Raw genomic sequence first — 114,650 nt, 5'->3', positions numbered from 1 at the left:
CGACGAGCTGACCGGCCGCCCCGTCATCGGGTCGCTTCCCATCACGCGTGCGCTCGACACGGCGACCGTCGCCCAGACCTACGACGAGTCGGCGGAGTTCGCCGAGGCGGCGCGCCGGCTCTCGATCAACGTCGACCACCTGCTGCGCCAGCTCGGGGGCGTCTCAGGGGCACCGGCGATGGCGGTGACCAGCGTGCAGGGTGCCGACGGCAAGTCGGTGGTCGCGGCCGCGCTGACGAAGGCGCTCGCGGATCGGGGCCACGACGTCGGCTTCATCGACGCCGACCGGTTGGGTAAGCCTGGGCTGGACAGCAGCGCCATGGCCGGCGGAGAGCTGGACGTCGCCGGGGTGACCTACGTTCCGCTGCGGGACGACAATCAGGCGTTCACCGAGCGCGGCCTGCGGCGGGCGATCAACGACCTCAAGCAGCGGGTCGATTTCATCATCATCGACGGTCCGGCCTTCGGTGAGGCCGCCGAGGCGCAGATGATCGCCGAGGTCGCCGACGCGGTCCTCATCGTCGTACGCCCCGGCCGCACCACGGGGGCCGCGCTGGGCAACATGCACACCGCCATGGCGACGCTCGACACGCCGGTGATCGGGGTCGTCGTCAACCAGGCGAAGGAGACCGCGACCCGGGAGACGATGTACGTCTGAGCCGCCGTCGACCGGTGCCACCGGCTGCCCTGGCAGCGGCCGGTGGCACCGTGCGTTTTGCGGCGACCGCCGTCACCTGAGATTTCCGGTTGCCCGGCGGCACTCCGCGTGACCGGCCGGCCGTGGCTGCGGGCCGTGAGACGTCGCATTGCGCTGTGCGGCGCGCGTTCGCTGTCGGGGAGGGAGGGGCAGGTCAGACCGGCGTGGCCGGTCCCTGGCGAAGCCCGCGCGGACAGGTCTTGCGACGACCTGTCCGTATTTCTTTCTGAAGCAACCGTCCCCGCAATATATTTGCTGGATTTGCGGCGGACTGCACAAGGATCAGGCCAGCCTCTGTTTTCGTGACACACGCCGAGCGGCGCGTCTCGGACCGTAGCGGTTCAGCAACGAACACGTGCCGAGTGCTTGCCGGTCGGCGGTCGGCAAACATCCAGCTCACCGCTGGTTGCCGAAAGATTCGTCGGTTCCGTCATCAAATGCGAGTGAAGGACGCCTCGGGTTCGGTCGGCGGCGGCGTCTCGCGTCGACGCCTGCGCGAGGTACTCCTTGACAGGACGCGGCCGGCGTTGGATTCTTTGCCGGGGCGGCACTCCCGCGGTGAATGGCTGCGGCGCGGCGAAGCAGTGACCGCCAGAAGGGTAGCCATGACCAGGCGTCGTTTTCCCGGGCTGACGCACGCCACCGTGCTCGCCCTGAGTCTCGTGCTCGTCGCTCTCGGAGTCACCGGCTGGCACCGGGTGACCGCCGATCGTCCCGACGCACCGCCCGTGGCTGCGCCGCACACGCCGAGCTTCCCGGCGGACCTGGCGCATGCGGCCGACACGGCGCCGCGGCGCACCGATGTCCTGATCGTGGGGGACTCGTTCGTCGGCGGGACCGGCACCCCCGGCGTCGTCGACTACCCGCAGCTGCTGGCGGAGAAGTACGGCTGGAGCGTGCGCCTGGATGCGCTGGGCGGATCCGGGTACGTCTCGCGGGACCGCAACGGCGTCCATCTGCCCGGTCTCATCGAACGCCTGCCGGCCGAACAGGCCAACTATCCGGTCGACCTGCTGATCGTCGACGCCGGACGCAACGACCTCGACGTCGACCCGGCCGAGACCATCCCGCGCATGCAGGAGTACCTGCGAGGCGCCCGGCAGGCATGGCCCGCGGCCGCCATCGTCGTGATCAAGCCGCTCTACGTGCAGCCGACGACACCGCCGAACTACCCGGTGCTGTCCACCGCCATCGACACCACGGCCGCAGAGATCAAGGCGAGCGTCATCGATCCGGTGGCCGAGGGCTGGTACACGGATGTGGACCTGCAGTCACTGGTCATCTCGGACAACATCCATCTCAGCGCTGCGGGTAACGAGTACTACGCCTCGCGGGTGTCCGCGGGCATCGAGCGCGCCGGCATCGTTCCGCCGGCCACCGACTGAATCAGGTCAGCCGGAACTGCGTGTCGTCGAAGGCCGTCGCCGGGGTGACGTGGTTCTCGCGGTGGTACCACGCGAAATCGTCGGGGACCGGGCGCAACGGCTTGGCCGGCACGCCGCCGTACAGCGTGGACGTCGGCAGCTCTGCGCCCTCCCGTCGCTTGAGCACCACCGAGCCCGCCGCGAGCACGCTTCGCTCCGGCAGATACGCGTCCTTCAGCAGGATCACCGCGGTACCCGACATGGCGTAGGCGCCGAGCACGACCCGCCCGAGCGTCGTCTTGTTGTCGACGAGGTCGATCTCGTGGCTCTGCACGATGCTCTTGATGCCGCCGATGGTCGCGTACGGGTGGAGGATCACCTGACCGGAGCAGTCGACGTAGTGGCGGTTGGTCAGTGCGGCGTGCTCCTCGAGGATCAACCAGCCGACCCAGGGACTGAATCGCTGATAGTCCGGCGCGGCGGTGAGCTGGTTGAAGGAGCCGATGATGGCGTGGCGGCCGAGCCGGACGCGGGCGAGGTTGCGGAAGGTGTTGAAGAGATAGAAGACCGCGTCGTCGCCGATCTCGAACGGTCCGCAGTTGAGCACCAGGGTGGGTCCGAGCGTGACGCGTTCGCCGATGGTGTTGCCCAGCCGGCGCAGCGCCCAGATCTTGAAGCGGCTTGGCGGAAGCAACCACACGATGAGCGACAACAGCGCGTTGGGCCTCTTCTGGGGTGGTGCGTCGGTCACGCCGCAGCCTCCTCGTGTCGTCTCCCACCAGCGGTGCGAGCGACTCTAGCACCGTGGTGTAAAGACATATCGGGAAAGCGGCGCAGTTCGCGCCGGGGCGCTGCTGTCCTATCCTGACGCGCGTGACACAGTGCGCGCCTTTCGATTTGACCGCGATCCGGGCGGGCGTCGAAGGCGGCCCGTGGCGTTCCGTCGACGTCGTGCAGCAAACGGGTTCCACGAACGCCGATCTGGTGGCGCGGGCCGCGGCCGGAGTCCCGATCGGCGGCACGGTGCTGATCGCCGAGCAGCAGACGGCGGGCCGCGGCCGCAACGGCCGCGCGTGGACGACGCCGGCGCGGACGCAGCTCGCGATGTCGGTCGGCGTCGACACGGCGGGCGTTCCGGCGGCGGCCTGGGGATGGTTGCCGCTGGCTGCCGGTGTCGCGGTGGTCGACGCGCTGCAGCGCGCCGCCGGCGTCACGGCGGGCATCAAATGGCCGAACGACGTCGTCGCCGACGGACGCAAGGTGGCCGGGCTGCTGGCCGAGGTGGCGTCGGCGTCGACGGTGGTGCTCGGTATGGGGATCAACATCACCGTTTCCGGGACCGACGTGGACATCACCGATCCCGACGCGCTGCCGGTGACTTCGCTGCTGCTGCTGGGGGTCGAGGAGCCGGACCGGACCGCGGTGCTGCTCGCTGTGCTCGACGAGCTCGCCCGGCGGATCGACCAGTGGCGGACCGCGGGTGGCGCCGGGCTGATCGCCGACTACCGGGTCCGCAGCGCCACCATCGGGTCGCGGGTGCGCGCGGTGATGCCGGGCGGGCGCGAGGTGGTGGGGCCGGCGCGTGATGTCGACGACGCGGGGCGGTTGCTGGTCGAGGACGCCGGCGGCACCGTGGCGGTGGCGGCCGGCGACGTGGTGCATCTGCGTCGGGCTTGAGCGACGGGGGCGAGCGGAGCGACGGGGAGGGTCGTACGGGGGCGAGCGGAGCGACGGGGAGGTCGTACAGTGCCCGGGTGGGTTACCCGGACAATGTGCTCGCCGCCGACGAACAGGTGGTGCTGCACCGCCATCCGCACTGGAAGCGGCTGGTCGGACCGGTCGCGGTGCTGCTGCTCGCGACCGCGCTCGCGACCTTCGGGGCCGGCTGGGTCAACACCCTCGACTGGGATGCGACCGCCGTCCGCGTGGTGTCCCTGGTGATCGGGGCGGTGTGGCTGGTGGTGGTCGGCTGGCTGACGCTCTGGCCGGTGCTGCGCTGGTCGACCACGCACTTCGTGATCACCGACCGGCGGGTGATGTACCGCCACGGGGTGCTCACCCGCGCCGGCATCGACATCCCGCTCGCCCGGATCAACAGCGTCGAGTTCCGGCACGGCCTCACCGACCGCATCCTGCGCACCGGCACGCTGATCGTCGAGTCAGCCTCGCAGGACCCGCTGGAGTTCTCCGACATCCCGCGCGTGGAGCGGGTCCACGCGCTGCTCTATCACGAGGTTTTCGACACCCTGGGCGGCGACGAGTCCGACAGCCGGTCCGGGGTCCGCCGCCGCGATTGAGGCCGCTTGTCGCGGCGCAGCGGCGTGACGGTGCCGTCGCCGCGGCCGGACTCGAGGTGGTCCTCGAGCGCCTCGGCGATGCCGCCCGCGGTGAGCGCCTCGAACGCCTTCTCCGGGTTGCGGCCGAACTCGTCGGGGAACACCCAGCGGCGGAAGGCCCAGAACCGGAACGCCATCTGCATCAGGTTGCCGATCACGTACGCCGCGATGAAGTCCGCGATGTTCTCGACGGTGAGGCTGACCTCGGGCACCCGCAGCATCAGCACGTAGCTGGAGAACCACAGTGGCGCCATGCTGAGCAGGACGCCCACGCCGCTGACGCCGAAGAACAGCAGCGCCTCGTGGTGCCGCTCGCGGCCGCCTCGGTCCCGGAAGCTCCACTCCCGGTTCAGGATGTAGGACGCGATGACGGCGACGATGCCCGCGATGATCTTGGCGGTCACCGGCTTGGGCTCCAGCACCGTCAGCTTCAGCGTGTAGAAGATGGCGCTGTCGATGACGAAGGTGGTCGCGCCGACGATCGCGAACTTGATGAGCTCGTGGTGCCGCTCAGCGAAGGGGCGGATCGGGCGAGGCAGGCGCGCGATCGTCGCATCGGTGAAGGACACAGCACGCGAGTGTACGGTCAGATCTCCCCGGACGCCCAGCTGCGAGCGCTTGCGACGCGGTAGCGGCCGGTCAACGGCCCGCGCACCGGCCGCGGGTCGACCGCATGAAAGCATGTCCCGGTGTCGAATCCCCGTGGCGGTCGAACCCCCAAGGTGGCGATGGTCGGTGGCGGGCAGCTGGCGCGGATGACCCATCAGGCGGCGATCGCGCTCGGGCAGTCGCTGCGGATCCTCGCGGTCTCTCCCGACGACCCGGCGGCGCAGGTGTCTCCCGACGTGGTGATCGGCGCGCACACCGACCTCGCCGCGTTGCGGGAAGCCGCCGCCGGCGCCGATGCGCTGACCTTCGACCACGAGCACGTCCCGCCGGAGCTCCTGGAGCAGCTGGTCGCCGAGCGCGTGCCGGTGTATCCGCCGCCGGCTGCGCTGCTGCACGCCCAGGACAAGCTGGTGATGCGCCGCAGGCTCTCGGCTTTGGGTGCGCCGGTGCCGCGGTTCGCGGCGGTGACCGGTCCCGACGATCTCGAGGCGTTCGCGCGCGAGGTCGGGGGCCCGCTGGTGGTCAAGGCCGCCCGCGGCGGCTACGACGGCCGCGGCGTCAGCCTCACCGACGACCTGGCGGCGGCCCACGAGGCGGTGGCGCGGTATCTGGCCGGCGGGGTCGCGGTGCTGGTGGAGGAGCGGGTTGCGATGCGCCGCGAGCTGGCGGCGCTGGTGGCGAGGTCGCCGTTCGGGCAGGGCGCGGCCTGGCCGGTCGTGGAGACCGTGCAGCGCGACGGCATCTGCGTGGAGGTGCTGGCCCCGGCGCCCGGCATCGACCCGGCTCTCGGCGCCGAGGCCGAGCAGCTGGCGCTGCGGCTGGCCGCCGAGCTGGGCGTGGTGGGCCTGCTGGCGGTGGAGCTGTTCGAGACGCCCGACGGCCGCCTGCTGGTCAACGAGCTGGCGATGCGGCCGCACAATTCGGGGCACTGGAGCATGGACGGTGCCCGCACCGGCCAGTTCGAGCAGCATCTGCGGGCGGTGCTCGACTATCCGCTGGGCGATACCACGCCGCTGGCACCGCTGACGGTGATGGCCAACATCCTCGGTGCGCCGCAGCAGCCGGCGATGAGCACCGACGAGCGGCTGCACCACCTGTTCGCGCGGATGCCGGACGTGCGGGTGCACCTCTACGGCAAGGCCGAGCGGCCGGGCCGCAAGATCGGCCACGTCAACCTGCTGGGCGAGCCGGGCCGCACGGTCGACGACGCCTACATCGCGGACCTGCGAGAACGCGCCCAGCGGGCGGCGTACTTCGTGTCGCACGCCGAGTGGACGGACGGATGGGACCCGCATGGTACCCGATGAGCGCGTGCGCGAAGAGCATGTGCCCGCCCGCGGCGGTCCGCGCGTCGGGCTGATCATGGGCAGCGACAGCGACTGGCCGGTCATGGAGGCCGCGGCGCAGGCGCTCGCGGAGTTCGACGTGCCGTTCGAGGTGGGCGTGGTGTCGGCGCACCGCACGCCGCAGCGCATGCTCGACTACGCCGCCGGCGCCGCGGGCCGCGGCATCGAGGTCATCGTCGCCGGCGCGGGCGGCGCCGCTCACCTGCCGGGCATGGTCGCGTCGGCGACGCCGCTGCCGGTGATCGGGGTGCCGGTGCCACTGGCTCGCCTCGACGGGCTGGATTCGCTGCTGTCGATCGTGCAGATGCCGGCCGGTGTCCCGGTGGCCACGGTGTCCATCGGCGGCGCCCGCAACGCCGGCCTGTTGGCGGTGCGCATCCTGGGCGCTTCGGACCCCGCGCTGCGCGGCCGCATCGAGCGGTTCCAGCGCGAGCTCTCCGACCTGGTGCTGGAAAAGGACCGGGCGCTGCGCGACCGGTTATTGGGCGCCGATGGGGACGCGTAAAGTTACCGACGAGTAGCTCGCTCGCGACACGCACGCGCAAGGAGGCCGAGATGGCTGGTTGGGCCGGAAATCCGTCGTTCGACGCATTCAAGCTCCCCGAGGAGCACGACGAACTGCGCGCCGCGATCCGCGCGCTCGCCGAGAAGGAGATCGCCCCGTACGCGGCCGAGGTCGACGAGCAGTCCAGGTTTCCGCAGGAGGCGCTCGACGCGCTGAACGCGTCCGGGTTCAGCGCGATCCACGTCCCCGAGGAGTACGACGGGCAGGGCGCCGACTCGGTGGCCGCCTGCATCGTGATCGAGGAGGTGGCGCGGGTCGACACCTCGGCGTCGCTGATCCCGGCCGTCAACAAGCTCGGCACCATGGGCCTGATCCTGCGCGGCTCCGAGGAGCTGAAGAAGCAGGTGCTCCCGTCGATCGCCGCCGGCGAGGCGATGGCGTCCTACGCGCTGTCCGAGCGGGAGGCCGGCAGCGACGCGGCCGCGATGCGCACCCGCGCGAAGGCCGACGGCGACGATTGGATCCTCAACGGCGCCAAGTGCTGGATCACCAACGGCGGCAAGTCCACCTGGTACACCGTCATGGCCGTCACCGACCCGGACAAGGGAGCCAACGGTATCTCGGCGTTCATGGTGCACGCCGACGACGAGGGTTTCACGGTCGGGCCGAAAGAGCGCAAGCTCGGCATCAAGGGCTCGCCGACCACCGAGCTGTACTTCGAGAACTGCCGCATCCCGGGCGACCGGATCATCGGCGAGCCGGGCACCGGCTTCAAGACCGCGCTGGCGACGCTCGACCACACCCGCCCCACCATCGGGGCCCAGGCCGTCGGCATCGCCCAGGGTGCGGTCGACGCCTGTCTGCAGTACGTCAAGGAGCGCAAGCAGTTCGGCCGCCCGATCGGCGACTTCCAGGCCGTGCAGTTCATGCTCGCCGACATGGCGATGAAGGTCGAGGCGGCGCGGCTGATGGTGTATTCGGCCGCGGCGCGCGCCGAGCGCGGCGAAGGCAACCTCGGCTTCATCTCCGCGGCGTCGAAGTGCTTCGCCTCCGACGTTGCGATGGAGGTCACCACCGACGCGGTGCAGCTGTTCGGCGGCTACGGCTACACGCAGGACTTCCCGGTCGAACGGATGATGCGCGACGCGAAGATCACCCAGATCTACGAGGGCACCAACCAGATCCAGCGCGTCGTGATGTCGCGGGCACTGCTGAGGTGAGCCGCGCTACGCCAGCAGCGCCGTGACCTTCTCCATGGTGCGGCGGCGCGGCATCGCGGCGGCGTCGGGATGGGCGACCTGCACCAGCGAGGCACCCGCCGCGAACACCGCCAGCAGGTTGGCCACCACCTCGTCGGCGTCGCGCCACGGGGCGGTCGACATGATCCGGTCGCCGGCGGTGTAGCCCCTCGCCTCGGCGACCGTGGTCGCCTGGGCTGCGACCTGCGCCGGTGATGCCCCGGCCAGCGCGGGGCCGGGATTCCGCTCGGCGGCGACGGTGTCGCCGTGCACCCGCACCGCGGTGGCGTAGTCGGTGACGCCGATCGGAAGGTCGGGCACCGGCTTGCCGAACGGATCGAGCGACAGCACCGCGACCTCGCCGCCGCCCGCCGCCGCGTCGGCCTCGTCGAGCCGGTCGGCGGTGCACAGCGCCAGGTCGGCCGGACCGCCGCCGATCACCGCCTCCGCCCCGATCCACCAGATGCCGAACAGCACCGCTGCGGTCTGCCAGTGCGCGGGGAGCAGCACCGCGGCCCGGGTGCCGGGCGCGGCGCCCAGCTCGTCGCGCAGCAGGTTGCCGGTCTTGGCCGCCCAGTTCGCCAGCGTCACCGCCGACAGCTCGATCCGCTCGCCGGTGGCGTCGTCGTAGTAGGTGATGCGCGGGCCGACGGGGTCCGACCGCACCAGCGGCTCCAGCAGCAGCCCGGTGAGCGTCTCGGTCAATTGACGCAGGCCGGGTCGTCGGAGCCCGCGGTGAGGATGGCCGGGGGAGGCGGCGGCGCGTCGGTGGCGGTGGCGTCTTCCGTCGTGGCCGACACCAGCGGCACCGTGGGGTCGCTGCCGTCGAGACCGGAGCCCGGTCCGGCGTAGTCGTCCGAGAGCACCACGCGCACCGTGCCTTCCGGCACCGAGGGCACCGCGACGACGGGCAGCCCGCCGAGGTCCTTGGCGACGGCCTGCGCGCCGAGGTCGTCGACCCTGGCGGCCTGGACCTGGGTGCGGGGGACCGCCCCGGTCTCGTTGTTGCCGACGTTGCCCGCGGTGAACCCCTTGTCGGTCAACACCGTCGACACGTTCGCGGCCAGCCCATTGATGTCGGTGTCGTTGAGGACGTCGACCGTGGTCTTGTCGGGCGAATAGGCGAGTTCCTCGGTCTTGCCCTCGGCCTGCCCGTCGAGCAGCCCGGTCACCCACTCCTTGACCGCGACCGGGTCGACGCGCACCACCGACTGCATGCCGTCGTCGCTCCACCCGGATTCGGTGATCACCGGGATGGTGGAGAAAGCCACGTTGCCCGCCGCCAGCGACTGCAACTGGTCGATGAAGTCCATGATGTCCCAGCCTTCGCTCAACACCACCGAGCGCTGGATGGCGTCCTGCAGCCGGTTCAGCGTGGCGGGCGAGGACAGCGTCTTGCTCGAGATCACCTGGTGGGCCAGCGACGCCATCACCACCTGCTGGCGCACCACCCGGTCGAGGTCGCCGCGCGGCAGGCCGTGGCGTTGACGGACGAAGCTCAGCGCCTGCGGCCCGTCGAGCTTCTGCCAGCCCGCCGGGAAGTCGGCACCCGAAAGGGGTTCGTACACCGCGTCTTTCAGGCAGACGTCGACGCCGCCGAGCGCATCGGTGATCAGCGAGAAGCCGAGCAGCCCGATCTCGGCGTAGTGGTCGACGGTGACGCCGGTGAGGTCGGCCACCGTCTCGATGAGCGCCTCGCGGCCCGCCTCGGTGGCCCGCGGCTCGGCCTGCGCCGGGTCGACGCCCTGCCGTTCGACGAGCTCGGTCATGCGCTCGGCCTTCACCTGCCCGAAGACGCCGTTGATCTTCGTCTTCCCCAGACCCGGTGCGGCGGTGTAGGTGTCGCGGGGAATCGAGATGGCGGTCGCGGAGCGCCCGTTGTTCGGGATGCGGACCAAGATGATGGTGTCGGTGTTGGTGGAGACGTCGTCGCCGGCGCGCAACGTCGCCAGCTCTTCCGCCGACAGCGGATTGCCGTGCGCGTCGGTGCGACTGTCCAGCCCGACGAGCAGGATGTCGACGGCGCCGTCCTCGCCGCCCTCGCCCAACAGCGGGCTGCTGATCTGGTTGATGCCGTCCTCGAACGACCGGATGCGACTCCACGCGACCCCGGTGCTCACCACGATGGCGAGCGCGAGCAGCGTGGCGGCGGCGCGGACCACGCCGCGGGCACCGACGGCGGTGCGGTGCGCAACGTCGGCAGGCATCAGTTCAGGCTACTGGGGGCCGCGCCGCGCGCGGTGTAAGCCGGGACCGGCGTGCCAGACTTGCCGCCATGTCGCCGCGGATCGTCATCACCGGTGCGGCCGGCCTGGTCGGTCGGACGCTCGCGGCTCACGCCCGGGCCGCCGGGCGCGAGGTGGCGGCGCTGAGCCACGCCGAGTGGGACGTCGCCGATCCGGCCGCCGGGTTCGACCGGGTGCGGGCGGGCGACGTGGTGGTGAACTGCGCGGCGTGGGCGCAGGTGGACGCCGCCGAGGCCGACCCCGCCGGCGCCCAGCGGGTCAACGGGGACGGGCCGGGCCATGTGGCGCGGGTCTGCGCGGCCGCCGGCGCCGGCCTCGTGCAGCTGTCCACCGACTATGTGTTCGACGGGTCGGCGGGCCGGCCGTACGACGTCGACGACGAGCCGGCGCCAATCTCGGCGTACGGCCGGACGAAGCTGGCGGGCGAGCGGGCGGCGCTGGCGGCGCTGCCGGACACGCGCGTCGTCCGCACCGCCTGGCTCTACGAGGGCCGCGACGGCGGGGACTTCGTCGCGGTGATGCGCCGTAAGGCCGCCGGCGGCGATGCCGTCGACGTGGTGGCCGACCAGGTCGGCTCGCCGACCTACGTCGTCGACCTGGTGGGGGCGCTGCTGCAGATCGTCGACGAGACGCTGCCCGGCCCGGTGCTGCACGCCGCGGGGGCGGGCGCCACCAGCCGCTACGAGCTCGCGCGGGCGGTGTTCGAGCTGGTGGGCGCCGATCCGGCGCGGGTGCGGCCCGTCGACAGCAGCGCCCATCCGCGACCCGCGCCCCGGCCGCCGTACTCGGCGCTGTCCTCGGCGGGCTCGGCCCGGGCCGGCCTGCGGCCGCTGCGGTCCTGGCGGGCGGCGCTCGCCGAGGCGCTGGCCGCCGCCGGCCACGGGATGTGAGGGCCCGCGGGGCCACCGTTACCCTCTACGCCGTGACCGACGACGCGCTGCCCGGCCGGCTGGCCGTCGTGACGGTGACGTACTCACCGGGGCCGCACCTCGACCGGTTCCTGGCGTCGCTCGGGCACGCCACCACCCGCGAGGTGTCGGTGGTGCTGGCCGACAACGGCTCGGTCGACGGCAGCGTGGAGGCGGCGGTGCAGCGCTATCCGAACGTCGAGCTGCTGCGCACCGGCGGCAACCTGGGCTACGGCAGCGCCGCCAACCGCGGTGTCGCCCACACGCCCGCCGACGAGTTCGTCGTCGTCGCCAACCCGGACGTGCAGTGGGGCCCGGGCAGCATCGACGCGCTGCTGGACGCCGCCCTGCGCTGGCCGCGCGCCGGCGCGCTGGGGCCGCTGATCCGCGACCCCGACGGATCGGTGTATCCGTCGGCCCGCCACCTGCCCAGCCTGGTGCGCGGCGGGATGCACGCCGTCGTCGGGCCGCTGTGGAAGTCGAACCCGTGGACCGTGGCCTACCGCCAGGAGCGCCAGGAACCCAGCGAACGTCCCGTCGGCTGGCTCTCGGGCAGCTGCCTGTTGCTGCGGCGCAAGGCCTTCGACGAGGTCGGCGGGTTCGACGAGCGCTACTTCATGTACATGGAGGACGTCGACCTCGGCGACCGGCTCGGCCGCGCCGGCTGGCAGAACGTCTACGTGCCGAGCGCGGAAGTGCTGCACGACAAGGGCCACGCCACCGGGCGCGACCCGGCCACCAACCTGGCGGCACACCATCGCAGCACCTACACCTATCTGGCGGACCGGCACCCCGGAGTGTGGCAGGCTCCGCTGCGGGGAACGATTCGGGCTGCGTTGCGGGCGCGCGCCGCGCTGGTGGTCCGGCAAGCGCGACGGCAGCGCGCGCAAGGAGGATGACATGGCTGATCCGGCGAAGGTGGACGCCGTGGTGCTGGTCGGCGGCAAGGGCACCCGGCTGCGGCCGCTCACGCTGTCGGCGCCCAAGCCGATGCTGCCCACCGCCGGCCTGCCGTTCCTGACCCACCTGCTGTCGCGCATCGCGGCGGCGGGCATCGAGCACGTCGTCATGGGCACCTCCTACAAGGCCGAGGTCTTCGAGGCCGAGTTCGGCGACGGCTCCAAGCTGGGCCTGCAGATCGACTACGTCACCGAGACCGAACCGCTGGGCACCGGCGGCGGCATCGCGAACGTGCGCCACAAGCTGCGCCACGACACCGCGCTGGTGTTCAACGGCGACGTGCTGTCGGGCGCCGACCTCGGCGCGCTGCTGGACACCCACACCGCCAACGCCGCCGACGTCACCCTGCACCTCGTGCGGGTCGGCGATCCGCGGGCGTTCGGCTGCGTGCCCACCGACGCCGACGGCCGGGTCACCGCCTTTCTGGAGAAAACGCAGGATCCGCCGACCGACCAGATCAACGCCGGCTGCTACGTGTTCAGCCGCTCGGTGATCGACGCGATCCCGCGCGACCGGCCCGTCTCCGTCGAGCGCGAGGTGTTCCCGCAGCTGCTCAGCGACGGGCTGCGGGTGTACGGCTACGTCGACGCGACCTACTGGCGCGACATGGGCACGCCGGAGGACTTCGTGCGCGGTTCCGCCGACCTGGTCCGGGGCATCGCGCCCTCACCCGCGCTCGGCGGGCACCGCGGCGAGTTCCTCATGCACGACGGCGCCGCGGTGGCGCCCGGCGCGCTGCTCATCGGCGGCACGGTCGTCGGGCGCGGCGCGGAGATCGGGCCGGGCGCCCGGCTCGACGGGGCGGTCATCTTCGACGGGGTCAAAATCGAGGCCGGCTCGGTGATCGAACGCTCGATCGTCGGATTCGGCGCCCGCATCGGCCCGCGGGCCCTCATCCGTGACGGCGTGATCGGCGACGGGGCCAACATCGGCGCCCGCTGCGAGCTGCTGCGCGGCGCCCGGGTGTGGCCGGGCGTCACACTGCCCGACGGCGGCCTGCGCTTCTCGACCGACGTCTGACACCCCCGCGAACGTTGATTACCCGTCGGCTTTCGCGGCCTGTCGGCGACGGGTAATCCACGTTCGGCGGAAGTGGGGTCAGCGGCGGGCGGCGGCGCGGGCGACCAGCGCCCGCAGCGCGGCGTCGGACTCCGGCGGCAGCGCGTCGACGGGCCACCACCGCAGGTCCAGCGACTCGTCGCTGAGCACGGGTTCGGCGCCCGGCGGCGCGACCGCCAGGAACTGGATGTCGAGGTGACGGGTCGGCACGCCCAGCGAGCAGGTGATCGGGTGCACGTGGAGCCCGACAGGCGCCGGGTGGAGCGTCAGGCGCGCGATGCCGGACTCCTCGGTGGCCTCGCGCAGCGCCGCCGCGGCGATGTCGGGATCGGTGTCCTCGCAGTGGCCGCCGAGCTGCACCCAGCGCCCGATCCGCGGGTGCAGCGTCAGCACCACGCGCTCGCCGGCCGCGTCGAGCACCGCGGCCGACGCCGTCACGTGGCCGGGCTCGCAGTCGCGCCGGCAGGCGTCGGGGCGGGCCAGCACGAACGCCAGCACCGCGTGGCGCAGCGCGTCGGCCGCGGCGTCGGGCGGCGCCCAGTCGCGCAGCACCGCGACGGTGGAGTCGTGCAGGCTCACCGCTGCACCAGCAGGGGTTCGACGCCGGCCGGCTCGCGGGGCTCGGGCGGCGTCTCGGGGTAGCCGACCGCGACGGCGCCCAGCGGCTCCCAGTCGGCCGGCAGCTCGAGCACGTCGCGGGTGTCGGCGGGCGCGAAGATCGTCGACCCTACCCAGCAGCTGCCCACGCCGCGCACCGCCAGCGCCACCAGCAGCCCCTGCACGGCGGCGCCGGCCGCGACGGTGAACATCGTGTGCTCGGCCGCGGTGCGGCGCGCATCGGGGTAGTGGTGCGCGCCGTCGGGCACCAGGCACGGGATCACCAGTTCCGGTGCGTCGTAGAGGAGCCGGCCTCTGGCGACGCGGCGGTCGACGGCCTCGGGCGGCAGTCCGTCGGCGGTGAGGTCGGCGCGCCAGCGGGCGGCCAGCGTGTCGAGCAGCCGGCGCCGCCGGTCGGCGGAGCGCACCCACACGAACCGCACCGGCCGGGTGTGGTGCGGCGCCGGCGCGGTGAGCGCCTCGGCGACCGCGGCTTCGACGAGCTCCGGCGGCACCGGGTCGGCGGTGAACCGCCGCACCGAGCGCCGCAGCAGCTGCGCCTGGCGGCGGCCCAGCGCAATGGCCTCCGCGGTGCCGAGCCAGAACAGGTCCTCTTCGCCGGGCCGCAGCAGCTGCCGGGCGGTGGAACCGTCGTCGGGCAGGTCGAGCCCGCGCACCACCGCGACCGGCACGCCGGTGAGCTTGCCCTTGACCAGATCGGCCGCCGCGGCGATCTCGTCGGCCACGGCCACCTCGGTGACGACGAGCTCGTTGCCGAACCGGTCGTGCTGCCCGGCGTACCCGAACAGCACGGGCACCCCCGCCGCGCCGATCGCGGCGTCGATCTGCCCGGTGCGCCACGCGCGTCCCATGGTGTCGGTGACGACCACGCCGACGGTGACCCCCAGCAGCTCGCGCAGCCGGTCGCGCAGGGCGGCCGCGCTGGCGTCGGGGTCCAGCGGCAGCAGCGCCAACTCGGTCGAAGAGACGTTGGAGCCGTCGACGCCGGCCGCGGCCTGGATCAGGCCGAGCGCGTTCTCGGTGATCAGCGTGCGGCCCTTGCGCGCCAGCACCCGCACGGCCTCGGTGTCGATCAGCTTGCGCCGCAACGTATCTCGCTCCTCGGGATCGGCGGGTGCGGCGACGATGCGGCCCTCGGTCTTGGAGAGCACCTTGCTGGTGACGACCACCACGTCGCCGTCGGCGAGCCAGGGTGCGGCCGTCGCGAGCGCTGCGGCGAGGTCGTCACCCGGCCCGAACTCGGGGAGCCCGGTCACCGGCAACAGCTCCACGGCGCCGGCCGTGCCGTGGTCGCGGGTCACCGCAGCTCCGCTGCGAGGTCGAGTCCGTGCCGCACCATCGCAGCGGTGGTCGGCGGATCGGTCATCAGCAGCGGCACGGATCGCACGGCCACGCCGTCGATCTCGGCGGCGTCGCCGGTGTGCACCAGCCAGCCGTCGAGGACGCCGGTGCGCGACCGGGCGCCGTAGTGCGCGCCGACCGCCTCCGAGGTCGGTGCCACCCCGATGACGCGCAGACACTCGTCGGCCATGCCGCGCAACGGTTTTCCCGCGACGATCGGGGAGTAGCCGATGACGGGCGCGGCGGTGGTGCGCAGCGCGGCGCGGATCCCCGGGATGGCCAGCACGGCGCCGATGGACACCACCGGGTTGGACGGCGCCAGGAACACGACGTCGGCGCCGGTGATCGCCTCGACGACGCCCGGTGCGGCAGTGGCCTTTTCGGCACCGACGAACGCGAAGCTGTGTGTCGGGAGCTGCGCCCGGTAGCGCACCCACCATTCCTGGAAGTGGATGGCGCGCCGGGCGTCCGGGTCGTCGGCCTCCGGGTCGGTGACGACGACGTGGGTTTCGCAGCGGTCGTCGCTGACGGGCAGCAGCCGGGCGCCGGGGGACCAGCGGTGGCACAGCGCCTCGGTGACCGCCGACAGCGGATAGCCGGCGCGCAACATCTGGGAGCGCACCAGGTGGGTCGCCAGGTCGCGGTCACCGAGGCCGAACCAGTCGGGCTGCACGCCGTAGGCGGCGAGTTCCTCCTTCGCGTTCCAGGTCTCGTCGCGGTGCCCCCAGCCGCGGTCCGGGTCGACGACGCCGCCGAGGGTGTACATGCAGGTGTCGAGGTCCGGGCAGATCCGCACGCCGTGCATCCAGGCGTCGTCGCCGACGTTGACGACGGCCGTCAGCTCATGGGAGTCGGCGGAGCCGCCGAACCGGCCCAGGCCGAGCGCGTGCTGCACGCCGAGCAGGAACCGGGCGCCACCGACGCCGCCGACCAGAACGGTGACCTTCACAGCGCTCGACCCTAACCGTCGCGACGGTGCCGGCACGCGCCCCGGGCGGCGGAGCGAAAGACACGCCGAGAATCACGACGCGCCGAATTGTCGGTGGTCAATGGTAATAATTCTGGTTTTGGCGCTTGACCGGACAAGATCAGCCGTGTCTAATCACATCAGTGTCATTTCCCGGTTCGCCAGCCGGTTCCGGTGTCGCAGACCGAGATTCGATCACTTGTTCGAAGTGGCCGACGATCACATCTTCATAGTGTTCCGCGTCGACGACATCAGGGAAATCAACGAATCGAGGAGGGCGAAAACGTGACTTTCGAGAGTTTCTCGCACTCGATGGACCTCACACCGCAGATTCCGGCGAGCCCGGCTGCTGTGGACGCCATGCGGCGTCCGCATCTCAGCCTGGTCTCCGACCGGACGGATCCGGTGATCGAGCCCGTCGGGGAAGAGTGGGACGACCTGTGGCAGGAGCGCGCGCTGTGCGCGCAGACCGATCCCGAGGCGTTCTTCCCGGAGAAGGGCGGCTCCACCCGCGAGGCCAAGCGCATCTGCTCGGGCTGCGAGGTGAAGGACGCCTGCCTGGAGTACGCACTGGCCAACGACGAGCGCTTCGGCATCTGGGGCGGGCTCTCGGAGCGGGAGCGCCGGCGCCTCAAGCGCGGCATCATCTGACGCCCGCGCCGCCACCGGCCACCGGCGTCAGTCGTCGCCCATCGTCGGGTCGATGACGGACGGCTCGACGCCCAGATACTGCGCCACCTCCGCCACCAACAGCTCGTGCAGCAGGTCCGCGAGCTCGTCGGCGTCCTTCGCCCGACGCTCGATCGGCCTGCGGAACAACACAATTCGCGCCCGGGTCGCATTCCCCCGCACGTCCACGCCCGCCGGGATCAAGCGGGCCAGCGCGATCGGCCCGTCGGCCACCACCTCCGGCGGCCACTGCACCGACTCCGGGTCTTTGGGGGAGATCCGCGGGATCTCGTCGACCGCGATGTCGAGCGAGGCCACCCGGTCCTGCCACCGCCGCTCGATCGGTTCGTAGGCCTCCAGCACCGCCATGTCGAACCGCTCCGCGCGGCTGCGCCAGCCCGGCAGGGTCGACGGCAGCAGCGGCCCCCGCATCCCGCGGCCGCGGCGCCGGCCCGCCGGCCGCCCACCCCGGCGCCGATCACTCACCGGCCGATCGTAACGGTTTGCGCACCGGCCCCAGCGGCGCTGCGTGTCCCGCCCCGAAGCCGCGCTGCGCCGCGATAGCCTCACCGACGTGAATGTTCCCCGTCGCTGCTGTCGGCCCGGGTGCCCGCACTATGCCGTGGCGACGCTGACGTTCGTGTACTCCGATTCCACGGCGGTGATCGGGCCGCTGGCCACCGTGCGCGAGCCGCACTCGTGGGACCTGTGCGTCGGCCACGCCGGGCGGATCACCGCGCCGCGCGGCTGGGAACTGGTGCGCCACGCCGGCCCGCTGCCGGAGAACCCCGACGAGGACGACCTGATCGCGCTCGCCAACGCGGTCCGCGAGGGCAACGGTACCGCCGGCGGCGGGCGAATCGTCGCCGGCTTCTCGGACCCGGCGCCGGGCACCTACGGCACCGCGCCCGTCATGCCGGCCGGGGCCGCGCCGCAGCCGGCGCCGCTGGGTCGGCAGAGTCCGGGGCGTCGTCGCGGTCACTTGCGCGTGCTGCCGGATCCGCCGCAGGACTGACGGCCGTCAGTCGGTCAGCACCATCATCGACGCGCCGCCCAGCAGGCGGATGGCGAAGTCTTCGTTGACGGCGCGCAGCGCTCGCCGGCCGACGCTGGTGACCTTCGTCCGCAGCGCGCGGTTCGGCAGCAGCTCGGCGCCGTGGGTGTAGTTCCAGTCGACGACGTGGTAGCCGCAGTCGGCGAGCGTCGCCAGCGCGGTGTCCTTGTAGAAGTAGTGCAGGTGGCCGATGCTCTTGCGCGCGCCCATGATCGAGCGGCCGCGCAGCAGGCCCTGCACCGAGAGGTCGAGCGGGATGTGGAACAGGTGGCGCGGCGCCCGCGGCCGCAGCGCCCGCAGGAAGGACATGTAGTCGTCGATGTGCTCGAACACGTCGATGGCCAGCAGCACGTCCGGCGGCTCGGCGTCGACGGCAAGGTAGTCGGCGTGGTGGAACCGCAGCCGGTCGGTGGCCTTGGGCGCCGCGATGGCATAGGCCTGCGGTGAGATGTCGTATCCGGTGAGCCGCGCGTTCGGGAAGCGGTCCGCGAGGTGCACCAGGATCTCGCCGGATCCGGTGCCCACCTCGACGATGTGGTCGGTGGGCACGGAGTTGCGCTGCAGGATGTCGGCGATCCACTGCGCCTTGAAGGGTGCGTCGGCGGCGTGCCAGTCCGGGTTGTGCGCCAGGTACTCGCCGGTCTCGTAGGGGGAATCCGTCATCGTCACCCTCGTCCGTCGCGTCGTCTGAGCCGGCCGATGCGCGACCGGAGCGGTGGGATCTCCGCCGCCGCACAGCATCGCAGATCCGCTCGCCGGCACCGGCGGTGGGTTTGCCGGCGCCGGTGCCAATTTCGGGCGGAGGCCGGCGGATCGGCTCACCGGGCCAGAGGTCGGGTGCGGCCGTGGACCGCCCGCTACGCTGGGCGCAAGCTCGCCGTCCGCCCGTCAGGAGTGTTGCTCGCCCATGTCCTTCTCCGCCGCGCAGGTCGACCGCGTCATCAAGGCCTACGACGTCCGTGGGCTGGTGGGGGAGGAGATCGACGAGGCCTTCGTCGCCGCCGTCGGCGGTGCCTTCGCGCGGCTGGTCCGAGACGAGCAGGCGGCGCCGCGCCGCGTCGCCGTCGGCTACGACATGCGGCCCAGCTCGCCCGCGCTGGCGGCGGCATTCGCCGACGGGGTGAGGAGCCAGGGCCTCGACGTGGTCCGCATCGGGCTCGCCTCGACCGACCAGCTGTACTTCGCATCCGGGCACCTCGACTGCCCCGGCGCGATGTTCACCGCGAGCCACAACCCCGCGGCGTACAACGGCATCAAGCTGTGCCGCGCCGGCGCGAAGCCCGTCGGCGCCGACACCGGCCTGCGCACCGTCGCCGCCGACGTCGTCGCCGGTGTCCCCGCGTTCGCCGGCGCGCCCGGCACGATCACCGACGTCGACGTGCTCGAGGACTACGGCGCCTTTCTGCGGTCGCTGGTCGACCTCACCGTGAGCCGGCCGCTGACGGTGGCGGTCGACGCCGGTAACGGCATGGCCGGCCACACCGCCCCGGCCGTGTTCGGCCCGCTGCCGGGCATCACGCTCGAACCGCTGTACTTCGAGCTCGACGGTTCGTTTCCCCACCACGAGGCCAATCCGCTGGAGCCGGCCAACCTGGTGGACCTGCAACGATTCGTCGGTGCCGTCAACGCCGACATCGGCCTGGCCTTCGACGGGGACGCCGACCGCTGCTTCGTCATCGACGAGCAGGGCAACGCCGTGTCACCGTCGGCGGTCACCGCGCTCGTCGCCGCCCGCGAGCTGGCCCGCGAACCCGGCGCCACCGTCATCCACAACCTGATCACCTCGCGGGTGGTGCCCGAGCTGGTCGCCGAGCGGGGCGGCGCGCCGGTGCGCTCGCGCGTCGGGCACTCCTACATCAAGGCGCTCATGGCGCAGACCGGCGCCATCTTCGGCGGTGAGCACTCCGCGCACTACTACTTCCGGGACTTCTGGGGCGCCGACTCCGGCATGCTCGCCGCGTTGCACGTGCTCGCGGCGCTCGGCGAGCAGCAGCGGCCGCTGTCGGAGCTCATGGCCGACTACCAGCGCTACCACGCCTCCGGGGAGATCAACTTCCGGGTCGCCGACGCGCCGGCCTGTGTCGACGCCGTGCTCGCCCACTTCGGCAGCCGGGTCGCCGACGTCGACCACCTCGACGGGGTGACGGTCGACCTCGGTGGCGGCACCTGGTTCAACCTGCGGACCTCCAACACCGAACCGCTGCTGCGGCTCAACGTCGAAGCCCGCACCGCGGCCGACGTCGCGGCGCTCGTCGACGCCATCGGCGCGCAGGTCGAGGCGGCGGCCGCCCTGGACCGGGCGGCGCCGTGAGCGCACCGAGCTCCGCACCCGACCTCGACGACGCCGAGGGGCTGGCCGCCGCCGATCGCGACGGGCTGCTGCGGGCGGTCGCCACGGCCGGGGCCAGCGTGCGCGCCGTCGCCGCGACCGCCGCCGAGGGTGGGCTCGACGCGCTGCGCGACTCCCGCCCGCGCAGCGTCGTGTGGATCTCCGGGCGGGGCACCGCCGGAACCGCCGGGGCGTTGCTCGCGGCCGGCTGGGGTGCGACGAGCGTGGCCCCGATCGCGCCCGCGAGTGGCGTGCCGCCGTGGGTCGGTCCGCTCGACGTCGTCGTCGTCGCCGGTGACGATCCCGGCGACCCGGCGTTGGTGGCCGCCGCCTCCGGTGCGGTGCGCCGCGGCGCCCGGGTGGTGGTCGCCGCGCCGTTCGAGGGACCGCTGCGCGACGCGACCGCGGGCCGGGCGGCGGTGCTCGCGCCCCGGCTGTGGCTGCCCGATGCGTTCAACCTGAGCCGCTACCTGGCCGTCGGGCTGGTGACGCTCGCCGCGGTCGACCCGGTCGGCGGTGTCGACGTCGCGGCGCTGGCCGACGCCCTGGACGCCGAGGCGCTGCGCAACGCCCCGGCGGCGGAGATGTTCACCAACCCCGCCAAGGCGCTGGCGCAGCGGCTGTCCGGCGACCCGGCGGTGCTCACCGCCGACAGTGCGGCGCTACTCGCGGTCGCCCGGCACGGCAGCGCGACGCTGCTGCGCATCGCCGGGGCCGCGGTGCCGGCGGCGGAGCTGCCCGACGTGGTGACGGCCTCGCGCGACGGCATGCTCGCCACGGCCCGCGCGGTGACCGACATCTTCCACGACGACGAGCTCGACGGGCCGCGGCCGGGCCGCACCCGCGTGCTGGCGTTGGCGGCCCGCGACGAGCGGGCGGTGGTCGCCGCCCGGTTGGCCGCCGTGCCGGACGTCGACTTCCTCGACGTCGACGAGGCCGACACCGTCGTCCGCGGAGACCACGAGCCGGCCGTGCTGGCGGTGCGGCTGGAGATGGCGGCGGTGTACCTGCGGCTGCTGCGGAGCCCGGTGTGAACCGGCTGCGCGGCGCGGTGCGCACCTACGCCTGGGGATCGCGCACGGCGATCGCCGACTTCACCGGGCGTCAGACACCGACGCCCCATCCCGAGGCGGAGCTGTGGTTCGGGGCGCACCCGCAAGACCCGGCGTACCTGGAGACCGAGTCCGGCGAGCTGAGCCTGATCGACGCGGTGAACGCCGATCCCGACGGCCAGCTCGGTCCGGCCACCCGGCGCCGCTTCGGGGACCGGCTGCCGTTCCTGCTCAAGGTGCTCGCCGCCGACGAGCCGCTGTCGCTGCAGGCCCACCCCAGCGCCGCCCAGGCCGCCGAGGGCTTCCGTCGCGAAGAGGCCCAAGGCATCCCGATCAACTCGCCGACGCGCAACTACAAGGACGCCAGCCACAAGCCCGAGCTCATCGTGGCGCTGGGGCGGTTCGAAGCGCTCGCCGGGTTCCGCGACCCGGCCGACACCGTCGCGCTGCTGACTGCGCTGGCGGTGCCGCGGCTGGACCCGTACGTGGCGCTGTTGGCGGGTTCGTCGCCGGCCGACGGCCTGCGCGCGCTGTTCACCACCTGGATCACGATGCCGCAGCCCGGCCTCGACGAGCTGATCCCGGCGGTGATCGACGGGGCGATCGCCTACCTGCGTTCGGGCGCAACACGATTCGGCGCCGAGGTCCGCACGGTGCTCGAGCTGGGCGAGCGGTATCCGGGCGACGCGGGGGTGCTGGCCGCGATGCTGCTCAACCGGCTCACCCTGGCGCCGGGGGAGGGCATCTACCTGCCCGCCGGCAATCTGCACGCCTACCTCGAAGGCATCGGTGTGGAGGTGATGGCCAACTCCGACAACGTGTTACGGGGCGGGCTGACCCCCAAGCACGTCGACGTGCCGGAGCTGCTGCGGGTCCTCGACTTCCAGCCGGCCACGCCGGCGTCGCTGCGGCCGCAGACCGTGCGCGACGGCGCGGAGTCGTTCTACACCACGCCGGCGGCGGAGTTCGCCGCGTCGTGCGTCCACCTCGACGGCGAGCTCCTGGGTCACGAGGTGGACGCGGCCGTGCGCCACGACGGGCCGCAGATCCTGCTGTGCCTGGCCGGCTCGGTGCACGTCCACGCCAAGACGGATTCGCTGACGCTGCGGCGGGGCGAAGCGGCCTGGGTGGCGGCCGACGACGGCCCGATCCGGATGGTCGCCGACCGGCCCGCCCGGCTGTTCCGGGCGACCGTCGGTATCTGATCCGCTGACGACAGGGGAGGGCATGTGAGCGCCGGTCTGTTCGGTTTGCTCGACGACGTCGCGGCGCTGGCGCGGCTCGCGGCGGCATCGGTCGACGACATCGGCGCCGCGACCGGCCGCGCCACCGCCAAGGCCGCGGGCGTGGTGGTCGACGACACGGCGGTGACCCCGCAGTACGTCAGCGGCATCGCCGCCGAGCGCGAGCTGCCGATCATCAAGCGCATCGCGGTCGGCTCGCTGCGCAACAAGCTGCTGTTCATCCTCCCGGCCGCGCTGCTGCTGAGCCAATTCGCGCCGCGGCTGCTCACCCCGATCCTCATGCTCGGCGCCACCTATCTGTGCTTCGAGGGCGCGGAGAAGGTCCTGGCCCGCATCCTCGGAACGGGCGGCCACGACGCCCATGCGGCAACGGTCACCGGCACCGGCCGCGACGCCGAGGACCAGATGGCCAGCAGCGCGATCCGCACCGACTTCATCCTGTCCGCCGAGATCATGGTGATCGCGCTGAACGAGGTGGCGGCCGAGCGTTTCGTGCCGCGGCTGCTGATCCTGGTGGTCGTCGCGGTGGTGATCACCGCCGCGGTCTACGGCGTCGTCGGGGCGATCGTCAAGATGGACGACGTCGGACTGGCGCTGGCGCAACGGGATTCGCGGTTCTCGCAGCGGTTCGGCCGCGGCCTCGTGGTGGGGATGCCGAAGCTCTTGGCCGCGCTGTCGGTGATCGGCACCGTCGCGATGCTGTGGGTGGGCGGCCACATCCTGCTGGTCGGCAGCAACGAGCTCGGCCTGCATCCGCCCTACGAACTGGTGCACCATGCCCAGGAGGCGGTCCACTCCGCGGTCGCCGGTGTCGGCGCGGTGCTTTCGTGGCTGGTGAACACCGCGGCGTCGGCGGTGATCGGTCTGGTCGTCGGGGCGCTGGTGCTCGCGGTGGTGCACGCGCTGCCGTTGCGGCGCGCCGAGCACTGACGGCCGGTCAGCGCCCGGCGGCCACCGGTTGCCTGCGTCGGCGGGCGGCGCGCTTCTCGGCGATCAGCGCGCCCATGTTGTGCCGGATGGTGCGGCCCAGCACCTTGGGTGAGGGCACCATGTAGAGGCTGTCGAGCAGGCTGAAGCGGCGCAGGAACCATTCCGCCAGCACCGGATCGGTCTCGGCGGCGCCGAGGAACTGGTCGAACAGTCCACCGACCGGGCCGTACCAGCGCGGCGCCGGACCCGACGCGTTGTGCAGCGCGTGGTCGCCGATCGCGTTCATCATCCAGACCGGGAACGTCGTCTTCGCGGTGGCCTTCGCCAGCCGGCGCGGCAGCCCCGCGGGCCCGGCGGCGAGCGCGGTGCGCAGGTTGCCGGCCTGCAGCGACGTCATCGTCATGCCCTGGCCGTAGGTCGGGTTGAAGCTCACCACCGCGTCGCCGAACGGGATGATGCCCTCGGGGAACTCGGCCATCTTGTCGTACCGACGCCAGCGGCTCATCGGGTACTTGTGGAACGCCATCTCGCCCAGCGGCGTCCCCTGGCGCATCGCGTGCGCGAAGTGGGCGGGCAGGATCTCGTCGGCCAGCGCGCAGATCTCGTCGAAGGTGCGCGGCGGCTCGGCCTTGCCGGTGCCGAACGTGGTGACGTTCCAGTTGCCGTCCTCGTAATACAGCGCCCCGAGGCCGATCGGCTGTTCGCGCGACGCGCCGGCGACCACCACCTTCTCCCGCAGCAGCCCCTCGGGGATGTGCACGCGGTGCGTCGCGTAGGTGATGCCGACGTCGACGGTGTCTTCGCGCGGGCGGCCGTACCCCCAGGTCTCCAGCCAGACCGGCAGCCGGGTGCCGCGGCCCGTCGCGTCGACGACGAGGTCGGCGGCCACGGTGCTCGCGACACATTCCCCGTCGCTGCGCTCGCCCGCGTCGCATTCCCCGTCGCTGCGCTCGCCCCCGACACATTCCCCGTCGCTGCGCTCGCCCCCGACGCATTCCCCGTCGCTGCGCTCGCCCCCGGCATCGAGGACCACGCCGGTCACCCGCCGGGCGGTGGGGTCGTAGGCCGGTTCGCTGACCCCGCGGCGCACCAGCTCGACGTTCGGGATGGCCAGCGCGCGACGGCGGATCTGCCACTCCAGATGCGGCCGGCTCGGCACGTAGGCGGTGAACTCCTCTCGCAGCGTGTGCTGGGTGCCGAGCACATGTCCGGCCGCGCCGAAGTGGATGCAGTCCGGCCGGTTCTCCAGCATGGGCACGCCGGCGGCGACCATCTCGTCGAGCAGGCCGGGGAACAGCGCGTCGAACTCCGCCGCCCCGCGTGCCATCAACAGGTGCACGTGGCGGCCCTGCGGCACCGCGGTGCGGTTCGCCGGCTGCTCGGGCAGTTCGTCGCGTTCGAAGACCGTCACCCGGTCGTAGACATCGGACAGCACGCGTGCCGCGCACATGCCGGCGATGCTGCCCCCGATGACCACGGCATGATCGGTACTCCACCCCATCGGACGCACTGTAGTCGGTACATTTTCGGCCATGCGAATCACCGGTGGGCGGACGAAATCGGTCGAACAGTCCATCGCGGACACCGACGAACCGGGCACCCGCCTCCGGAAGGATCTCAGCTGGTGGGACCTCACGGTGTTCGGCGTCTCGGTGGTGATCGGTGCCGGCATCTTCACCATCACCGCGTCCACCGCCGGCAACATCACCGGCCCGGCCATCTCGCTGTCATTCGTGCTGGCCGCCGTGACCTGCGGGCTCGCCGCGCTGTGCTACGCCGAGTTCGCCTCGACCGTGCCGGTGGCGGGCAGCGCCTACACCTTCAGCTATGCGACGTTCGGCGAATTCGTGGCCTGGGTCATCGGGTGGGACCTGATCTTGGAGTTCGCGGTGGCCGCCGCCGTGGTGGCCAAGGGCTGGTCGAGTTACCTCGGCACCGTCTTCGAGTTCGGCGGCGGCGTGCTGCAGGTCGGCCGACTGTCGCTCGACTGGGGCGCCCTGCTCATCATCGCTGCGGTCACGGTGCTGCTGGCGATGGGCACCAAATTGTCGGCGAATTTCAGCCTGGCCATCACCGTCGTCAAGGTGGCCGTGGTGCTGCTGGTGGTGGTCGTCGGCGCCTTTTACATCGACGTCGACAACTACCGCCCGTTCATCCCGCCGGCCGAGCCGGCCGACGCGGGCGGGAGCGGCGCCGAGCAATCGCTGTTCTCGTTGCTCACCGGCGCCGTGGGGAGCAACTACGGCTGGTACGGCCTGCTGGCCGGCGCGTCGATCGTGTTCTTCGCGTTCATCGGCTTCGACATCGTCGCCACCACCGCCGAGGAGGTGAAGAACCCGCAACGCGACGTGCCCCGCGGCATCCTGGCGTCCCTGGCCATCGTCACCGTGCTCTACGTCGCGGTCGCGCTGGTGCTCTCCGGCATGGTGAGCTACACGCAGCTGCGGGAGGCCGGCGGCGATGCCAACCTGGCGACGGCATTCTCCGCGGTCGGCGTCGACTGGGCCGCGAAGATCATCTCGATCGGCGCGCTGGCCGGCCTGACCACGGTGGTGATCGTGCTGGTGCTGGGCCAGACCCGGGTGCTCTTCGCGATGTCGCGCGACGGGCTGCTGCCCCGGTCGCTGGCGCAGACCGGCAGCCGCGGCACCCCGGTGCGGATCACGGTCATCGTGGGCGTGGTGGTGGCGGTCGCGGCCTCGGTGTTCCCGATCAAGCGGCTCGAGGAAATGGTGAACATCGGCACGCTGTTCGCGTTCGTGCTGGTCTCGGCGGGCGTGATCGTGCTGCGGCGCAGCCGGCCGGATCTCGAGCGCGGCTTCCGCGCGCCGCTGGTGCCCGTGCTGCCCATCCTGTCGATCGTCGCGTGCTGCTGGCTGATGCTGAACCTCACCGGGCTCACCTGGATCCGGTTCGGCGGCTGGATGGCGCTCGGGTTGATCGTGTACCTGGTCTACGGCCGCCGGCATTCGGCGCTCGCGCACCGGGAGGCCGCCGAGGTGCACTGACTCGCCGTTTACAAAATGCCGTCGGATGTCTAGACATCCGACACTGTGACGCTTAAAGTCAAGCGCATGACGACGACGAGCGACCCCACGGCCGTCTGCCGGTGGCAGGACCGGAAACGCCGGCTCTGGTTGCTGGGGCTCATCGCCCCGACGGCGCTGTTCGTGATGCTCCCGGTGGTGTGGGCGCTCAACCGGGCCGGCTGGCACGCCGCCGCGCAGGTGCCCTTCTGGGTGGGCCCACTGCTGGTGTACGTGTTGCTCCCCGTCCTCGACCTGCGATTCGGGCCGGACGGGCAGAACCCGCCCGAGGAGGCGATGGAGCGGCTGGAGCGCGACCGCTACTACCGCTACTGCACCTACGCCTACATCCCGTGCCAGTACGCGGCGGTCCTCCTGGCGGCCTATCTGTTCACCGCCGACGACCTCGGCTGGCTGGGATTCGACGGCGGGCTGGGCTGGCCGGCGAAGATCGGGCTGGCGCTCTCGGTGGGCGTGCTGGGCGGGGTGGGCATCAACACCGCTCACGAACTCGGACACAAGGTAGTAAGACTCGAGCGCTGGCTGTCGAAGATCACGCTGGCGCAGACCTGCTATGGCCACTTCTACGTCGAGCACAACCGCGGCCACCACGCCCGGGTCGCCACGCCGGAGGACCCGGCCAGCGCCCGGTTCGGCGAAACGTTCTGGGAGTTCCTGCCGCGCAGCGTCTGGGGCAGCCTGCGCTCGGCATGGCAGCTGGAGGCACGAAAGTTCAGGCGCCGCAACAAGAGTCCGTTCCGGTGGGACAACGACGTCCTCAACGCCTGGGCGATGTCGGCGGTGCTGTGGGGAACGCTGATCGCGGTGTTCGGCGTCGAGCTCGTTCCGTTCGTCGTCATCCAGGCGGTCTACGGCTTCACCCTGCTGGAGACGGTGAACTACCTGGAGCACTACGGCCTGCTCCGCAAGCGGCTGCCCAGCGGCCGCTACGAGCGGTGCCGGCCCGAGCACAGCTGGAATTCCGACCACATCGTGACGAATCTGTTCCTGTACCACCTGCAGCGGCACAGCGACCATCACGCCAACCCCGCCCGGCGCTACCAAACCCTCCGCAGCTTCGCCGAGGCGCCGAGCCTGCCCAGCGGCTACGCGTCGATGATCACGTTGGCCTACATCCCGCCACTGTGGCGGAAGGTGATGGATCGTCGCGTGCTGGAGCACTACGACGGCGACATCACGCGCGTGAACATCGACCCTCGCCGCCGGGAGCGCATTCTCGCCCGCTACACCGGCTGACCCGCGGTCATCGCCCCGACGCCCATGCGCTGCACAGCGCATGGGCGTTCTGCTGTGTGCATCACCGGACGAGGTAGGGGCTTGCCATAGCAGCGCCAGGAAACCACTTTTCTGACGCCGCCGTCAGTCGCTGACGACGGGTTGCGGTTTGCTGAAATTGCGCGTTGCCGACACTTGTCTGTGTTGAAGCGCACTGCATAGCGCTTGACCAAAGGTAGCGAATCGGTCACAGTGATGTCGCGAAAGCGACGCGCCGGCTGGGCCGGCGTGGCAGTCGAGTTAACACCGCAGAGATTGCTGTCGGATCAACGAAGGGCAGGTTCATGCAGATGCTCCAGGTGCCGTCCGCGACCCGTTCGGTCGGGACGCCGTGGTACGACCGCAAACGGCACCTGTGGCTGATGGGGCTGATCGCGCCCACCATGCCGATCCTGCTGGCGCCGGTGTACTTCGTCGGCGCCGCGCTCGGCCACCCCGGCGTCCTCGGCTGGCTGTGCTGGACGGGCCCCTTCCTCATGCACGTCGTCATCCCGCTGCTCGACTGGCGCGTCGGCGTCGACGGCCGCAATCCCCCCGAAGACGTCATCGCCGAACTCGAGGACGACCCGCACTACCGCTGGTGCATCTACGCCTACATCCCGTTCCAGTACGTCACGGTCGTCGTCTCGGCGTACCTGTTCACCGCAGCCGACCTGGCCTGGATCGGTCATCCGGGGCCGCTGGGGTGGCCGGCGAAACTCGGCCTGGCGATCTCCGTCGGCATCCTCGGCGGCCTGGCGATCAACACCGCCCACGAGCTGGGACACAAGCGCGAGGACCTGGAGCGCCGGCTGGCCCGGATCACGCTCGCGCAGACGTTCTACGGCCACTTCTACGTCGAGCACAACCGCGGCCACCACGTCCGTGTCGCGACCCCGGAGGATCCGGCGAGCGCCCGCTTCGGCGAGAGTCTCTGGGCGTTCTGGCTGCGCAGCATCGTCGGCGGGGTGCGGTCCTCGTGGCGGCTGGAGGCCGCGCGGCTGCGTCGCGACGGCGTGCCGGTGCTCAGCCGCCACAACGACGTGCTGACCTGCTGGCTGATGTCGGTGATCTTCTGGGCCGTGCTCGTCGCGGCGTTCGGGCCGGGGCTGCTGCCGCTGGTGCTCATCCAGGCCTGGTGCGGGGTGACGCTGCTCGAAGCCGTGAACTACACCGAGCACTACGGGCTGCTGCGTCGCCGGCTGCCGAGCGGCCGCTACGAACGCTGCGCGCCCGAACACAGCTGGAACTCCGACCATCTGGTGACCAACCTGCTGCTCTACCACCTGCAGCGGCACAGCGACCATCACGCGAACCCGATGCGGCGCTATCAGACGCTGCGCACCTTCGACGAGGCGCCCAACCTCCCCAGCGGGTACGCCGCCATGGTCACGCTGGCCTACCTGCCGCCGCTGTGGCGCAAGGTGATGGACCACCGGGTGCTCGCGCACTACGACGGCGACATCACCCGGGTGAACATCGACCCCCGCAAGCGGGCGGCGGTGCTGGCCCGCCACGGGCGCCGAGCGGAACCGGCCCGATGACCGCCGGGTACCGCATGTTCCGGTGCATGTTGTGCGGCTTCGAATACGACGAGGAACTCGGCTGGCCCGACGAGGGCATCGCGGCCGGAACGCGCTGGGACGACGTCCCCGACGACTGGAGCTGCCCGGACTGCGGCGCCGCCAAGCGCGACTTCGCGATGGTCGAGGTGGTCCGCTGACCGCCGCGGGAGCGGGTTGACGCACCGGAGCCGCCGATGCGAAGGTCGCCGCTGTGGCAGCGCGCAGAGTCGGCATCCGGGTGCCGTACGCCGAGGCGTCGCGGGCGCTGCTGCGCGACTCGATCCTCGACGGCATGCACGACCTGCTGCTCCGCCGGGACTGGTCGGCGGTCACGCTCGCCGACGTCGCCAAGGCCGCCGGCGTCAGCCGGCAGACGATCTACAACGAGTTCGGTTCCCGGCAGGGGCTCGCCGAGGCCTACGCGATGCGGCTGGCGGACCGGCTGGTGGACGCCGTCGACGCCGCGATCGAGGACAACGAAGGCGACATCGCCGCCGCGCTGTCGCAGGGGTTCGGCGCCTTCTTCACCCGAACCGCGTCGGATCCGCTGGTGGTGTCGCTGCTGTCCGGTGCGGCGAAACCCGACCTGCTGCAGCTGATCACCACCGGCAGCGGGCCGATCATCGCCCGGTGCTCGCAGCGGCTGCAGGAGTCGTTCGAGAACAGCTGGGTGAAAGCCGCCGCCGAGGACGCCGGCGTGCTGGCGCGGGCGATCGTGCGGCTGGCGATGAGCTACGTCTCGATGCCACCGGAGGCCGACCACGTCACCAGCGAGGCCGTCGCCGCGGACCTGGCGCGATTACTGACTCCGTTCGCCGAGCGATACGGTGTGTACCAGCACTGACCGCCGAGGTGGACGACACGCGCCCGCGGCCGGTCCCACACCAAGCCCATTTCGAGGAAGGCCCGCATGACCACAACCGAGCAGCGGCTCACCGTCGACCACCGAGGCGGCATCGACTTCAAGGTGGCCGACCTGTCCCTCGCCGAGTTCGGGCGCAAGGAGATCCGGCTGGCCGAGCACGAGATGCCGGGCCTGATGGCGCTGCGCCGCGAGTACCACGACGTGCAGCCGCTCAAGGGCGCGCGGATCTCGGGCTCCCTGCACATGACCGTGCAGACCGCGGTGCTCATCGAGACCTTGACGGCGCTCGGCGCCGAGGTCCGGTGGGCCAGTTGCAACATCTTCTCCACGCAGGACCACGCGGCCGCGGCCGTGGTCGTCGGCCCGTACGGCACGCCCGAGGAGCCCCAGGGCGTGCCGGTGTTCGCCTGGAAGGGCGAGACGCTGGAGGAGTACTGGTGGGCCGCCGAGCAGATGCTGACCTGGCCCGGTAAGCCGGCGAACATGATCCTCGACGACGGCGGCGACGCCACCATGCTGGTGCTGCGCGGCGCCGAGTTCGAGGCCGCCGGCGTGGTGCCGCCCACCGAGGACGACGACCCGGCCGAGTGGAAGGTCTTCCTGGCGCTGGTCCGCTCGCGCTTCGAGACCGAAAAGGACAAGTGGACCAAGATCGCGCAGTCGGTCAAGGGCGTCACGGAGGAGACCACCACCGGTGTGCTGCGCCTGACGCAGTTCGCGGCCGCGGGCACGCTGGCGTTCCCGGCGATCAACGTCAACGACTCGGTGACCAAGAGCAAGTTCGACAACAAGTACGGCACCCGGCACTCGCTGATCGACGGCATCAACCGCGGCACCGACGTGCTCATCGGCGGCAAGAAGGTGCTGATCTGCGGCTACGGCGACGTGGGTAAGGGCTGCGCGGAGTCGCTGGCCGGGCAGGGCGCGCGCGTGCAGGTCACCGAGATCGACCCGATCAACGCGCTGCAGGCGCTGATGGACGGCTTCGACGTCGTGACCGTCGAGCAGGCCATCTCCCACGCCGACATCGTCATCACCTCGACCGGCAACAAGGACATCATCACCCTCGACCACATGAAGGCGATGAAGGACAAGGCCATCCTCGGCAACATCGGCCACTTCGACAACGAGATCGACATGGCGGCGCTGGAGCGCTCCGGTGCCACCCGCATCAACATCAAGCCGCAGGTCGACGAGTGGGCCTTCGACGACGGCCACTCGATCATCGTGCTCAGTGAGGGCCGGCTGCTGAACCTGGGCAACGCCACGGGCCACCCGTCGTTCGTGATGAGCAACAGCTTCTCCAACCAGGTGATCGCGCAGATCGAGCTGTGGACCAAGAACGACGAGTACGACAACGAGGTCTACCGGCTGGCCAAGCACCTTGACGAGAAGGTCGCGCGGATCCACGTGGAGGCGCTGGGCGGCACGCTCACCAAGCTCACCAAGGAGCAGGCGGAGTACATCAACGTCGACGTCGAGGGCCCCTACAAGCCGGACCACTACCGCTACTGATGGCGTGCTCCTCGCGATAGAGGGAGTCGACGGCGCGGGGAAACGCACCATCGCGACCGGGCTGCGCGACGTGCTGGTGGCGCGGGGCCGCACGGTGGCGACGCTGGCGTTCCCGCGCTACGGGCGGTCGGTGACGGCGGATCTGGCCGCCGAGGCGCTGCGCGGCCACCACGGCGATCTCGCCGACTCGGTGTACGCGATGGCGACGCTGTTCGCGCTGGACCGCGCCGACGCCCGCGACGAACTCGACGGGCTGCGCGCCGCGCACGACGTCGTGATCCTCGACCGCTACGTCGCGTCCAACGCCGCCTACAGCGCCGCCCGGCTGCATCAGGACGGCGCCGGTGAGGCGGTGGAGTGGGTGCGGCGGCTGGAACACGACCGGCTCGGGCTGCCGGTGTGCGACGTGCAGCTGCTGCTCGACGTCCCGGTCGACGTCGCCGACGCCCGCGCCCGCCACCGCGAGACCGCCGAGGTGGGCCGCGACCGCGACGCCTACGAACGCGACGCCGACCTGCAGCGGCGCACCGGCGAGGTGTACCGGCAGCTCGCCGCGGCCGGCTGGGGTGGGCGCTGGCTGCGGGTGGGACCGGACGCGCTGGCCGCTGACGTCGTGGCAGAACTCGCCGGCTGATACCACACGCCGGTGTTTCGTAGCCGGGTTTTGTCGCGGTGTGGTGACACCATGGACGCCATGAGGCAACGGATCCTGGTCGTCGACGACGACGCATCGCTGGCCGAGATGCTGACCATCGTGCTGCGGGGCGAGGGCTTCGACACCGCAGTGGTCGGTGACGGCACCCAGGCGCTGACGGCGGTGCGCGAGTTGCGGCCCGACCTGGTGCTGCTCGACCTGATGCTGCCCGGCATGAACGGCATCGACGTGTGCCGCGTGCTGCGGGCGGACTCGGGGGTGCCGATCGTCATGCTGACGGCCAAGACCGACACCGTCGACGTCGTGCTGGGCCTGGAGTCCGGCGCCGACGACTACGTGATGAAGCCGTTCAAGCCCAAGGAGCTCGTCGCCCGCGTGCGCGCCCGGCTGCGGCGCAACGACGACGAGCCGGCGGAGATGCTGTCCATCGCCGACGTCGACATCGACGTGCCCGCCCACAAGGTCACCCGCAACGGCGAACAGATCTCGCTGACGCCGCTGGAGTTCGACCTGCTGGTGGCGCTGGCACGCAAACCACGGCAGGTGTTTACTCGGGATGTGCTGCTCGAACAGGTGTGGGGCTACCGCCACCCTGCCGACACCCGGCTGGTGAACGTCCACGTGCAGCGGCTGCGGGCCAAGGTCGAGAAGGATCCGGAGAACCCGCAGGTGGTGCTCACCGTTCGAGGAGTGGGATACAAGGCCGGACCTCCGTGATGTGCTCGTGAGGCCTGACGCGGGGCGGCGGCCGTGATCCGCGGCTCCCGTCGGCGGGGCCGGTGGGGGCGTTCGGGGCCGGTGCTGCGCGGCATGACCGCGCTCGGCCGCGCGGTGGCGCACCTGTGGCGGCGCTCGCTGCAGCTCCGGGTGGTCGTGCTCACCCTCGGGCTGTCGCTGGCCGTCATCATGGTGCTCGGCTTCGTGTTGACCAGCCAGATCACCGACCGGATCCTGCAGGTCAAGGTCCGCGCCGCCACCGAGGACATCGAGCGCGCCCGCAACACCGTGACCGGCATCGTCGGCGGTGAGGAGAGCCGGTCGCTCGACTCCAGCCTGCAGCTCGCCCGCAACACCCTCACCGACCGGCTCACCGACCCGTCCACCGGCGGCGGGCTGGCGGGCGCGTTCGAGGCCGTGCTGATCGTTCCCGGCGACGGTCCGCGAGCCGCCACCGCCGCCGGACCGGTCAGCGAGATCCCGCAGTCCCTGCGTGAATTCGTCCAGGCCGGCCAGGTCAGCTACCAGTACGCGACCGTGCACACCGACGGCTATTCCGGGCCCGCGCTGATCGTCGGCTCGCCGACCACGTCGACGGCGGTCACCGCGCTCGAGCTGTACCTGATCTTCCCGCTGTCCAACGAGGAGAGCACGATCTCGCTGGTGCGCGGCACCATGGCGACCGGCGGCGTGGTGCTGCTGGGCCTGCTCGCCGCGATCGCGCTGCTGGTCTCCCGGCAGATCGTGCTGCCGGTGCGGTCGGCGTCCCGCATCGCCGAACGGTTCGCCGAGGGCCACCTCACCGAACGGATGCCGGTGCGCGGCGAGGACGACATGGCCCGGCTGGCGATGTCGTTCAACGACATGGCAGAGAGCCTGTCGCGCCAGATCACCCAGCTCGAAGAGTTCGGCAACCTGCAGCGCCGCTTCACCTCCGACGTCAGCCACGAGCTGCGCACGCCGCTGACCACGGTGCGGATGGCCGCCGACCTGCTCTACGAGGACCGCGACGCGCTCGACCCCGCGCTCAAGCGCTCCACCGAACTCATGGTGTCCGAGCTCGACCGGTTCGAGACGCTGCTCGCCGACCTGCTGGAGATCTCCCGCCACGACGCCGGCGTCGCCGAACTGTCCGTCGAATCGGTGGACCTGCGCGACACCGTCCGCAGCGCGCTCGACAACGTCGGCCACCTCGCCGACGACGCCGGCGTCGAGTTGATCGTCGACCTGCCCGACGACGGCGTGATCGCCGAGGTCGACCCGCGCCGCGTGGAACGGATCCTGCGCAACCTGATCGCCAACGCGATCGACCACGCCGAGCACAAGCCGGTACGGATCCGGATGGCCGCCGACGTCGACACCGTGGCCGTCACCGTCCGCGACCACGGCGTCGGGTTGCGGCCCGGCGAGGAGAAGCTGGTGTTCAGCCGGTTCTGGCGCTCCGACCCGTCGCGGGTGCGCCGCTCGGGAGGCACCGGGCTGGGGCTGGCCATCAGCATCGAGGACGCCCGGCTGCACCAGGGGCGGCTGGAGGCGTGGGGCGAACCGGGCAACGGCGCCTGCTTCCGGCTGACGCTGCCGCTGGTGCGCGGCCACAAGGTGACCACCAGCCCGCTGCCGCTCAAGCCGATGGCGCCCGAGCGTTCGGAGCGCCGGCACCGCCACCGCGAGCCGGCGGAGTCGTCGTGAAGCTCGTCGCGGCTCTAGCGATGGTCCTTGCGGTGGTCTGCGCCGGCTGTGCCGGTGTGCCGGACTCGTCGGCGCCGCAGGCCGTCGGCACGGTCGAGCGGCCCGCCCCGCCGAGCCTGCCCGAACCGACGCCCGGCATGGATCCCGACGTGCTGCTGCGCGAATTCCTCAAGGCCACCGCCGACCCGGCGAACCGGCACCTGGCGGCGCGCCAATTCCTCACCCCGGCGGCGTCGCGGGCCTGGGACGACGCCGGCAGCGCGCTGCTGATCGACCGGGTGGTGTTCGTCGAGACGCGCACCAGCGACCGGGTGAGCGTGACGATGCGCGCCGAGGTGCTCGGCTCGCTGTCGGACATCGGGGTGTTCGAGACCGGCGCCGGGCCGCTGCCCGACCCCGGCCCGATCGAGCTGGTGAAGACCCCGGACGGCTGGCGGATCGACGAACTGCCCAACGGGGTGTTCCTCGACTGGCAGCAGTTCCAGGAGACATACAAGCGCCACACCCTGTACTTCGTCGACCCGACCGGCAAGACCGTCGTGCCGGACCCGCGCTACGTGGCGGTGTCGGCTCCCGACCAGCTCGCCACCGAGCTCGTCACCAAGCTGATCGGCGGACCGCGCCCGCAGATCGCCGACGCGGTGCGCAACCTGCTCGCCCCGCCGCTCGCGCTGCGCGGGCCCGTCACGCGCGCCGACGGCGGCAAGACCGGGATCGGCAAGGGGTACGGCGGAGCCCGGGTCGAGTTGCAGAACCTGCAGACCACCGACCCGCAGAGCCGCCAGCTGCTCGCCGCCCAACTCGTCTGGACGCTGTCGCGCTCCGACATCCGCGGGCCCTACGTGCTGACCGTGGACGGTGCCGCGCTCGACGAACGGTTCGCCGACGGCTGGGACACCGCCGACGTGGCGGCCACCGATCCGGGTGCGGTCGACGGCGTCGCGGCCGGCGTCCACGCCCTGCTCGGCGGCTCGCTCGTGGCGCTCGACGCCAACCGCACGGTGAGCGTCGCCGGCCAGTTCGGGCAGCTGGCCGGCCAGCGATCGGCCATGCTGTCGCGCAGCGGCCGCGAAGTGGCGTCGGTGGTGGTCGAGCGACCCGGCGCGCCCGACGAGTCGGCGGCGCTGTGGGTCGGGGAGCTGGGCGGGGGCGCCGTCGAGGCCACCCGGGCGCGCACCATGACCCGGCCGACCTGGGCGCTCGACGACGCGGTGTGGGTGGTCGTCGACGGCAACGCGGTGGTGCGGGTGATCCGCGAGGTCGCCTCGGGCCAGCCCGCGCGGATTCCCGTCGACGCCGGCGCCGTGGCGGCCCGCTTCCCCGGACCGATCGCCGAGCTGCAGCTGTCGCGCGACAGCACGCGCGCCGCCATGGTGATCGAGGGCCAGGTGATCCTCGCCAACGTCGCGCAGACCCCTACCGGCGGCTACGCGCTGAGCCACCCGCGCCGGCTCGGCTTCGGTCTCGGCCAGTCGGTGGTGTCGCTGTCCTGGCGCACCGGCGACGACATCGTCGTCGGCCGCACGGACCCGCAGCACCCGGTGTCCTACGTCAACCTCGACGGCGTGAACTCCGACGGCCCCAGCCGCGGCTTGACCGCGCCGGTGACCGCGATCGCCGCCAACCCGTCGAACATCTTCGTCGCCGACCGGCGCGGCGTGCTGCAGCTCGCGGGCTCGGCCGCCGAAGGCGACCAGCAGTGGACCGAGGTCCGCCCGCTGATGCAGGCCGGCACGGTTCCGGTACTGCCCGGCTGACCCTCGCCGAAATCGCATTCCCGGTCGTTGCCGGCGCCGAATGACGACCGGGAATGCAGTTTCGCGGGACGTGTCGGTGGCCACCGCAACACTGGCGGCGTGCTCGACCTGGTGCTCCCGCTCACGTGCGGCGGCTGCGGCGCGCCCGCCACGCGCTGGTGTGCGGCCTGCGCGCGAACACTCGCGCCCGCGCCCGACGCGCCCCGGCTCGTCACGCCGCGCGTCGACCCGGGTGTCCCGGTGTTCAGCCTCGGCCGCTACGCCGGCCCGCGGCGGGCGGCGATCGTCGCGTTCAAGGAGCACGGCCGTGCCGACCTCGCCGCCCCGCTCGCCGACGCGGTGACGACGGGGCTGCGCCGGCTCTACGCCTGGCGGCTGGTCACCCCGCCGCTCGTCCTGGTGCCTGCGCCGACCCGCCGGCTCTCGGCGCGGCGCCGCGGCGGCGACCCGGTCACCCGCCTCGCGGTCACGGCGGCCCGGCGGCTCCCGCACACCACCGTGTCGCCCGTGCTGCGGCTGCGGGCGTTCACGAAGGACTCCGTCGGGCTCTCCGGCGCCGCGCGCCAGCACAACATCGCCGGCAACGTCGTGCTGCGCCGGGCGGCGCGGCTGCCCGGCGCGCCGGTGCTCCTCGTCGACGACATCGTCACCACCGGTGCGACGGCCGCCGAGTCGGTCCGCATGCTCGCCGCCGGCGGGGCCGCCGTCCTCGGCGTCCTGGTCGTCGCGCACGCCTGAGCGCGGTCGGACGCTGTCGTCGAGCCGAATCGGTGGCCGCCAGGGTGAACTCCGACTACCTTCGACATGAATCGACCGTGAGAAGAACGGGTCCGGTCCGCAAACCGGATTCCAAGTGTCATCCGACCACGGTGAGGAGGTGGTTATCACCCTCTCGCGCCGGCCGCTGCACACCTACACGTTCGCTTGTCTCGACTGCCGGCGCATCGTCCGCATCAGTTCCGCACGCGCACCTTCGCGTGCGACCGCCGTAGCAGAAACGAGCTGTCACGTATGTCCAGTAAGTCTGTGGAAGCCCCAGGATTCACCATCGACCCCGACTCCTTCGACGAATCGGAGGAGCGCCGCCCCGCCGCCGATGTGGTGGTGAAGGGCCGCAACGTCGAGATTCCCGACCATTACCGCACGTACGTCTCGCAGAAACTCGCCCGTCTCGAACGGTTCGACCGCAGCATCTACCTGTTCGACGTCGAACTCGACCACGAGAAGAACCGGCGGCAGCGCAAGAACTGCCAGCACGTCGAGATCACCGCGCGCGGGCGGGGGCCGGTGGTGCGCGGCGAGGCCTGCGCGGACAGCTTCTACGGCGCCTTCGAGGCCGCGGTGAGCAAGCTCGAGAACCGGCTGCGCCGCAGTAAGGATCGCCGCAAGGTGCACTACGGCGACAAGACCCCGACGTCGCTGGCCGAGGCGACCGCCCTGGCGCCCGACTCCACGGAATTCGCCGCCGACTTCAGTTCGCGGCCCGCCGACGGGGCCGCGGCCGGCGAAGCCTTCGACGACGGCGTCGTGCCCCACGAGCCGGGCCGCATCGTGCGCGTCAAGGACCACCCGGCGCGCCCCATGAGCGTCGACGACGCGCTCTACGAGATGGAGCTCGTCGGCCACGACTTCTTCCTCTTCCACGACGAGCACACCGACCGGCCCTCGGTGGTGTACCGGCGCCACGCCTTCGACTACGGACTCATCCGGCTCGCGCCGCCGGAGGGCTGACCCCCGGGACCCTCCCCGTCGCTTCGCTCGCCCCTGGACCTTCCCGCCGCTTCGCTCGCCCCTGGGACGCGCGCAGACCCCGGGCGATCAGCCATGTCCCCTACCATGGTTCGAGGGACGCGGCCGGATCGGCTGCGCAAACGAATCCGAAGCAGGGGATAAGCGTGCTCACCAGATTGCTGCGAGTCGGCGAGGGCCGCATGGTCAAGCGGCTGAAGAAGGTCGCCGATTACGTCGGCACCCTTTCCGACGACGTCGAGGCACTGACCGACGCGGAGCTGCGGGCCAAGACCGACGAGTTCCGCCAGCGCGTGCAAGACGGTGAGTCGCTCGACGACCTGCTGCCCGAGGCGTTCGCGGTGGCGCGCGAGGCGGCGTGGCGCGTGCTGAGCCAGCGCCCGTTCGACGTGCAGGTGATGGGCGGCGCGGCGCTGCACTTCGGCAACGTCGCCGAGATGAAGACCGGCGAGGGCAAGACGCTGACCGCCGTGCTGCCCGCCTACCTCAACGCGCTGTCGGGCAAGGGCGTGCACCTGGTCACGGTCAACGACTACCTCGCCAAGCGCGACAGCGAATGGATGGGCCGCGTTCACCGCTTCCTCGGCCTGGAGGTCGGCGTCATCTTGTCGGGGATGACGCCCGACGAGCGGCGCCGCGCCTACGCCGCCGACATCACCTACGGCACCAACAACGAGTTCGGCTTCGACTACCTGCGCGACAACATGGCCCATTCGCTCGACGAGCTGGTGCAGCGCGGCCACAACTTCGCGATCGTCGACGAGGTCGACTCGATCCTCATCGACGAGGCGCGCACGCCGCTGATCATCTCCGGGCCCGCCGACGGTGCGTCGCACTGGTACACCGAGTTCGCCCGCATCGTGCCGCTGATGGAGAAGGACATCCACTACGAGGTGGACATCCGCAAGCGCACCATCGGCGTGCACGAGATCGGCGTCGAGTTCGTCGAGGACCAGCTGGGCATCGACAACCTCTACGAGGCCGCCAACTCGCCGCTGGTCAGCTACCTCAACAACGCGCTCAAGGCCAAGGAGCTGTTCCACCGCGACAAGGACTACATCGTCCGCAACGGCGAGGTGCTCATCGTCGACGAGTTCACCGGCCGCGTGCTGCTGGGCCGGCGCTACAACGAGGGCATGCACCAGGCGATCGAGGCCAAGGAGCGGGTCGAGATCAAGGCCGAGAACCAGACGCTCGCCACGATCACGCTGCAGAACTACTTCCGGCTCTACGACAAGCTCGCCGGCATGACCGGCACCGCCGAGACCGAGGCGGCCGAGCTGCACGAGATCTACGGCCTCGGCGTCGTGGCGATCCCCACGAACAGGCCGATGATCCGCGAGGACCGCGCCGACCTCATCTACAAGACCGAGGAAGCCAAGTACATCGCGGTCGTCGACGACGTGATGGAGCGCTACGAGAAGGGCCAGCCCGTACTCATCGGCACCACCAGCGTCGAGCGCTCCGAGTACCTGTCGCGCCAGTTCCAGAAGCGTCGCATCCCGCACAACGTGCTCAACGCGAAGTACCACGAGCAGGAGGCGAACATCATCGCCGAGGCCGGCCGGCGCGGCGCGATCACCGTCGCCACCAACATGGCCGGCCGCGGCACCGACATCGTGCTCGGCGGCAACGTCGACTTCCTCGCCGACAAGCGGCTGCGCGAGCGCGGCCTCGACCCGATCGAGACGCCCGAAGAATACGAGCAGGCGTGGGACGCCGAGCTGCAGAAGGTCAAGGGCGAGGCGGAGGAAGAGGCCGCCCAGGTGCGTGAGGCGGGCGGCCTCTACGTGCTCGGCACCGAGCGCCACGAATCCCGCCGCATCGACAACCAGCTGCGCGGCCGCTCCGGCCGCCAGGGCGATCCGGGCGAGTCGCGCTTCTACCTGTCGTTGGGCGACGAGCTGATGCGCCGCTTCAATGGCGAGACGCTCGAAGCGCTGCTCAACCGGCTGAACCTGCCCGACGACGTGCCGATCGAGGCGAAGATGGTCTCCCGCGCGATCAAGAGCGCGCAGACGCAGGTCGAGCAGCAGAACTTCGAGGTCCGCAAGAACGTCCTGAAGTACGACGAGGTGCTCAACCAGCAGCGCAAGGTCATCTACGCCGAACGCAAGCGCATCCTCGAAGGCGAGGACCTCGAGGGGCAGGCCCGCCAGATGCTCGTCGACGTCATCACCGCCTACGTTGACGGCGCCACGGCCGAGGGCTACGCCGAGGACTGGGACCTCGACACGCTGTGGACCGCGCTCAAGACGCTGTACCCGGTCGGGATCTCCTACCAGGATCTCGCGCGGCGCCACGACGACATGGACGACCTCACCCGCGACGACCTGCTAGCCGCGCTCGTCGAGGACGCCGAACGCGCCTACACCGAGCGGGAGCGCCAGCTCGAGGAGCTCGCCGGCGAGGGCGCGATGCGCCAGCTCGAGCGCAACGTGCTGCTCAACGTGCTGGACCGCAAGTGGCGCGAACACCTCTACGAGATGGACTACCTCAAGGAGGGCATCGGCCTGCGGGCGATGGCCCAGCGCGACCCGCTCGTGGAATACCAGCGCGAAGGCTACGACATGTTCGTCGGCATGCTCGAAGGCCTGAAGGAGGAGTCCGTCGGCTTCCTGTTCAACGTGCAGGTCGAAGCCGCGCCCGCCCCGGCGGTCACGCCGCAGGCCACGCCCGCCGGCCTGGCGGGCCTGGGCGCCGACAACGGCGACGCGGGCCGCCAGGGGCTGCGGGCGAAGGGCATCGACGACGACTCGGGCGACCCGTCGTCGCGGGCACTGACCTACACCGGCCCCGCCGAGGACGGCAGCGCGGCGGTGCAGCGGCGCCACGGTGACGGTGGCGCGGCGGCCGCACCGGGGGGGACGCGACGGGAGCGCCGGGAGGCCGCACGCCGGGGTGGTCGCGGCGCCAAGGCGTCGAAGTCGGTGCGCCGAGGCTGAGGCGTCACCCGACCTGCAGGGCGACCAGCCGCCACTGCGGCCCGGCCGGGGTGTCGATGAGCTCCACCCGCCCGGCCAGCGCGCACACCCGCGCGCCGCGCTGGTAGGTCGCGAACACCTCGGCGGCGGTCCCGTCCTCGTCGGCGGGCCGCACCCGCACCCGGCGCAGCCGCGCGGCGGTGCGGGGAACGCGCGGTGACGGCAGCACCGAGACGATCCCGTCGACCAGCCCGGGGACCAGTACACCCCGTAGCTGAGCGGCGGGCCGGCGCCGGTCCAGCACCTCGAGCACACAGCGCAGTGCGGTGTCGGCGAAGGCCGCCGCGGCGGCGCCGGTGGGTGCGGCAACGCCCGATTCGGGCGCCGGAACGTGGCGCAGGTGGCGGCGGCGGGCGGTGCTGCGGTGCGGCCCGCTGGGCGCCGGGTGACCGGGACAGGCGGCGGCCGCCGGCGGCGGCTCGTAATCGGTCACCGGTGAGACGGCGGACGGCAGTGCAGGGTGTTCGGACGTCACGTGCGGGCTCCCCGAGGGTCGACGACGACGACGCCTGCCGGGAAGTTGCAGACCTGACCGCATCAGTCTCCCACGTCCGCGGGGCGCTCGACCCACCAAGCGCGGCGGCGGTCCCGGCGACTACGGTGTCGAGGGGACGACCTGGAAGGAGAGGGGGCAACTCGACCGTGGCGGTCCGGCTGTCCGCGTCCGACGCGGCGTTCTACCAGCAGGAGAACACCTCCACCCCGATGTACGTCGGGTCGCTGTCCATTCTGCGCAAGCCGCGCGCCGGACTGTCCTACGAGACCCTGCTCGCCACCGTAGAACAGCGGCTGCCGCAGATCCCACGCTACCGGCAAAAGGTGCGCGAGGTGAGGTTCGGGCTGGCCAGGCCGGTGTGGATCGACGACCGCGACTTCGACATCACCTACCACGTCCGCCGCTCGGCGCTGCCCAGTCCGGGCAGCGACGCCCAGCTGCACGAGCTCATCGCCCGGCTCGCCGCGCGGCCGCTCGACCGGTCGCGGCCGCTGTGGGAGATGTACCTCGTCGAGGGCCTGGCGAAGAACCGCGTCGCCCTCTACACGAAGAGCCATCAGGCGCTGGTCAACGGCATGTCGGCGCTGGAGCTCACCGACGTGATCACCGACCGCACGCGGCGCCCGCCGCAGTTCGACGAGGACCTGTGGATTCCGGCGCGGGAACCCACCACCGGCCAGCTGCTGCTCGGCGCGGTCGGTGACTGGCTGGCGCGGCCCGGTGCGCAGCTGGCGGCGGTGCGGTCGTCGGTGACCGACGTCGGGCGGCTCCTCGACCTCGGCTCCCGGGTGTCCGACGCGGCCCGCGCGCTGGTGCGGGGCCCCGCCCCGAACAGTCCGCTCAACACGACGGTGTCGCGCAACCGCCGCTTCACGGTCGCCAGCGGCCGGCTGGAGGATTACCGCTTCCTGCGGGCGCGCTACGACTGCGACGTCAACGACGTGATCCTGGCCGTGATCGCCGGTGCACTGCGCAACTGGCTGCTGTCACGCGGCGAGGCCGTGACCACCGCGTCGAGCGTGCGGGCAATGGCGCCGATGTCGGTCTACGCCGAGGACGACCACGAGTCGTCGTGCCCCGGCCAGCCGATCAGCGAAGTGGCGCCGTTCCTGATCGACCTGCCGGTGGGGGAGAGCAACGCCGTCATCCGGCTGTCGCAGATCGCGCACGCCACGGAGTCGCCGGCCACCGGCGCTCGGCCCGTCGACGCGCGCACCATCGTCACCCTCTCCGGCTTCGCGCCCCCGACCCTGCACGCGATGGGCATCCGGGTGGCCACCCAGTACTCGGCGCGGGTGTTCAACCTGCTGATCACCAACGTGCCGGGGCCGCAGACGCAGATGTACGTCGCCGGCACCAAGCTGCTCGAGACCTATGCGGTGCCGCCGCTGCTGCACAACCAGGTGCTGGCGATCGGCGTGACGTCCTATGACGGGATGCTCTACTACGGCATCAACGCCGACCGCGAGGCGATGAGCGACGTCGAGGTGCTGCCGGCGTTGCTGCGCGAAGCCCTCGACGAGTTGCTGGAGGTGGCGCGCTGACGGACCGGTCGCGCTGGTGAGGGAGCGACGCTGCGACGACGTAAGCGCTGCGCTCACGGCGGCTACAGTCGGTGAGCGTGCGCGTCTACATCCCCGTCACGCTCGAGATGCTGCAGCGGCTGGTCGCCGACGGCGCACTCGCGGCGGTGGGCGGCACCGCCTTCGCGGTGACGCCCGGGCTGCGCGAGGCCTACGCGCACGGCGACGACGACGAGCTGGCCGAGGTCGCGCTGCGGGAGGCGGCGCTCGGGTCGCTGCGGCTGCTCGCCGGGGCGAGCGAAGCGACGGGAGATGAGCCGGGGGCGAGCGAAGCGACGGGAGATAAGCCGGGGGCGAGCGAAGCGACGGGGCTGCCGCTGCGCCGCGCGGTGCTGTTGGCGGAGGTGCCCGACGCCACGGTGCGGCCCGATCTCGACGACGCCGTCGTCCGGCTCTCCGGGCCGGTCGCATGGGCGGACGTGGTCGCCGCGTATGTGGACAACGCGGCCGCCGAGGAGGCGGTCCGCCGGGCGCTCGAGGTGGTCGACGACGCCGACCTGGGTGACGAAGACGCCGAGCTGGTCGTCGGCGACGCGCAGGACCACGACCTCGCGTGGTATGCGGTGCAGGAGCTGCCGTTCCTGCTCGACCTGCTGTGATGTGCTCCGGGATCGTTGTTACCGACGCGTAGGTTACGGTACCGTAGGTTGCGTCCTGCCCCGGTGACTTCCAGGAGCGACTCATGAGCAGGAAAACCTCCAAACCGCACGGCATCGTCGCCGACACGCAGGCGCCCAGCCTGCCGCGCGCCAAGCACCCGGCGGTCGACGCGCTGCGCCGGCTGGCCTACCGGGTCACCACGCCGCTGCTGCCCGACGACTACCTGCACCTGGTCAATCCGCTGTGGTCGGCGCGCGAGCTGCGGGGGCGCGTCGTCGAGGTGCGCCGCGAGACCGAGGACAGCGCCACGCTGGTGATCCGGCCCGGGTGGGGCTTCACGTTCGACTACCAGCCCGGGCAGTACATCGGCATCGGGCTGTTGATCGACGGCCGGTGGCGCTGGCGGTCGTATTCGCTGACGTCGAGCCCGGTGTCCGGCGCGAAGGACATCTCGATCACCGTCAAGGCCATGCCGGAGGGCTTCCTGTCCAGCCACCTGGTCTCGGGCGTCGCCCCGGGCACCGTCGTGCGGCTGGCCGCACCGCAGGGCAACTTCGTGATGCCCGATCCCGCCCCGCCGGCCGTGCTGTTCCTCACTGCCGGCTCTGGCGTCACCCCGGTGATGTCCATGCTGCGGACGCTGGCCCGCCGCGACCAAATCACCGACATCGTGCACATCCACTCCGCGCCGACGGCCGCCGACGTGCTGTTCGCCGACGAGCTCGCCGCGCTGGCCCGCGACCATCCGAGCTACTCGCTGCGACTGCGACTCACCCGCACCGACGGGCGGCTGAACCTGGCCACCCTCGACACCGAGCTGCCCGACTGGCGGCAGCGTCAGACGTGGGCCTGCGGTCCCGCGGGCATGCTCGATGAGGCGCAGCGCGTGTGGGCCGACGCCGGGCTCGCCGACCAGCTGCACCTCGAGCGGTTCGCGGTGGCCAAGGCCGTGCACGGCGCGGGCGGCACGGTGAGGTTCGCGCGCAGCGGCAAGACCGCCCGCGTCGACGGCGCGACCCCACTCATGGACGCCGGCGAGCAGGCCGGCGTGCAGATGCCGTTCGGCTGCCGCATGGGGATCTGCCAATCGTGCGTCGTGGGGCTGACCGAGGGGTACGTCCGTGATCTGCGGACCGGTGCCGAGCACGAACCGGGCACCCGGATCCAGACCTGTGTGTCGGCGGCATCCGGCGATTGTGTGCTCGACGTCTAACTGCTACCCACTAGTAACCTACGGTATCGTAGGTTACGATAGCGTAGGTACGAACCGACGAGAGGCAGAGCCATGGCGATCACCGATATCGAGGAATTCGCTCATCTGACCGACGCCGACATCGAGAACCTGGCTGTTGAGTTGGATGCGATCCGGCAGGACATCGAGGACTCCCGCGGAGAGCGGGACGCCCGCTACATCCGCCGCACCATCGCGGCGCAGCGCGCGCTGGAGATGACCGGGCGACTGCTGCTCGCCTTCAGCGCGAAGCGCAGCGCCTGGTGGGCGGGCGCCACCACGCTGGGCGTGGCCAAGATCATCGAGAACATGGAGATCGGCCACAACGTGATGCACGGCCAGTGGGACTGGATGAACGATCCGGAGATCCACTCCTCGTCGTGGGAGTGGGACATGAGCGGGGCGTCCAAGCACTGGCGGTTCACGCACAACTTCGCCCACCACAAGTACACGAACATCCTCGGCATGGACGACGACGTGGGCTACGGCCTGATCCGGGTGACCCGCGACGCCAAGTGGAAGCCGTTCAACCTCGGCAACCTGCTCTACAACACCATCCTCATGCTCGGCTTCGAGTGGGGCGTGGGCTTGCAGCACGTGGAGCTCGGCAAGATCTTCCAGGGCCGCCACGACCGCGACGAGAGCAAGGTCCGCGCTCGGGAGTTCGCCGTGAAGGCCGGCCGGCAGGTCGCCAAGGACTACGTGGCATGGCCGGCGATCTCCGCGCTGTCGCCGCACGCCACCTACAAGTCGACGCTGACCGCCAACGCCTTGGCCAACGTCATCCGCAACGTGTGGGCCAACGCGGTGATCTTCTGCGGCCACTTCCCCGACGGCGCCGAGAAGTTCACCAAGACCGACATGGTCGGCGAGTCGAAGGGCCACTGGTACCTGCGGCAGATGCTGGGCAGCGCCAACTTCAAGAACGGCCCGGTGCTGCGCTTCATGAGCGGCAACCTGTGCCACCAGATCGAGCACCACCTGTACCCGGACCTGCCGAGCAACCGGCTGTACGAGATCTCGCTCCGCGTGCAGGAAGTCTGCGAGAAGTACGACCTGCCCTACACCACCGGCTCGTTCCTCGTCCAGTACGGCAAGGCCTGGCGGACCATCGCCAAGCTGTCGCTGCCGGACCGCTACCTGAGCGCCACCGCGGACAACGCGCCGGAGACCCGCAGCGAGCGGATGTTCGCCGACCTCGGCCCGGGCTTCGGCCGCATCGACCCCGCCACGGGCAAGCGTCGCGGACTGCGCAGCGCGATCAACGCCGCCCGCAGCCGCCGGCGCGCCAAGCGCCAACTCGCCGACCAGCAGCGGCCGCTCGCCGCCTGACCGCGTCCGCCTTCCCCGCGAGCGTGCGCGTCTGTACGCGGACACGCCGCGCACGGCGTACCGCAGCGCACGCTCGCGGGGTGCGACGTCGTCAGTCCGGCAGGTAGTCGAACCTGTCGGGATGCCCGCCGGTGCGGCCGTCCTCGCCGCGGTCGAGCGCGGTGAGCGCCGCCATGTCGGCGTCGGAGAGCTCGAAGTCGAACAGCGCGAAGTTGTCGCGGATCCGCTGCGGCGTCACCGACTTCGGGAACACGACGTCGCCCCGCTGGATGTGCCACCGCAGGACGGTCTGCGCCGGGCTCCTGCCGACCGCCTCGGCGATGCGCACCACCACCGGATCGTCGAGCACCTTGCCCTGCGCGATCGGCGACCACGCCTCCGTCACGATCGCGTGCGCGGCGCCGTACGTCCGCACGTCGTCGTTGGTGAAGTACGGATGCACCTCGATCTGGTTGACCGCCGGCACGGTGTCGGTTTCCGCGGCCAGCCGCTCCAGGTGCGCCACCTGGAAGTTCGACACGCCGATGCTGCGGGCGCGCCCGTCGCGGGCGAACTCCTCCAACGTCTGCCAGGTCGAGACGAAATCCCCGTCGTAACGCGTCGGCAGCGGCCAGTGGATGAGGAACAGGTCCACATAGCGGTCGTCGCCGTCGAATCCGAGCTCGGCCAGGGTGGCGTCGAAGCTGCGGCGGGCGTCGTCGGGCCGGTGGTGGTTGTTGTTGAGCTTGCTCGTGACGAACACCTCGCCGCGATCCAGGCCGGCGTCGCGGATGCCCTGCCCGACGCCGGCCTCGTTGCCGTACATCTGCGCGGTGTCGATGTGGCGGTAGCCCACCTCCAGGGCGGTGCGCACCGCGTCGGCGGTGCCGGCGGGATCGATCTGGTAGACCCCGAACCCGAGCTGCGGAATGGTGTTGCCGTCGTTGAGGGTGATGCGGGGAACGTCTGTCACGGATGACCTCCTGGTAGCGCGAGTGAGCTGCGTGCCCGGCGCGTCGCGCGGACAAACCCCCGCTGGTCAGTAACTCGTCGCCTCGTGCAGCACGACCAGCAGTCGGCGCGCCGCCTGCACGCGGTCGGCCGCCGCGCCGGACAGGGTGTCCAGCGCGCACTCCGGATCGGCCGGCGGGCCGAGATGGCCGCAGCCGCGGGGACAGTCCTCGATGGCGGCGGCCAGATCGGAGAACGCCCGCAACACGTCGTCGGGCGCGATGTGGGCCAGCCCGAACGACCGCACCCCCGGCGTGTCGATGATCCAGCCGCCCGACGGCAGCGCCAGCGCCACCGACTGGGTGGACGTGTGGCGGCCCTTGCCGGCGCCGGACACGTCGCCGATCGCCCGGCCCGCGTCGGGCACCAGCCGGTTCACCATGGTCGACTTGCCGACGCCGGAATGCCCGAGCAGCACGGTCACCTGCCCGACCAGCAGCGCGGTCAGCGCGTCGAGCGGATCGCCGCGGCCCGCGGTGATGATGGTGAGGTCGAGGCCGGCGAACTGGGCGGCGAACGGCTCGGCGGGCGCCAGATCGGTCTTCGTCAGGCACAGGACGGGTTCGAGTCCGCCGGTGTAGGCCGCCACCAGGGCGCGCTCGACGAAGCCGGTGCGCGGCGGCGGATCGGCCAGCGCGACGACGATGAGCAGCCGGTCGGCGTTGGCCACCACCACCCGCTCGGTGGGATCGGTGTCGTCAGCGGTGCGGCGGAGCTCGGTGCGCCGCTCGCCGCGACGCACGATGCGGGCCAACGTGTCCGGCCGCCCGCTCAGGTCGCCGACGAGGTCGACGTCGTCGCCGACGACGATCGAGGTGCGGCCCAGTTCGCGGGCCCGCATCGCGGTGACCCGGCGGGCCGGGTCGCCGCCGAGGACGCATCCCCACCGGCCGCGGTCGACGGTGACGACCATGCCCGTCGTGGCGTCGGCGTGATCCGGCCGGATCTTGGTCCGCGGCCGCGACCCCCGCCCGGGGCGCACGCGCACGTCGGACTCGTCGTAGGGGCGTGTCACCGCGGTCGTCCCGCGAGCATGTCCAGCCACAGCCCGGCGAAGTCCGGCAGCGTCTTGGCCGTCGTCGCGATGTCCTCGACCGCGACGCCGGGCACCCGCAACCCGACGATCGCGCCGGCCATCGCCATCCGGTGGTCGGCGTAGGAGTGCCAGGCGCCGCCGTGCAACGGCACGGCGGTGATCCGCAGCCCGTCGGCGGTCTCCTCGCAGTCGCCGCCGAGACCGGTCAGTTCGGCGCGCAGCGCGGCGAGCCGGTCGGTCTCGTGGCCCCGCAGGTGCGCCACCCCGCGCAACGTCGACACCGCTCCGGGGGCTGCCAGCGCCGCGAGCACGGCGACCGCCGGGGTGAGCTCGCCGACGTCGCGCAGGTCGATGTCCAGGCCGCCGTACCCGGCGCTGCCCCGAACCTCCAGCTCGCGGCCGGTGCGGCGCACCGTACAGCCCAGCGACCGCAGGATCGCGAGGATGTCGTCGGCGGGCTGGACGCTGACGTCGGGCCACCCGGCGAGGCGCACCGTGCCGGCGGTGACCGCCGCGGCCGCCAGGAACGGCACCGCGTTCGACAGGTCCGGCTCGATCACCCAGTTCCGCGCGGCCACCGCGCCGGGCGCCACCCGCCAGGTCGCCGGCTCGGAGTCGTCGACGTCGACACCCGCTTCCCGCAGCATCGTCACCGTCATCGCGATGTGCGGCGCCGAGGGCAGCGTCTGCCCGGTGTGGCGGACGGTGAGCCCGTCGGCGAAGCCGGCCGCGGCCAGCAGCAGCCCGGAGACGAACTGCGACGACGCCGACGCGTCGATGGCGACGGTGCCGCCGACGACACCGCCGTGGCCGTGCACCGTGAACGGCAGCCCGTCGCCGGCGACGTCCACCCCGAGGTCGCGCAGCCCGGCGAGCAGCGGTGCGATCGGGCGGGCGCGGGCCTGCTCGTCGCCGTCGAAGGTCACCGCGGCCGTGCCGAGCGCCGCGAGGGGCGGCACGAACCGCAGCACCGTGCCGGCGAGCCCGCAGTCGACCCGGGCGGTGCCGGTCGGCGCCACGCCGCCCGAGACGGTGAGATCGGGCCCGTCGCCCTCGATCCGCACACCGAGGGTCCGCAGCGCGCCGATCATCAGGTCGGTGTCGCGGCTGCGCAGCGCGCCGGTGACGGTGGCGGTGCCGTCGGCCAGCGCCGCGAGCACCAGCGCGCGGTTGGTCTGCGACTTCGAGCCCGGCACCTGCACCGTCGCGTCGACGGGTCCCGACGCGGTGGGCGCCGGCCACCACCCGGTCGCCGTCGCTTCGCTCACGGCCTCCATCCTGCCAAGCGGGGCTGCGCGGCGCGCGAGCGCTCTGCCACCATGAAGTCATGTGCGGTCGATTCGCGGTCACCACCGATCCGGCCCTGCTGGCGCAGAAGATCCAGGCGATCGACGAGGCCACCGATCAGCAGGCGCAGCCACCGGCGCCCAACTTCAACGTCGCGCCCACGACGACCATCGCCACCGTGGTGCGCCGCCACAGCGAGCCCGACGACGACCCCACCCGGCGAGTGCGGCTCATGCGGTGGGGCCTCGTCCCGCCGTGGGCCGCGGCCACCGCCGACGGCGCACCGCAGACCAAGGGACCGCTGCTCATCAACGCCCGGGCCGAGACCATCACCACCTCGCCGGCGTTCCGGTCGGCGGCGAAGGCCAAGCGCTGCCTGGTGCCGATGGACGGCTGGTACGAGTGGAAGGGCGCGAAGGGGTCGAAGACGCCGTTCTTTCTGCACGCCGCCGACGGGGAGCCGCTGTTCATGGCGGGCCTGTGGTCGACGTGGCGGCCGAAGGGTGCGTCACCGGACACACCGCCGCTGCTGAGCTGCACGATCATCACCACCGACGCCGCCGGTCCGCTCGCCGAGATCCACGACCGCATGCCGCTGACCGTCAGCGCCGCCGACTGGGACCGCTGGCTCGACCCCGACGCGCCGGTCGACGAGGGGCTGTTGCGCGGCCACGGCGACCTCGACCGCATCGAGATCCGGCAGGTGTCGACGCTGGTCAACAACATCCGCAACAACGGACCGGAATTGATCGAACCGGCGACCGGGGAACCCGAACCCGAGCAGGCGACCCTGTTGTGACGCCGTTGGGTTCCGCCGCGGTCGTCGACGCCCTCGGAGCGGATCTGCGGGCCGCGGACTACACGACCGACGGCGTCGCGGCACTGCTGGGTGCCGACGCGAGCGCCGCGTTCAGCCGCGGGCTGTGGTGGTCGGCGCAGCGCGTCACCGAACGCACCGACCGTCCGCTGGCGACGCTGGTGCGGCTGTTCCTGCTCGGCGCCGACGAACCGCGGGACCGGGTCGCGGCGGCCTTCCCGACCGTGGATCTCGACGCACTGCGGGACGCTGGCGTCCTCGAGTCCGGCGGCACCGGCACGCTGCGGGCCGCGCTCGACATCCGCCCTCACGGCGACGGCGCCCGCGACTTCCTCGTGGTGTCGGACCTCGACGCCGCCACCCGCCCCGGCGCCGTAAGCCGCGACCACGTGCTGGGCATCGGCGGCGCGTCGATCACGTTGGCGCACGCGGTGATCCGCAGCCCGGTGCAGCGGGCGCTCGACCTGGGCACCGGGTGCGGCATCCAGGCGCTGCACCTGCACGCGCACTGCGACGAGATCGTCGCCACCGACACCAACGAGCGGGCGCTGGCACTGGCCGCCGCGACCGCGCGGCTCAACGGCATGGCGTGGGACCTGCGGCCCGGCAGCCTGTTCGAGCCGGTGACCGGCGAGCGGTTCGACCTCGTGGTGTCCAATCCGCCGTTCGTCGTCGGCACCGGCGCCTTGGACTACCAGTACCGGGATTCGGGCATGGTCGGAGACGGCTTGAGCGAGCAGCTGATCCGCGAGGCCCACGACCACCTGACGCCCGGCGGCACCGCGCAGCTGATGGCCAACTGGATCGTGCGCGACCCCGCGAACTGGCAGCAGCGGGTCACCGGGTGGCTCGCCGGCACCGGCTTGCACGCCTGGGTGGTGCAGCGCGAATTCGCCGACCCGATCAGCTACGTCTCGCTGTGGACGTCCGATGCCGGTGAACCGCCCGAGGCGGCCGCGCGGCGCGGCCGGGACTGGTTGGACTGGTTCGAGGCCGAGGGCATCGCCGGCGTCGGCATGGGCGTGGTGGTGCTGCGCGCCCCGCGCCCGGGCGAGCACCGCGACCCCGAGCACGTCGTCGAGGCGATCACCGGCGCCGACGAGGCGCTGACCGGCCCGGAGGTCGAGGCGTTCTTCGCCCGCCGCGAGTACCTGCACGAGACGTCGAACGCGCAGCTGTTGGCGGCGCGGCTGTCGACGGCGCCGGTGTTCCTGGAGGAGCAGTCGCTGCCGGGCCCCGACGGCTGGCAGGTGGTCGGCGCGGCGGTGCGCCGGCCCGGCGGTCCCGGCGCCGTCCTGGGCGTCGACGAGGTGTCGCGGGCGCTCTTGGCGGGGTGCCGCGGCGAGGTGCCGCTCGGCACGCTGATCGACCTGCTCGCCGCGCACCACGGTGTGGACGCCGGTGCGCTGGCCGACGCCGCCCTCCCCGTGGTCCGCGAGGCGATCGGGCGCGGAATCCTTTCTGCCGCAACCTGATCGCCGCAACCTGATCGCCGGTGGCGTCAGCCCGCGTAGCCCGGCGGGTTCGGGCCGTCCACCCAGAAGTCGACGCCCAGCTCCGAGCCCGGCACGCAGTCGTACTGCGACAGGTCGGTGACACCGGCGTCGAGCAGCACGTCCTCGCACAGCAGCGTCTGGCCGGTGTAGTCGCGGGCCGGTCGGGTCAGCACCGCATAGGCGGCGTCGGCGTACACCTCGGGCTTGCGGGAGCGGGCCATCGCCTCGTCGCCGCCGAGCAGGTTCTGCACGGCGGCGGTGGCGACCATGGTGCGGGGCCACAGCGTGTTCGACGCGACGCCCGCCTCCCGCAGTTCCTCCGCGGCGCCCAGCGCGCACAGCGTCATGCCGAACTTCGCCATCATGTACGGCGTCGGCGTCAGCCACTTGGGTTCCAGGCGCAGCGGCGGTGACAGCGTCAGGATGTGCGGGTTGTCGCCGCCCTTGAGGTGGGGAATGCACGCCTGGATCACGGCGTAGGTGCCGCGCACCTGGATGCCGTTCATCAGGTCGAACCGCTTCAGGGGCACATCCTCGATCGACCCGAGGTTGATCGCCGACGCGTTGTTCACGCAGATGTCGATCCCGCCGAACTCCTCGACCGTCTTGGCCACCGCGGCCGCCACCGAGTCGCCGTCGCGGATGTCGCCGACGATGGGCAGCGCCCGGCCGCCGGCGTCCTCGATCTCCTGCGCCGCGGTGTAGACGGTGCCCGGCAGCTTGGGGTGGGGTTCGGCGGTCTTGGCGACCAGCGCAACGTTCGCCCCGTCGGCGGCGACGCGTTTGGCGATCGCCAGCCCGATTCCGCGGCTCGCACCCGAGATGAACATCGTCTTACCGGCCAGCGGTCCGTGTGCCATGGAGGTCAGCCTAGGTCGCGGCGAATGTCGGGGGAACAGCGGCGCGCCCGGCGCTGTTATGCCGATCGATCAGGGGTTGGCCGTGCCGTGAGCGGTGTCGCCCGTAGGATCGACGAAGGGGATTGCAGTGTCGACGGTGATACTCGAGCGTCCGGCGAACACGTGGGACGCCGCAGCCGCCGCCGAAGAAGGGACCGCGATGACCGACGGTGACGGCGAGCCCGGCGCATCGGATGCCGGCGCCGAACGCGTCGAGACCGATGCCGAGCTGACGGCGCGCTTCGAACGCGACGCCATCCCGCTGGTCGACCAGCTCTACGGCGGCGCGCTGCGGATGACCCGCAACCCGGCCGACGCCGAGGACCTGCTGCAAGAAACGATGGTGAAGGCCTACGCGGGTTTCCGGTCGTTTCGCGAGGGCACGAATCTCAAGGCGTGGCTCTACCGCATCCTGACCAACACCTACATCAACTCCTACCGCAAGAAGCAGCGGCAACCGGCGGAGTACCCGACCGAGGAGATCACCGACTGGCAGCTGGCGGCCAACGCCGAGCACACCTCGACAGGGTTGCGTTCGGCCGAGGTTGAGGCGCTGGAGACGCTGCCCGACGACGACATCAAGGCGGCGCTGCAGGCCCTGCCCGAGGACTTCCGGATGGCGGTCTACTACGCCGACGTCGAGGGTTTCCCGTACAAGGAGATCGCCGAGATCATGGATACGCCCATCGGGACCGTGATGTCCCGGCTGCACCGCGGCCGCCGGCAGCTGCGGGAGCTGCTGGCCGACGTCGCCCAGGAACGTGGCTTCAACCGCACGCGCACGGAGGTGTCGTCATGAGCGACGAGATCCGCGACGAGAAGGACTGCGCGCCGCGCCCCCAGGTCGATCCGGAGCACCCGGACTGCGCAGCCGTGCTCGCCGAGGTGTGGACGCTGCTGGACGGCGAATGCACGCCGGAGACCCGCGACCAGCTGCGGCACCACCTCGAGGAATGCCCGGCCTGCCTACGGCACTACGGCCTGGAGGAACGGCTGAAGAAGCTCATCGCCACCAAGTGCAGCGGGGAGCGCGCGCCGGACGGGTTGCGGCAGCGGCTGATGCTCGAGATCAGCCGCACCACCATCGTCGGGCGCGGCTGAGCCTCGGGCGTCGCCGGCCGGTCAGGCGTTGGGCCGCTTGCCGTGGTTGGCCTTGCTGTGCTTGCGATCGCGCTTCTTACGGCCACGCTTGGCCATGGCTGCACCTCGGTTTCGTCTCGTCGCGGGCGCCCGGAGCGGGCGGGTTCATCCCAGTGTCTCACGACCTGGCGACAACCCCGCCCGGGCGGGTTGTGGTTCGATTGGGTCGACAGCAGGGCCGGGCTTAGCGAAGTGGGGTGAGATGGCCGAGGACGTGCGCGCGGAGATCGTGGCCAGTGTGCTCGAGGTCGTCGTCCACGAGGGCGACCAGATCGGTGAGGGCGACACCCTGGTGCTGCTCGAGTCCATGAAGATGGAGATCCCGGTGATCGCCGAGGTGGCCGGCACCGTGACCGCCGTCAACGTGTCGGTCGGCGACGTCATCCAGGCGGGCGACCTCATCGCCGTCATCTCCTGAACGCGCCGCACCCCGCCCGCCGCTGAGCCATGTCGACCCTCGGTGAACTGCTCGCCGAGCACACGGTGCTGCCCGGCGACGCCGTCGACCACCTGCACGCCGTGGTGGGGGAATGGCAGTTGCTGGCGGACATGTCGTTCGCCGACTACCTGATGTGGGTGCGGCGCGATGACGGGTCGCTGGTGTGCGTGGCGCAGTGCCGGCCGAACACGGCACCGACGGCCGTGCTGTCCGACGCCGTGGGCACCGTCGCCGAACCCGCCGAACAACCTGTGTTACAGGCGGCCTTCACCTCCGGTGTCATCCGGCGGACCGCGGGCGAGCAGTCCTCGAGCGGAATCGGCCTGAACGTCGAGGCGGTGCCGGTGCGGCACGGCCACCGGGTGGTCGCGGTGCTCACCCACCGCACGGCGCTGGCCGACGGGCGCAGCGTCAGCCCGCTGGAGCTGGCGTACCTCGACTGCGCCGCCGACCTGTTGCACATGCTGTCGGAGGGGACGTTCCCGAATGTCGGCGACGCCGCGATGTCGCGGTCCAGCCCGCGGGTCGGTGACGGTTTCATCCGCCTCGACGGCGCCGGCGCCGTGGTGTACGCCAGCCCCAACGCGCTGTCGGCATACCACCGCATGGGGTTGTCGTCGGAGCTGGAGGGCCACAACCTGGTGGCCGTCACCCGCCCGCTCATCTCCGATCCGTTCGAGGCGCAGGAACTGGCCACCCACATTCGGGATTCGCTGGCGGGCGGCTCCAGCATGCGCATGGAGGTCGAGGCCGGCGGTGCGGCCATCCTGATGCGGACGCTGCCGCTGGTGGTGCACGGGGAAGCCGCCGGCGCCGCGGTCCTCATCCGCGACGTCACCGAGGTCAAGCGCCGCGACCGGGCGCTGTTGTCCAAGGACGCGACCATCCGCGAGATCCACCACCGCGTCAAGAACAACCTGCAGACCGTGGCGGCGCTGCTGCGGCTGCAGGCGCGGCGCACCAACAACGCCGAGGGCCGCGAGGCGCTGCTGGAATCGGTGCGCCGGGTGTCGTCCATCGCGCTGGTCCACGATGCGCTGTCGATGTCGGTCGACGAGGAGGTCAACCTCGACGAGGTGATCGACCGCATCCTGCCGATCATGAACGACGTGGCGAGCGTCGACGCGCCGATGCGGATCAACCGGGAGGGGGCGCTCGGGCTGCTCGACGGCGACCGGGCCACCGCACTGATCCTGGTGATCACCGAGCTGGTGCAGAACGCGCTCGAGCACGGATTCGACGACACCGCGCAGGGAATCGTCACCATCCGCGCGCAGCGGTCGGCCCGCTGGCTCGACGTGGTGGTCGCCGACAACGGCCGCGGCCTCCCGACGGGGTTCAGCCTCGAGAAGGCGGACCGGCTGGGCCTGCAGATCGTCCGCACCCTGGTGTCCGCCGAGCTCGACGGTTCGCTCGGCATGCACGACGGGCCGGCCGGCGGCACCGAGGTGACCCTGCGCATACCGATCGGGCGGCGCGCGGCGGCCCGGACCGTCCCGTAGCCACCGCCGCACCCACGCACGAAACAGCCGGCCGGTGAACGTGTCACCGGCCGGCTGGTCCGAAAAGCGCTGCGGAGTGTCAGACCCCGGTGCGGGCCCGCGTCCGCGCGTTGCGGCGCTTCAGCGCGCGCCGCTCGTCCTCGCTCATGCCGCCCCACACCCCGGCGTCCTGACCGGACTCGAGCGCCCAGGTCAGGCACTCGGTGGTCACCGGACAACGGTTGCAGACGAGCTTTGCGTCAGCGATCTGGGCGAGTGCCGGCCCGCTGTTTCCCACCGGGAAGAACAGCTCCGGGTCCTCGTCGCGACAGACCGCCTTGTGGCGCCAATCCATGAAAGTTCTCCTTATGCGTGCGCAGCAGAGCACACGGTCGATTTCTTCGGCTGTTGTTAACGCGTGCACTCGTAATGTTTCTGCACTGTTGCATCCGATATTTTCACAGGCTCAACAGATGTCAAGAGCGCTTCGATCACACGTGGTCTATCTCACTCGGGGGAGGCGTTCACCGCGTGGCTACCCCGATGGGCTACGCTCCAGTCTACCTGCGCCCGAATTCCGGTTCGTGAACCACATCGTCGCTGGTCAGCTGCCTTCGGGCCGTGGTGCGACGACCGCCAGCGCAGCCGGCGCGGACCGGAACGACATGGTTTCACGCAATCCGACGTAATCGCCGTCGATCTGGCACGCCACCGGTGTGGTCGACGTCACCCGCACCTGCGCCAGGTCGTCGTCGCGGATCAGGTGCCGCGCAACGGGATTGGGCGACTTGGCGAACATCTGCCGCGCCAGCCGCAGGTTGGCGACGACGTTCATGCTGGTGATGGCGAACACCCCGAGCCCGGTGTCGAAGGTGGTGCCCGGATTGGTCCAGATGGGTCGCTTGTTCGCGTACGTCCACGGGCTCGCGTTCGACACGAACGCGAAGTGCACGCCCGCGACGGGTTTCCGGCCGGGCAGCTCGAGGGTGAGCGTCGGTTCCTTCCGCACGCTGGCCAGCATCTCCCGCACGGCCACCCGGATGTAGCGCGAGGCGGTCACCTTGCGCCCCTTCGCGCGCTGCGCCTCGACCGCGGCGACCACGTCGCCGTCGACGCCCATGCCCGCGGTGAACACCGCCCAGCGCTCGCCGCAGTCCATCAGGCCGATCCGGCGCGGCGGCTGGGTGCCGAGCAGCATCACGAGCTGGTTGGTGGCCTCGATCGGGTCGGCGCTGATGCCCAGGGCACGCGCGAAGACGTTCGCCGAGCCGCCGGGCACCACGGCGACCGCCGGGGCGTGCGGCGGCGCCGGGGTGCCCGGCGCGCCCAGCACCCCGTTGACCACCTCGTTCACGGTGCCGTCGCCGCCGTGGACGATCAGCACGTCGACGCCGTCGCGGGCGGCCTGGGCGGCGATGTCGACGGCGTGCCCGCGGCGGTCCGTGTGGGCCACGGTGAGCTGCACCCGGCTCTCCAGCGCGTGCGCCAGGAGGTCGCGCCCGGCCGGTGTGGTCGACGTGGCGTTCGGGTTGACGATCAGCACGGCACGCACGGAGCACCACCCTATCGAGGTCGTACGCTGATGCGGTGAACCCGCGCCCACCGGCTGTTGTCCGCCGTGCCGGCGGCGTGGTCGCGGCGGAGGGTGCGGTGGGCATCGGCATCGCGGTGCTGCTGGCGGCGCTGGGGTTCGCCGGCCACGATCAGCAGATCTCGTTCGGGACGGCGCTGTGGTTCGTGCTGGTCGCCGGTGCCGTGGCGGCCGGCGGCTGGGCGCTGTGGACCGGGCGGCGGTGGGGCCGCGGCATCGCCGTGTTCGCGAACCTGCTGCTGCTGCCGGTCTGCTGGTACATGGCGGTCGGCTCGCACCGGCCGGAGCTGGGCATCCCGGTGGGAATCGTCGCGGTCCTGGCGCTGGCGCTGCTGTTCTCCCCGGCCGCGGTGCGCTGGGCGGCCGGGGTGGACGATCAGCCGGCCAGCTCCGACAGCGCCGGACCCGACACCCGGTAGGTCAGCCACTGGCGTTGGTGGCGGGCGCCCACGGCCTCGTACAGCGCGATCGCGCCGGTGTTCCAATCCAGCACCGCCCACGTCAGCCGGGTGTAGCCCCGGTCGACGCACTCGCGGGCCAGCGCCGACAGCAGGCGGCGGCCGACGCCGTGGCGGCGGAACGGCGGCCGCACGAACAGGTCCTCCAGGTAGATGCCGCCCTCGCCGTCCCAGGTGGAGTAGTTGACGAACCACAGCGCCCCGCCGGCCACCTGGCCGTCGACCTCCGCGACGTGGCCGCAGACGATGGGCGTCTCGCCGAACAGCGCCCGCGCCAGCGCCTCGGCGGTCAGGGTGCACTCGTCGGCGGCGTCCTCGAACGCCGCGAGCTCGTGGACCAGCGCGGTCAGCTCGACCTCGTCGCCGGGCACGGCCCGGCGGATCGTCACGGTCATGTCGGCACTCCCAGCGCGGTGAGGACGGTGCGGAATTTCGTTGCGGTCTCGGCGAGTTCGTCGTCGGGATCGGATTCGGCGACGATGCCGCCGCCGGCATAGGCGTGCGCCGACCGCCCGTCGGCGGCAACGTCCGCGCAGCGAATGGCCACCACCCAGCGGCCGTCGCCGCCGGAATCGCACCAGCCGACGGCGCCCGCGTAGAACCCGCGATCGCCCTCCAGTTCGGCGATCAGGTCGACGGCGTCCGCGGTGGGCACGCCGCCGACAGCGGGCGTCGGGTGCAGCGCGAGCGCGAGATCCAGTGCGGTGGTGGCCGGTTCGCGCAGCCGGCCGGTGATCGGGGTGGCCAGGTGCCACAGCGCCGCGGTCCGGCTCAGCTGCGGCTCGTCGGGGATCTCCAGCTCCCGGCACAGCGGCGTGAGCGCCGCGCGGACGGCGTCGACCACCAACGCATGCTCGTGGCGGTTCTTCGCCGACGACGCCAGCGCCGCAGCGCTTTGGGCGTCGGCCTCCGGTGTCGGCCCGCGCGGCGCCGAGCCCGCGAACGGCCGGCAGCACACGGTGTCGCCGCGGCGCACCACCAACAGCTCCGGGCTCGCGCCGACCAGCGTTCGGCCACCGTGCCTCCCACCGGCCGCGGACAGGTCGACGAGGTAGGCGTGGGCTTCGGGATCGGCGGCGGCGAGCCGGTACAGCAGGGTGAGGGGATCGAGCGGGGCGTCGCAGCCGAGCCGCAGCGAGCGGGCGAGCACCACCTTCTGCAGCCCGCGAGCCGGGTCGCGCAGCGCGTCGAGCGCCGCCCGGATCCGGTCCAGATGCTGCGCGGGGGAGGGGATCTCGGCGTCGATCCGCACCGCCGGCAACGTACCGGCGGCCCGCCGGGCGGCCGTCGCGGTGACGCGGTAGCTCTGCGGCGTCACCAGCGCGGCGGGCCGGCGGACGTCGAATGGCAACGCGCCCACCACCATCGGCGCCCGGCCGGCCCGCAGGGCGGTCTGCGCGTCGGCGATGTCCGGATATCGGGCGGCCGCACCGTCGGCCACCACGGTCTGCGACGGGCCCAGCAGCAGGAAGCTCACGACGAGATCCCGAGCGCCGCCACCTGCCGGGTGCCGTGCTCGAAGCCGCACACCGCCAGTGTGGCGGCGCCCATGGCGAAGCGGATGCCGTCGGCCAGCGGAAGTTCCACCCAGCGGGTGATGACGGCGCGCGAGAAGTGACCGTGCCCGACGAAGACCACGTCACGCTCGGCCAGCCGGGCCAGCGCGTAGTCGACGGCGCGATCGGCGCGCGCAGACACCTGCGCGACGCTCTCGCCGCCCGGGCAGCCGTGCGTCCAGACCAGCCAGTCGGGCACGGTCCGGCGGATGTCGTCGGTGGTGGTGCCCTCGTAGTCGCCGTAGGCCCACTCGGCGAGCAGCTCGGTCGTCTCGTCGACATGCAGCCCGGCGAGCTGTGCGGTGTCGCGGGCGCGTCGCCGCGGGCTGCTCACCACCCACGGGTCCGTCAGCTGCAGGGCCGCCACCGCGGGCGCCGCGGCGGCCGCCTTGCGACGGCCGTCGGCGGTGAGGTCGAGATCGGTGCGGCTGGTGTGCCGCCCTGCCTTGGACCACTCGGTCTCGCCGTGGCGCAGCAGGACCAACCGGTGCGCGTCGGGACTCACCGCACCGATTGTGCCGCAAGGGCGGGGCACCGCCGGGCCGGCCATGCCAGGATTGCACCGTGACCCGGGTGCTGGCGGTGGCCAATCAGAAGGGTGGCGTCGCCAAGACGACGACGGTGGCGTCGCTGGGGGCGGCGATGGTCGAGAGCGGGCTGCGGGTGCTGCTCGTCGACCTCGACCCGCAGGGCTCGCTGACGTTCTCGCTGGGCCACGACCCGGACAAGTTGCCGGTGTCGGTCCACGAGGTGCTGCTCGGCGAGGTCGAGCCCGACGTGGCGCTGGTCGAGACCGCCGAGGGCATGTCGCTGCTGCCGGCCAACATCGACTTGGCGGGCGCCGAGGCCATGCTGCTCATGCGCGCCGGCCGCGAGCACGCGCTCAAGCGGGCGCTGACCAAGATCAGCAGCAATTACGACGTCGTCATCATCGACTGCCCGCCGTCGCTGGGGGTGCTGACCCTCAACGGGCTGACCGCCGCCGACGAGGTGATCGTGCCGCTGCAGTGCGAGACGCTGGCGCACCGCGGCGTCGGCCAGTTCCTGCGCACGGTGGCCGACGTGCAGGCGATCACCAATCCGGACCTGACGCTCTTGGGGGCGCTGCCGACGCTGTACGACTCGCGGACCACCCACAGTCGCGACGTGCTGTTCGACGTCGTCGACCGCTACCAGCTGCCGGTGCTGTCGCCGCCGATCCCGCGGACCGTGCGGTTCGCCGAGGCCAGCGCGTCGGGCTCGTCGGTGCTGGCGGGCCGCAAGAACAAGGGCGCCATGGCCTACCGCGAACTGGCCGCCGCGCTGCGCAAGCACTGGAAGTCCGGCAAGCCGCTCGCCACGTTCACCCCGGAGATGTGACCGGTCAGGGCCCCAGCCCCACCAGCATGTCCCCGCGTTGTTCCAGCAGCGTGGTCCCGGCGACCGCCGGGACCACGCGGACTCCCGGCTCGCGGGTCAGCGGGATCACGCCGCCGCCCGCACCGGTCGCGGCGTCGAGGACGGCCACCCCGTTGGTCACGGGCACCAAGAGCTTCCCGGCCATCATGGTCGCGGGTCCGACCGGCGCCGACGTCGGTGAGGACGCGACGGTGAACTTGTAGGTGAGGTAGTAGTCGAACACCATCACCGAATCCCCGGTGAACCAGGTGACGAGGTTGCCGGCACGGGTGACGCCGCCGGCCGTCGGCGCGCGGGGCAGCAGGGTGTCGGCGATGACGGTGCCGGTGTCGTCGTAGACCGCGACGTGCGGGCTCGGCGTCGGCAGGTAGACGGCGGTGCGCACGTCGGCGACCGCGACCACCGCGGCGCCGGAGTCGGGGCGCACCCCGGGCAGCGGCACGGTCTTGCGCGTCGGCTTGTCCTCGTCGTCGGCGGGCCGCAGCAGCGTCAGGCGCAGGTCCGCGGCGTCGGGGCAGTCCTCCAGCACCGACACCGCCGACGTGGCGCCGGCGCTCGACACGAACCGGCACGCCGGCCCGGGGAACGGTGACGGGTTGACCGGGGCGTCGAGCGTGCCGTAGGACAGCGACCGCACCAGGTCGGAGCGCCACAGCTCCAGCCGGGTGTCGCCGGCGCTGAGCACGCTGGTGCCGTCGGTGGACAGCCGCACGGCCGGGTCGGCGTAGGAGGTGCGCGACGGGCCGCGCCGGCCGTCGTCGCCGCGGATGCCGCTCACCTGGCCGCAGCCGCGGTCGTCGGGGTAGACGGCGAGCGCGTAGTCGTACACCCAGGTCACGCCGCACAGCTCGCGGTCGCGGGCGTAGGTCCACCGCGCCAACCCGGTGTTCGGGTCGCGGCCCGCCACCTCGCGGCCCGCACCGGTCACGACGGTCCCGCCGACGACGACGGGTGAGGTGGTCTCCGGCGACGCCGCACTCCACAGCGGTCGGAGCCGGCCCGGTACCGCGCCGGCGTCGGTGAGGGCGGGTGCGGGCGCGGCGGCGGGCCGGCTGACCGTGCCGCGGGCGTCGCTGGTCCACCAGATGCCGGCGCCGACGAGGACGACGACGAGGGCGATGGCGGCCGCCGCGACGAGGTCGCCCCGGGTGCGGCGCTCGGGTCTGATCATGGCTCTTCGCGGGCCGCCGCGGGACTAGCCGGTGCCGGCCGCGGAGTCGGCGGGCTTGCGGGGACCGCGGCGGCGGCGGCGCCGGCTGCTGCCGCTGCGCGTCCCGTCGGCCGACTCCGCCGGGGCCTCGGCCGGTGCGGCGTCCGCCGCGGTGTCCGGCGCGGCGACGTGACCGGTGGCGGACTGCCCGCCGCGGGTGCGGCGGCGGTTGCGGTCGCGGGCCGGGCGGGACCGGGCGGCGCCGTCCTCCGACGCGGGCCTGGCTGCCGGCGCCCGCCGCGACGACGTGCGCTGCGGCGTGCCGATGGAACCGCCCGCGTCGGCGGGGATCTTCAGCTCCTCGTACAGGTGGGGCGAGCTGGAGTAGGTCTCGACGGGTTCGGGCGTGCCGAGGCCCAGCGCCTTGTCGATCATCGCCCACCGCGGCATGTCATCCCAGTCGACCAGCGTGATGGCGACGCCGGTGCGGCCCGCGCGGCCGGTGCGGCCGATGCGGTGCACGTAGGCCTGCTCGTCTTCCGGTATCTGGTAGTTGATGACGTGCGTGACGTCGTCGATGTCGATGCCGCGGGCGGCGACGTCGGTGGCCACGAGCACGTCGATCTCGCCGGTGCGGAACGCCTTCAGCGCCTTCTCGCGGGCGATCTGGCCGAGATCGCCGTGTACGGCGCCCACCTTGAAGCCGCGCTCGGCGAGCTCGTCGGACACCTTCTGCGCGGTGCGCTTGGTGCGGGTGAAGATCATCGTCGCGCCGCGGCCCTCGGCCTGCAGGATCCGGCTGACCAGCTCGACCTTGTCCAGCGCATGCGCGCGGTAGGCGAACTGCTCGGTGGTGTCGTGGGTCTGCGCGGAGTGCGGCGCCTCGGCGCGGATGTGCGTCGGGCGGTTCATGAAGGTGCGGGCCAGGGTGATGATCGGGTCCGGCATGGTGGCCGAGAACAGCATCGACTGCCGGCTGGCGGGGATCTGCTTGAGGATGCGCTCGATGTCGGGCAGGAAGCCGAGGTCGAGCATCTCGTCGGCCTCGTCGAGCACCAGCACCGAGAGCCCGCCGAGCTGCAGGTGGCCTTGCTGCGCCAGGTCGAGGAGCCGGCCCGGCGTCCCGACGACGACGTCGGCGCCGCGCTGCAGCGATTCGATCTGCGGCTCGTAGGGCCGGCCGCCGTAGATGGAGACCACCGACAGCGGGCGGTCGCCGGCGCGCAGGTACTGCGCCGCGGTGGTCAGGTCGCCGAAGACCTGCAGGCACAGCTCGCGGGTGGGCACCACGACCAGGGCGCGCGGCACCCCGGTGAGTGGCCGGTCGGTGTCGGTGGTGATGCGCTGCAGGAGCGGCACCCCGAACGCGAAGGTCTTGCCCATGCCGGTGCGGGCCTGGCCGATGAGGTCGTCGCCGGCGAGCGCCAGCGGCAGGGTCAGTTCCTGGATCGCGAACGGGTGCTCGATGCCCTTCTCGGTGAGGGCGCGGACGATCTCCTCGCGCACGCCGAGCTCGGCGAACGTCGGCGGGGTGGTGGTGGTGGTTTCAGTGTCTGCCATGGGCTCGGTACAGCCTTCCGATGGTCAATTCGTGAGCGGTTCTCCGCGCGCACGAGCTGACGGAACTGCTGCCGATCGGCGGGGCCGGCGCTCCGGAGAATCTCCGGGGCGGCCCGAACTGCGTGCACGCACATTGCCTGGTAGAGGTTCTACCTGTGCCCAGTCTACCGGCTCCGGCCGTCGGCACCGGGGAAGGGGATGCCGGCCGTTACAGTGTGGCCATGTCGTCGAGTCAGCCAGCAGCGTCGTCGGCGGGATCACTCGACGAGGCGCGGCCGCGCATCGCCGCCGACCACCCGGGTGTCGACAAGCTGTTCGCGCTGCTGGCCTACGGCGAGATCGCGGCGTTCTACCGGCTGACCGACGAGGCGCGCATGGCGCCCGACCTGCGCGGCCGGATCGCGATGGCGAGCATGGCCGCCGCCGAGATGGCGCACTACGAGCTGCTGCGCGATGCGCTGGAGCGCCGCGGTATCGACGTCATCCCGGCGATGGCGGGGTACGCCTCGGCGCTGGAGAACTACCACCGGCTCACCACCCCGAGCACCTGGCTCGAAGCGCTGGTGAAGGCCTACATCGGCGACGCGCTGGCGGCCGACTTCTACCGCGAGATCACCGACGTGCTGCCCGACGAGGTCGCCGGCGTCGTGCGGGCCGTGCTCGCCGAGACCGGCCACTCGCAGTTCGTGCTCGCCGAGGTGCGCGGCGTCGTCACGACCAGCGGCCAGCAGCGCAACCGGCTGACGCTGTGGGCGCGGCGGCTCCTCGGCGAGGCGATCACCCAGGCGCAGTACGTACTCGCCGAACACGACGAGCTGACCGATCTGGTGCTGTCGGGTTCGGGCGGACTGACCCAGCTCGGCGAGTTCTTCGACCGGCTGCAGCGCACCCACGCCGAGCGGATGGCCGAACTCGGGCTCGCCTGAACCCTCGCCCAGCCGGCGAGCGGCCCGCCGGCCGTCCACTAGCCTGCCAATAAGTCGGATCGAGCCATGGAGGCCCCCAGCGTGGAAATCAAGATCGGTGTCGCAGACAGCCCTCGGGAGCTCGTCGTCGCCAGTGCGCAGACGCAGGACGAGGTGGAGCAGCTGGTCACCGAGGCGCTCGCCGGGGGCAGCGACGTGCTGAAGCTCGCCGACGAGCGCGGCCGACGCTTCCTCGTGCAGACCGCCAAGATCACCTACGTGGAGATCGGCGCCGCCGACGTGCGCCGGGTGGGCTTCACCAGCTGAGCGCGGGCGTTGTCAGCCGCGGTTGAGCGGCACGTGTGACAGCCCGCCCCAGGCGAAGGCGACCGTGCCCTCGACCGCGGCTTCTTTCGAGATGGGCCGGTCGGCCTGCACCCAGTAGCGGGCGCATACCTGGCTCATGCCGACCAGCCCGACGGCGATCATTCGGGCGCGGTGCGGATCGAGACCGGAGTCGTGGCTGATGAGGTCGAACACGGCGTCCACACAGTCGTCGGTGGCGCCTTCGATGAGCCGGGTGACCTCGGGTTCCCCGACGAGGTCGTTCTCGAAGATCAGCCGGTAGCCCTGGCTGTCGTGCTCGATGAAGTCGAAGAACGCCTGCACGGCCGCGGAGAGCCGGCGCCGGTTGTCGGTGGTGGTGCGCAGCGCTTGGCGCACCCCCGACACCAGGTTCTCCCGGTGCTTGGTGATGACGGCGGCGTAGAGCTCGGTCTTGCCCGGGAAGTGCTGGTACAGCACGGGCTTGCTCACCCCGGCGCGGTCGGCGATCTCGTCCATGCCGGCACCGTGGTAGCCGCGGTCGACGAAAACCTCACTGGCAGCCGCCAACAGCTGACCGCGGCGTTCGCCGCGGGGGAGCCGGTTGCCGCGACGATTGGTGGCGCTCTGCTCGCCGGCCAGGTCGTCGACGCGGGCCGCACGGGTCGGTCGGCGGTCGGTCGTCCTGGTGAGATCGCTCATCAAGACCTCAGCATCTCTAGGTGCTCTTCGCGGGTGTCGAAAGCCCGACCTTACTCCGCCACCCCCGGGTGGCAGGCGCTCGGCGCGCTTGCCGCGGGCCGCGTGAGGCCTGTGGAATGCTGGTTCGGTGACCTACGACCCCTGGGCGCGAGGCGGACCAGCGGGTCCCGAGCGCCGCGGGCCCGGCCGCGTGCCCGCGCTGCACAGTGAGTGGCGCGAGCCGCTGCGCGCGCAGCGCGATCCGGTCGCGGACGACTCGGGGCGCACGCGATCCAACCGCGACGAGCGCCGGCAGTGGCGCAAGCAGAGCTGGCTCGGCCGCTTCGTCGCCACCTACGGCTGGCGGGCCTACGCGCTGCCGGTGCTGGCGGTCATCACCGTGCTGGTGATCGCCCAGACCCTCACCGGCGCCGGGCAATCCGACGACGGGGCCGTGGCGGAGGGGCCGGTGCAGGGGCCGCCGACCCTCGGCGCGTCGGGCACCGCGATCGTCGGCGCACCGCCCAAGGGACTGACGCAGTTCGACGCGAACCTGCCGACGGGCATCCTGCCCGCCGGCGGGCCCTACTCCGAGGCCGGCGCCCGGACCTGGCACATCGTGCCCGGCACGACGCAGCAGGTCGGGCAGGGCACGGCGAAGGTGTTCCGCTACACCGTCGAGGTGGAGGACGGCGTCGACACCACGTCGTTCGGGGGTGACGAGGCGTTCGGGCGGATGGTCAGCGAGACGCTCGACAACCCCAAGAGCTGGACCCACAATCCGCAGTTCGCCTTTTTGCGGGTCGACGGCGGGTCGCCGGAGCCGCCGGACTTCCGGGTCTCGCTCACCTCGCCGATGACGGTGCGCGAGGGCTGCGGCTACGAGATCCCGCTCGAGGCGTCCTGCTACAACCCGGCGTTCGGGGCCGACGCACAGCCGCGGGTGTTCGTCAACGAGGCGCGGTGGGTGCGGGGCGCGGTGCCCTTCCAGGGCGACGTCGGCTCCTACCGGCAGTACCTGGTCAACCACGAGGTGGGACACGCCATCGGCTATCAGCGCCACGAGCCGTGCGCGGAGAACGGCGCGCTCGCCCCGATCATGATGCAGCAGACCTTCTCGACCAACAACAACGACGCCGCGCGGTTCGACCCCGAGTGGGTGCAGCCCAACGACCGCGTGTGCCGGTTCAACCCCTGGCCCTATCCCATCGCCTGACCCCGGGAAGCTTCACCGGCGATCTACGGTTGATCCGAAGTGCCCCAACCCTTCGTGCGAGGAGTGTCCGGTGTCCTCACCGCTGCCGCCGCTGGTGGAACCCGCCGCCGAGCTGACCCGTGACGAGGTCGCCCGCTACAGCCGCCACCTCATCATCCCGGACCTCGGGCTCGACGGCCAGAAGCGGCTGAAGAACGCCCGCGTGCTGGTCATCGGCGCCGGCGGGCTCGGCTCACCGACGCTGCTCTACCTCGCCGCGGCCGGGGTGGGCACCCTCGGCATCGTCGAGTTCGACGTCGTCGACGAGTCGAACCTGCAGCGGCAGATCATCCACGGCCAGTCCGACATCGGCCGGCCCAAGGCGCAGAGCGCCCGCGACTCGATCCGCGAGATCAATCCGCTGGTGGACGTGGTGCTGCACGAGGTGCGGCTGGAACCCGACAACGCCGTCGAGCTGTTCGGCGACTACGACCTGATCCTCGACGGCACCGACAACTTCGCCACCCGCTACCTGGTCAACGACGCCGCCGTGCTGGCCGGCAAGCCGTACGTGTGGGGCTCGATCTACCGCTTCGAGGGCCAGGTGTCGGTGTTCTGGGAGGACGCCCCCGACGGGCCCGGCGGGGAGCGGCGGGGCCTCAACTACCGCGACCTCTACCCGGTCCCGCCGCCGCCGGGCATGGTCCCGTCGTGCGCGGAGGGCGGCGTGCTGGGCATCCTGTGCGCGTCGATCGCGTCGGTGATGGGCACCGAGGCGATCAAACTGATCACCGGCATCGGCGAGCCGCTGCTGGGCCGGCTGATGGTCTACGACGCGCTCGAGATGAGCTACCGCACCATCAAGATCCGCAAGGACCCGGCGACGCCGAAGATCACCGAGCTCATCGACTACGAGGCGTTCTGCGGGGTGCTGTCCGACGACGCCGCGCAGGCCGCGAAGGGCTCGACCATCACGCCGCGGGAACTGCGCGAGATGCTCGACGCCGGCAAGGACATCGCGCTGATCGACGTCCGCGAGCCGGTCGAGTGGGACATCAACCACATCGCCGGCGCGGAACTCATCCCGAAGTCCTCGCTGGAGTCCGGCGACGGGCTGGCGAAACTGCCGCACGACCGGACCGCGGTGCTGTACTGCAAGACCGGCGTGCGTTCGGCCGAGGCGCTGGCCGCGGTGAAGAACGCGGGCTTCGCCGACGCCTTGCATCTGCAGGGCGGCATCACCGCGTGGGCCAAGCAGTTCGAACCCGACATGGTGATGTACTGAGCACACTCCGGTAACGGTGCGGCGACACTCCGCCGGCACCGAAGGGCGTCGAAGTGGTTGCTCGGTAGCGTGATCCCCGTGACCGCCGAATCGCCTCCGGAGCACGTGCTGGCGGCGTTCGGGCTGGCCGGGGCGGTGCCCGAACCGCTCGACGTCATCGTCGACGGGGGCTGGCGGTGCGGCGAGGTGGTGTTCACGCAGGTGGCCGATCACGCCCGCGCGGCCTGGTCGGCAAAGGTCCGCGAGACGCTGTTCGTCGACGGCGTGCGGCTCGCGCGGCCCGTGCGTTCCACCGACGGCCGGTATGTGGTGGCCGGGTGGCGCGCCGACACCTTCGTCGCCGGAACGCCCGAGCCCCGCCACGACGAGGTGGTGAGCGTGGCGGTGCGGCTGCACGAGGCCACCGCGAAACTCGAGCGGCCCCGCTTCCTCACCCAGCCGCCGCAGGTGCCGTGGGCCGACGTCGACGTGTTCATCGCCGCCGACCGCGCGGCCTGGGAGGAGCGGCCGCTCAAGTCGCTGCCGCCCGGCGCCGAGGTGTCTCCCGGGTCGGCCGACGGCAAGCGGTCCATCGAGCTGATCAACCAGCTCGCGACGCTGCGCCGGCCCACCCGCAGCCCCAGCCAGCTGGTGCACGGCGACCTGTACGGCACCGTGCTGTTCTCCGGGACGGCGGCCCCCGGCCTCACCGACATCACGCCGTACTGGCGCCCGGCGTCGTGGGGAGCAGCCGTCGCGGTGGTCGACGCGCTGTCCTGGGGCGAGGCCGACGACGGGCTCATCGAGCGCTGGAGCTCCATGCCGGAGTGGCCGCAGATGCTGCTGCGCGCCTTGATGTTCCGGCTGGCGGTGCACGCGCTGCACCCCCGCTCCACCGCCGCCGCGTTCCCCGGGCTGGCCCGCACCGCCGCCCTGGTGCGGCTCGCGCTCTGACCCCGCCGCGAGCCTCACGCCCCGGCGACCCGGACTGTGAGGTGCTGTTGACACATCCGATATCCCGGGGCAACGGACGGCGAATCAGCGCCCCGTAAACCTGCTCTCGTGAGCATTGTGAGGCGAAACCGCACCATCGAACACTGGGATGCCGAGGACGTGGCGGCGTGGGAAGCCGGGGGCGCGCGCATCGCCCGGCGCAACCTGATCTGGTCGATCGTGGCCGAACACGTCGGCTTCTCCATCTGGTCGATCTGGTCGGTCATGGTGTTGTTCATGCCGCAGTCGACGTACCACATCGACGCGGCCGGCAAGTTCTACCTCGTGGCGGTCCCCACGCTGGTGGGCGCGATCATGCGCATCCCGTACACGGTGGCGCCGGCGAAGTTCGGCGGCCGCAACTGGACGGTGGTCAGCGCGCTGCTGCTGCTGATCCCGACGTTGCTGACGCTGTGGGCGATGACGCGGCCCGGCACCTCCTACACCACCTTCATGGTGGTCGCGGCGTTCGCGGGCGTGGGTGGCGGCAACTTCGCGTCGTCCATGACGAACATCAACGCGTTCTACCCGCAGCGGCTCAAGGGCTGGGCACTGGGGTTGAACGCCGGGGGCGGCAACATCGGCGTGCCGGTGATACAGCTGATCGGCCTGCTGGTGATCGCGACGGTCAGCAACACCGCGCCCGAGGTCGTCTGCGCCATCTACCTGGTGCTGATCGCCGTCGCCGCGGCCGGCGCCGCGCTGTTCATGGACAACCTCGCCGACCAGCGCTCCAACCTGGGTGCGCTGGCAGAAGCGTTGCGGTTCAAGCACTCCTGGGTGATGAGCTTCCTCTACATCGGCACGTTCGGCTCGTTCATCGGGTTCTCGTTCGCCTTCGGCCAGGTGTTGCAGATCAACTACCTCGCCGGTGGCGACACCCCCGCGCAGGCGTCGCTGCACGCCGCCCAGATCGCGTTCATCGGCCCGCTGCTCGGGTCGATCGCCCGACCGTTCGGCGGCAAGCTCGCCGACCGCATCGGCGGCGGCAAGGTGACGCTGAACGTGTTCATCGCGATGATCTTCGCCGGCGGCATCCTGGTGACCGCCGGAACGCTCGACGACGCCACCCCCGGCGCGGCGACGGACGGGCAGTTGGCCGCCTACGTCGCCGGGTTCATCCTGCTGTTCGTGCTGTCCGGGCTCGGCAACGGCTCGACCTACAAGATGATCCCGTCGATCTTCGAGGCCAAGGCGCAGGGCCGCGAGGACTGGAGCCGCGCCGAGAAGGCCGCCTGGTCGCGCAGCATGTCGGGTGCGCTGATCGGGTTCGCCGGCGCGGTCGGCGCGCTCGGCGGCGTGTTCATCAACGTCGTGCTGCGTGCCTCCTACGTCGGCGACGCCAAGTCGGCGACCAACGCGTTCTGGGTCTTCCTCGGCTTCTACGTGGTGTGCGCCGTGGTGACGTGGCTGGTGTTCCTGCGGATCAACACCGCCAGGATGGACACCGGCGGGCACGCCGGCCGCGTGCCGGCCCCGGCGACGTCCTGAGTTCGGGCGAACCCGTGGCGGTGACCAGGACGGCGTGTTCGTACTGCGGCGTCGGCTGCGGCATCGAGGTGCAGACCGCGCCCGACGCCGACACCGGCCGGCCCGTCATCGCCCGGGTGTCCGGCGACAAGCTGCACCCGGCGAACTTCGGGCGGCTGTGCACGAAGGGTGCCACGCACGCCGAGTTGATGGCCGCCGCCGAGGGCCGGCTGACGTCGGCGCTGCTGCGGCCCCGGCGCAGCGACGAGCTCCTGCCCGTGCCGGTGGACGACGCGATCGCCGACGCCGGCCGCCGCCTGCGGGCGGTCGTCGACGAGCACGGCCCGGATGCGGTAGGCATCTACGTCTCCGGCCAGATGTCGCTCGAATCGCAGTACCTCGCCACCAAACTCGCGAAGGGCTTCCTGCGCACCCGCTACCTGGAGTCGAACTCCCGGCTGTGCATGGCCAGCGCGGGCACCGGTTACAAGCAGTCGCTCGGCGCCGACGGACCGCCCGGCTCCTACACCGACTTCGACGCCGCGGACCTGTTCTTGGTGATCGGCTCGAACATGGCGGACTGCCACCCGATCCTGTACCTGCGGATGATGGACCGGCGCAAGGCGGGCGCCAAGCTCATCGTCGTCGATCCCCGCCGCACCACCACCGCCGAAGGCGCCGACCTCTACCTGCCGATCCGGGCCGGCACCGACCTCGCGCTGCTCAACGGACTGCTGCACCTGCTCGTCGAGGCCGGCGCGGTGGACGCCGACTTCATCGCCGAGCACACGCAGGGCTGGGACGCCATGCCGGCCTTTCTGGCCGACTACCCGCCCGCCCGGGTCGCCGAGCTCACCGGGTTGGCCGAGGCCGACATCCGGCGGGCCGCCGAGCTGATCGCCGAGGCGCCGAACTGGATGACGTGCTGGGCGGTCGGCGCCAACCAGAGCACGCACGGCACGGCCAACACCAACGCGATCTGCAACCTCCACCTCGCGACCGGCGCCATCTGCCGCCCCGGCAGCGGGCCGATGTCGCTCACCGGGCAGCCCAACGCCATGGGCGGCCGCGAGATGGGCTACATGGGGCCGGGACTGCCCGGACAGCGCTCGGTGACCTCGCCGGAGGACCGCGCCTTCGTCGAGGACCGGTGGGGCCTGGCGCCCGGCACCATCCGCAGTGAGTTCTCCGCCGGCGCCGTCGACATGTTCGAGCGGCTCGCCGCCGGCGACATCAAGGCCTGCTGGATCATCTGCACCAACCCGGTGGCGACCATGCCGAACCGGACGACGACGATCGCCGGCCTGCAGGCCGCCGAGCTGGTGATCACCCAGGACGCCTACCGGGACACCGCGACCAACCGCTACGCCGACATCGTCCTGCCCGCGGCGCTGTGGGCGGAGTCCGACCAGGTCATGGTGAACTCCGAGCGCAACCTGACCCTGCTGGCGCAGTCCGTGCCGCCCGTCGGCGATGCGCGGCCCGACTGGCAGCTCATCTGCGACATGGCCGCGCAGCTCGGCTTCGGCGAACACTTCGCCTACAGCTCCAGCGCCGAGGTGTTCGACGAGATCCGCGCGTTCAGCAATCCGCGCACCGGTTTCGACCTGCGGGGCGCGAGCTACGAGCGGCTGCGGCGCACCCCGCTGCAGTGGCCCGTCCCGCCCGAGAACCAACCGGGCGGCGACCTCGACCGCCATCCGATCCGCTACCTCAACGACGGCGTCAGCCAGGACCTGTTCGTCGACGAGGCCGGGCACCGGCCGCGGCTGGCCTTCCCGACGCCGTCCCGGCGCGCCGTCTTCGTGCCGCGGCCGCACGTCGAGGCGGCCGAGCTGCCCGACGACGACTACCCGGTGGTGCTCAACACCGGCCGGCTGCAACACCAGTGGCACACCATGACCAAGACCGGGAAGGTCGGAAAACTCACCAAACTGAACGGCGCACCGTTCGTCGAGGTGAACCCCGCCGACGCCGCCGCGCTGGGCATCGTCGACGGCCGCTCGGTCGAGCTGGCGTCGCGGCGGGGCCGCGCGGTGCTCCCGGCGGTGGTGACCGACCGGGTGATGCCCGGTAACTGCTTCGTGCCGTTCCACTGGAACGACGAACACGGCGAACACCTGACGATCAACGCCGTCACCAACGACGCCGTCGACCCGGACTCCCTGCAGCCGGAGTTCAAGGTGAGTGCGGTCAGCCTGCGGCCGGTCGAGACGGCGGCGGCCGCCCATCCGCTGGCCGCCGTACTGCAGGCGGCCGACGTGCGGGCGCCGGTCCCCGACGACGACGAGAAGCGCTATCTGGCAGCGTTTCTCGCCGGCATGGGCGAGCACCCGGTCGGAGTGCCGGTGCTGCCGGCCGCCGCGCCGGTACGCCCGGAGATCCGGCTGTGGGTCGACGGCCTGCTCGCGGGCCGGTACTCGCGCCTCCCGGCGGCGGGCGCCGCGGCGGCGGATACGACGACCGATGCGGCGACCGAGGACGCCCCGCTGGTGCTGTGGGCGTCGCAGACCGGCAACGCCGAGGAGGTCGCGGCGCGGGTGGCCGAGCGGCTCGGGAAATCGGAGCTGGCCAGCATGAACGACGTCCCGCTGGCACGGCTCGCCGCGGCCCGCGACGTCGTGGTGGTGACGAGCACCTTCGGCGACGGCGGCCCGCCGGACAACGGCGCCGAGTTCTGGGACCGGCTCGCGGCCACCGACGCTCCGGCCCTCGATCACGTCCGGTACGCGGTGCTCGGGATCGGCGACCGCTCGTATGACAACTTCTGCGGCTACGCCAAGTCGATCGACCGCCGCCTCGCCGACCTGGGCGCGCAGCAGCTGCTCGACCGCGCCGAGGTCGAGGCCTACGACGACGAACCGATGGCGCGGTGGGCCGAGCAGGTCACCACCCTGATCGGCGACCCGGCGGCCGCGCCGGCACCGACCGCGGCACCGCCCGCCGCACGGCCCGCGGAGCTGTTCACCCGCAACCGCCCGGTGCGGGCCCCGCTGTGCCGCAACGTGCTCCTGACGCCGCCGACCGCGGCGAAAGAGGTGCGCCAGTTCGGGTTCGACATCTCCGAGCACGACGTCAGCTACGCGGTGGGGGACTCGCTCGGTGTCCACGCCGTCAACAGCGACTTCGCCGCCGACGCGTGGCTGGCGGCGACCGGGTTGCGCGGCGAGGAGCCCGTCGAGGTCGACGGCGCCGAACGCACCCTGCGCGACGCGCTGATCGGCGACTACGACATCTGCCGCGTCACGCCGGACCTGCTGCGCTTCGTCGCCGAACTGTGCCCGGACCGCACCGCGACCAAGGTGCTGCTCGGCCCGCGCAAGAAGCTCGACGCGTGGCTGGTCGGCCGCAACGGCATCGACGTGGTGCGCGAGTTCCCGGTGTGCGCCGACGTCGAGCAGTGGCAGGACGTGCTGGTGCGGCTGACACCGCGGCAGTTCTCCATCTCCAGCAGCCCGCTCGTCAGCCCGCACGAGGTGCAGCTGACGGTGTCGGTGCTGCGCTACCGGGGCAGCGACGGCGGTCCGCGCGGCGGGGTCGCGACGACGTTCCTCGCCGACCGCGCCGCCGGCCGGTCGGTGCCGGTCTTCGTGCAGCGCTCACCGCACTTCAAGCCGCCGCAGGACGCCGCGACGCCGATGATCATGGTCGGGCCGGGCACCGGCATCGCGCCGTTCCGCGGGTTCCTGCAGGAGCGCCGCGCATTGGGGCACACCGGCCGCAACTGGTTGTTCTTCGGTGATCGGCACCGCGCCGAGAACTTCTACTACCGCGACGATCTCGAGCCGATGGTCGACGACGGCTTCCTCACCCGGCTGGACCTCGCGTTCTCGCGCGACCAGCAGCGCCGGATCTACGTGCAGCACCGGATGCTCGACGCCGGCGCCGAGCTGTGGCGGTGGCTCCAAGACGGTGCGCACCTCTACGTCTGCGGCGACGCCCGCCGGATGGCCAAGGACGTCGACGCGGCGCTCACCGAGATCATCACCCGCCACGGCGGCCTGTCGGCGGAGCGGGCCCGCGACTACAAGCGGGAGCTGATCGCCGAGCACCGCTACCTGCGTGACGTCTACTGACCGCCTCACAGCGCGCCGGTGACGCGTGTGAGCAGGTTGTGACACCGGGGTGAGCCGCGGGCAGCGTCGGCGCAACAGCGCCTTCCTACCGTGACGCCCATGCCCCTGTTGCACCCCGCTTCCCAGCGCACCGTTGTTGTCGTCGGCCACGGCATGGTGGCGCACCGCTTCGTCGAGGCGCTGCGCGACCGGGACGTCGAGAACCGGTGGCGCGTGGTGATTCTCGGTGAGGAAACCGCACCCGCCTACGACCGGGTTGCGCTGTCGTCGTACGTGGAGAGCTGGGACCGCGCCGCACTGGCGCTGCCCGGTAACGACTACGCCGGCGACGACGCGGTGCTGCTGCGCCTCGGCGAGCGGGCCGTCGCGATCGACCGCGACCGCCGTGAGGTCACCACGTCGAGCGGCGACCGCATCGCCTACGACGCGCTGGTGCTGGCCACCGGCTCCTATCCGTTCGTGCCGCCGGTGCCCGGCGCCGACCTGGCCGGGTGTTTCGTCTACCGCACCCTCGACGACCTCGACGGCATCCGCGCCGCGGCGCGCGACGCCGGGCCGGAGCCGGTCGGCGTGGTGGTCGGCGGCGGGCTCCTGGGGTTGGAGGCCGCCAACGCGCTGCGCCTGTTGGGCGTCACCCCCCACATCGTCGAATTCGCGCCGCGGCTCATGCCGCTGCAGGTCGACGCCGGCGGCGGCGCGGTGCTCGCCGGGCTGGTGCGCGAGTTGGGCCTGCACGTGCACACCGGGGTGTCCACCACCCGCATCGACCCGGCCGACCGCGGCCTGGCCGTCACGCTGTCCGACGGCACGGGCATCGACGCCTCGCTGGTGGTGTTCTCGGCCGGGGTGCGGCCCCGCGACGAGCTGGCCCGCGACTGCGGCCTGGACACCGGCGAGCGCGGCGGCGTGCTCACCGACGCCAGCTGCTGCACCCGCGACCCGCACATCTACGCGATCGGCGAGGTCGCGGCGGTGGAGGGTCGCTGCTACGGGCTGGTCGCGCCGGGGTACGCGACCGCCGAAGTGGTCGCCGACCGGCTCTTGGGCGGCTCGGCGGAGTTCCCGGGCGCCGACCTGTCCACCAAGCTCAAGCTGCTCGGCGTGGACGTCGCGAGCTTCGGCGACGCGCACGCCACCACCCCCGGGGCGCTGGAGGTGGTGCTCAACGACGCCACCCGCGGCACCTACGCGAAGCTGGTGGTCTCCGACGACGCCGCGGTGCTGCTCGGCGGTGTGCTGGTCGGCGACGCGTCGGCCTACGGCACACTGCGGCCGCTGGTGGGCCGGCCGCTGCCCGCCGACCCGGCGTCGCTGATCGCCCCGGCGGGCGCGGCGGTCGGCCTGGAGGCACTGCCCGACGACGTGCAGATCTGCTCCTGCAACGCGGTGACCAAGGGCGCCATCGGCGACGCGGTGGCGGCCGGCGCCACCGACGTGCCGGCGCTCAAGGCGTGCACGAGCGCGGGCACGTCGTGCGGCAGCTGCGTGCCGATGCTCAAGCGGCTGCTGGCGGCGCACGGCGTCGCCCAGTCCAAGGCGCTGTGCGAGCACTTCTCGCAGTCGCGCGCCGAGCTGTTCCAGATCGTGCGCGCCACCGGTACCCGGCGGTTTTCGGAGCTCATCGCCGCCTACGGCACCGGCACCGGCTGCGACGTGTGCAAACCCGCCGTCGCGTCGATCCTGGCGTCCACGTCGTCGGACCACATCCTCGACGACGAGACCGTCGCGCTGCAGGACACCAACGACCAGTTCCTGGCGAACATCCAGCGCAACGGCACCTATTCGGTGGTGCCGCGGCTACCCGGCGGCGAGATCACGCCGGAGAAGCTGATCGCGATCGGGGAGGTGGCGCGCGACTTCGGGCTCTACACCAAGATCACCGGCGGGCAGCGCATCGACCTGTTCGGCGCCCGCGTGGAGCAGCTGCCGCTCATCTGGCGGCGCCTCGTCGACGCCGGCATGGAGTCCGGCCACGCCTACGGCAAGGCGCTGCGCACCGTGAAGAGCTGTGTCGGCTCGTCGTGGTGCCGCTACGGCGTGCAGGACTCGGTGGCCATGGCCGTCGCGCTCGAGCTGCGGTACCGCGGCCTGCGGGCGCCGCACAAGATCAAGCTCGGGGTGTCGGGCTGTCAGCGCGAGTGCGCCGAGGCCCGCGGCAAGGACGTCGGGGTCATCGCCACCGAGAAGGGCTGGAACCTCTACGTCGGCGGCAACGGCGGCGCCACCCCGAAACACGCGCAGCTGCTGGCCGGCGACCTCGACAGCGACACGCTGGTCCGCTACATCGACCGCTACCTGATGTTCTACGTGCGCACCGCCGACCGGCTGCAGCGCACCGCGGTGTGGCAGGAGACCATCGACGGCGGCCTCGACCACATCCGGGCGGTGGTCTGCGACGACGCGCTGGGCATCGCCGCCGAACTCGACGAGGCCATGGCCCGTCACGTGGACGGCTACACCGACGAGTGGGCCGGCGTGCTCGCCGACGAACGCAAACTCGCCCGATTCGTGTCGTTCGTCAACGCGCCCGACGTGGCCGACCCGACGGTGGCCTTCGACGACGCCGGCCCGCGCAAGGTCCCGGTGCTGCTGCCGACGCCGGCCATCCCGGCGCGCGACGGTGACGCGGCCGAAAGCGTCAGGTAACGACCGTGAAACACGACGGGCGTACCAAAGCAGGACGGGAAGGAGCACGACCATGACTGTGATCGCTGAACCGCGGACGAGCGTCTGCGACACCGGCTGGGTGGCCGCCTGCGCGCTGTCCGCGCTCATACCGGGCCGCGGCGCGGCGGTGCTGCTGCCCGACGGGCAGCAGGCCGCGCTGTTCCTGCTGCCCGACGGCGGCCTGGCGGCCGTCGGCAATATCGACCCGTTCGGGCGCGCCGCGGTGATGTCGCGCGGCCTCACCGGCGATCGCGGCGGCGAACCCACCGTCGCCTCGCCGCTGGGCAAGCAGGTGTTCTCGCTGGTCGACGGCCGCTGCCTCGACGACGAGGCGGTGGCCCTGCCGGTGTTCGACGTCCGGGTGGCAGGTGAGTGCGTTGAGATCCGAGCGACCTGAGCCGCTGTCCGGTTTCACGGTGGGGGTGACGGCGGCGCGGCGGGCCGAGGAGCTGATCTCGCTGCTGCAGCGGCGGGGCGCGGAGGTGGTGCACGCCCCGTCGATCCGCATCATCCCGCTGGTCGACGACGACGAGCTGCGGCGCGTCACCGCGGCGTTGATCGCGTCGCCACCCGACGTGGTGGTGGTGACCACCGGCATCGGCTTCCGCGGCTGGATCGAGGCGGCGCACGGCTGGGCGCTCGCCGACGACCTGATCAAAGCGCTCGCCGGGGTGCGCATCCTGGCCCGCGGCCCCAAGGCCCGCGGCGCGGTGCGGCAGGCGGGCCTGAGCGAGGAGTGGAGCCCCGAGTCGGAGGCGTCGGCCGAGGTGCTGGCGCGGCTCCTCGACGACGGTGCCGCCGGGCTGCGCGTCGCGGTGCAGCTGCACGGCGCGGCCAGTGAGTGGGAGCCCGACGCCGACATCTGTGAGGCGCTCGCCGCGGCCGGCGCCTCGGTGACGCGGGTGCCCGTCTACCGGTGGCGCACGCCCGCCGACCTCGCCCCGGTCGACCGGCTCATCGGCATGACCGTCGCCGCCGAACTCGACGCCGTCAGCTTCACCAGCGCACCGGCCGTCGCGTCGGTGCTGCAGCGGGCCAAGGCGCTCGGCGCGTTCGACGAGTTCGCGGCCGCGCTGCGCGGCCGGGTGCTGGCCGCGTGCGTCGGGCCGGTCACCGCCTCCCCGCTGCAGCGGCTCGGCATCCCGGCCGTGCACCCCGAGCGGTACCGCCTCGGCGCGCTCGCCCGGCTCCTCACCGACGAATTACCGGCCCGCGCACCGGTGTACGTCGCCGGTGGACACTCCGTGAGCGTGCGCGGCGGCGGCGTCATCGTCGACGGCGAGTTCCGCCCGGTGCCGCCCACCGGCATGGCGCTGCTGCGCCGGCTGCTCGTCCACCCCGGCCGGGTGGTGTCGCGGGAACGGCTCCTGGCCGAGCTGCCCGGCGGCGGCGGCGACACGCACGCCGTCGAAACGGCGATGGCACGGCTGCGGTCGGCGCTTGGCGCGCCCGGGATCATCGCGACCGTCGTCAAACGCGGTTATCGGTTGGCTCTCGACCCGGCGCAGCTGCCATGACCGCCGCGCCGCTGCTCGTGGCGCACGGCACGCGCTCGGCCGTCGGCGTGGCCGCCGTGGGCGCGCTCGCCGACGCCGTCAGCGCCCACATCGGGCCGGTGCGGACGGCGTTCGTCGACGTACTCGGCCCCAGCCCGAGCGAGGTGCTCGCGACGGTCGACGGCCCGGCGGTCGTGGTGCCGGCCTTCCTCGCGGCCGGCTACCACGTGCACACCGACCTCCCCGCCCACGTCGCCCGCAGCGGTCACCCCGCCGTCACCGTCACCGCGCCGCTGGGACCGGATCCGGTGCTGGCCGACGTCATGGCGGCTCGGCTGGCCGACGCCGGCCGGCGTCCGGGCGACGCGGTGGTGCTGGCCGCGGCGGGGTCGTCAGATCCGCGCGCGCGCCGTGACGTCGCCGCCGCCGCAGACCTGCTGGCGCGTCGGGTGGGTCCGGTGGCGGTCGGCTACGTCGCGACCGGGAAGCCGCGGGTGGCCGACGTGGTCGCCGGGCTGCGTCGCGAGCACGACCGGGTGTTCGTCGCGTCATATCTGCTGGCCCCCGGGCTGTTCCACGACCGGTTGGCGTCCTGCGGCGCCACCGGGGTGGCCGCCCCGCTGGCCGGGCATCCGCGGCTCGTCGAGCTGGTCGTCTCGCGGTTCACCCGGGTGCCGGCGGTTCGTTAGAACCGGTGCCGCACCGCGGTGAGGTCCACTCGGCCGTCGACCGCGAGCACGCCCTCGGCCCGCAGCGCCGCGAGCTGGCGGGTCGCCAGGTGCGGCGCGGGCCGGCCCGTCGCGGTGATCACCCGGTGCCACGGCAGGTCCGAGGAGTCCGTGCGCATGATCCAGCCGACGATGCGGGGGCTCGACAGTGCCGCCGCGTCGGCGATGTCGCCGTAGGTGGACACCCGCCCGGGTGGGATGGCGGCCACCAGCGCCCGCACCCGCTCGACCTGGTCGTCGGTGATGGGCGCCACGGCGGTCAGGTCAGGTGGCGGCGCACCGCCGCGCCCGACTCGTCGGGCCGGGCCAGCGGCACCATGTGGTCACAATCCAGCTCGCGGACCTCCAGCGCCTCGCCGAGCCGCCGGCGCAGCGCGTCGAGCAGCGCGTCGGTGGCGTACGGCGGCTGCACCTTGGCCGCCCGCAACACGGTGGTCGGCACCGACACCGTCGGAACGACGACCGGCCGCGCGAGTTCGCTCCAGTAGGCGATGACGGCCGGCAGCGACATCCGCCAGCCGACGCGGCCGCCCGGCCAGTCGACCAGGTGCTCGTCGAGTTCGGCGTCCAGCAGCGCGCCGTCGACCTCGCTCCAGGAGCCGGCCAGCTTGTCGGCCCGCGCCTCGGCCCGGTCGGCGTAGTCGGGGCTGGCGAGCGTCTGCTCGGCGAGCCGGCGCATCCGGTCCCCGTCCAGACCGACCGCCGGATCCAGCAGCACCAGCGCGCGCACCAGCTCTGGATGGGCCGCCGCCAGGTGCAGCGCCACCGCGCCGCCGAACGAGTGGCCCACCACCACGACCGCGCCGTCGGCCGCACCGCGCAGCAGCGCCGCGAGCGCTGCGACGTTGGCGTCGATGGTCCACGGCGCCGACCACGACGACCGGCCGTGCCCGAGCAGATCCGGTGCGGCGACACCGATTCCGGGCAGCTGCTGCTCGGCGAACGGCTCCCAGCGGCGCCCGTGGCCGGTCAGCCCGTGCAGGGCCAGCACCCGTACCGGCTCGTCCGGTCCGTAGCGGTACACGTGCAGATCGCTGGTCACGGTGGTGATCCTGCCAGCCGGAACCGACATGTCGGACCCCGGTGGTGTCATACCGGCATGTCCGCTTCCCCCGTCGCCGCACCGCCACCCCGCAGCTGGGATCCGCCGGTCCGCGCGTTGTTCGATCCGGCGCTGCGCGGCACCCACCGCGTCGTCGGCGGGCCGGGCACCGGCAAGAGCACGCTGCTGCTCGACATCGCCGCCGCCCGGCTCGGCGCCGGCACGGATCCGGGGTCGGTGCTGCTCCTGACGGGGTCGGCCCGCCAGAGCGCCCGGCTGCGCGGCGCGCTGTCGGCCGCGGTGCTCGGCGGCGGCGTGAACGTGGTCACCGAGCCGCTGGTGCGCAGCGTGCACTCCTACGCGTTCGCGGTGCTGCGGCGCGCCGCCCACCGCAACGGCGATCCGCCGCCCCGGCTCGTCACGGCCGCCGAGCAGGACGCCGTCATCCGCGAGCTGCTCGCGACCGAGGAGGAACAGGCGGCGTGGCCCGCGACGCTGCGGCCGGCGCTGCGCACCGCCGGTTTCGCCGCTGCGCTGCGAGAGTTGTTGGCGCGCTGCGCCGAACGCGGCATCGACGACGTGGAGCTGCGGCGCATCGGCCTGCGCGCCGGGCAGCCGATGTGGGTCGCCGCGGCGCGGTTCGCCCGCCAGTACGAGCAGATCATGCTGCTGCGCGCCGCGGTCGGCACGGCCGCCCCGCAGGCCACCGTTCCGGCCCTGGGCGCCGCCGAGCTGGTGGGCGGCGCGCTGGAGGCGCTCGCGGTCGACCCCGACCTGCTGGCCGCCGAGCGGGCCCGGCTGGCGCTGCTGCTGGTCGACGACGCCCAGCAACTCGACCCGCAGGCCGCGCTGCTGGTGCGCACGCTCGCGGCGGGCCGGGACGCGCCGACCGTGATCGCCGGAGATCCGACGCAGGCCGTCTTCGGGTTCCGGGGCGCCGACGCGCGGCTGCTCGCCGAGCCTGGTGCGCTGGTCCTCAGCCGCTCGCACCGGTGCGCGCCCGCCATCGCCGCGGCGGTGAGCGCCGTCGCGGCGCGGCTTCCCCGATCGGCGCCCGGCCGCCACATCGACGGCACCGGGGAGGCCGGGGCCGTCGGCACCCGCCTGGCCGCGACGCCCCAGGCCGAGGCGGCCATCGTCGCCGATGCGCTGCGGCGCGCCCACCTGGTCGACGGGGTGCCGTGGTCGGAACTCGCCGTGGTGGTGCGATCGGTGCCGCGCGCGGCGGCCGTGCTGCCGCGGGCGCTCGCGGCGGCCGGGATCCCGGTCATCACCCCGCCGCCGCCGGCCGCCGGCCATCCCGCGGTCGAGGCGCTGCTCACGGTGCTCCGCGCGACGCTCGACGGGCTCACGGCCGACCAGGCGGTGTCGCTGGTCACCGGGCCGCTGGGCCGGGTCGACCCGGTCACGCTGCGCCAGCTGCACCGCGCGCTGCGACGGGCCCGCGCCGCCGACGGGCCGCGCGACATCGGCGCCCTGCTCGTCGCGGCGCTGACCGACGATCCCGGCGCCGTGCCCGCCGCGGCCGCCCTGCGGCGCCTCCGCGGCGTACTGGGCGCCGCCGGGCGCAGCGCGGCGACGGGCGACGACCCGCGGTACACGCTGTGGCTGGCATGGCAGCGCAGCGGCCTGCAGCGGCGCTGGCTCACCACCGCGGGCCGCGGCGGGGCGGCCGGCGCCGCGGCCGATCAGGCGCTCGACGCGGTGACCGCGCTGTTCGACGTCGCCGAGCAGTACGTGTCCCGCACCGCCGGCGCCACGCTGCGCGGCCTGCTCGACCACGTCGAGCAGCTGTCGCTGACGACGCCGGTCGGCGAGCCGGCCGCCGTTCCCGACGCGGTGACGCTGACCAGCGTCCACGGCGCGCTCGGCCGCGAATGGGACACGGTGGTCGTCGCGGGTCTGCAAGACGGGCTGTGGCCCAACGTCGCGCCGCGCGGGGGCATCCTGGCCACGCAGCGACTGCTCGACCTGCTCGACGGCGTCGACGACGCCGCGGTCTCCGACCGCGCGCCGCTGCTGGCCGAGGAGCGCCGGCTGCTGGTGGCGGCACTGGGCCGGGCGCGCCGCCGCGTGCTGGTCACCGCCGTCGACAGCGATGCGGGGGAGCAGCCCCTGCTGCCGTCGGCGTTCTTCACCGAGCTGGCGGCGCTCGTCGGCCGCGAGGACGCCCCGCCGCCGGTCGAGCCGGCGCCGCGGGTGCTCGCGCCGGTCCCCGTGGTGGGCCGGCTGCGCGCGGTGGTCTGCGCACCCGCCGGCGCCGTGGACGACGCCCAACGCGCGCGCGCCGCAACGCAACTGGCCCGGCTCGCCGCCGCCGGTGTGCCCGGCGCCGACCCGTCGTCCTGGTACGGCAGCCGACCGGTCAGCACCTGCGAGCCGCTGCGCGACGCCGACGAGGTGGTCCCGCTCTCGCCGTCCACGCTGCAGACCCTCGTCGACTGCCCGCTGCGCTGGCTGGTCGAACGCCACGGCGGATCCGACCGGCGTGACGTGCGGTCGGCGCTCGGCACGGTGCTGCACGCGCTGGTCGCCGACGGCGGCCGCAGCGAGCAGCAACTGCTCGCCGAGCTCGAATCGGTGTGGGACGCAATGCCGTTCGACGCTGCCTGGTATGCCCGCCACGAGCTCACCCGCCACCAGGCGATGCTCTCGACGTTCGCGCAGTGGTGGGCGCAGACCCGTCACGAGCTCACCGAGGTCGGCCGGGAGATCGACGTCGACGGCGTGCTCCACGATCCGGACGGCGCGCTGCCGGATGTCCGCGTCCGGGGCCGCCTCGACCGGCTCGAGCGTGACGCCCAGGGCCGGCTGGTGATCGTCGACGTCAAGACCGGCAAGACGCCCGCGACGAAAGACGAGGCGCAGCGCCATGCGCAGCTCGCGCTCTATCAGCTCGCGGTGGCGGCGGGCCTGCTTCCCGACGGCGACATCCCCGGCGGCGGACGGCTGGTGTACGTCGCCAAGCCGTCGGCGACGGGCGCCACCGAACGCCACCAGGATCCGCTGACCCCCGAGACCGCCGCGGCGTGGCGCCGGCAGGTCCACGCCGCCGCAGCGGCGAGCCTGGGGCCGCAGTTCACCGCGCGGGTCAACAAGGGCTGCACGCACTGCCCGATGCGCACCGGCTGCCCCGCCCACGCCGGCACCGCGGCGGCGGGGGACGGGGAGAGCGCATGACCGCCACCTACAGCCCCGCCGACCTCGCGGCCGCGCTGGGGGTGTTCGCCCCCACCGCCGAGCAGGCCGCCGTGATCGCCGCGCCACCCGGGCCGCTGGTGGTGATCGCGGGGGCGGGTGCGGGCAAGACCGAAACCATGGCGGCCCGGGTGGTGTGGCTGGTCGCCAACGGTTACGCCCGCCCCGACCAGGTGCTCGGCCTGACGTTCACCCGCAAGGCGGCCGGTCAACTGCTGCGCCGCGTGCGGTCGCGGCTGGCGCGGCTCGCCGGCGCCGGGCTCTTGCGCACCGAACCGGCCGGTGGCGGCTCGGCCGGCGCGTCGGTCGCCACCTACCACGCCTTCGCCGGAACGCTGCTGCGCGAATACGGGCTGCTGGTGCCCATCGAGCCCGACACGCGACTGCTCACCGAGACCGAGCTGTGGGAGCTGGCCTACCGCGTGGTGTGCGACTACGACGGCGAGCTCGACACCGACAAGACGCCGGCGTCGGTCACCGCGACGGTGCTGCGGCTGTCCTCGCAGCTCGCCGAGCACCTGGTGGACACCGCGTCGCTGCGCAACACCCACCACGAGCTCGAACGGCTGGTGCACACGCTGCCCGCGGGCCCGTCCCAGCGCGACCGCGGACCGAGCCAGTGGCTGCTCAAGATGCTGGCCACCCAGACCGAACGCGCCCGGCTGGTGCCGCTGGTCGACGCGCTGCACCGCGAGCTCCGCGCGCAGCGGGCCATGGATTTCGGCGAGCAGATGTCGGCGGCGGCGCGGCTCGCCGTCGCGCACCCCGAGGTCGGGGAGCAACTGCGCGAGCGCTATCGCGTGGTGCTGCTCGACGAGTACCAGGACACCGGACACGCGCAGCGCATCGCGTTGTCGGCGCTGTTCGGCGGCGGCGTCGACGACGGGTTGGCGCTCACCGCCGTCGGCGACCCGATCCAGTCCATCTACGGCTGGCGGGGCGCCTCGGCGGCCAACCTGCCGCGGTTCGCCACCGACTTCTGCCATGCCGACGGCACGCCCGCGCCCACGCTGGAGCTGCGGACCAGCTGGCGCAACCCGCCACGCGCGCTGCAGCTGGCCAACGCGGTGTCCGCGGAGGCGCGGCGGCGATCGGTCGCGGTGCGCACGCTGCAGCCCCGGCCCGGCGCCGAGCCGGGGGAGGTGCGACTGGCGTTGCTGAACGACGTGGTCGCCGAACGCAATTGGGTCGCCGCAGCCATCGCCGACCGGTACGCCGCCGCCGCGGCCGAGGACGCCCCGCCCACCGCCGCGGTGTTGGTCCGGCGCAACGCCGACGCCGCCCCGATGGCCGAGGCGCTGGCCGCCCACGGCGTGCCCGCCGAGGTGGTGGGCGTCGGCGGGCTGCTCGGCGTGCCGGAGGTCGCCGACGTGGTGGCCATGCTGCGGCTGGTAGCCGATCCCCTCGCGGGCGCCGCGGCCGTGCGGGTGCTCACCGGGCCGCGCTGGCGGCTCGGCGCTCGCGACCTGGCGGCGCTGTGGTGGCGGGCGGCCGAGCTGACCTGGGCGAGCAAAGCGACGGGGGAAGGCGCGGGCGCGGCCGCCCGGCCCGCCACCGCCGCGGAGATCGCGGCGCAGGCCGCCGACCCCGATGCGGCCTGCCTGGCCGACGCGATCGCCGATCCCGGTGCCGCCGACCGCTATTCGGCCGAGGGCTACCGGCGGATCGTCGCCCTCGGCCGAGAGGTGGCCGCCCTGCGGGGCCGGCTGTCGGCGCCGCTGCCCGACCTGGTCGCCGAGGTGCGCCGGGTGACGGGCATCGACCTCGAAGTGTGCGCGGCGCGGCCGCCCGCCGCGGGCTGGTCGGGCACCGAGCACCTCGACGCCTTCGCCGACGTCGTCGCCCGCTACGCCGAGCGCCGGAGCCCGACGCTCGCCGGGCTGCTCGCCTACCTCGACCGGGCCGCCGAGGTGGAGGGTGGGCTCGCGCCGGCCGAGCTGTCGGTCGCCGCGGGGCGCGTGCAGGTGCTCACCGTGCACGCCGCCAAGGGGCTGGAGTGGGAGATCGTCGCGGTGCCGCAGCTGTCGGCGCGGATCTTTCCGTCCACGGCGTCCACCCGCACCTGGTTGACCGATCCGGCGGACCTGCCGCCGCTGCTGCGCGGCGACCGCGCCCAGGACGACCTCGCCGGCGTGCCCGTGCTCGACACGTCGCGGGTGAGCGACCGCAAGCAACTGGCTGACGCCATCGAGGAGCACCGCAGGCACCTCGCGCAGCGCCGTGTCGACGAGGAGCGGCGGCTGCTCTACGTCGCCATCACCCGGGCGCAGCAGACGTTGCTGCTCTCCGGTCACCACTGGGGTGCGGGCGATACGAAGGCCCGCGGGCCGTCGGAGTTTCTCACCGAACTGAAGCAGATCGTCGATGCGTCGGCGGCGGCCGGCGAGCCCTGCGGGGTGGTCGAGCAGTGGGCGGACGCGCCCGCGGACGGCGAACCCAATCCGCTGCGCGACGACGTCGCCACCGCGGTGTGGCCGGTCGACCCGGAGGGGCCGCGGCGGGCCGAGGTGGACCGCGGCGCCGAGCTTGTGCGGGCCGCGATGGCCGCCGGGCCGCCCGCAGCGGATGGTGACGACCCGGAGGGCTGGGCCGCTGACGTCGACGCGCTGCTGCGTGAAATCGCGCAGCCTGCAACGGTTCTCGAGCCGTTGCCGGCGCACGTCTCGGTCAGCGGGCTGGTCGACCTGCACGCCGACCCGGTCGGTGCCCGGCAGCGGTTGCGGCGCCGGCTGCCCGCCCGGCCCGACCGGCACGCCGCGTTGGGTACCGCCTTCCACGACTGGGTGCAACGGTTCTACGGCGACGAGCGGCTGTTCGACCTCGACGACCTGCCCGGCGCCACCGACACCTCGGGCGTCGACGTCGACGAACTGGCCGCGCTGCGGGCGGCGTTCGAGGCGTCGCCGTTCGCCGCCCGCACGCCGGTGGCCGTCGAGGTGCCGTTCGAGATGAAGATCGGCGCCACGGTGGTGCGGGGCCGCATCGACGCCGTCTTCGCCGACCCCGACGGCGGCGTCACCGTCGTCGACTGGAAAACCGGTGCGCCGCCGACGGTTTCGGCGGCACGCAGCCACGTCGAGATCCAGCTCGCGGTGTACCGGCTGGCGTGGGCGGCACTGCACGGGCTGCCCGCCTCAGCGGTGCGTGCGGCGTTCCACTACGTCGCGTCCGGGACGACGGTCATGCCCGCTTCGCTGCCCGGCGCCGACGAGCTGGCGGTGCTGCTCGCCGAGCCGGTTCAGGAGGAGGTGCTGCGATAGAGCTTGAGCGCGGAGGTGATCATCGGGATCTGCAGCGGCAGCCGGGCGATGGCGACCGCCTTCATCGGCCACGGCTTGTCCCACCAGAGCCGCACCATGTTGAGGTTGCCGGGGAACACCGCGACGAACAGCGCCACCGCGGCGAGCGCGCCGACGCGGCGGGTCTGCGGCGCGGCGATGAGCGCGGCGGTGCCGAGTTCGGCGACACCCGAGGCGTAGGTGTAGAACCGCTGGCTGCCGGGCAGCTCGGTCGGCACGATGCTGTCGAACGGCTTCGGGGCCAGGAAGTGGAGCGCACCGATGCCGGCGAGCATCGCCGCCATCCGCATGGCCGGGGTGTTGTCGACGATCCGCTGCAGTTCGGGCGAAGGGGTGGTCATGCTTTCATTGTGACGTGCGTCCCGGCGGGATAACCCAACCTCGTGGCTAGCGGAAGACTCCGGCGACGGCTCGCGGCGATCGACCAGACGCTGACCGCCCGTCCCGACAGCCTCCTCACCGACACGCTGACCATCCCCACGGACTTCGTCAGCCCGGCGCGCAAGATCTCGCTGCGGGTGGTGTACGCGCTGGCCGCGCTGTTCGTGGCGGTGGTCATCGTCTACCTCGACCGGCACGGCTACCGCGACGTGGCGGCGACCCCGGACGAGAGCGATCCGCTGTCCTTCCTCGATTGCCTGTACTACGCGACGGTGTCGTTGTCGACCACCGGGTACGGCGACATCACGCCCGTCACCGAGTCCGCGCGGCTGATCAACGTGCTGGTGATCACCCCGCTGCGGGTGGCGTTCCTGATCGTGCTCATCGGCACCACGGTCGAGACGCTCACCAAGGACTCGCGCGATGCACTGAGAATCCAGCGTTGGAGGAGAACCGTGCGCAACCACACCGTCGTCGTCGGCTACGGCACCAAGGGCCGCACGGCGGTCTCGGCGATGGTCGGCGACGGCACGCCGCCCAAGGAGATCGTGGTCGTCGACAACGAGGACGCCGCCCTGAAGCGGGCCGCGGCCGCCGGGCTGGTGACGGTCCGCGGCGACGCCACCAAATCCGACGTGCTGCGACTCGCCGGTGCCCAGCACGCGAAGGCGATCATCGTCGCCACCAACCGCGACGACACCGCCGTGCTCACCACGCTCACCGCCCGCGAGATCGCGCCGCGCGCCAAGATCATCGCCGCGGTGCGGGAAGCAGAGAACCAGCACCTGCTGCAGCAGTCGGGCGCCGATTCGACGGTGGTGACGTCGGAGACGGCCGGCCGGCTGCTCGGCATCGCGACCAGCACGCCCAGCGTCGTCGAAATGTTCGAGGACCTGCTTACCCCGCATGCCGGTTTCGCGATCGCCGAGCGGCCGGTCGAGCCCAAGGAGGTGGGCGGTTCGCCGCGCCACCTCGCCGACATCGTGCTGGGCGTGGTGCGCGACGGCAAGCTGCTGCGCGTCGACGATCCGCTGGTCGACGCGATGGAGCCCACCGACCGGCTGCTCTACATCCGCAACGCCGACGCGGACCGATGAGGGATTTCCGGCTCCGCAACATCCCCCTGCTGTCCCGGGTGGGCGCCGACCGCTCCGACGAGCTGCGCACCGACACCGACGCCGCCGCGGCGGGCTGGGCCGACGCCGCGCTGCTGCGCGTCGACGAGCGCAACCGGGTGCTCATCGCCGACGGCCGGGTGGTGCTGGGCCGCGCCGCCGACATCGCCGATGCACCGCCCGCACACGCGGTGTTCCTCGGCCGGCTGCGCGACGGCCGCCATGTCTGGGCGGTCCGCGCGCGGCTCGTGCCACCCGAGGACGGCGACGTGGCGGTGCTCGACCTGCGGATGGCGGGTCCGGTGCTCGACGACGCGAGCGCGCAGCTCGTGGCGTCGGCGACCGCGCTGCTGAACTGGCACGATCACGCCCGCTTCAGCTCGGTGGACGGCACGCCAACGGTGCCGGCGCGGGCCGGCTGGGCGCGGGTCAACCCGCTGACCGGAGCCGAGGAGTTCCCCCGCATCGATCCGGCGGTGATCTGCCTGGTGCACGACGGCGCCGATCGCGTGGTGCTGGCGCGTCAGCAGTCGTGGCCGGAGCGCCGTTTCTCGCTGCTCGCCGGGTTCGTCGAGGCGGGTGAATCGTTCGAGACGTGCGTGGCCCGCGAGATCGCCGAGGAGATCGGGCTGACCGTCAGCGACATCCGCTATCTGGGCAGCCAGCCGTGGCCGTTCCCGCGATCGCTCATGGTCGGCTTCCACGCGGTCGCCGATCCGGGCGAACCGTTCGTCTTCCACGACGGTGAGATCGCCGAAGCGGCCTGGTTCGGCCGCGACGAGATCCTCGACGCGCTCGCGCTCGGCGACTGGACCAGCGGTGCCGACGCGCCGCTGCTGCTGCCGGGCGCCGTCTCGATCGCCCGCGAGATCATCGAGTCCTGGGCGCTGGCCGACCCCTAGCCGCACCACCCAGCACTCGATGTGACACCACAATGGTGTCATGATGGTGGTATGGATCTTCAGCCGTATGTGGATCGGGTCACCCACGAACTGGCGGCGGCCGCCGCGGTCGGCGGCGACGACATGATCGCGCTGGCGGAGCGGCTGAGCGCGCCCCTGCAGTCGGCGATCCGGCTCGCCATTCTGGAGGCGCTCACGGCGGGCGCCGAGGACGTCACCCGCGCCCTGGCCCCGGTCTCGGTCGAGGTGCGGCTGCGGGGGCTCGACGCAGAGTTCGTCGTCGTCGACGCGCCGACCGACGCGGAGCCCGAACCGCCGGCTCCACCCGTCGCGGCCGAGGACGGGGGCACCTGGCGGGTGACGCTGCGGCTGCCGGAGACCGTACGCCCCCGAATCGAGGCCGCTGCCAGGTCCGAGGGCATCTCGCTCAACGCCTGGCTCGTCAGAGCCGCCACGGCGGCCGCCGCGCAGGGCGGCGCCACCTCGTCGCGCACCGCCACCCGGCAATTGCGCGGCTGGGTCCACTAGCAGCGCACACACCACCGAGAACGGAGCGTCCATGTCCATCTTCGCCTCACCAGGGCCGATCACGGCACGCATCGACATCGCCGCCGGCCGCATCCACCTCACCGCCTCGGAGCGGACCGACACCACCGTGACGGTCCGGCCCCACAACCCCTCACGCCCGCGCGACGTCAAGGCCGCCGAGGAGGCGAAGGTCCGGTTCGACCGCGACACCCTGGTCGTCAGCGCCGGCACTACCGGCCTCGGCCAGCTGTGGACCGGCGCCGTCGACGTCACGGTGGAACTGCCGCGCCGCTCCCGGCTGCAGGCGTCGCTCGCGTCGGGATCGCTGCAGGCCGACGGGGAATACGCCGACACCCGACTGGCGGCGGCGAGCGGCGACTGCGCCGTCGGCGCGGTGGCCGGCGCGCTGCGGGCGGACACCGCCTCGGGCGACGTCACCGTGGCCGCGGTCGACGGCGAGGTGACGGTCTCCACCTCGTCGGGCGACTTGTCGATCGCCGACATGCGCGGCGAGCTGACCTACTCGACGGCCGGCGGGCACCTGACGATCGAGCACCTCGAGGGGCGGGTCACCGCGCAAAGCGCCTCGGGGTCGGTGCGGATCGTCACCGCCACCGCCGGCGAGATCTCGACGCGGAGCGGCTCGGGCGGACTCGACGTCGGCATTGCCGACGGCACCGCGGGTCATCTCAACGTCACCACCAGCTCGGGTGCGGTGACGAACACCCTCGACATCGCCGACGGGCCGGGCGACGCCGAACGCACGCTCACCGTGCGCGCCCGCACCGGCTCGGGCGACATCGTCATCCGACGTCCGGCCGCCGCGCCGGCCTGACTCAGCCCAGCTTGGCCTGCACGTCCTTGAGGCTCGGATTGGTCAGCGTGCTGCCGTCCGGGAACTTGACGGTCGGCACCGTGCGGTTGCCGCCGTTGGCCTGCTCGACGAATTTCGCGGCGGCCGGATCCTCTTCGATGTTGACCTCGGCGTAGTCGATGCCCGCCGACTGCAGCATCTTCTTCAACCGCATGCAGTAGCCGCACCAGGAGGTGGTGTACATCGTCAGCGGCGCTTCGCTCGTCGTCATGGACCTATTGAACGCATCGCCGCGCAGGTCTCTTCCCGCGGCCACCGATGTCGGGCCCGGCTGACAGAATGAACCCCATGTCCGTGGCCGCCGCCTCCGAGAGCCTCGACGGGCTCGACGACGAGCAGCGCGACGCCGTCACCGCCCCCCGCGGCCCGGTGTGCGTGCTGGCCGGCGCGGGCACCGGCAAGACCCGCACCATCACCCGCCGCATCGCCCACCTCGTCGCGTCCGGTCACGTGGCGCCCGGCCAGGTGCTGGCGGTGACCTTCACCGCCCGGGCGGCGGGGGAGATGCGCGGCCGGCTCCGTCAGCTCGACGCCGGAACCGGAACGTCGGCGGTGCAGGCGGTCACCTTCCACGCGGCGGCGCGCCGTCAGTTGCGCTACTTCTGGCCTCGGGTGGTGGGCAACACCGGCTGGCAGCTGCTCGACAGCAAGTTCTCGGTCGTCGCGCAGGCGGCCAGCAGGTCGGGGGTGTCCACCGCCACCGACGACATCCGTGACCTGGCGGGCGAGATCGAGTGGGCGAAGGCGTCGCTGATCACTCCCGAGCAGTACGCGGCGGTGGTGGCGGAGGTCTCCCGCGACACCCCCATGGACCCGGCGAAGGTCGCCGCCGTCTACGCCGGGTACGAAGCGCTCAAGGCGCGCCAGACCGATCTCATGCTCCTCGACTTCGACGACCTGCTGCTGCACACCGCCGCCGCCATCGAGAACGACGAGGCCGTCGCCACCGAGTTCCGCGACCGCTACCGCTGCTTCGTCGTCGACGAGTACCAGGACGTCACGCCGCTGCAGCAGCGGGTGCTCACCGCCTGGCTCGGCGACCGTGACGACCTGACTGTCGTCGGCGACGCCAACCAGACCATCTACTCGTTCACCGGCGCCACCCCGAACTACCTGCTGGAGTTCCCGCGCCGCTTCCCCGACGCCACCGTGGTGCGGCTGGAACGCGACTACCGGTCGACGCCGCAGGTCGTGTCGCTGGCCAACCGCGTGATCGCCGCCGCCCGCGGCCGGGTGGCGGGCAGCAAGCTGCACCTGGTCGGCCAGCGGCCGCCCGGACCGCCGCCGGCATTCGCCGAACATCCCGACGAGGCGGCCGAGGCGGCGGCGGTGGCCCGCGCGATCAAGAAGCTGCTCGACGCCGGCACCGCGCTCGCCGAGATCGCGGTGCTGTACCGCATCAACGCGCAGTCGGAGGCCTACGAGGAGGCGCTCACCGAGGCCGGCGTGCCGTTCCAGGTGCGCGGCGGCGAGGGTTTCTTCACCCGCCAGGAAATCCGGCAGGGCCTGCTCGCGCTGCAGCGCGCCGCCGAACGCGGCGAGGGGTCGGACCTGCCGCTGCCCGAGTTGGTGCGGCAGGTGCTCGAGCCGCTCGGCCTCACCGCCGACCCGCCGGCCGGCACCCGCGCCCGCGAGCGGTGGGAGACGTTGGGCGCGCTGGCCGCGCTCGTCGACGACGAGGTGGCCGCCCGGCCGGCGCTGGACCTGCCCGCATTGCTCGCGGAGCTGCGGATGCGGGCGGACGCCCGGCACCCGCCGGTGGTGCAGGGGGTGACGCTGGCGTCGCTGCACGCGGCAAAGGGACTGGAGTGGGATGCGGTGTTCCTGGTCGGGCTGGCTGACGGCACGCTGCCCATCAGCCACGCGCTGGCCCACGGCCCGGACAGCGAAGCGGTGGAAGAGGAGCGCCGACTGCTCTACGTCGGCGTCACCCGAGCGCGCGTCCATCTGCACCTGAGCTGGGCGCTCGCCCGCAACGCCGGCGGGCGGCAGTCGCGGCGGCCGTCGCGGTTCCTCAACGGCATCGCGCCCGACAGCCGTCCGCCCGCCGCCGAGCGGTCCGGGCGGCGCGCTCGGGGCGGCACGCCCCGGTGCCGCATCTGCAACGCCGCCCTGACGAAGCCGGCCGCGGTGATGCTGCGCCGCTGCGAGACCTGCCCGTCCGACATCGACGAACAGCTGCTCGCCGACCTCAAGGAGTGGCGGCTGCGGACGTCAAAGGAGCTGAGCGTGCCCGCCTTCGTGGTGTTCTCCGACAACACGCTGATCGCGATCGCCGAGGCGCTGCCCACCGACGACGCGGCGCTGGTCGCGATCCCCGGGATCGGTGCGCGCAAGCTCGAGCAGTTCGGCGCCGATGTGCTGGCGCTGGTCCGCGACCGGGCTCGCTGACCGATCACCGCAGGTAGAAAACGGGTTGTGGCGGCCCGACGCCACCGGTTAGCCTCGGTGCACGCTCACGACTACTCACGGCGAGAGGAGGTCCCGACGATGGAAGACACGACGATGTTCGTCGCCGCGCGGGATCTCCGTGCCGTGGCCGGTGCACCGGTAGCCGCCGCTTCGCCCGCCGCGGCCGCCGCGCGAGCGCGTCGCCGCCACGCCGCCGCCGCGCACTGCGCATCCGTGAGGGAGGCCGGCTTCTAACCAGCCCCGCCTCCGCCGACACCGGCCACGGATCGCAGTCGAGATCCGTGGCCTTCGTCGTTTTCCGACACCTCGACGTCGCCCCGGCTCTCCGGCACTGCAGCCCGAATCGCATGCAACGAAAGGTGAGAGAGATGTCCCGGCAGACACGGGGTCAGGCGACGGAACTGCCCTGCCGCGTCGAGGATCCGGACCTGTGGTTCGCCGAGAGCCCCGACGAGCTGGAACGGGCAAAGGCGCTGTGCGCCGACTGCCCGGTGTTGGTGCAATGCCTGGCCGCCGCGCTGGAGCGGGGCGAGCCGTGGGGCGTGTGGGGCGGTCAGATCTTCGAGGACGGCACCGTCGTCGCGCGCAAGCGTCCGCGGGGCCGGCCGCGCAAGCATCCCCGGCCCAGCCCGGCCGCGGCCTGAGGGTCGCGGCCGGGGTCAGGCGGCGAAGCCGGGCACCAGCTCGGACACCAGCGCCTTCACCGGCACGTGCGCGTCGAGCTGACACGAGATGGCCACGATCGACGCGATCACCCGCATCGGGATGGCGAGCTCGCGCGGCAGGTCCATCTGGCGCGCGGTCTTCAGCTGCGCGACCGACCGGTCGACGTTGGCGGCGGTGAGCTTCTGCAGCCAGCTGCGCGTGTAGTGGAAGACGTCGACCTCCACCGGTTCGACGTACTGCCGCAGCAGCTGCTCCATCTCGCGCACCGACACCTGCTCCCCGCGCTGGATGAACCCGATGTCCTCCAGCGTGGGAAGCAGCCGGTCGTAGTCCTTTTCGACCGCGTAGCGCATCGCCAACCCGAGGTCTTCGGGCAGCCCGCCCGGCAGCGGCGCGACGGCGCCGAAGTCGATGACGCCCATCCGGCCGTCCGGCAGCAGCATGAAGTTGCCGGGATGGGCGTCGCCGTGCATCATCTCCAGCCGCCGCGGCGCGCCGTAGGTCAGCTCGGCGAGCCGGGTGCCCATCAGGTCGCGCTGTGCTGCGGTGCCCGAACGGATGATCTCCGACATCGGGATGCCGTCGATCCACTCGGCGATGACGACCTTCGGCGCGCTGGCGACGATCGCCGGGATGACGAAGTGCGGGTCGTCGCGGTACGCCTTCGCGAACGCGCGCTGGTTCTCCGCCTCCTGCCGGTAGTCGAGTTCCATCTCGGTGCGCTCGATCAGCTCGTCCACCACGCCCTGCACGTCGGCGCCCGGGGAGAGCTGCTTGAGCACGCTCACCATGCGCTGCATGGTCTTCAGGTCGGCACGCAGCGCCTCGTCGGCGCCCGGGTACTGGATCTTGACGGCGACCTCCCGGCCGTCGGACCACACGCCCTTGTGCACCTGGCCGATGCTGGCCGACGCCACCGGCGTGTCGTCGAACGAGGTGAACCGGTCCCGCCAGCGGGTGCCGAGCTGCGCGTCCAGCACGCGGTGGACACGGGCGGCCGGGAGCGGCGGGGCGTCCTTCTGCAGTTTGGTGAGCGCCTCGCGGTACGGCTCCCCGTACTGCTCGGGCACGGCCGCTTCCATCACCGACAGCGCCTGCCCGACCTTCATCGCGCCGCCCTTGAGTTCGCCCAGCACAGTGAAGAGCTGGTTGGCGGCCTTGTCCATCAGCTCCGCGTTGACCTCGTCGCGGGATTTGCCGGTCAACCGCTTGCCGAAGCCGAGCGCCGCCCGGCCCGCGAACCCCACCGGGAGCGTCGCCAGCTTCGCGTTGCGCGCTGCGCGACCCCGTCTGATCTCTGCCACCTCACCATCATCCACCACGGCGCCGGGTCGGCCGTCATCGAAGCGGAACGCCGGTGTCAGCAGCCGCATTCGGGATGTCGCCGCCACGTCCGCGTCAGGACCGCGCCGGTCGCGACGTCGAATTCGAGCGTGGTGTCGAGAGTTTGCGGGCGCGGCACCGCGGAGCCACCGCCGATGGCGCGGATCACCCGGTCGATCTGATGGAGTGCCAGCGCCGCGGTACCCAGCACGGTGGCCCGGTCCGCCGTCGCGACGGTGTCACGCAGCTGCGCGGCAAGCGCCGGCCACGCTTCGTCGCGGTCGGCGCGGTGCAGGTCTGCGCACGACAGGCAGCTGGTGACGCCGGGGATCACCATCGGGCCGACGAGCCCGGTGCGGTCGCGGATCCGGACGGCCAGGTGGGGGATCGCAGCGGCGTGCAGCTGCCGGATCACCCGCGGCTCGACGACCAGCAGGTCACTCAGCACGACCAGGTCGGTGCCGTCGGCGGTGATGGTCGCGGTGCCGTGGTCGCTGCGGCGGATCCGCGCACCGGAGCACTGCAGCCCGGCGGCGACGAGATCCGACAGCGGGCCGCGGCCGTGGATGCGGATGGCCGCCGACCGGCGCGTGCGTGGGCGCCGGTGCGCGATGACGACGTCGGCCTCGACGAGCGCGGTGACCAGGGCGTCCAGTTCGGCGGGATCGGCGACGCCGGCCGCCTGGGCGCGCCGCTGCCAGGTCGCGACGGGTGTGCGGCAGTGCAGCGAGCGCAGCAGCGCGGCGAACCCCGGGGCGCTCACACCGCAGGGCGGCCGAACCCGTACCGCCCGGCGCGGATGCCAGCCGACCTGCACGCTGCCGTCCGGCCGCAGCAGGACGGGCAGCGCCGGGTCGATGCTGTAGTGGCTGGCCATGCGCCGACTCTGGCACGCGGGAACGAGCGCGCAGAGCCGTTATCCACAAGCTAGGCGGTGGCGGGACCGTCCTCGTCGGCGTCGCGTTCGAGCGCCTCGATGGCCTCGTCGATGCCGCTGGTGTCGCCGCCGACGATGCGGTCGATGAAGCCCGCGGGCTCGTCGAGATCGTCACCACCGGGCAGCAGGTCGGGGTGCTGCCAGACGGCGTCGCGGGCATCGACCCCGACGGCCTCGGTGAGCCGGCGCCACAGGTCTGCGGCCTCGCGGAGCTTGCGCGGCCGCAGCTCCAACCCCACCAGGGTTGCGAAGGTCTGTTCGGCGGGACCGCCGGTGGCGCGGCGCCGGCGCAGCATCTCGCTCAGCGCTGCGGTGCCCGGGATGCGCTCGCCCAATGCGTCGTCGACGACGGTCTGCACCCAGCCCTCGATCAAGGCGAGCAGCGTCTCCAAGCGCTCGAGGGCCTGCGCCTGTTCCGGCGTGGCCTTCGGCTCGAAGAGCCCCTGGCTGAGCAGCTGCTCCATGGCGGCGGGATCGCCGAGTGCCATCGGGTTGATCCCGCGGGCGGCCTCCTCGATGCCGCTCATGTCGATCTTCATGCCCTTGGCGTAGGACTCGACGGCGCCCAGCAGCTGACTCGCCAGCCATGGGACGTGGCTGAACAGCCGGTGGTGGGCGGCCTCGCGGGCGGCCAGGAACGTCAGCACCTCGCTGCGTGGCTGTTCGAGGTCGGCCGACAGCGCTTCGATGGCGTCGGGCAGCAGCGCGGCGACGCCCTTCGGCCCCAGGGGCAGCCCGATGTCAGTGGAGGTCAGCACCTCGCGGGACAGCGTGCCGAGCGCCTGGCCGAGCTGCGAGCCGAACGCCATGCCGCCCATCTGCGTCATCATCGACACCAGCGGCCCGGCCATCGCCTTGGCTTCCTCGGGCAGCGCCGACACCCACACCTGCGAGATCTGCGCGGCGACCGGGTCGCACAGCCGCTTCCAGGTGTCCAGGGTGTTGTCCACCCAGTCGTTCGGGGTCCACGCCGCGGTGCGGTTGGCGCCCGCGGGCAGCGCGGTCGCGCCGTCCAGCCACGTCTCGGCCAGCCGCACCGCGTCGGTGACCGCTCGTGTGGTGGATTCCGGGATGGGTGCCGCGAATCCCAGCGAACTCGACGCCAGCTGCCGCGCCAGGTCGTAGTTGACCGGACCCGCCGACCCGCCGCCGGCCATCGCGCCGCCGGCACCGCTGAGCATTTGTCCGAGCTGGGTGAACATCTTGCCCAGCTCGGCCATGTCGAACGCCGAGCCGCCGGCGGAGAAGCCGAACGGATCCGGCTGCGGCTCCTTCTCGCGCTTCTCGCGGTCGGGGTCGTCGTTGGAGAAGCCGAAGGGCAGGTCGGACATGACTCAACGGTACCCACTGGCCCCGGCCGCGGTGAGGTGCGCGATCAGCTGTGGGTGAACGGCGGGCCCCGCCCCGATGTCTAAGGTTGGCGGCGTGAACAGGCGGATGGCCACGCTGGTGGTGGCGCTGATACCGATCGTCGTGTTCGGGGTGCTGCTGGTGGGCGTGCGGGTGCCGTTCGTCGCCGAGGGGCCCGGTCCTACGGTCAACACCCTGGGACAGGTCGACGGCAAGGACGTCGTCGAGATCTCCGGCGACGACGTCGAGCAGTATCCGACCAAGGGCCATCTGAACATGACCACGGTGTCGATCCTCGACAACCTGAGCCTCGCCGAGGCGCTCGGACTGTGGGCGTCCGGCCGCGAGCAGCTGGTGCCCCGCGAGCTGATCTACCCGCCCGGCAAGAGCACCGAGGAAGTGAACGAGGACAACTCCGCGGACTTTGCGCAGTCGGAGTTCAACGCCGAGTACGCCGCCCTCGGTCACCTGAAGTACCCGTCGGCGGTGACGGTGCAGACGGTCAACGACGGCGGCCCGTCGGCGGGCAAGCTGCAACCGGGCGACGCGATCGACGGCGTCGACGGCAAACCGGTCGCGAAGATGTCCGATCTGGAGACGATCCTGCAGGCGACCCGACCGGGTCAGGAGATCCTCGTCGACTTCCGGCGCAAGGACGACAAGGAACCCACCGGAGAGACGCGCATCACGCTCGGCGAGCACCCCGAGCGTGGTCACGGCTTCCTCGGCGTCGGGCTGATCGACGCGCCGTGGGCGCCGTTCCGGATCACGTTCAACCTGGCTGACGTCGGGGGGCCGTCGGCCGGCCTGATGTTCAGCCTCGCGGTCGTCGACAAGCTCACGCCCGGCGAACTCAACGGCGGCGCGTTCGTCGCCGGCTCCGGCACCATCGACGCGTTGGGCAGGGTGGGCGCCATCGGCGGCATCGCCCACAAGATCCTGGCGGCCAAGGAGGCGGGCGCCTCGGTCTTCCTGGTGCCCGCGGGCAACTGCGCCGAGGCGCGGTCGGCGGACGACGGGCTGCGGCTGGTCAGGGTCGAGACGCTCGACGCGGCCGTGACGTCGCTGGAAACGCTTTCTGCCGGTGGCGAACCTGCCCGCTGCTGAGCGGATCGCCCGTCCGAGCGATGCGTAGAGTTGGCTCATCATTCGACCCTTTGAGCGGGAGCGTTATCAGTGGGAATGCGGCCGGCGGCGCGGATGCCGAAGCTGACACGTCGTAGCCGGATTCTCATCGGCATTGCCGTGGTGGCGGTGCTGCTGCTGCTGATCGGGCCGCGTTTCGTCGACACCTTCGTCGACTGGCTGTGGTTCGGCGAGCTCGGCTACCGCTCGGTGTTCACCACGGTGCTGTTGACCCGCCTCGCGGTGTTCCTCGTCGTCGGGGCGCTGGTCGGCGCCATCGTGTTCGCGGGGTTGGCGCTGGCCTACCGCGCCCGCCCGGTGTTCGTCCCGACCTCCGGCCCCAACGACCCGGTGGCCCGCTACCGCACCGCGGTGCTGACCCGGCTGCGGCTCATCTCCATCGGCGTGCCGACGGTGATCGGCGTGCTGGCCGGCATCGTCGCGCAGAGCTACTGGGTGCGCATCCAGCTCTTCTTGCACGGCGGCGCCTTCGGGGTCACCGATCCGCAGTTCGGCCTGGACCTCGGCTTCTACGCGTTCGACCTGCCGTTCTACCGGCTGCTGCTCAACTATCTGTTCGTCGCGGTGTTCCTCGCGCTGGTCGCGAACCTGGTGAGCCACTACATCTTCGGCGGTATCCGGCTCGCCGGCCGGGCGGGGGCGCTCAGCCGCGCCGCCCGTATCCAGCTGGTGTCCTTGGTGGGTGTGCTGGTGCTGCTCAAGGCGGTGGCCTACTGGTTCGATCGTTACGAGCTGCTCAGCCACACCCGCGGCGGCAAGCCGTTCACCGGCGCCGGCTACACCGACATCAACGCGGTGCTGCCCGCCAAGCTCATCCTGCTCGTCATCGCCGTGATCTGCGCGGTGGCGGTGTTCTCCGCGATCGTGTTGCGCGATCTGCGTATCCCGGCGATCGGGCTGGCGCTGCTGCTGCTGAGCTCGGTGATCATCGGCGCAGGCTGGCCCCTGGTCGTCGAACAGTTCAGCGTCAAGCCCAACGCCGCCCAAAAGGAGAGCGAGTACATCGCGCGCAGCATCACCGCGACGCGCGATGCGTACGGGTTGACCGACGAGAAGGTGAGTTACCGCAGCTACGGCGGCGACGCTCCGGCCACCGCTCAGCAGGTCCGCGACGACCGGGCCACCACGTCCAACATCCGGGTGCTCGACCCGAACATCGTCAGCCCGGCCTTCACACAGTTCCGGCAGGGCAAGAACTTCTACTACTTCCCCGAGCAGCTGTCGATGGACCGCTACACCGGCGCCGACGGCAACCTGCGCGATTACGTCGTGGCCGCCCGCGAGCTCAACCCCGACCGCCTGGTCGAGAACCAGCGCGATTGGATCAACCGGCACACCGTCTACACGCACGGCAACGGGTTCATCGCGTCGCCGGCCAACACCGTGCGCGGCATCGCCAACGACCCCGCCGCCAACGGTGGCTACCCGGAGTTCGACACCACCGTCGTCGGCCCCAACGGCACCGTCGAGCAGGACGGGCCGGCGCCGCTCGACCAGCCGCGGATCTACTTCGGGCCGGTGATCGCCAGCACCGCCGACGACTACGCGATCGTCGGCCGCAACGGGCCCGACCGCGAATACGACTACGAGACCAACACCGAGACCCGCAACTACACCTACACCGGCAGCGGCGGCGTCTCGATCGGCAACTGGTTCACCCGGGCGGTGTTCGCGGCGAACTTCGCCGAGCGGAACTTCCTGCTGTCCAACGTGATCGGGCAGGACAGCAGGATCTTGTTCAACCGCGACCCGGCGAAGCGGGTGGAGGCCGTCGCGCCGTGGCTGACCACCGACACCAGCATCTACCCCGCGATCGTCGACAAGCGGATGGTGTGGATCGTCGACGGTTACACCACGCTCGACAACTACCCGTACTCGCAGCTCACGACGCTGTCCTCGGCGACCGCCGACTCCAACGAGGTGGCGGTCAACCGGCTGGCGCCCGACAAGCAGGTGTCCTACATCCGGAACTCGGTGAAGGCCACCGTCGACGCCTACGACGGCACCGTCACGCTGTATGCGCACGACGAGAGCGACCCGGTGCTGCAGGCGTGGATGAAGGTGTTCCCCGGCACCATCAAGCCGAAGAGCGAGATCTCGGCGGACCTGGCGGCGCATTTGCGCTACCCGGAGGATCTGTTCAAGGTGCAGCGCATGCTGCTGGCCAAGTACCACGTCGACGACCCGGTGAAGTACTTCACCAACGCCGACTTCTGGGACGTCCCGCTGGACCCCAACCCCACCGCCAGCAGCTACCAGCCGCCGTACTACATCGTCGCGAAGAACCTGGCGAAGGGCGACAATTCGGCGTCGTTCCAGCTGACCAGCGCGATGAACTGGATCCAGCGAGAGTTCCTGGCCGCCTACGTCAGCGCCAGCTCCGATCCCGAGACGTACGGCAAGATCACGGTGTTGACCATTCCGGGCCAGGTCAACGGTCCGAAGTTGGCCAACACCGCGATCACCACCGACACCGAGGTCACCACCTTGCTCGGGCAGATCGGGCGGGACGGGCAGAACCGCATCCGGTGGGGCAACCTGCTGACGCTGCCTGTGGCACAGGGCGGGCTGCTCTACGTCTCGCCGGTGTACGCCTCGCCGGGCACCACGGACGCGGCGTCGTCGTATCCGCGGCTGATCCGGGTGGCGATGATGTACAACGACAAGATCGGCTGGGGCGCCACCGTGGCGGAGGCGCTGACGCAGATCTTCGGTGCCGGCGCGGGGGCGACCGCGACGGGCCCCGCGCCCGCCGACGGCAGCTCGTCGACCAACCAGGACGACGGCCAGCCCGAACAGCCGGCCACGCCGCCGAACGGCCAGCAGGCCGCTGCGGCGCCTCCCAGCCGGGCGCCCGCCGCCAATCCCGCACCCACTGGGCCGGTGCAGCTCTCGCCCGCCAAGGCCGCCGCCCTGCGCGACCTCGACGCGGCGATGGCCGAGCTGCAGCAGGCGCAGCGCAACGGCAACTTCGGTGACTACGGCGCGGCGCTGCAGCGGCTCAACGACGCGATGGACAAGTACAACAGCACCAGCTGATCCGGCGCCAACCCCGCGAGCGTGCGTGTCCGCCGCGCGTATCTCCGCGAGCGTGCGTGTCTGCACGTCGACACGCCGGCGCCACTGTGTTGCGAGCGCACATTCGTCAGGGTCGACGGGTAGGTCAGCACACAGGCTCGTCGCAACCGGTCTGCTCCACCGCCGTCAGCGCGTGGAGTTGCGGCGCGCGGGCGACAGACGACGATGTGGCGCAGCGGCTGGCGGTGCTGTTCAGGGCGCGATTTGGCAGTCGACCCCCCGCTTGGGTAACGTTGCCGATGCAACGCGGGGTGGAGCAGCTCGGTAGCTCGCTGGGCTCATAACCCAGAGGTCGCAGGTTCGAATCCTGTCCCCGCTACCAAGTGATGTCGCAAGACATCGGAATAGCCGCAGACCTAGATAAGGTCTGCGGCTTCTTCCGTTTGGGGCCCGATCGCCGTTGCCGTCGGCAACCCAGATACGGCGGACGAACGCGTCGGTGAGGCCTCTGGCATCCACGGTGTCGGAGGAGCAAAAATCAGCCAGGCGGACGCGTCAGCAGCCATCGGCGACTGCCAGGCCGACCGCGGACAGTTCATCCCAACCGCGCCGTATGGCCGCAGGCCCTGCGGATCGTCCGCGACAGCGTGGCTCGATAAGGAGCGCAAAGGTACCGGGACTTCGAGGACGCGCCGGAACCGGTGGCATCGAATGTCGGCCACGGACGCAGCGAGCGGCCACTCCGACCGCGAAGTCGGACTGCCGGCCGAGCGAGGCGGACAGGGCTTCGGGCTGACATCACCGCCTTGCCGCTGACCGCGGTGTTGGTGGCCACGGAATTGGCGTTCGGTCAGCGCCAGCGAAGCAAGAATCGTCCGCGCCTCAGTCACCAGTTCGCCGTGAGGCGTTATAAATCAGGGTTCGGTATTTCATTGTGATGACGCCGATACGGGCGGTTGGAACGCCGCCCGGCGCGTTGAGGTAGTCCTCGATCTCTCTCGGTGCGCTGCGTCGTGGGCGTCGCGAATATTGCGCTTTCCGAGTCTGATGAGATCGCTCAGGCGGTTTAGGGTCGCAGCCACTCGGTCCAGAACGCCGACGAGTGCTTTGTGCGCTTTTTCCTCCGCTTCATAGTGTTCGAAAGCAGCGTCTGCGCCGTCGCCATGGGGCCAGTGACCTCCTGGTGCGAATACCTCATCCTTTGAGCGTTCAGCAGCTGCTGCCGCGTCTTGGTGGTGTTCGCTGAGTTTCTTGAGTCTCGCTGCGCTTTGGGCAAGCTCGGTCTCGGATTCGGTCGGCCAGACGCCGGGGCGGATCAAGTGGCCGGTGTACAGGCCGGGTTGCAGGTGGATGTCACCGCCGCCGGGCATGCCGAAAGACGGTTTGTAGTTGTCCGGAGACGTCGGCTTAACGGCATTGAAGACTTTCCGGAGCTCGGCGGCCTCGGAATTGGCCCGCACCGCCGACGTTTTGATCTGGTCGGCTTCCTTACTGACGTTGTCAGCGGTGGCGTCGCCGCCGTCACTTGCCGCAGGCATCAGTGCGGCAGCCCGCACGCGTCGGCCAGCGCGTATGTGGCGTCATTTGATGCGGCATTGAGCTTCTTGAGCTCGTCGAGGCTGCCCTGTCCCAAGCTGGCATTTACCAACTCCAGGTTCGCCGTGACATACCGGCGCGCTGGTGAGGCCACGCTATCGGGCGTAGCTGGGGCGAGCGCCTGGATAATGGATAAGGATCCCGACACCTTCCGGAGCTGCACTGGAAGGTTCGGTTGGCCATCGACGACGACACCACCTTGAGCGTGCTGACCAGCCGTCGACACGTCGAATGCGTGGCAGACGGCCTGCTTGGCGTCGGCCTGTTGGGCCGCGGTGAAGGTGGGTGCCGGCGGTGCGGTGGGCGGTGGGGCTTGTGCGCTCGGCGCGGTGTGTGCGATCGAGTAGGTGATGGCCGCTGTCGCAGCGATGGCGGCCACGGTCAGGACGGCGGTGGCCAGTGCCCACAGCCACATGCGCGGTGGCCGCGGTGTGCGTTGCGGGACAGGACCGGGGGCCCCGGCGGCCGGCGGCGGATTCCAGCCGTACGGCGGGATGTTGTGTGGCGGAGCCTGGTGCGGCGGGGCGCCACCACCGGTTGGCGGCCAGGCGGGTGTGCCGGTGCTCATTCTTCGCCCCTCCCTTGTGCCCACCTACGTGGTCAGCGCGGCAGCGTTCGCTTGCTCGGTTGCTTCGTCCGCGGCGACACTGCTCCGCGCGGCGGTCGCCACGGCGGTGACTCGGTCCGCAAGATCAGCCACCCGGGCAGCGATGAGTTCAGCGGCGAGCGTGTTCGTGGCGCCCACATAGCCGCCGTGCGGGAGCGTGATGTCGGTACCGGCGATAGCCGTCAAACGATCCTGCGCCGAGGTGGCCAGGCCGGCCCCGGTGGCCTCCGTGTCGACCTCGGTTGCCGCAGACACGAGCCTGATCCTATCTGCGCGGGGCTCGGATACACCCGCCCAAGATGGGTCGCCCCCGGGCGGCGGAGTCAACGAAGCAGCGCGGCCAAACGGGGATCCTGCACCCACTTCCCCGGGCGCCGCGGTAGCGGTCCACAAGGACACCAGCGGCGCAGCTGGACCCTGCACCCGCACCGGAGGCTGGCCGTCGCTGACGGAAAGCGTGAGTGTCCAGCTATTCAGGTCGAGATAGGAGCCGGTCACGTCGCCGTCCCAGAGGGATTCCAGCCCCAAGTTGGACGAGGAGCTGAATCGCCTCACCCCGATCCGCGTCGTTCCGCCACGGCACGATCGCATCTTCGGCTTCACACGCGCGGGACTCGGCCATCTCCGCCATCAACGCCTCTCGCGCGTCAGGACTGATCCACCGCTGGTGGCCGCCAGCGTCGTTCAGCCGCGGCAGGCGCAATTCCGGCCCCATCACCCGCCGGCTCCATGCGCAAGCGTTCGTCATCGGCGCGCTGCTGGCTGTCCCGAAGTCGTCACGAAACGACCGCCCGGTCAGCTGCGCCCAGCCGTTAATATTCGACGGTCTCCGACTAGGAGACGTGCAGTCTGTCTGCGTCACCAGCCGTATCGGTTGCCACGCCGCTTCGTGAAAGGAAGGCGGATGTGATGGCGATTCGACCAGCAGAGCCGGAGGCCGCGATGACAGACCGAGAGTCCTACTGCCTGGTGTCTACGCGCCGACGCGGTTCGACCGTCATCGTCGAGGTTGCCGGCACGCTGGACATGTTGAGCGCGCCGCGGCTGGCCGGCGCGATCGACGAGGCGCAAACTGCGCCGCTGACCGCGCTCGTGATCGACTTGTCCCGCGTCGTCTTTCTCGCCGCGGCGGGAATGCAGGTGTTGGTGGATGCACATCAGACACTGCACCGGCAGGCTGGATTCGCGGTGGTGGCGGACGGACCCGCTACCAGTCGACCCCTGCGGCTCATCGGATTGACGATGCTGTTCACCGTGCGTCCGACCTTGGATGCGGCGCTCGCGGCAGTCGAGGCGAACATCGGTTAGCTTCACCGGACGCGCGTTGGTCGCGGTGGCACTACTGCGGTGAGCCGAGGCCGCTCGCCAAGGCCTCCGCATGATGGTGCCGAAACCACGCGATGGTGCGCTGCAGTCCCAGTTCGATCGGCACGCTGGGCGCCCACCCGAGCCGTTGTGCGGCGCGCTCGATGTCGGGTTTTCGCCGCGTCGGGTCGTCCACCGGCAGGGGGTGATGTTCGATGCGCGAGGACGATCCGGTGAGCCTGATGACGTGTTCGGCCACTTCTTGAATTGTCATCTCGGACGGATTGCCGAGGTTGATCGGTCCCGCCTCCGACGAGTCGAGCATCGCGATGATGCCGCGAATCAAATCGTCGACATAACAGAAGCTGCGGGTCTGCTGCGCATTTCCGTACACGGTCAACGGAGTGCCGCGCAGCGCCTGAACGATGAAGGTCGTTATCGCTCTGCCGTCATCGGGGCGCATACGGGGGCCGTAGGTGTTGAAGATGCGCACGATCCCGACGTTCACGTCTCGCGCGCTGCGATATGCGGTGGCGAGCGCCTCGGCGAATCTCTTGGCTTCGTCGTAGACACTGCGCGGTCCGATGGGGTTGACGTTGCCCCAATACGTCTCCGGCTGCGGGTGCACCAGCGGATCACCGTAGACCTCGCTGGTCGAGGCGAGCACGAAGCGAGCGGCGTTGTCTCGCGCGAAATTGAGTGCGTTGAGTGTGCCGTGGCTTCCCGTGGTGAGTGTTTCGACGGGTCGGCTGAGGTAGTCAGGTGGCGACGCCGGGCTGGCGAGATGCGCGACGGCGTCGAAATCGCCGCGCAGCGTGATCTCCGCGCGCACGTCCGCCTCGACGAGGGTGAAGCGGTCGTGGGAGAGCAGGTGAGCAACATTCGCGGTCCGGCCTGAGGAGAGATCGTCGAGGCACACGACGGAGTCGCCGCGGTCGACGAGCGCGTCACACAGGTGTGAGCCAAGAAACCCGGCACCGCCGGTGACCAAGGTCCGCAACCGTTGTCCCTTCCTCGTCGAGCGTTCGGCCGACCGCGGGCCCAGGCTCCACCGATCCTGACTGCCGTCCGCCAGAAAGCATGGCATCGCCGATCAGCACCGGCCATGGGGGCCGCACCCGACGCAGCCGTGGCCGCCATCGGACACGTCAACACCTCGGCTCCTTTCGCGGCGACGCCCGGCAATTGCGGATGCGCACAATCGGCGGAGCCGCGCGGTATTGTCCCTCTGCTATTTGCCTACGCAACAACGGCGTGAGCGGAACTTTGTGACGTTTCACTGACATCCGGCAAGCGGTTTGCCTGCTTTCGATTCGGCGGCTCCGGCGCCCCCTGATAGGTTCGAGCGTGCAACGGCGCAACCCCTGCGACATTTCGGGCGGTGCATGAAGTCCACAACCCGTCAGTGGCGGCGCAGCGGTGATCACTATTACTGGCTGACGGCATTCCTGGCGGCCCGCGATCTGCAACGGCGCACTTGTCGGTTGGTCGCAGCGACAATTCTCGGGCTCGGTTTGATCGGGCCGATCATCGCCACCGGCCCCTATGGCGTCCGGGGCACCGCCGGACTGGTGACATTGGCGATCACCGGCGCGTGCTGTGTCGCCATGGCGGCCCTGTGGCTGCGGTCGAGTTGGCCCAGCCGAAGCACGTCCCAGGTGTGTGTAGTGGTGGGCAGCGCATGTGCCGCAGCGAGTTGCGAGCTTGCGCCGACTCCACTCCTGGGGATGATCGGGACCGCCGCGTTCGCGATCTTGGCGTCCTACGTGGCGTTCTTCCACTCGCTGCGACTGCTGGCATTCGTGTGGCTGGTCGCAGCCGTCGTCACGGCGCACCTCGCCGTCGAATTGGCCGAGGTGGACGTCTCGATGACACTCGGCATCGTCTTGCTGTTGGTGATGGTGAACGCTTTCGCGGTCTTTGCCTGCCGCATGGTGATCCGGCTGATCGCCGACGACACACCGCACAACGACCTCGACCCGCTCACCGGACTGCTCAACCGGGACGGTTTCTACGACGCGGTCGCCACCTTGCTCGGCGCCCGGAATCGCGGCGACGATCTGCGACTGGTCGTCGTCGTCCTCAGTCTCGACGGTTACTCCCTGCTGTCGAGCCTCCACGGAATAGCCGGCCTGGACCGCGCCCGCGTCGCCGTGGCGCGCGCGTTGCGCGAGACTGCCCGTCGAGACGCCGTCGTGGCCCATCCCGGCGACGCGGAGTTCTGGGTGGCCGACGTCTTCGATACCGTCGATCCTTCGCCCCTGGCGGAACGACTCCGTAGCGCGGTCGCCACCGCCGAGTATCGACTGACGGCGAGCGTCGGTGTGGTGTGCACTCCGTTGGCCCCGCTCGTCAAGCCGGCTGCGTACGACGTCGTCGAAGAGCTCCTCACGATCGCCGTCGCGGCCATGTTCGACGTACGGAAGCGGGGCGGCAACCGCACGCGCACCGTCATCGACCCCGAGCTCGCAGTTCTCAACGAACCGGGCGTGGACGACTGACCGTCAGCGCAGTGCGGCTATCGGGCCAGTCCCAGCAGCGGGGGGACGAGGTAGCGCCGAGCGAACGATCGGGCGGCGTCGTCGTCCCCGAGGGCGACATTCTGTGACGGCGTCAGCACGAACGAGACGATCACCCGGACGGTGACCTCGGCGACCTCGAGCAGCTCGAGCTGCGTGCGGCTGTCCTCGGGTAGCGCCACCGCCAATTGGTGAGCCAGGAACGCCGAGGCCGTCCGCACGACGCTGTCGCCCTCGACGGTCAAGAACGGCAGCACGGTCTCGGGCTCGGTCGCGAGCAGCCGCTGGAGCAGCGCATGGTCTCGCAGCGTGGTCAAGGTGAAGACGAACCCCTCGACGAGCTTGTCCTGCGCCCCGTCGTAACCGCCGGCCTCGGCGGCCAGGTCCGACAGGAACCGCTCGAGCTCCCGCAGGAGCACCGCTTCGACGATCGCGTCCTTGTTCGCGAAGTTGCGGTACAGCGTGACGCGCGCCAACCCGGAACGACGGGTGATGTCCTCCACGGTCGAGCGGCGGATCCCGAACAGCTCGAACTGCTTGAGCGCCGCGTCCAGGATGCGTTCGGCGTTGCCCTCCGCCGTCGGCGACCCGAAACGCTGCACCGCCTTCGCGAGCAGGCCGGTGTATTTCATCGGTTCTCCTCGGCGGGGCCGCTGCGGACGGCGGTGTTCCCCGCAGTCTAGGACCCGGGTGAGAGCGTTGATACAAACGAACTCAGAATGTATCTTCAGTACCTGTGGCGCCGCCCGGACGCGGGCGCCGCAGACCAGTCGCTCCACCAACAGGAGGCCCCCATGGCCATGGCTCCCACAACCGGAACAGCGCCCAGCCGGGAGGACTTCGCCGAGCGGCTGCTGCGGGGATCGGCCAAGAAGTCCTACGCGCCGGTGGTCGACATCGACTGGGACACTCCGGTCGTCCCCGACAAGTTCTTCCTGCCGCCGCGGGTGGTGTCGCTCTACGGCACACCGCTGTGGGCGGGAATGACCCGCGAACAGCAGATCGAGCTGTCCCGCCAGGAATTCATCAACCTGTTGTCGGCCGGCGTGTGGTTCGAGAACATCCTCAACCAAGCGCTGCTGCGGGGGCTCATGCACGCCGATGTCACGGCGGCGTCCACGCACTACTCGCTGACCGAGCTCGGTGACGAGACGCGCCACATGGTGATGTTCGGCCGCACCATCGAGGCGGTCGGCGGAAAGGCGTTCCAGCCGACGCGATTCCAGCGAATGGTCATCAACACGCTGCCGCTGCTGTTCCAGAAGACGGTGCTGTGGATCGCCGCCCTGGTCGGCGAGGAGATCTTCGACGCCCTGCAGCGGCAGATCCTCGACGACCCCGATCTGCAGCCCATCGTGCGCCGCGTGATGCGGATCCACGTCACCGAGGAGGCGCGGCACATCCAATTCGCCCGCGACGGCGCCCGCCGCGACGTCCCCGGCATGCGGCCGTTCAACCGGTACCTGCTCGGCACCATCCACGGCGCCGGCGGGCCGTTCTACCGCTACCTGTTCACCAATCCGGCCGTATACCGCCGCGCCGGGCTCGATGGGCGCGAGGCGCGTCGGCAGGCCCGCGCCAACCCGTACTTCCACGAATCGCAGCGCGCCGGCTTCGCGCCGCTGGCGGCCTTCCTCGAGGAGGTCGGGCTGATGAGCCGGATCGGCCGTCGGATGTGGCGGCGGAGCAACTTCCTGTGACCGTCGACGAGTCCGGTGTGTTCGACGGCGACGCCGAGCTCGACGTCGCCGGCCTGCGCTGTCGAGTGCGGGTGCGCCTTGCCGGTCGCCTGAACCCGATCGACGGGCGCTACCACTGGCAGGGCCTCGCCTACGGAGCGCCGGACGAGCTCGCGGCGGGTAAGCCGGCGCAGCTGCACATCGGGCAGCGAAGTGCCGCAGTACGTTTGGTGGAGCGGATCCCGTCGGGCCAGCTCATGGTCAGCGGCGTGGGGGAGCCGCCGTACGACCTCGCGCCGTGGTGAACTGACGGCCGGGTCCCGGCGATTACCCATTCGGCGGCGGGCCCCATACCATCGTCGGAGTCATGACAGTTACCGCCTCAGGTGTGTCGACGTCCACCGAGTCGCGGGCGCACCTCATCTCCGCCGAAGCGCAGCGTCGCAGGACGTTCGCCGTGATCAGCCACCCCGACGCCGGCAAGTCGACGCTGACCGAGGCGCTCGTGCTGCACGCCAAGGCCATCACCGAGGCCGGCGCCATACACGGCAAGGCGGGCCGGCGCGCCACGGTGTCGGACTGGATGGAGATGGAGAAGGCCCGCGGCATCTCCATCACGTCGACGGCGCTGCAGTTCCCGTACCGCACGCAGGCCGGGGACACCTGCATCGTCAACCTGCTCGACACCCCGGGCCACGCCGACTTTTCCGAGGACACCTACCGGGTGCTGACGGCGGTCGACTGCGCGGTGATGCTGATCGACGCCGCGAAAGGCCTTGAGCCGCAGACGTTGAAGCTCTTCCAGGTCTGCCGCCACCGCGGGATCCCGATCATCACGGTGGTCAACAAGTGGGATCGCCCGGGTCGCCATGCGCTGGAGTTGATGGACGAGATCCACGACCGGATCCAGCTGCAGACCACCCCGCTGACGTGGCCGGTCGGCATCGCCGGTGACTTCAAGGGCGTCCTCGACCGGCGCACCGGGACGTTCATCCGCTACACCCGCACCGCCGGCGGCGCCACCGCCGCGCCCGAGGAGCACATCGCCGCCTCGGCCGCCCACGACGCCGCGGGCGACGACTGGGACACCGCGGTCGAGGAGTCGGAGTTGCTCAGCGCCGACGGCGCCGACTTCGACCACGAGTCCTTCCTGCGCGGCAGCTCGACGCCGGTCCTCTTCACCTCGGCCGTCCTCAACTTCGGTGTCAACCAACTGCTCGACGTGCTCGCTCGATGGGCGCCGTCCCCGCGCGGCCAGCTCGACGTCGACGGCAACCGGCGTGACGTCACCGCGCCGTTCAGCGCGTTCGTGTTCAAGGTGCAGGCGGGCATGGACTCGGCGCACCGCGATCGGATCGCCTACGCGCGGGTGTGCTCGGGCACCTTCGAGCGCGGTGAGGTCCTGACGCACGCCAGCACCGGCAAGCCGTTCGTCACCAAGTACGCGCAGTCGGTGTTCGGCCAGCAGCGCTCCACGCTGGACACCGCGTGGCCGGGCGACGTGATCGGGCTGGCCAACGCCGCGTCGCTGCGCCCCGGCGACACGCTCTACCGGGACATCCCGGTGCAGTTCCCGCCGATTCCGAGCTTCTCGCCAGAGCATTTCGCCGTCGCGCGGGGCACCGACCCCAGCAAGCACAAGCAGTTCCGAAAGGGGATCGAGCAGCTCGAGCAGGAGGGCGTCGTCCAGGTGCTGCGGTCGGACCGGCGGGGCGACCAGGCGCCGGTGTTCGCCGCGGTCGGGCCCATGCAGTTCGAGGTGGCCAGCCATCGCATGGCCGGCGAGTTCAACGCGCCGATCAGTTTGGAGCCGCTGCCGTACACGGTCGCGCGCGCCGCCGACCCCGCGGATGCCGCCATGCTGCAGAAGCAGGCGTCGGTCGAGGTGTTCACTCGCACCGACGGCGTCGTGCTGGCGGTGTTCTCCACGAAGTGGCGGCTGCAGAACGTCGAACGCGAGCTCGGGGTGCGGCTGCGCTCGCTGGTCGCAGCCGAGGACTAGCGGCTCTCGACGGGGTATACCGTCTGCGTGGCGGGAAGACCCTTCAGCTCCACGTCGCGACCCCTGCCGAACCGGATGTCGTCAGACGGGCCGATCGCCTGCCGCAGGGCGTCGCTGACGAGGATCTCACCACCGTCGGCGAGGTCGGCCACCCGCGCCGCCAGCGCGACGTCGAGGCCGAAGAGGTCGTCTCCGCGCCGCACCGAGGTGCCGATGTGCGCGCCCATCCGCACCCGCACGCCGTCGGCGGTGTCGCTGGACAGTGCCCGCTGCGCCGTGATGCAGCACCGCACCGCGGCGGCGGGATCGGGGAAAGCGATCATGAAGCCGTCGCCCTGGTTCTTCACGACGTAGCCGCGGTACTCCGCGACGCACCGCCGGACCAGCTGCTCGTGCCGCTCCAGGACCTTCACCCATTCGCGGTCGCCCAGCGAGGCGTTCCGATGTGTCGATCCCTCGATGTCGGAGAAGACGAGGACGACCGGACCGTCGGCCGTCATCCGGGCGAGGTCCGGGCGCTCAACCCGCGCCCACCCGGCGAGATCCTCGATCGAGGTGCGCACGGAACCGGCGAGCTGCTTGCGGAGGATGGCGTCGGCGTGGTGCACGGTGTTCGCCACCGTCTTGACGGCGAGCGGCGCGAGCCCGATGGGCGTGCGGCGGCGTGCTCGCGGCTCGCCGCTGCGCTGGCGCCGGCGCAGCTCTTTGCTCTTGGCGGCGAGGCGGCGGCGTGAGACGAGCAGCAGGACCCCGAGGGTGATGAGGCCGGCCAGCTCGATCACCACGGCCACCGACAGTGCGACGGTCACGGATCGATCATCCCCGAGGCCGCGCCTCGAGCTCGGCACCGCGCGGCGACGTCAGGTCCAGGCGGCCGCTCGCCACCGCCAGGCGGTGTCGTCGAGGAAGGCGTCGAGGCTGCGCGGCGGCCGGCCGAGCAGCCGCTGCACCTCGTCGGTGATCGGCTGGTTACGCCCCAGGCGCGTCAGCGTGTAGACGGCCGACATGAAGCCGATGGTGTCCCATCCGACGCCGCGTCGACGGAGCCGCCGCACGAAGGCCCACAGCGACGGCGCGGTGTAGCGCACCGGGTAGCCGAGCGCGTCGGTGAGCGCCTCGGCGACTTCGGTCATCGACAGGGCCGCCGGCCCGGTGAGGTGGTGGACGGCGTCGCGGGGCCCATCTCGCCGCAGCAACGCCTGCGCGGCGACGGCGGCCGCATCGCGGGCGTCGAGGAACGTCGTGCGGCCCCGGCCGGCCGGGATGAACAACTCGCCCCGCTCGGTGATGTCGGTGCCGTGAGTCGAGATCCTGCGGTGCAGGTTCTGCATGAAGAAGCTGCACCGCAGGATCGTCGTCATCATGGTGCTGGCCCGCAGCGCCGCCTCGACCGCATGGTGCGGGATGAACGGGATCTTCTCGGCTCCGAACACCGACACGTAGACGACGTGGCGGCAGCCGGCGCGGTCGGCGGCATGGACGAACGGCACGATCGCCTGACGCGCCGCCCGGTTGCCCGGGAGGGGGAAGAGCAGGAAAAGCGATGTGACGCCGTCGAGCGCCGCGTCCCAAGTGGTCCGGTCGAAGAAGTCGAACGTCACCAGCTCCGGCGGCGTGGCCGGGTCGGCCGGGGACACCGGCCGACGGCTCGCGATCCGCCATGGGCCGTCGTGGTCGCGGGCCAACAGGTCGACCAGCTCAGCGCCGACGTTGCCGGTCGGTCCGGTGATCAGCAGCATGCGGCACGGCCGGCACACACCCGGTTCGTCAGTCCTCCTTGCGGATCAGCCGCTGCAGCGCCTCGCGGTCGGGGGCCAGCAGTTCGTCGATGCGCGGGCGGTTGACCTCGGCGACGATGATCTCGCCGACGTCCTTGTGGACATCGCGGAAGATGCCGTGGGACTTCATCTTCTCGGTCTGATAGACGTTGTCCTCGGTGGGTGTCACGTAGTAGACGGCCTCGGCCTTGAAGCGGTGCACCAGCCACAGGTGGATCAGCGTCATCAACCGCTTCTGCCGCATCTTCGCCGCATAGGTGTTCTGGTCGCGCACCGTCAGGATGCTGCGGCCGTGGCGGTCCTTGATCGGGTCGACCAGCACGTCGGCGAGCTTCTCCTCGCCGTCGCCGTAGATGCCCAACTCCAGCACCTCGCCACCGGCGCGCCGCGGCCGCAACTGCACCCGCAACTGCTCGCCGATGTCGTAGTGCTCGCTCCACAGCGCGAGCCAATCCTCCAGCAGCTTCTTCGGCACCTCGGTCTGCACCAGGTGCTGGTGCTGCGTCGACCCTTTGCCCATCGCCTTGGTGGTGGCGGTGCGGCCCGACGACGCCAGCAGCGCGGCGTCGCTGCGCGGCCCGCCCACCAGCGTCTGCGGTGTGCGGTAAGGGGATTCGACCAGCCGCATCTTGCGCTGCAGCCGGGCGAGCGCCAGCATGCCGTCCTGGCGCAGCGCCGTCGCGAACTCCTCGGAGGCGACACCGTCGACCTGGTGGCCGCCGTAGGTGATGAAGTTGAAGACGAAGCCCATTTTGCCCAGTTCCTCGGGGAACGCCCGCATGTCGTCGTCGGTCATCCCGGTGGTGTCCCAGTTGAACGACGGCGAGAGGTTGTAGGCGAGCATCTTGTCGGGGAATTCGGCGTGGATGGCCTCGGCGAACTCGCGGGCGTCGGCGAGGTCGGCGGTCTTGGTCTCCATCCACAGGATGTCGGCGAACGGCGCCGCGGCGAGCTGCTTGGCGATCGCGTACGGAATGCCGCCGCGCAGCTGGTAGTAGCCCTCGGGGGTCTTGGCCAGCTCGCAGTCCCAGGCGACCTCGACGCCGAGCTCCCGGGCCTTTCTGCCGGCGGTGTACAGGGAGGCGCGCTTGGCGAAGTCCTGCCATTGCGCGACGCTCATGTCGTACGACTCGCCGTCGCGTTCGGCGAACTCGAGCCGAGCGGCGACCGCTTCGGCGTACGTCTTGAGCCCGGCGTCCTCCTCCCAGGCGGCGACGAACTTCGACTCCACCTCGTCGTAGATCGCGTCGTTGGTGGGGTCGCCGTCGGCGCGCCACCGGCCGGCCGCGTCGGCGATCACGTCGGCGATGCCGTTGCGCTGCAGCCATTCCCGGGCGGTCTGGTACTCGCCGTCGGGCAGCCAGT

General features: G+C 71.7%; 106 protein-coding genes and 1 tRNA gene (2 of these 107 running past the window's edge). 68 read left to right on the top strand and 39 right to left on the bottom strand.

What is annotated here, in order from left to right:
- Both LV457_RS04970 and LV457_RS04965 read left to right on the top strand, forming a co-directional pair.
- Positions 1-658 carry the 3' portion of a division plane positioning ATPase MipZ gene (locus LV457_RS04970; protein ID WP_232169434.1) on the top strand. 629 nt of this gene lie to the left of the window's left edge, so only the last 658 of its 1,287 coding nucleotides appear in the window; the start codon falls outside the window, past its left edge; it ends in the stop codon at positions 656-658.
- Positions 659-1,302: 644 nt separating this feature from the next.
- Positions 1,303-2,082 carry an SGNH/GDSL hydrolase family protein gene (locus LV457_RS04965; protein ID WP_232169433.1) on the top strand — a complete coding sequence of 260 codons (780 nt, stop codon included), beginning with the start codon at positions 1,303-1,305 and terminating at the stop codon, positions 2,080-2,082.
- Position 2,083: 1 nt separating this feature from the next.
- Here LV457_RS04965 and LV457_RS04960 read toward each other — a convergent pair whose 3' ends face one another.
- Positions 2,084-2,812 (bottom strand): hypothetical protein, encoded by a 729-nt coding sequence (locus LV457_RS04960; protein ID WP_232169432.1) that lies wholly within the window; start codon positions 2,810-2,812, stop codon positions 2,084-2,086.
- Positions 2,813-2,934: 122 nt separating this feature from the next.
- Between LV457_RS04960 and LV457_RS04955 the strand changes: the two genes are divergently transcribed.
- Positions 2,935-3,738, top strand: coding sequence for a biotin--[acetyl-CoA-carboxylase] ligase (locus LV457_RS04955; protein ID WP_232169431.1), 804 nt, complete (start codon positions 2,935-2,937; stop codon positions 3,736-3,738).
- 77 nt (positions 3,739-3,815) lie between these two features.
- The gene (locus tag LV457_RS04950) at positions 3,816-4,358 is read left to right on the top strand and encodes a PH domain-containing protein (RefSeq protein WP_232169430.1); all 543 of its coding nucleotides are present in this window, start codon (positions 3,816-3,818) and stop codon (positions 4,356-4,358) included.
- Here LV457_RS04950 and LV457_RS04945 read toward each other — a convergent pair.
- Positions 4,289-4,966, bottom strand: coding sequence for a GtrA family protein (locus tag LV457_RS04945; RefSeq protein WP_232169429.1), 678 nt, complete (start codon positions 4,964-4,966; stop codon positions 4,289-4,291). The genes LV457_RS04950 and LV457_RS04945 overlap by 70 nt on opposite strands.
- Positions 4,967-5,086: 120 nt before the next feature.
- On the opposite strand from LV457_RS04945, the gene LV457_RS04940 reads away from it, so the two are divergent.
- The 3 genes from LV457_RS04940 to LV457_RS04930 are packed head-to-tail and all read left to right on the top strand — an operon-like array spanning position 5,087 to position 8,077.
- Positions 5,087-6,313 (top strand): 5-(carboxyamino)imidazole ribonucleotide synthase, encoded by a 1,227-nt coding sequence (locus LV457_RS04940; RefSeq protein WP_308192162.1) that lies wholly within the window; start codon positions 5,087-5,089, stop codon positions 6,311-6,313.
- Positions 6,300-6,857, top strand: a complete 558-nt coding sequence (purE, locus tag LV457_RS04935; RefSeq protein ID WP_232169428.1) for a 5-(carboxyamino)imidazole ribonucleotide mutase — start codon at positions 6,300-6,302, stop codon at positions 6,855-6,857. Before LV457_RS04940 ends, purE begins: the two co-directional genes overlap by 14 nt.
- Before the next feature lie 50 nt (positions 6,858-6,907).
- The gene (locus LV457_RS04930) at positions 6,908-8,077 is read left to right on the top strand and encodes an acyl-CoA dehydrogenase (protein WP_232169427.1); all 1,170 of its coding nucleotides are present in this window, start codon (positions 6,908-6,910) and stop codon (positions 8,075-8,077) included.
- Positions 8,078-8,083: 6 nt separating this feature from the next.
- Here LV457_RS04930 and LV457_RS04925 read toward each other — a convergent pair whose 3' ends face one another.
- Both LV457_RS04925 and LV457_RS04920 read right to left on the bottom strand, forming a co-directional pair.
- Complete coding sequence (locus LV457_RS04925; RefSeq protein WP_232169962.1) at positions 8,084-8,809, bottom strand: TIGR03089 family protein; 726 nt, start codon at positions 8,807-8,809, stop codon at positions 8,084-8,086.
- On the bottom strand, positions 8,797-10,302 hold the full coding sequence (locus LV457_RS04920; RefSeq protein WP_232169426.1) for an LCP family protein: 1,506 nt from the start codon (positions 10,300-10,302) through the stop codon (positions 8,797-8,799). Before LV457_RS04920 ends, LV457_RS04925 begins: the two co-directional genes overlap by 13 nt.
- Positions 10,303-10,370: 68 nt before the next feature.
- On the opposite strand from LV457_RS04920, the gene rfbD reads away from it, so the two are divergent.
- The 3 genes from rfbD to LV457_RS04905 are packed head-to-tail and all read left to right on the top strand — an operon-like array spanning position 10,371 to position 13,229.
- The gene (gene rfbD / locus LV457_RS04915; RefSeq protein ID WP_232169425.1) at positions 10,371-11,231 is read left to right on the top strand and encodes a dTDP-4-dehydrorhamnose reductase; all 861 of its coding nucleotides are present in this window, start codon (positions 10,371-10,373) and stop codon (positions 11,229-11,231) included.
- A 59-nt stretch (positions 11,232-11,290) separates the two neighbouring features.
- Positions 11,291-12,148, top strand: a complete 858-nt coding sequence (locus tag LV457_RS04910) for a glycosyltransferase family 2 protein (RefSeq protein ID WP_232169961.1) — start codon at positions 11,291-11,293, stop codon at positions 12,146-12,148.
- A gap of 1 nt (position 12,149) precedes the next feature.
- The gene (locus LV457_RS04905; protein WP_232169424.1) at positions 12,150-13,229 is read left to right on the top strand and encodes a sugar phosphate nucleotidyltransferase; all 1,080 of its coding nucleotides are present in this window, start codon (positions 12,150-12,152) and stop codon (positions 13,227-13,229) included.
- A gap of 78 nt (positions 13,230-13,307) precedes the next feature.
- Here LV457_RS04905 and LV457_RS04900 read toward each other — a convergent pair whose 3' ends face one another.
- Genes LV457_RS04900 through cofD form a run of 3 tightly spaced genes read right to left on the bottom strand, consistent with a single transcriptional unit; the run spans position 13,308 to position 16,176 of the window.
- Entirely contained in the window at positions 13,308-13,847 is a 540-nt protein-coding gene (locus LV457_RS04900) for an NUDIX hydrolase (protein WP_232169422.1), read from the bottom strand.
- On the bottom strand, positions 13,844-15,187 hold the full coding sequence (locus LV457_RS04895) for a coenzyme F420-0:L-glutamate ligase (RefSeq protein ID WP_232169420.1): 1,344 nt from the start codon (positions 15,185-15,187) through the stop codon (positions 13,844-13,846). Before LV457_RS04895 ends, LV457_RS04900 begins: the two co-directional genes overlap by 4 nt.
- Positions 15,184-16,176: a 2-phospho-L-lactate transferase gene (cofD, locus tag LV457_RS04890; RefSeq protein WP_232169419.1), complete on the bottom strand. Its 993-nt coding sequence runs from the start codon at positions 16,174-16,176 to the stop codon at positions 15,184-15,186. The genes LV457_RS04895 and cofD overlap by 4 nt, the downstream gene beginning before the upstream one ends.
- A gap of 330 nt (positions 16,177-16,506) precedes the next feature.
- On the opposite strand from cofD, the gene LV457_RS04885 reads away from it, so the two are divergent.
- Positions 16,507-16,845: a WhiB family transcriptional regulator gene (locus LV457_RS04885; protein ID WP_308192171.1), complete on the top strand. Its 339-nt coding sequence runs from the start codon at positions 16,507-16,509 to the stop codon at positions 16,843-16,845.
- Between the two features lie 27 nt (positions 16,846-16,872).
- Here LV457_RS04885 and LV457_RS04880 read toward each other — a convergent pair whose 3' ends face one another.
- The gene (locus LV457_RS04880) at positions 16,873-17,295 is read right to left on the bottom strand and encodes a metallopeptidase family protein (protein ID WP_232169959.1); all 423 of its coding nucleotides are present in this window, start codon (positions 17,293-17,295) and stop codon (positions 16,873-16,875) included.
- A 142-nt stretch (positions 17,296-17,437) separates the two neighbouring features.
- Between LV457_RS04880 and LV457_RS04875 the strand changes: the two genes are divergently transcribed.
- Positions 17,438-17,878 carry a DUF3499 domain-containing protein gene (locus LV457_RS04875; protein WP_232169418.1) on the top strand — a complete coding sequence of 147 codons (441 nt, stop codon included), beginning with the start codon at positions 17,438-17,440 and terminating at the stop codon, positions 17,876-17,878.
- Between the two features lie 6 nt (positions 17,879-17,884).
- Here the strand turns inward: LV457_RS04875 and LV457_RS04870 are convergent, their stop codons facing one another.
- A complete protein-coding gene (locus LV457_RS04870; RefSeq protein WP_232169417.1) occupies positions 17,885-18,580 on the bottom strand; it encodes a cyclopropane-fatty-acyl-phospholipid synthase family protein in 696 nt (231 codons plus the stop codon).
- Between the two features lie 244 nt (positions 18,581-18,824).
- Between LV457_RS04870 and LV457_RS04865 the strand changes: the two genes are divergently transcribed.
- Genes LV457_RS04865 through LV457_RS04850 form a run of 4 tightly spaced genes read left to right on the top strand, consistent with a single transcriptional unit; the run spans position 18,825 to position 23,472 of the window.
- Entirely contained in the window at positions 18,825-20,228 is a 1,404-nt protein-coding gene (locus tag LV457_RS04865) for a phosphomannomutase/phosphoglucomutase (RefSeq protein WP_232169416.1), read from the top strand.
- On the top strand, positions 20,225-21,280 hold the full coding sequence (locus LV457_RS04860; protein ID WP_232169415.1) for a TobH protein: 1,056 nt from the start codon (positions 20,225-20,227) through the stop codon (positions 21,278-21,280). Before LV457_RS04865 ends, LV457_RS04860 begins: the two co-directional genes overlap by 4 nt.
- Positions 21,277-22,503 carry a mannose-6-phosphate isomerase, class I gene (gene manA / locus LV457_RS04855; protein WP_232169414.1) on the top strand — a complete coding sequence of 409 codons (1,227 nt, stop codon included), beginning with the start codon at positions 21,277-21,279 and terminating at the stop codon, positions 22,501-22,503. Before LV457_RS04860 ends, manA begins: the two co-directional genes overlap by 4 nt.
- 24 nt (positions 22,504-22,527) lie before the next feature.
- Complete coding sequence (locus LV457_RS04850) at positions 22,528-23,472, top strand: DUF808 domain-containing protein (RefSeq protein WP_232169413.1); 945 nt, start codon at positions 22,528-22,530, stop codon at positions 23,470-23,472.
- A gap of 7 nt (positions 23,473-23,479) precedes the next feature.
- Here LV457_RS04850 and LV457_RS04845 read toward each other — a convergent pair whose 3' ends face one another.
- Positions 23,480-24,973 (bottom strand): NAD(P)/FAD-dependent oxidoreductase, encoded by a 1,494-nt coding sequence (locus tag LV457_RS04845; RefSeq protein WP_232169412.1) that lies wholly within the window; start codon positions 24,971-24,973, stop codon positions 23,480-23,482.
- A 31-nt stretch (positions 24,974-25,004) separates the two neighbouring features.
- Here LV457_RS04845 and LV457_RS04840 point away from each other — a divergent pair, with 31 nt between their 5' ends.
- The 13 genes from LV457_RS04840 (at position 25,005) to secA (ending at position 41,230) form a co-directional block, all read left to right on the top strand.
- A complete protein-coding gene (locus tag LV457_RS04840; RefSeq protein WP_232169411.1) occupies positions 25,005-26,480 on the top strand; it encodes an amino acid permease in 1,476 nt (491 codons plus the stop codon).
- 66 nt (positions 26,481-26,546) lie between these two features.
- On the top strand, positions 26,547-27,755 hold the full coding sequence (locus LV457_RS04835; RefSeq protein ID WP_232169409.1) for an alkane 1-monooxygenase: 1,209 nt from the start codon (positions 26,547-26,549) through the stop codon (positions 27,753-27,755).
- 323 nt (positions 27,756-28,078) lie between these two features.
- On the top strand, positions 28,079-29,317 hold the full coding sequence (locus LV457_RS04830; protein ID WP_374198729.1) for an alkane 1-monooxygenase: 1,239 nt from the start codon (positions 28,079-28,081) through the stop codon (positions 29,315-29,317).
- Complete coding sequence (locus LV457_RS04825) at positions 29,314-29,496, top strand: rubredoxin (protein ID WP_232169407.1); 183 nt, start codon at positions 29,314-29,316, stop codon at positions 29,494-29,496. Before LV457_RS04830 ends, LV457_RS04825 begins: the two co-directional genes overlap by 4 nt.
- Positions 29,497-29,549: 53 nt before the next feature.
- Positions 29,550-30,182 carry a TetR family transcriptional regulator gene (locus LV457_RS04820; protein ID WP_232169405.1) on the top strand — a complete coding sequence of 211 codons (633 nt, stop codon included), beginning with the start codon at positions 29,550-29,552 and terminating at the stop codon, positions 30,180-30,182.
- Between the two features lie 66 nt (positions 30,183-30,248).
- The gene (gene ahcY / locus LV457_RS04815; RefSeq protein WP_232169404.1) at positions 30,249-31,718 is read left to right on the top strand and encodes an adenosylhomocysteinase; all 1,470 of its coding nucleotides are present in this window, start codon (positions 30,249-30,251) and stop codon (positions 31,716-31,718) included.
- Positions 31,719-31,722: 4 nt separating this feature from the next.
- On the top strand, positions 31,723-32,352 hold the full coding sequence (locus tag LV457_RS04810) for a dTMP kinase (protein WP_232169403.1): 630 nt from the start codon (positions 31,723-31,725) through the stop codon (positions 32,350-32,352).
- 51 nt (positions 32,353-32,403) lie between these two features.
- Positions 32,404-33,090 carry a two-component system response regulator MtrA gene (gene mtrA / locus LV457_RS04805; RefSeq protein WP_232169402.1) on the top strand — a complete coding sequence of 229 codons (687 nt, stop codon included), beginning with the start codon at positions 32,404-32,406 and terminating at the stop codon, positions 33,088-33,090.
- Between the two features lie 33 nt (positions 33,091-33,123).
- Complete coding sequence (gene mtrB, locus LV457_RS04800) at positions 33,124-34,779, top strand: MtrAB system histidine kinase MtrB (RefSeq protein WP_232169401.1); 1,656 nt, start codon at positions 33,124-33,126, stop codon at positions 34,777-34,779.
- Positions 34,776-36,536 (top strand): MtrAB system accessory lipoprotein LpqB, encoded by a 1,761-nt coding sequence (gene lpqB, locus LV457_RS04795; RefSeq protein ID WP_308192161.1) that lies wholly within the window; start codon positions 34,776-34,778, stop codon positions 36,534-36,536. Before mtrB ends, lpqB begins: the two co-directional genes overlap by 4 nt.
- A gap of 99 nt (positions 36,537-36,635) precedes the next feature.
- Positions 36,636-37,274: a ComF family protein gene (locus LV457_RS04790; protein ID WP_232169400.1), complete on the top strand. Its 639-nt coding sequence runs from the start codon at positions 36,636-36,638 to the stop codon at positions 37,272-37,274.
- 273 nt (positions 37,275-37,547) lie between these two features.
- Positions 37,548-38,267 carry a ribosome hibernation-promoting factor, HPF/YfiA family gene (gene hpf, locus LV457_RS04785; RefSeq protein WP_232169399.1) on the top strand — a complete coding sequence of 240 codons (720 nt, stop codon included), beginning with the start codon at positions 37,548-37,550 and terminating at the stop codon, positions 38,265-38,267.
- A 164-nt stretch (positions 38,268-38,431) separates the two neighbouring features.
- Positions 38,432-41,230 carry a preprotein translocase subunit SecA gene (secA, locus tag LV457_RS04780; RefSeq protein ID WP_232169398.1) on the top strand — a complete coding sequence of 933 codons (2,799 nt, stop codon included), beginning with the start codon at positions 38,432-38,434 and terminating at the stop codon, positions 41,228-41,230.
- Positions 41,231-41,234: 4 nt separating this feature from the next.
- Here secA and LV457_RS04775 read toward each other — a convergent pair whose 3' ends face one another.
- Complete coding sequence (locus tag LV457_RS04775) at positions 41,235-41,744, bottom strand: Rv3235 family protein (RefSeq protein ID WP_232169397.1); 510 nt, start codon at positions 41,742-41,744, stop codon at positions 41,235-41,237.
- Positions 41,745-41,911: 167 nt separating this feature from the next.
- On the opposite strand from LV457_RS04775, the gene LV457_RS04770 reads away from it, so the two are divergent.
- The 4 genes from LV457_RS04770 to LV457_RS04755 all read left to right on the top strand — a co-directional run bounded on the left by LV457_RS04770 (position 41,912) and on the right by LV457_RS04755 (position 46,511).
- Entirely contained in the window at positions 41,912-43,309 is a 1,398-nt protein-coding gene (locus LV457_RS04770) for a wax ester/triacylglycerol synthase family O-acyltransferase (RefSeq protein WP_232169396.1), read from the top strand.
- 107 nt (positions 43,310-43,416) lie between these two features.
- The gene (locus LV457_RS04765; RefSeq protein ID WP_232169956.1) at positions 43,417-43,947 is read left to right on the top strand and encodes a hypothetical protein; all 531 of its coding nucleotides are present in this window, start codon (positions 43,417-43,419) and stop codon (positions 43,945-43,947) included.
- 83 nt (positions 43,948-44,030) lie between these two features.
- Positions 44,031-45,161 (top strand): ferredoxin reductase, encoded by a 1,131-nt coding sequence (locus tag LV457_RS04760; RefSeq protein WP_232169395.1) that lies wholly within the window; start codon positions 44,031-44,033, stop codon positions 45,159-45,161.
- A 72-nt stretch (positions 45,162-45,233) separates the two neighbouring features.
- A complete protein-coding gene (locus tag LV457_RS04755) occupies positions 45,234-46,511 on the top strand; it encodes a fatty acid desaturase (protein ID WP_232169394.1) in 1,278 nt (425 codons plus the stop codon).
- Positions 46,512-46,602: 91 nt separating this feature from the next.
- Here the strand turns inward: LV457_RS04755 and LV457_RS04750 are convergent, their stop codons facing one another.
- The 3 genes from LV457_RS04750 to aroA all read right to left on the bottom strand — a co-directional run bounded on the left by LV457_RS04750 (position 46,603) and on the right by aroA (position 49,805).
- Positions 46,603-47,463: an aldo/keto reductase gene (locus tag LV457_RS04750; RefSeq protein WP_232169393.1), complete on the bottom strand. Its 861-nt coding sequence runs from the start codon at positions 47,461-47,463 to the stop codon at positions 46,603-46,605.
- 66 nt (positions 47,464-47,529) lie between these two features.
- Positions 47,530-48,516 (bottom strand): ribosome small subunit-dependent GTPase A, encoded by a 987-nt coding sequence (gene rsgA / locus LV457_RS04745; RefSeq protein WP_232169392.1) that lies wholly within the window; start codon positions 48,514-48,516, stop codon positions 47,530-47,532.
- On the bottom strand, positions 48,513-49,805 hold the full coding sequence (gene aroA, locus LV457_RS04740; RefSeq protein WP_232169391.1) for a 3-phosphoshikimate 1-carboxyvinyltransferase: 1,293 nt from the start codon (positions 49,803-49,805) through the stop codon (positions 48,513-48,515). The genes rsgA and aroA overlap by 4 nt, the downstream gene beginning before the upstream one ends.
- A gap of 59 nt (positions 49,806-49,864) precedes the next feature.
- On the opposite strand from aroA, the gene LV457_RS04735 reads away from it, so the two are divergent.
- Together LV457_RS04735 and LV457_RS04730 are read left to right on the top strand one after the other, a co-directional pair.
- Complete coding sequence (locus tag LV457_RS04735) at positions 49,865-50,623, top strand: SOS response-associated peptidase (RefSeq protein ID WP_232169390.1); 759 nt, start codon at positions 49,865-49,867, stop codon at positions 50,621-50,623.
- On the top strand, positions 50,620-52,116 hold the full coding sequence (locus LV457_RS04730) for a methyltransferase (protein ID WP_232169389.1): 1,497 nt from the start codon (positions 50,620-50,622) through the stop codon (positions 52,114-52,116). Before LV457_RS04735 ends, LV457_RS04730 begins: the two co-directional genes overlap by 4 nt.
- 26 nt (positions 52,117-52,142) lie before the next feature.
- Here the strand turns inward: LV457_RS04730 and LV457_RS04725 are convergent, their stop codons facing one another.
- Complete coding sequence (locus LV457_RS04725; protein WP_232169388.1) at positions 52,143-52,997, bottom strand: NAD(P)-dependent oxidoreductase; 855 nt, start codon at positions 52,995-52,997, stop codon at positions 52,143-52,145.
- Positions 52,998-53,196: 199 nt separating this feature from the next.
- Between LV457_RS04725 and LV457_RS04720 the strand changes: the two genes are divergently transcribed.
- Positions 53,197-53,835, top strand: coding sequence for a sigma-70 family RNA polymerase sigma factor (locus tag LV457_RS04720; RefSeq protein WP_232169387.1), 639 nt, complete (start codon positions 53,197-53,199; stop codon positions 53,833-53,835).
- Positions 53,832-54,137 (top strand): mycothiol system anti-sigma-R factor, encoded by a 306-nt coding sequence (gene rsrA / locus LV457_RS04715; RefSeq protein ID WP_232169386.1) that lies wholly within the window; start codon positions 53,832-53,834, stop codon positions 54,135-54,137. The genes LV457_RS04720 and rsrA overlap by 4 nt, the downstream gene beginning before the upstream one ends.
- A gap of 21 nt (positions 54,138-54,158) precedes the next feature.
- Here rsrA and LV457_RS20265 read toward each other — a convergent pair whose 3' ends face one another.
- Positions 54,159-54,233 carry a 50S ribosomal protein bL37 gene (locus LV457_RS20265; RefSeq protein ID WP_011728008.1) on the bottom strand — a complete coding sequence of 25 codons (75 nt, stop codon included), beginning with the start codon at positions 54,231-54,233 and terminating at the stop codon, positions 54,159-54,161.
- Between the two features lie 145 nt (positions 54,234-54,378).
- On the opposite strand from LV457_RS20265, the gene LV457_RS04710 reads away from it, so the two are divergent.
- On the top strand, positions 54,379-54,594 hold the full coding sequence (locus tag LV457_RS04710; protein WP_232169385.1) for a biotin/lipoyl-binding carrier protein: 216 nt from the start codon (positions 54,379-54,381) through the stop codon (positions 54,592-54,594).
- 29 nt (positions 54,595-54,623) lie between these two features.
- Positions 54,624-56,117, top strand: a complete 1,494-nt coding sequence (locus LV457_RS04705; protein ID WP_232169384.1) for a sensor histidine kinase — start codon at positions 54,624-54,626, stop codon at positions 56,115-56,117.
- Between the two features lie 79 nt (positions 56,118-56,196).
- Here the strand turns inward: LV457_RS04705 and whiB1 are convergent, their stop codons facing one another.
- Together whiB1 and LV457_RS04695 are read right to left on the bottom strand one after the other, a co-directional pair.
- The gene (gene whiB1, locus LV457_RS04700) at positions 56,197-56,451 is read right to left on the bottom strand and encodes a transcriptional regulator WhiB1 (protein WP_232169383.1); all 255 of its coding nucleotides are present in this window, start codon (positions 56,449-56,451) and stop codon (positions 56,197-56,199) included.
- Between the two features lie 249 nt (positions 56,452-56,700).
- Positions 56,701-57,648: a diacylglycerol kinase family protein gene (locus tag LV457_RS04695; RefSeq protein ID WP_232169382.1), complete on the bottom strand. Its 948-nt coding sequence runs from the start codon at positions 57,646-57,648 to the stop codon at positions 56,701-56,703.
- 35 nt (positions 57,649-57,683) lie between these two features.
- Here LV457_RS04695 and LV457_RS04690 point away from each other — a divergent pair, with 35 nt between their 5' ends.
- On the top strand, positions 57,684-58,106 hold the full coding sequence (locus LV457_RS04690; protein WP_232169381.1) for a hypothetical protein: 423 nt from the start codon (positions 57,684-57,686) through the stop codon (positions 58,104-58,106).
- Here the strand turns inward: LV457_RS04690 and LV457_RS04685 are convergent.
- The 3 genes from LV457_RS04685 to LV457_RS04675 are packed head-to-tail and all read right to left on the bottom strand — an operon-like array spanning position 58,064 to position 60,206.
- Complete coding sequence (locus LV457_RS04685) at positions 58,064-58,540, bottom strand: GNAT family N-acetyltransferase (protein WP_232169380.1); 477 nt, start codon at positions 58,538-58,540, stop codon at positions 58,064-58,066. The genes LV457_RS04690 and LV457_RS04685 overlap by 43 nt on opposite strands.
- On the bottom strand, positions 58,537-59,622 hold the full coding sequence (locus LV457_RS04680) for an isochorismate synthase MenF (protein WP_232169379.1): 1,086 nt from the start codon (positions 59,620-59,622) through the stop codon (positions 58,537-58,539). Before LV457_RS04680 ends, LV457_RS04685 begins: the two co-directional genes overlap by 4 nt.
- On the bottom strand, positions 59,619-60,206 hold the full coding sequence (locus tag LV457_RS04675) for an acid phosphatase (RefSeq protein WP_232169377.1): 588 nt from the start codon (positions 60,204-60,206) through the stop codon (positions 59,619-59,621). Before LV457_RS04675 ends, LV457_RS04680 begins: the two co-directional genes overlap by 4 nt.
- Before the next feature lie 59 nt (positions 60,207-60,265).
- On the opposite strand from LV457_RS04675, the gene LV457_RS04670 reads away from it, so the two are divergent.
- A complete protein-coding gene (locus tag LV457_RS04670) occupies positions 60,266-61,060 on the top strand; it encodes a ParA family protein (RefSeq protein ID WP_232169375.1) in 795 nt (264 codons plus the stop codon).
- A gap of 4 nt (positions 61,061-61,064) precedes the next feature.
- Here LV457_RS04670 and LV457_RS04665 read toward each other — a convergent pair whose 3' ends face one another.
- A complete protein-coding gene (locus tag LV457_RS04665) occupies positions 61,065-62,270 on the bottom strand; it encodes a hypothetical protein (RefSeq protein ID WP_232169373.1) in 1,206 nt (401 codons plus the stop codon).
- A gap of 24 nt (positions 62,271-62,294) precedes the next feature.
- Positions 62,295-63,809 (bottom strand): DEAD/DEAH box helicase, encoded by a 1,515-nt coding sequence (locus tag LV457_RS04660; protein ID WP_232169371.1) that lies wholly within the window; start codon positions 63,807-63,809, stop codon positions 62,295-62,297.
- A gap of 221 nt (positions 63,810-64,030) precedes the next feature.
- Here LV457_RS04660 and LV457_RS04655 point away from each other — a divergent pair, with 221 nt between their 5' ends.
- Entirely contained in the window at positions 64,031-64,735 is a 705-nt protein-coding gene (locus LV457_RS04655; RefSeq protein ID WP_232169370.1) for a ferritin-like fold-containing protein, read from the top strand.
- A gap of 66 nt (positions 64,736-64,801) precedes the next feature.
- The gene (locus tag LV457_RS04650; RefSeq protein ID WP_232169369.1) at positions 64,802-65,041 is read left to right on the top strand and encodes a DUF3107 domain-containing protein; all 240 of its coding nucleotides are present in this window, start codon (positions 64,802-64,804) and stop codon (positions 65,039-65,041) included.
- A 12-nt stretch (positions 65,042-65,053) separates the two neighbouring features.
- Here LV457_RS04650 and LV457_RS04645 read toward each other — a convergent pair whose 3' ends face one another.
- Positions 65,054-65,740: a TetR/AcrR family transcriptional regulator gene (locus LV457_RS04645; RefSeq protein WP_232169368.1), complete on the bottom strand. Its 687-nt coding sequence runs from the start codon at positions 65,738-65,740 to the stop codon at positions 65,054-65,056.
- A gap of 127 nt (positions 65,741-65,867) precedes the next feature.
- Between LV457_RS04645 and LV457_RS04640 the strand changes: the two genes are divergently transcribed.
- The 9 genes from LV457_RS04640 (at position 65,868) to LV457_RS04600 (ending at position 79,569) form a co-directional block, all read left to right on the top strand.
- Positions 65,868-66,935: a DUF3152 domain-containing protein gene (locus LV457_RS04640; protein WP_232169367.1), complete on the top strand. Its 1,068-nt coding sequence runs from the start codon at positions 65,868-65,870 to the stop codon at positions 66,933-66,935.
- Between the two features lie 70 nt (positions 66,936-67,005).
- Entirely contained in the window at positions 67,006-68,199 is a 1,194-nt protein-coding gene (gene moeZ / locus LV457_RS04635) for an adenylyltransferase/sulfurtransferase MoeZ (protein ID WP_232169366.1), read from the top strand.
- A 78-nt stretch (positions 68,200-68,277) separates the two neighbouring features.
- The gene (locus LV457_RS04630) at positions 68,278-69,132 is read left to right on the top strand and encodes a TIGR02569 family protein (RefSeq protein ID WP_232169365.1); all 855 of its coding nucleotides are present in this window, start codon (positions 68,278-68,280) and stop codon (positions 69,130-69,132) included.
- A 108-nt stretch (positions 69,133-69,240) separates the two neighbouring features.
- Complete coding sequence (locus LV457_RS04625) at positions 69,241-70,662, top strand: NarK/NasA family nitrate transporter (protein WP_232169364.1); 1,422 nt, start codon at positions 69,241-69,243, stop codon at positions 70,660-70,662.
- A gap of 14 nt (positions 70,663-70,676) precedes the next feature.
- Positions 70,677-74,717: a bifunctional nitrate reductase/sulfite reductase flavoprotein subunit alpha gene (locus LV457_RS04620; RefSeq protein WP_232169363.1), complete on the top strand. Its 4,041-nt coding sequence runs from the start codon at positions 70,677-70,679 to the stop codon at positions 74,715-74,717.
- 99 nt (positions 74,718-74,816) lie between these two features.
- Positions 74,817-77,363 carry a nitrite reductase large subunit NirB gene (gene nirB, locus LV457_RS04615; RefSeq protein WP_232169361.1) on the top strand — a complete coding sequence of 849 codons (2,547 nt, stop codon included), beginning with the start codon at positions 74,817-74,819 and terminating at the stop codon, positions 77,361-77,363.
- Positions 77,364-77,415: 52 nt separating this feature from the next.
- Complete coding sequence (gene nirD, locus LV457_RS04610; protein WP_232169359.1) at positions 77,416-77,781, top strand: nitrite reductase small subunit NirD; 366 nt, start codon at positions 77,416-77,418, stop codon at positions 77,779-77,781.
- Positions 77,762-78,901 (top strand): uroporphyrinogen-III synthase, encoded by a 1,140-nt coding sequence (locus LV457_RS04605; protein WP_232169357.1) that lies wholly within the window; start codon positions 77,762-77,764, stop codon positions 78,899-78,901. The genes nirD and LV457_RS04605 overlap by 20 nt, the downstream gene beginning before the upstream one ends.
- Positions 78,898-79,569, top strand: a complete 672-nt coding sequence (locus LV457_RS04600; protein WP_232169355.1) for a sirohydrochlorin chelatase — start codon at positions 78,898-78,900, stop codon at positions 79,567-79,569. Before LV457_RS04605 ends, LV457_RS04600 begins: the two co-directional genes overlap by 4 nt.
- Here LV457_RS04600 and LV457_RS04595 read toward each other — a convergent pair.
- On the bottom strand, positions 79,566-79,862 hold the full coding sequence (locus LV457_RS04595; protein ID WP_232169353.1) for an MGMT family protein: 297 nt from the start codon (positions 79,860-79,862) through the stop codon (positions 79,566-79,568). The genes LV457_RS04600 and LV457_RS04595 overlap by 4 nt on opposite strands.
- A gap of 5 nt (positions 79,863-79,867) precedes the next feature.
- Positions 79,868-80,650, bottom strand: a complete 783-nt coding sequence (locus LV457_RS04590) for an alpha/beta fold hydrolase (protein ID WP_232169351.1) — start codon at positions 80,648-80,650, stop codon at positions 79,868-79,870.
- 57 nt (positions 80,651-80,707) lie between these two features.
- Here LV457_RS04590 and LV457_RS04585 point away from each other — a divergent pair, with 57 nt between their 5' ends.
- Together LV457_RS04585 and LV457_RS04580 are read left to right on the top strand one after the other, a co-directional pair.
- A complete protein-coding gene (locus tag LV457_RS04585; RefSeq protein WP_232169350.1) occupies positions 80,708-83,830 on the top strand; it encodes an ATP-dependent DNA helicase in 3,123 nt (1,040 codons plus the stop codon).
- The gene (locus tag LV457_RS04580) at positions 83,827-87,108 is read left to right on the top strand and encodes an ATP-dependent helicase (protein ID WP_232169349.1); all 3,282 of its coding nucleotides are present in this window, start codon (positions 83,827-83,829) and stop codon (positions 87,106-87,108) included. Before LV457_RS04585 ends, LV457_RS04580 begins: the two co-directional genes overlap by 4 nt.
- On the opposite strand, the gene LV457_RS04575 is transcribed toward LV457_RS04580, so the two are convergent.
- Positions 87,087-87,488: a hypothetical protein gene (locus LV457_RS04575; RefSeq protein WP_232169348.1), complete on the bottom strand. Its 402-nt coding sequence runs from the start codon at positions 87,486-87,488 to the stop codon at positions 87,087-87,089. The genes LV457_RS04580 and LV457_RS04575 overlap by 22 nt on opposite strands.
- A 42-nt stretch (positions 87,489-87,530) precedes the next feature.
- On the opposite strand from LV457_RS04575, the gene LV457_RS04570 reads away from it, so the two are divergent.
- Genes LV457_RS04570 through LV457_RS04555 form a run of 4 tightly spaced genes read left to right on the top strand, consistent with a single transcriptional unit; the run spans position 87,531 to position 90,908 of the window.
- Positions 87,531-88,625 carry a TrkA family potassium uptake protein gene (locus tag LV457_RS04570; RefSeq protein ID WP_232169347.1) on the top strand — a complete coding sequence of 365 codons (1,095 nt, stop codon included), beginning with the start codon at positions 87,531-87,533 and terminating at the stop codon, positions 88,623-88,625.
- A complete protein-coding gene (gene nudC, locus LV457_RS04565) occupies positions 88,622-89,545 on the top strand; it encodes an NAD(+) diphosphatase (protein ID WP_232169346.1) in 924 nt (307 codons plus the stop codon). Before LV457_RS04570 ends, nudC begins: the two co-directional genes overlap by 4 nt.
- A 51-nt stretch (positions 89,546-89,596) precedes the next feature.
- Positions 89,597-90,073, top strand: coding sequence for a toxin-antitoxin system HicB family antitoxin (locus LV457_RS04560; protein WP_232169345.1), 477 nt, complete (start codon positions 89,597-89,599; stop codon positions 90,071-90,073).
- A gap of 31 nt (positions 90,074-90,104) precedes the next feature.
- A complete protein-coding gene (locus LV457_RS04555) occupies positions 90,105-90,908 on the top strand; it encodes a DUF4097 family beta strand repeat-containing protein (RefSeq protein ID WP_232169344.1) in 804 nt (267 codons plus the stop codon).
- 1 nt (position 90,909) lies between these two features.
- Here LV457_RS04555 and LV457_RS04550 read toward each other — a convergent pair whose 3' ends face one another.
- Positions 90,910-91,158 carry a mycoredoxin gene (locus LV457_RS04550; protein WP_232169342.1) on the bottom strand — a complete coding sequence of 83 codons (249 nt, stop codon included), beginning with the start codon at positions 91,156-91,158 and terminating at the stop codon, positions 90,910-90,912.
- Positions 91,159-91,235: 77 nt separating this feature from the next.
- On the opposite strand from LV457_RS04550, the gene LV457_RS04545 reads away from it, so the two are divergent.
- Together LV457_RS04545 and LV457_RS04540 are read left to right on the top strand one after the other, a co-directional pair.
- Positions 91,236-93,338 carry an ATP-dependent DNA helicase UvrD2 gene (locus LV457_RS04545; RefSeq protein WP_232169340.1) on the top strand — a complete coding sequence of 701 codons (2,103 nt, stop codon included), beginning with the start codon at positions 91,236-91,238 and terminating at the stop codon, positions 93,336-93,338.
- Between the two features lie 389 nt (positions 93,339-93,727).
- Positions 93,728-94,003 (top strand): WhiB family transcriptional regulator, encoded by a 276-nt coding sequence (locus tag LV457_RS04540; RefSeq protein WP_232169339.1) that lies wholly within the window; start codon positions 93,728-93,730, stop codon positions 94,001-94,003.
- Between the two features lie 15 nt (positions 94,004-94,018).
- Here the strand turns inward: LV457_RS04540 and LV457_RS04535 are convergent, their stop codons facing one another.
- From LV457_RS04535 to LV457_RS04525, 3 genes are read right to left on the bottom strand one after another with little or no spacing between them, the layout of a single operon-like run.
- The gene (locus LV457_RS04535; protein ID WP_232169955.1) at positions 94,019-95,344 is read right to left on the bottom strand and encodes an AarF/ABC1/UbiB kinase family protein; all 1,326 of its coding nucleotides are present in this window, start codon (positions 95,342-95,344) and stop codon (positions 94,019-94,021) included.
- Positions 95,345-95,385: 41 nt separating this feature from the next.
- Complete coding sequence (locus tag LV457_RS04530; RefSeq protein WP_232169338.1) at positions 95,386-96,225, bottom strand: cyclodehydratase; 840 nt, start codon at positions 96,223-96,225, stop codon at positions 95,386-95,388.
- Positions 96,226-96,275: 50 nt separating this feature from the next.
- Positions 96,276-97,616 carry a zinc-dependent metalloprotease gene (locus LV457_RS04525; protein WP_232169337.1) on the bottom strand — a complete coding sequence of 447 codons (1,341 nt, stop codon included), beginning with the start codon at positions 97,614-97,616 and terminating at the stop codon, positions 96,276-96,278.
- 94 nt (positions 97,617-97,710) lie between these two features.
- On the opposite strand from LV457_RS04525, the gene LV457_RS04520 reads away from it, so the two are divergent.
- The 3 genes from LV457_RS04520 to LV457_RS04510 all read left to right on the top strand — a co-directional run bounded on the left by LV457_RS04520 (position 97,711) and on the right by LV457_RS04510 (position 102,181).
- Positions 97,711-98,742, top strand: a complete 1,032-nt coding sequence (locus tag LV457_RS04520) for a PDZ domain-containing protein (protein WP_232169336.1) — start codon at positions 97,711-97,713, stop codon at positions 98,740-98,742.
- 69 nt (positions 98,743-98,811) lie between these two features.
- Positions 98,812-101,820, top strand: coding sequence for a UPF0182 family protein (locus LV457_RS04515; RefSeq protein WP_232169335.1), 3,009 nt, complete (start codon positions 98,812-98,814; stop codon positions 101,818-101,820).
- Between the two features lie 284 nt (positions 101,821-102,104).
- A tRNA-Met gene (locus LV457_RS04510) sits at positions 102,105-102,181 on the top strand.
- Between the two features lie 547 nt (positions 102,182-102,728).
- On the opposite strand, the gene LV457_RS04505 is transcribed toward LV457_RS04510, so the two are convergent.
- The 3 genes from LV457_RS04505 to LV457_RS04495 form a co-directional block, all read right to left on the bottom strand.
- Positions 102,729-103,355: a hypothetical protein gene (locus LV457_RS04505; protein WP_232169334.1), complete on the bottom strand. Its 627-nt coding sequence runs from the start codon at positions 103,353-103,355 to the stop codon at positions 102,729-102,731.
- Positions 103,337-103,810: a hypothetical protein gene (locus LV457_RS04500; RefSeq protein ID WP_232169333.1), complete on the bottom strand. Its 474-nt coding sequence runs from the start codon at positions 103,808-103,810 to the stop codon at positions 103,337-103,339. The genes LV457_RS04505 and LV457_RS04500 overlap by 19 nt, the downstream gene beginning before the upstream one ends.
- 177 nt (positions 103,811-103,987) lie before the next feature.
- On the bottom strand, positions 103,988-104,257 hold the full coding sequence (locus LV457_RS04495; protein WP_232169332.1) for a hypothetical protein: 270 nt from the start codon (positions 104,255-104,257) through the stop codon (positions 103,988-103,990).
- A gap of 654 nt (positions 104,258-104,911) precedes the next feature.
- Here LV457_RS04495 and LV457_RS04490 point away from each other — a divergent pair.
- The gene (locus LV457_RS04490) at positions 104,912-105,310 is read left to right on the top strand and encodes an STAS domain-containing protein (protein WP_232169331.1); all 399 of its coding nucleotides are present in this window, start codon (positions 104,912-104,914) and stop codon (positions 105,308-105,310) included.
- 31 nt (positions 105,311-105,341) lie between these two features.
- Here LV457_RS04490 and LV457_RS04485 read toward each other — a convergent pair whose 3' ends face one another.
- The gene (locus LV457_RS04485; RefSeq protein WP_232169330.1) at positions 105,342-106,307 is read right to left on the bottom strand and encodes a UDP-glucuronic acid decarboxylase family protein; all 966 of its coding nucleotides are present in this window, start codon (positions 106,305-106,307) and stop codon (positions 105,342-105,344) included.
- 727 nt (positions 106,308-107,034) lie between these two features.
- Between LV457_RS04485 and LV457_RS04480 the strand changes: the two genes are divergently transcribed.
- Positions 107,035-107,808 (top strand): diguanylate cyclase domain-containing protein, encoded by a 774-nt coding sequence (locus tag LV457_RS04480; protein WP_232169329.1) that lies wholly within the window; start codon positions 107,035-107,037, stop codon positions 107,806-107,808.
- 17 nt (positions 107,809-107,825) lie between these two features.
- Here LV457_RS04480 and LV457_RS04475 read toward each other — a convergent pair whose 3' ends face one another.
- Positions 107,826-108,458, bottom strand: a complete 633-nt coding sequence (locus LV457_RS04475) for a TetR/AcrR family transcriptional regulator (protein ID WP_232169328.1) — start codon at positions 108,456-108,458, stop codon at positions 107,826-107,828.
- Between the two features lie 162 nt (positions 108,459-108,620).
- Between LV457_RS04475 and LV457_RS04470 the strand changes: the two genes are divergently transcribed.
- The 3 genes from LV457_RS04470 to LV457_RS04460 all read left to right on the top strand — a co-directional run bounded on the left by LV457_RS04470 (position 108,621) and on the right by LV457_RS04460 (position 111,507).
- On the top strand, positions 108,621-109,526 hold the full coding sequence (locus tag LV457_RS04470; protein ID WP_374198728.1) for a diiron oxygenase: 906 nt from the start codon (positions 108,621-108,623) through the stop codon (positions 109,524-109,526).
- Positions 109,523-109,810, top strand: coding sequence for a DUF4873 domain-containing protein (locus tag LV457_RS04465; protein ID WP_232169327.1), 288 nt, complete (start codon positions 109,523-109,525; stop codon positions 109,808-109,810). Before LV457_RS04470 ends, LV457_RS04465 begins: the two co-directional genes overlap by 4 nt.
- A 62-nt stretch (positions 109,811-109,872) precedes the next feature.
- The gene (locus LV457_RS04460; protein ID WP_232169326.1) at positions 109,873-111,507 is read left to right on the top strand and encodes a peptide chain release factor 3; all 1,635 of its coding nucleotides are present in this window, start codon (positions 109,873-109,875) and stop codon (positions 111,505-111,507) included.
- Here the strand turns inward: LV457_RS04460 and LV457_RS04455 are convergent.
- The 3 genes in view from LV457_RS04455 to aceA are tightly spaced (at most 51 nt apart) and all read right to left on the bottom strand, a layout consistent with a single transcriptional unit that may run on beyond the window.
- Complete coding sequence (locus LV457_RS04455; protein WP_232169325.1) at positions 111,504-112,316, bottom strand: adenylate/guanylate cyclase domain-containing protein; 813 nt, start codon at positions 112,314-112,316, stop codon at positions 111,504-111,506. The genes LV457_RS04460 and LV457_RS04455 overlap by 4 nt on opposite strands.
- Before the next feature lie 51 nt (positions 112,317-112,367).
- Entirely contained in the window at positions 112,368-113,246 is an 879-nt protein-coding gene (locus LV457_RS04450; RefSeq protein ID WP_232169323.1) for an NmrA family NAD(P)-binding protein, read from the bottom strand.
- A 28-nt stretch (positions 113,247-113,274) separates the two neighbouring features.
- Positions 113,275-114,650, bottom strand: the 3' portion of a protein-coding gene (gene aceA / locus LV457_RS04445) for an isocitrate lyase ICL2 (RefSeq protein ID WP_374198746.1). It continues 841 nt past the right edge of the window; 1,376 of the gene's 2,217 nt are visible here — the last part of the coding sequence; the start codon falls outside the window, past its right edge — the gene reads right to left on this strand; it ends in the stop codon at positions 113,275-113,277.

Source organism: Mycobacterium sp. MYCO198283, assembly GCF_021213805.1.
Classification (GTDB): Bacteria; Actinomycetota; Actinomycetes; order Mycobacteriales; family Mycobacteriaceae; genus Mycobacterium.
Note: the sequence above shows the minus strand (reverse complement) of the source record. Positions and strands in the feature narration are given on the sequence as shown.

Excerpts from the sequence above, each read along its gene's own strand:
- LV457_RS04760 (WP_232169395.1), top strand. The coding sequence starts at position 44,031 with ATGAGCAGGAAAACCTCCAAACCGCACGGCATCGTCGCCGACACGCAG.
- LV457_RS04755 (WP_232169394.1), top strand. The coding sequence starts at position 45,234 with ATGGCGATCACCGATATCGAGGAATTCGCTCATCTGACCGACGCCGAC.
- LV457_RS04845 (WP_232169412.1), bottom strand. The coding sequence starts at position 24,973 with ATGGGGTGGAGTACCGATCATGCCGTGGTCATCGGGGGCAGCATCGCC.
- LV457_RS04650 (WP_232169369.1), top strand. The coding sequence starts at position 64,802 with ATGGAGGCCCCCAGCGTGGAAATCAAGATCGGTGTCGCAGACAGCCCT.
- hpf (WP_232169399.1), top strand. The coding sequence starts at position 37,548 with ATGTCCAGTAAGTCTGTGGAAGCCCCAGGATTCACCATCGACCCCGAC.
- LV457_RS04665 (WP_232169373.1), bottom strand. The coding sequence starts at position 62,270 with ATGATCAGACCCGAGCGCCGCACCCGGGGCGACCTCGTCGCGGCGGCC.
- LV457_RS04475 (WP_232169328.1), bottom strand. The coding sequence starts at position 108,458 with ATGAAATACACCGGCCTGCTCGCGAAGGCGGTGCAGCGTTTCGGGTCG.
- LV457_RS04870 (WP_232169417.1), bottom strand. The coding sequence starts at position 18,580 with ATGACGGATTCCCCCTACGAGACCGGCGAGTACCTGGCGCACAACCCG.
- LV457_RS04725 (WP_232169388.1), bottom strand. The coding sequence starts at position 52,997 with ATGGCACACGGACCGCTGGCCGGTAAGACGATGTTCATCTCGGGTGCG.
- LV457_RS04450 (WP_232169323.1), bottom strand. The coding sequence starts at position 113,246 with ATGCTGCTGATCACCGGACCGACCGGCAACGTCGGCGCTGAGCTGGTC.
- LV457_RS04840 (WP_232169411.1), top strand. The coding sequence starts at position 25,005 with ATGCGAATCACCGGTGGGCGGACGAAATCGGTCGAACAGTCCATCGCG.
- LV457_RS04460 (WP_232169326.1), top strand. The coding sequence starts at position 109,873 with ATGACAGTTACCGCCTCAGGTGTGTCGACGTCCACCGAGTCGCGGGCG.
- LV457_RS04830 (WP_374198729.1), top strand. The coding sequence starts at position 28,079 with ATGCAGATGCTCCAGGTGCCGTCCGCGACCCGTTCGGTCGGGACGCCG.
- LV457_RS04600 (WP_232169355.1), top strand. The coding sequence starts at position 78,898 with ATGACCGCCGCGCCGCTGCTCGTGGCGCACGGCACGCGCTCGGCCGTC.
- rsrA (WP_232169386.1), top strand. The coding sequence starts at position 53,832 with ATGAGCGACGAGATCCGCGACGAGAAGGACTGCGCGCCGCGCCCCCAG.
- LV457_RS04530 (WP_232169338.1), bottom strand. The coding sequence starts at position 96,225 with ATGGCCAGCCACTACAGCATCGACCCGGCGCTGCCCGTCCTGCTGCGG.
- mtrA (WP_232169402.1), top strand. The coding sequence starts at position 32,404 with ATGGACGCCATGAGGCAACGGATCCTGGTCGTCGACGACGACGCATCG.
- LV457_RS04500 (WP_232169333.1), bottom strand. The coding sequence starts at position 103,810 with ATGTGGCTGTGGGCACTGGCCACCGCCGTCCTGACCGTGGCCGCCATC.
- LV457_RS04685 (WP_232169380.1), bottom strand. The coding sequence starts at position 58,540 with ATGACCGTGACGATCCGCCGGGCCGTGCCCGGCGACGAGGTCGAGCTG.
- LV457_RS04735 (WP_232169390.1), top strand. The coding sequence starts at position 49,865 with ATGTGCGGTCGATTCGCGGTCACCACCGATCCGGCCCTGCTGGCGCAG.
- LV457_RS04720 (WP_232169387.1), top strand. The coding sequence starts at position 53,197 with ATGACCGACGGTGACGGCGAGCCCGGCGCATCGGATGCCGGCGCCGAA.
- LV457_RS04885 (WP_308192171.1), top strand. The coding sequence starts at position 16,507 with ATGGACCTCACACCGCAGATTCCGGCGAGCCCGGCTGCTGTGGACGCC.
- LV457_RS04580 (WP_232169349.1), top strand. The coding sequence starts at position 83,827 with ATGACCGCCACCTACAGCCCCGCCGACCTCGCGGCCGCGCTGGGGGTG.
- LV457_RS04525 (WP_232169337.1), bottom strand. The coding sequence starts at position 97,616 with ATGTCCGACCTGCCCTTCGGCTTCTCCAACGACGACCCCGACCGCGAG.
- rfbD (WP_232169425.1), top strand. The coding sequence starts at position 10,371 with ATGTCGCCGCGGATCGTCATCACCGGTGCGGCCGGCCTGGTCGGTCGG.
- LV457_RS04490 (WP_232169331.1), top strand. The coding sequence starts at position 104,912 with ATGGCGATTCGACCAGCAGAGCCGGAGGCCGCGATGACAGACCGAGAG.
- LV457_RS04655 (WP_232169370.1), top strand. The coding sequence starts at position 64,031 with ATGTCGTCGAGTCAGCCAGCAGCGTCGTCGGCGGGATCACTCGACGAG.
- LV457_RS04585 (WP_232169350.1), top strand. The coding sequence starts at position 80,708 with ATGTCCGCTTCCCCCGTCGCCGCACCGCCACCCCGCAGCTGGGATCCG.
- LV457_RS04965 (WP_232169433.1), top strand. The coding sequence starts at position 1,303 with ATGACCAGGCGTCGTTTTCCCGGGCTGACGCACGCCACCGTGCTCGCC.
- LV457_RS04905 (WP_232169424.1), top strand. The coding sequence starts at position 12,150 with ATGGCTGATCCGGCGAAGGTGGACGCCGTGGTGCTGGTCGGCGGCAAG.
- ahcY (WP_232169404.1), top strand. The coding sequence starts at position 30,249 with ATGACCACAACCGAGCAGCGGCTCACCGTCGACCACCGAGGCGGCATC.
- LV457_RS04480 (WP_232169329.1), top strand. The coding sequence starts at position 107,035 with ATGATCGGGACCGCCGCGTTCGCGATCTTGGCGTCCTACGTGGCGTTC.
- LV457_RS04920 (WP_232169426.1), bottom strand. The coding sequence starts at position 10,302 with ATGCCTGCCGACGTTGCGCACCGCACCGCCGTCGGTGCCCGCGGCGTG.
- LV457_RS04765 (WP_232169956.1), top strand. The coding sequence starts at position 43,417 with ATGCTGCAGCGGCTGGTCGCCGACGGCGCACTCGCGGCGGTGGGCGGC.
- purE (WP_232169428.1), top strand. The coding sequence starts at position 6,300 with ATGGTACCCGATGAGCGCGTGCGCGAAGAGCATGTGCCCGCCCGCGGC.
- LV457_RS04705 (WP_232169384.1), top strand. The coding sequence starts at position 54,624 with ATGTCGACCCTCGGTGAACTGCTCGCCGAGCACACGGTGCTGCCCGGC.
- nirB (WP_232169361.1), top strand. The coding sequence starts at position 74,817 with ATGCCCCTGTTGCACCCCGCTTCCCAGCGCACCGTTGTTGTCGTCGGC.
- LV457_RS04930 (WP_232169427.1), top strand. The coding sequence starts at position 6,908 with ATGGCTGGTTGGGCCGGAAATCCGTCGTTCGACGCATTCAAGCTCCCC.
- LV457_RS04710 (WP_232169385.1), top strand. The coding sequence starts at position 54,379 with ATGGCCGAGGACGTGCGCGCGGAGATCGTGGCCAGTGTGCTCGAGGTC.
- LV457_RS04470 (WP_374198728.1), top strand. The coding sequence starts at position 108,621 with ATGGCCATGGCTCCCACAACCGGAACAGCGCCCAGCCGGGAGGACTTC.
- whiB1 (WP_232169383.1), bottom strand. The coding sequence starts at position 56,451 with ATGGATTGGCGCCACAAGGCGGTCTGTCGCGACGAGGACCCGGAGCTG.
- LV457_RS04660 (WP_232169371.1), bottom strand. The coding sequence starts at position 63,809 with ATGGCAGACACTGAAACCACCACCACCACCCCGCCGACGTTCGCCGAG.
- LV457_RS04880 (WP_232169959.1), bottom strand. The coding sequence starts at position 17,295 with ATGCGGGGGCCGCTGCTGCCGTCGACCCTGCCGGGCTGGCGCAGCCGC.
- LV457_RS04865 (WP_232169416.1), top strand. The coding sequence starts at position 18,825 with ATGTCCTTCTCCGCCGCGCAGGTCGACCGCGTCATCAAGGCCTACGAC.
- LV457_RS04560 (WP_232169345.1), top strand. The coding sequence starts at position 89,597 with ATGGATCTTCAGCCGTATGTGGATCGGGTCACCCACGAACTGGCGGCG.
- LV457_RS04825 (WP_232169407.1), top strand. The coding sequence starts at position 29,314 with ATGACCGCCGGGTACCGCATGTTCCGGTGCATGTTGTGCGGCTTCGAA.
- LV457_RS04645 (WP_232169368.1), bottom strand. The coding sequence starts at position 65,740 with ATGAGCGATCTCACCAGGACGACCGACCGCCGACCGACCCGTGCGGCC.
- LV457_RS04540 (WP_232169339.1), top strand. The coding sequence starts at position 93,728 with ATGTCCCGGCAGACACGGGGTCAGGCGACGGAACTGCCCTGCCGCGTC.
- LV457_RS04550 (WP_232169342.1), bottom strand. The coding sequence starts at position 91,158 with ATGACGACGAGCGAAGCGCCGCTGACGATGTACACCACCTCCTGGTGC.
- LV457_RS04545 (WP_232169340.1), top strand. The coding sequence starts at position 91,236 with ATGTCCGTGGCCGCCGCCTCCGAGAGCCTCGACGGGCTCGACGACGAG.
- LV457_RS04575 (WP_232169348.1), bottom strand. The coding sequence starts at position 87,488 with ATGACCACCCCTTCGCCCGAACTGCAGCGGATCGTCGACAACACCCCG.
- LV457_RS04555 (WP_232169344.1), top strand. The coding sequence starts at position 90,105 with ATGTCCATCTTCGCCTCACCAGGGCCGATCACGGCACGCATCGACATC.
- nirD (WP_232169359.1), top strand. The coding sequence starts at position 77,416 with ATGACTGTGATCGCTGAACCGCGGACGAGCGTCTGCGACACCGGCTGG.
- LV457_RS04835 (WP_232169409.1), top strand. The coding sequence starts at position 26,547 with ATGACGACGACGAGCGACCCCACGGCCGTCTGCCGGTGGCAGGACCGG.
- nudC (WP_232169346.1), top strand. The coding sequence starts at position 88,622 with ATGAGGGATTTCCGGCTCCGCAACATCCCCCTGCTGTCCCGGGTGGGC.